Raw genomic sequence first — 113,714 nt, 5'->3', positions numbered from 1 at the left:
GGCGTCGGCCGGGTATCCGGGGAAGCTGAATTGGGTGGGGTTGTTGGTGTACTCGCCGCGCTGGTCTCCGGCCCTGGAGAACTGGCTGACTCCCGAGCCTTGGGCTCCCGGTGCGCCCTCCATGCCGATCATGACGTCGCGGGCAGCGTCGCGCCAGGCCCGGAGCTCATGCGGGGAATCGATGCCCAGCCGCATGGGGTGGTTGGCCAAAGCCACCACGTCCTCGATATATCCGGAACGCTTCTGGTTGGCCAGCCACGCAATGGCTTCAACAGCTTTCCGTTCGAAGGTTTCCACCTGGGCAGTCCCGGGGGTTGGCTTTTCCCACTGGTTCAGCTTGCCGTCCCACACCAACTCGAAGGTGCGCAGAAGGTTCACCTCGTTGGGTCCGGGGGCCACCAGCACGGACGCGTGTTCGGCGCCGGGGATGTACCACTCCAACCCTTGGAAAATCAGGAGATCCGGACGGGCAGCACGCTGCGCCTGGATTTCCTTGTTGGTGTTCACGGCGCCGCCGTTGTTGGCGTGGCCGAAGTTGCTGTGTTCCGTCAACGCCACCCAGTCCACGCCATAGGACTGGGCGGTGTCGAGTTGCTGCTTGACCATGTACTTGGCGTCGTGGCTGTACTGGGTGTGGACGTGGTGGTCGCCGACAAGCCACGTTAGTTGGGGATCGTTCCCGCCCGGGTTCGCCATCGCGGGCCGGGCCATGACAGCCGTGGCAGCGGTGGCGACGGTGCCTGCGGCCACAATGCCGGCCGACTGCAGGATGCGCCGGCGGCTCAACCCCATGGCTTTCAGCTCAGCGTCGGCGAGCTCCACACTTCGGCTGTGGGCGGTCTGATCATCTGCGGTGCACATTGCATTTCCCTCTGTTCGATTTCCCATCCCCCAAGCGGGATCACAGTAGGGAAGGAGGATGGCAGGGAGGTTAACCGGGAAAGAACTCAAGGTGTGTCATCGACATATGTCCAACAGGTCATGGCTTCTTGGGTGAATGTACCGAGCTGGAAGGTCGATTCCGAACCTACGGTGGATCCAGATGCTTCGCACATCGATCCGCCGTCAGAAAAGAGAATGCAGTGACTGAAATCAACCAGCTCCCCGTGGTTCCGCACTGGATCGAAGGCGCTGAGGCGCCGTCGGCCGGGGACCGCACGGCCCCCGTCTTCGATCCCGCCCTGGGCAGGGAAACCAAGCTGGTCAACCTTGGCAACGCCGAGGACATCGAGACGGCCATCTCCTCGGCGCACAAGGCGTTCCCGGCGTGGCGCGACATGTCCATCACCAAACGCCAGCAGATCATTTTCCGTTTCCGGGAGCTGCTGAATGAGCGCAAGGGCGAACTCGCGGAGATCATCACCTCCGAGCACGGCAAGGTAGTCTCCGATGCCCTCGGGGAAATCACCCGCGGCCAGGAAGTCGTGGAACTGGCCACCGGCTTCCCGCACCTCATCAAGGGCGAGCATTCAGAAAATGTCTCCACCGGCGTCGACGTTTACTCCACCAAGGCGCCGCTGGGCGTAGTGGGCATCATCAGCCCGTTCAACTTCCCCGCCATGGTGCCGTTGTGGTTCCTGCCGATCGCCATCGCGGCCGGCAACACCGTGGTGTTGAAGCCCAGTGAAAAGGACCCGACGGCGGCCAACTGGCTCGCTGCCCTCTTCACCGAGGCCGGCCTCCCGGACGGCGTCTTCAACGTCCTGCATGGCGACAAGGAAGCAGTGGACGGGCTCCTGGAGCACCCGGACGTCAAAGCGATTTCCTTTGTCGGTTCCACGCCGATCGCGCAGTACATTTACGAGACCGCGGCCCGTAAGGGCAAGCGGGTCCAGGCGCTCGGCGGGGCGAAGAACCACATGCTGGTCCTGCCCGACGCCGACCTCGAATTGACTGCCGACGCTGCCATCAACGCCGGGTTCGGTTCCGCGGGGGAGCGGTGCATGGCGATCAGTGTGGTGGTGGCGGTCGAGCCGGTCGCGGATGCGTTGATTGAGAAAATCACCGCCCGGATGTCCACCCTGAAGATCGGCGATGGCCGCCGCAATTGCGACATGGGCCCGTTGGTCACCCGCCAGCACCGCGACAAAGTGGCCTCGTACATCGACGTTGCCCTTGAGGATGGCGCCAAGGTGGTGGTGGATGGTCGCGGCATGGAGGTCGACGGCGACCCGAACGGCTTCTGGCTCGGCCCGACGCTGATCGACGACGTCCCGGTCACCTCCCGCGTGTACACCGAGGAAATCTTCGGCCCGGTACTGGCAGTGGTCCGAGTGAAGAGCTACGAAGAGGGCCTGCACCTGATCAACTCCGGCGCCTTCGGCAACGGGACGGCGATTTTCACGAACGACGGCGGTGCGGCCCGCCGCTTCCAGACCGAGGTTGAAGTGGGGATGGTGGGTATCAACGTGCCCATTCCCGTGCCCGTGGCCTATTACTCCTTCGGCGGCTTCAAGGACTCCATCTTCGGCAGCTCCAAGGCTTACGGCTTGCAGGGCTTCCAGTTCTACACCCGCGAAAAAGCCATCACCTCACGTTGGCTCGACCCCAGCCACGGCGGCATCAACCTCGGATTCCCCCAGAACTAGAGGGATGTGATAGAGCGTCGGTGATATAGGGCCGGGAGGTGAGAGAGCGTCGGACGTGACACGCTCTCTCACCTCCCGCTGGCTTTTCGGCTAACGCTCTTCCAGATACTCGACGGCGGCGAACAGTTCCAGCCTGTCGCGCAGGCTGTCGAGGTTGAGTCCCAGGACGGTGCCCGCAGCATCGATCCGGTTCCTGAGGGTGTGCCGGTGGATCCCCAGCTGCCGTGCTGTCCGGTCCCAGACACAGTTGTTCGCCAACCACGCGGAAACTGTTGGCAGCAGCTGGGTCTGTTCGGTTTCGTCGTGCTTGGCCAACGGCTCAATGAGCCGCCGGGCAACGGAGCCGGCCTCATCGCGGTGCAGCAGGCCCAACATCCCGCCCCGTGAGATTTCCTCGAAGGTGACAAGGGGGCGGGCGAGTTCCAGAGCCCTTTGCAGTGATCGCTCTGCCTCCTTCAAGGCCCTGGCCAGGCTGGCTAAGTCCGTTTCCCCTGAAGTACCTGCGGTTGCGCCGTATCTTTCCAGGAGGACTGTGACCTTCTGCTGGAGTGCTGGTCCTGCCAGCACCACAACGTTCTCGTTCCGTTGAGCGTAGAAGACGGCTCCGCGGTGGTCGTCCGACAACAGTTCCAGTGCCTCCAGGAGGTTCTGTCCTTGCCCGGGAGGCTGCGCCATGGTCACCACCACGGGGTCTGCGGGCAGCCTGCCCCAGACCTGGCGTGCCGTGCGCTCGGCAACGTCCGTGCTTCCTGCCAGCAATTGCTCGAAAACGCCTGCACGCAGATGGCGGCGTGCGGTATCGAGGGTGCGCGTTTGCTCCAATGCGAGGCTCGCCAGTGCGATCACACTGTTGATGATGTCGGTGCGGGCAGGGTCCAGGGGTTCGATGGCGCCCAGGACCAGCACACCGCGCAAATGATGCCGGCGGCCCAGCGTTTGCAGGGTGATCTGCTCGCCGTCCACCGTCAATTGCGAGACCGATCGCGAGCCTTGGTCCAAGGATTTCCTGACAGCATCCGTCACCCCGGGCATCAACGACGACGGCACGGGACGGTTGTTGGGCATCAGGATGTGGTTTCCCGCGGCATCGAACATCGCCACCCAGCCATGCAGTTGCCGCTCGAGCTCGGCCAGGATGGAACGCAGTCCGTCGGGACGCAGGGCAGCCCGCGCGATGGCCCGTTGTGCTTGGAGCGACCATTCGGACCTGGCGTTCTGCTCCTTCGCCAGCAAGTCTGCAACGAACCGTATGACAGCGATGAACGGCGTCCTGTCGGGGACCTCCAGCAACGGCAACGCATGGGTCCGGCACGCCTCAACGAGCCCCGGCGGCAGTACGCCGTGAATCACTTGGGTGGCGAAACCGAGGCCGCTGATCCCATGCTTGACCAACCGCGCCACATAGTCGCTATAGAGCTCGCCGGGGCCATCGCCCACGGGAAACTGCGTACCATCCGTCAGCAGCAACTGCCCCGGATCGAGGAACGGAGTGGGGTCGTCAAGGTCGGAACTATGGACCCAGGACACGGATGTTTCCACCGCAGGGTCACCTGCCTCCGGCGTCACCAGCCTTAAGTTGAGCGAGCTGTTGCGAAGGATGGTGTTGATGGTCAGCGGCATACTCAGGCTCTCCTTGGAAAAACGTAGTTCCACACCCTGCCAACTATACAAATGTCCTGAGGTGTATCCCTGTTCAGAAGACCAAGATGAAGGGGAAGCCCCACCCGCCCTTTCGAGAGGACCTTCCAATGTCGCCAACCCGGACCGCCCTGGCTGTTCCCACCACCAACGAGGAGGTCGCCGCGCTGGACACCGCCAACGTCTTCCACTCCTGGTCAGCCCAGAAAACGCTGAACCCCCTCGCCATCGCCGGCGGCTCCGGCAGTACTGTCTGGGACCACGAGGGCAGGACGTACCTGGACTTCTCCAGCCAGCTTGTCAACACGAACATAGGCCACCAGCACCCGCGCCTCATCGAAGCCATCAAGCAGCAACTGGACACGCTCACCACCGTTGCTCCCGCGCACGCCAACCACACCCGCGCCTTGGCGGCCCGGAAGGTCCTGGCCCACTCGCCGTCGAACATGGAGAAGGTGTTCTTCACCAACGGCGGCGCCGATGCCAATGAGAATGCCATCCGCATGGCCCGCTTGCACACCGGGCGGGACAAGGTCATCTCCCGCTACCGCTCCTACCACGGCAACACCGGCGCAGCCATCGTGGCTACCGGAGACTGGCGCCGCATCCCCAACGAATACTCCCGCGGGCACGTCCACGTCTTCGGGCCCTACCTTTACCGCTCCGAGTTCTGGGCCGAAACCCCGGAACAGGAGGCGGAGCGCGCCTTGCAGCACCTGCGCCGGACCATCGAAATGGAAGGGCCGCAATCCGTTGCAGCGGTGCTCCTCGAAACGGTTCCCGGGACGGCCGGCATTCTGCTCCCGCCGCCCGGCTACCTCGAGGGCGTCCGTGCACTCTGCGATCAGCATGGAATCGTCCTGATCCTGGACGAGGTCATGGCCGGTTTCGGACGCACGGGTGACTGGTTCGCCCTGGACGCCTTCAATGTCAGGCCCGATCTCATCACCTTCGCCAAGGGCGTCAACTCGGGCTACGTCCCGGTAGGCGGTGTCATCATCTCCAAAGAAATCTCGGCCACCTTCGACGACCGTGTCTTCCCCGGCGGCCTCACCTACTCGGGGCACCCACTGGCCGCGGCCTCGATTGTTGCCTCGATCGAGGCCTTTGAAGAAGAAGACATCATAGGGAACGCCACCCGGATCGGCCGCGACCACCTCGAGCCCGGCCTGGCATCTTTGGCCGCCCGCCATGACGTCATCGGTGAAGTCCGGGGACGCGGTGTGTTCTGGGCCCTCGAGCTCGTGGAGGACCGCCAGACACGGACGCCGGTCAGTGCAGCGTTCATGGCGAGGCTCAAAGCGGAACTGCTCAACCGCGGACTGTTGCCCTTCATCGCCGACAACCGCGTGCACGTGGTGCCTCCCGCCGTCGTAAACCCCGAAGAAGTACGCCAAGCATTGGCGATTTACGACGACGCCCTGACCGCCGTCAGCTGACGGCTTCCCTTCGACTCGCCGCAGCCTCAACTGAGCAGTTTCGGAGAAGCTTCCGGCCCGCCGGCGCCGTAGCTTTGGGTTAAGAGCACCATCACGCAGCAGAGACGAAGGAACCCACCATGGCTGAGACCGGAACAACTGACAAGACCAAGTCCTACGACGGCTTCACGGAGGAAGAGCGCGCGGCGATGAAGGAGCGTGCGCAGGAACTGAAGAAGGCTCCGCGCAAGAAGGCAAGCAAAGCTGACGGTGAAGCTGACGTCCTGGCCAAAATCGCTGAGATGCCCGAAGGGGACAGGGCCATAGCTGAAGCCCTGCATGCGATCGTCAAGGAGCACGCGCCCGAACTCACGTCCAAGACCTGGTACGGGATGCCGGCCTACGCCAAGGACGGAAAGAACATCGTCTTCTTCCAAAGCTCCCACAAGTTCAAGGCCCGGTACGCCACACTCGGGTTCGAAGAAAACGCCAAGCTCGACGACGGCGACATGTGGCCCACGTCGTTTGCCCTGAAGGAAATCACGCCGGAGGTCGAGGCAAAGATCGTGGAGCTGATCAAGAGGGCGCTGGCATAATCGCTTGCGACCTTAGGCCGGCTGGCTGTTGGCCGGCGGCAGATCCGGATTCATGGGTTCCAGGTCCGGATCTTCTGCCGTCCATACCTGGACGATGGCCCAGGCAACCGCCGCAATGGGAACCGACAACACGGCGCCGATGATTCCGGCGAGGATGGTGCCTGCTGTCAGCGCCATCAGGATGACCAGTGCGTGCAGTTCCAAGGACTTGCCCATGACCACCGGTTGAAGGAGGTCACCTTCCAGTTGATTGACGGCGATCACTGCGATCACGACGATCAGCGCCACGATCGGGCCGTTGGCGACGAGCGCGACCAAAGCTGCCAGGATCCCGGCGACCGTCGCCCCCACCAAGGGGATGAAAGCTCCAATGAAAACGATGATTGCCAGGGGGATGGCCAGCGGGACTTGGAGGATGAGCAGGACCGTGCCGATCGCTACCGTGTCCACCAACGCGACAATCGCTGTGCCTCGAACGTAGCCGCCCAGGACCTCCATGGTGCGCTTCCCAACCCGGCGAAGCTTGGCTTCCCTCAGGCCTGTGAAGGGTCGCAGGAAGAACTCCCAGATCTTGGCGCCGTCCTTGAGGAAGAAGAACAGGATCACTACCACCAGGCTGGCGCCGGCAAGGAACTCGGTCACCACCGATAACCCAGTAACCGCCCCGGAACGCACCTGACTGCTCTGGGCAAACTCCACGGCCCCTTCACGGGCCTGGTTCAACTGCTCCCGGTCGATCGGAAACGGCCCGGTCAGCAGGAAGTTCTCCAACTCATCAAGGCCGGCTGCGGCCTGGCCGATCAGTTCGTCCCACTGGCTGCGCACCGACAGGACGATCACCGTGATGACTCCGCCGAGCACCATCAAGAGGCCAAGGAATGCGACGCCAGTGGCCAGGCCGCCTCGCCAGCCGCGCCGTCGAAGCATGTTGACGAACGGCCCTATGGCCGCCGCAAGGATCAGGGCTATGAGCACCGGGATGACCAGCAGGCGGATTTGGAGCAGCCCGAAGATCGCCACCACCGTCAGGGTCAGAATGAGCAGGACCTGCGCTGCCCGCACGGAGGCTCGGCCCAAGGAGTCTTTCCAGGGGTTGGGCCTACGTTGCTTGCGGACGGAAACGGGCGCTGTTTCCTCGTGTGCCGTCATGGGGGCTCCTGTTCGTTCGCGTCGGTCAACCGACCTGATCAAACATAAGCCTACTGACTATTGATCCTTCCTAGTGGGTCGGATCAGGGTGTGGTGGTACTGGACCTGGGTCAGGAACCGGTGAGGGCCCGGGGGCGGGGTTTGGATCCGGAATGGGGCTGGGTGGAAACGGTGTGGTGGGATCCGGGGGCGGCACCGGCCCCGGGTCCGGGGGGAATGGCTCGGGCTCGTGAGTGGGAGGAAGGGTCATGATCTCTCCTTTTGCTTACTCAGGTGTAGTGCTCCGGGCAGATGCTTGCAGCCTACTCCGGGTTGCGTGGCAGCTACAGGGTTCCCGAGTTTGCAACTTTCTAGGTCATTTGACCTAGGATGAGATCATGAATGACCTCCTTGAATTTGATTCCACTGGTCCCGTGCTGATCGTCGGCGGCTACGGCACCGTCGGTACGGCACTCACGGGACTCGCCGGTACGCAATGGCCGCTGCTTCTCACGGGCAGGAACCCGGACCGTGGCAGCCACCTGGCAAACGGAAACGTGACTTTCCAAAGGTGGGACCTCAGCCGGCCGGAACCCTTCCACGCCAAGGTCAGGGCGGTGATCAGCACCGTCAACGACCCCGACGACAGGGTTCTCCGCGCTGCCGTCAGCGCCGGGATCCCGTACGTCGACGTCACCCGCTGGACCAGTCGCGTCACCAGGGCAGCTACTCTGGCAACCCTCCTTCGGCCAACTGCTCCTGTATTGCTGAGCTCGGGCTGGATGGGCGGCGTGATCAACATCGTTGCAGCAGCTTTGGCCCAGGACGCGGGCGGCGGTGACCAGATTGACGTCGCCATCCGGTACGACATCAACGACCGCGCCGGGGTTGACTCAGTGGACTTCATGGACCGGCTGGGACTGGACTTTGAAGTACGCAAAGGCGGTAAGGCCGCCGTCGTGCGTCCCTTAAGCGACACGCGCTGGGTGGACATTGCCGGGCACCGCACCAAGGTGGCACGGCTCGACACGCCTGAACAGTTCACTTTGCCGCTCACCCTTGGCGCCGGATCCGTGGCAACCCGGATCGGGTTCAGCTCCAATACGTCCACGACGGCGTTGCTCGCCGCACGTGCGGTGGGACTGTTCCGCTGGGGTAGCGGGGAACGGTGGTCACCGCTGCGGCGCTCCCTGTTGTACTCGCCCGGTGCGGGCGGCACGGCTCACATCCGTGTTGACGTGAAAGGTCCGGCCGGAACACGAACGGCCGTCATTTCGGACCCACAAGGTCAAGCCCACCTGACGGCGTTGGGCGGATTGCTGGGGCTGCGCGCAGTTCTCGCGGAGGGCGCGCGGCCCGGTGTTTCCTTCCCCGAATCCACCCTGGATTCCGCGTCCCAACTCACGGAACTCGAATCGCACGGTGTGACAATATTGAGGTCATGACTGAAAGCAAGGGCGCCCTGAGGAAGGCTGCGCTCCTTGACGCTGCTGAAGAAGTGCTGGTCACCAAGGGCAACGCGAACGCTGCAATGCGGGACTTTGCAGCTGCCGCAGGGGTGCGGATTGGACACCTGCAGCACTACTTTCCAGCCCGTTCAGACCTCATTCGCGCTGTCCTTGAGCGAGCCCTGGAGCGCTCGCTGCGGCGGCTTGAGGAGACAGCCGGGTTCGACCTCGGTTCAGACGCGTCAGGTTCGTTGTCCCGGGACGATTCCTACCGTCTGCTCACCGCGCTGCTTCACGAGCACTCGGAGTTGGCGGATGTGAGGATGCACGTGGAGATCTGGGCGCTGGCCGCCTCGGATGATCAGGCCGCCGGTGCTCTGCGGTCCTTTTACGCCCAGTACACCGCGCACGTACAAGGTGTGGTCCGGCGGGGCAGGCCGGAACTGTCGGAGCCGTCCCTGAGGGGAGTGGCAAGCGCGATCGTCAGCCTCTTTGAGGGGGCGGCTGTGACACGATCCGACATCGCGGGGCTACGCACCGAGCACGGCGATCAAGCAATCATCCGCACCGCACAGTGGTTGATCCACGAACAGGAAGCCGCCAAATGACCCATCTGACGCCCACACCCGCGCAGTTCCGCTGGCAGCAACTCGAATTCGGCGCCTTCATCCATTTCGGCATCAATACCTTTGCCGGCAAGGAGTGGAGCGACGGCACCATTCCGCCGTCGACTTTTAACCCGACAGAACTCGACGCCGTCAGCTGGGCCCGGGCGGCCAAGGAGGCGGGCGCGAGGTATTTGGTCCTCACTGCCAAGCACCACGACGGATTCTGCCTCTGGCCCACGGCAACAACTGACTACTCCGTCGCGTCCTCGCCGTGGCGCGGTGGTTCAGGCGATGTTGTTCGCGACGTTGCCGAGGCCTGCGAAGAGCAGGGCGTAGGGCTGGGGCTCTACCTGTCACCTTGGGATCGGAACGCCGACTGTTACAGCGATCCCGCAGCCTACGACGACTTCTACGTCCAGCAGCTCACGGAACTCTGCACCGGTTATGGCCAGGTCATGGAATTGTGGTTCGACGGTGCCGGGTCTGTGGGCCGGGAGTATGACTGGGAACGGATCATCGCTGTTGTTAAGGAGCACCAGCCTGACGCCATGATCTTCAACATGGGCCAGCCCACCATCCGCTGGGTAGGCAATGAGAACGGACTGGCGTCGGACCCCGTGAACTACGTGGTGGATCGCACGTCCGACACCCAATACACGGATTCCAGCTCCGGGCTGGAGGCCGAACACTATCTGCCGCCGGAATGCGATGTTTCCCTCCGCCGCGGTTGGTTCTGGCACCCGGACGACGAGCCCAAATCCACCGAACACCTGCTCGCTATTTACTACCAGTCGGTGGGAATGGGTGCGAATCTCCTGCTGAACCTTCCGCCGGACACACGTGGGCTGATTCCGGAGCGGGATGTCGCGAGGCTAAAGGAGTGGAAGGCCGAGCTGGACCGTCGCCTCTCCGGCACGGTTGAGGCCACTGTTGAACATCACGACGGCGGAGCCACCCTGAGTTTCCCGGCTGCGGTGACCTTCAACCACCTGGAGCTCGTGGAGGACCTGAGCTCGGGGCAGCGGATCACTCAGCACGCGGTGTTTGGTGATGGGGTTGTTGCTGATGACGGCGGTGCCGGAGCGGGCCTTGGTGGGGCGGGCCTTGCCGGAGCGGGGCTTGCTGAGGGGAAGACGGTGGGCAACCGACGCGTTCACCAGGTGCCCGTTGTCACCGCGAAAAGGTTGCACGTGAAACTAAGCGGTGAGGATGGCCGCCTTGGCTCCGCGCGCGTCTATACCGGAGCACTGGATGCCGCAGTGCCGATGATTCCCGAAGGATACGAAGCCCCCACGGACGCGCCGGAGTAGCTTCCTGCCAGGGGGCCGTCGCACTCATAGGGACATTCGATCCAAGCTCCAGGGCCGCACGGAAAGGTTTCCCACAGCCCAGAGCGGAGGGTCTAATAATGTCTGTGCCTCCTGCGAGAGTTGGGGGTATGAAGCAGATCCGGGAGAGGCAAGCGAAGACGGCGTTGTCTGCTGTGCCTCGTCCTGCTTTGTCTCAAGGGGTGGATCAGGCTGGGACCATCAGTGGTGATTTGATTGGTCAGTTGCGGGTGTTGGAGGAGATGAAGTCGGCCATCGCCGGGGTGCAGGCGCAGATTGCTGTGGCGTTTGATCTGGCGCAGCGGGCTGAGCAGGCCGAGGCCGGGGTGCCGTAGCGGAGCGTGGCAAGGGTGTCGGTGCGCAGGTGGCGTTGGCACGGCGGGAATCACCCAACCGGGGCTCGAGGTTGTTGGGCCTGGCCAAGGCCCTGGTCACGGAGATGCCGCGCACCCTGGCGGCGTTGAACTCGGGCCAGTTGAACGAGTGGCGGGCGACGCTGCTGGTGAAGGAGACTGCGTGTTTGTCGGTGGAGGACCGGGCCGCGGTGGATGCCGAGCTCGCCGCTGATGCTGGGACTTTCGACGGTTTCGGTGACCGGGCCTTGGTCGCTGCCGTGAAAGCGGCTGCGTACCGTCGTGATCCGCGGTCGGTGGCGCAGCGGGCCAGTCATGCCGCGACGGAGCGGATGGTGAGTCTGCGTCCGGCGCCGGACACCATGACGTATCTGACCGCGCTGCTGCCGGTGGGCCAGGGCGTCGCGGCCTATGCGGCGTTGACCCGTGCTGCTGATGCTGCCCGTGCCAGTGGTGATCCCCGGGGCCGTGGCCAGGTCATGGCCGACACCCTGGCCGAACGCCTCACCGGCACACCCGGCGCGGTAGCCGGGGTTGAACTCCAGCTCGTCATGACGGACCGGACCCTGTTCCAAGGCGATGCCGAACCGGCCCGGCTCCACGGCTACGGCATCGTCCCCGCGCAGTGGGCCAGGACCCTGATCGGGGCGGGAGAGCCCCGAGGACCTGGACAGGGACAGGAACATGGGCAGCGACCAGCAGGACAGTGGCCAGCAGGCCAGCGACCAACAGGACAGCGCCGGTCACCGCAGCGCGCCCCTTCGGCCAACCAGGGAGTCCCGGCAGGCCTAGAGTCCTCGCCGGCTCGGACAACAGCGACGGGCAATGCGCCGGCGCCGGCGAAGGAGCAGGACTTCACGGTCTGGGTCCGGCGGCTCTACACCGCACCCGGGAGCGGGGAACTGATGGCCATGGACTCCAAAGCCCGGCTCTTCCCGCACCGACACCGGCGATTCATCCAAACCCGGGACCATACCTGCCGGACGCCGTACTGCGACGCGCCCATCCGGCACATCGACCACATCGTGCCCTGGCACTTAGGCGGAACCACCACCTTGGACAACGGCGCAGGCCTCTGCGAAGCCTGCAACCACACCAAAGAAAACCCCGGCTGGACCGCAGAAGCCCTGCCCGCAGCAACCATGCCCGCCGACACCCTGAACATCAGCACACCCACCGGACACACCTACCAATCCAAAGCCCCGCCACTACCCGGACACAGCCCATCCAGAACGTGATGCGGGGAAGCCGGAACAGCCCTCAAAAAAAGTTTTCAAAAAACTTTGTACCCCGCGTAACCCTTTGGCGTGCCTCGTCGATTACGTCTGTGAAAGGGCCGAGCTGGAATTTGTCCCCCATCATGTTCCAGCTCGGCTCTTCCTTGTCCGGAGCAGTTTGCCCGATCAGATTTTCCCGGACAAGCGGGTCCTCCCTGGGGATGGCCCGGCAGAGCAGCTACCCTTGGTGAGGTCCTCCGTCGTGCAAAGGCGGGTGACCTGGCCGAAAGCCACGGACCTGCCGCCGATCGAAAGTCCCACCATTGTGACCGACGCATTGACCGACGAAGCGCTTCACGCGCTCAAGGGCAATACCGCGGAACTGTTCAGCGCCGTCTACCAGGCCTACGCGGGCCAGGTCCTCGGATATCTGACAGCCAAAGGCGTGCCCGATCCTGAAGCAAGTACACAGGACGTGTTCCTGGCGGTGTTGCCGCGGCTCGACGAGCTCAGCGGTGGTGTCAATGGACTGCGGACTTTCATCTTCTCGGTGGCCCATGCACGCATGGTGGATGAGCACCGGAAGCAAAACCGGGCGCCGATACAGCACGAGTTCGAGCCCGAACGGGATACGCGCGAATCGAGCTCTGCAGAGGCCGAAGCTTTATCCAGGCTGGCGCCATATGAGGTTGCGGCGCTTCTGGACAACCTGGGCGACGACCAACGGGAGGTCCTGCATCTCCGCATCGTGGCCGGCCTGACGGTTGAACAGGTAGCCGACATCATGGGGAAATCCGCTGGCGCGGTCAAGCAATTACAGCGCCGGGCCCTCATTACGCTCCGTGAGCATTCGGCAGTAAAGGAATATGTGTCGCCATGACATACAGGGATACAGAACGCGAAGCGATCGTGGACGAGCTCCTGCTCGACGCCGATCTCGCCGACGCTTCAGACCTCCACCAAGCGCTGGTGTCGCTGGGTACCTTTGCCAACCTTCCGGCTCCCGCTCCCCGCCCGGAGCTCGCTGCCATGATCGCCGGCCCGCACGATGAACTGTCCAAGCGTCGTTGGCGGCACAAGCACCGGACCGCAGTGGTCAGCATCGCGGTAGTGGCTGCAATGGGACTCGGGGTGAGCGGCGTCGCCGCGGCCAGCTCGGGCTTCACCCGCAACCCTCCCTTCATTAACCAACTCATCAGCAATTTCCAGCCGCAGTCACCAGTCGCGGCACCCGAACTGCCGTCGCCCGACGCTCCCCGGGTCACCACGGAACCGGCTCCTGCCGCCGACCCCGCGGCGGTTCCACCTGCCGCGGAACCTTCGTCCATCCCCGTGCCTGCGGCGGCTTCCGCCGATAATGTTGCACAGGCACAGGCACAGGCACAGGCACAGGCACAGGCACAGGCACAGGCACAGGCGCCCGTCCCGGCAGTGCCTGCACCGAAGCCTGCCGACGCGGGCGCTGCCAACTCGGGCGCTGCCAACGCGGGCGCTGCCAACTCGGGCGCTGCCAACTCGGGCGCTGCCGACTCGGGCACCGACGCAAGCGCAGCCCAGCCAAGAACTGCCAAGCCGAACAAGTCACTTGAGAGCGCAGCCCAGGATCCGCAGGGCAAGGCGAACCAACTCAGGCGGCAGGGCGCGGACGCCCTTAGGGGTGAAGCGTCAAAAAACGACACCGGAAAGCCGACAAGGCCCGAGACCAGCAGTAAGCAGGGACCGCTTCTTCCTCCGGTGTCTGAGAAGCGCACCGAAGAACAGTTCCAGGCCGTGATGGACAAGTGGAAGAAATGGCTCAAGCAGGGTCGCCGCTAGGCGCGCAGCAGCCTCAGCGGCGTTGGAAGATGCAGAATATTCGGCCAGGATGCCTGCCGGTGAGCCGGAGTAGGCTTGGGGAATGATGCATGTCAACGATCCGGCTGTCGTAGAACGCCTGATGCGAACAAAAGGCACTTGGGCAATCGTGGGCCTCAGCAGCAACCAATGGCGTTCCGCGTACGAGGTCTCGCTCTACGTCAGGGACACGATGGGCATGGAAATCATTCCCGTAAATCTCAAGGGCGAGGACGTGCACGGCGAGAAGGGGTATGAGAACCTGGCAGATATTCCGGCAGCCAGGCATCCCATCGACGTTGTTGACTGCTTCGTCAACTCCCAGCGCGTGGGCGCGGTGATCGACCAGGCGATTGCCATCGGCGCCAAGGCCGTGTGGCTCCAGTTGGGCGTATTCGATGACGAAGCTACCCAGCGTGCCAAGGACGCGGGCCTCGAAGTGGTAGTGAACTCCTGCCCGGCGCGCGAAGGCTGGCACTTCGGCTTGTGATTCCGGGCCCGATTCATCTGCTAGATTTCAGCTGAATCATTTCTTGAGTCTTGGGGGACAGCCATGTTCGGCGGCCATTCTGCGGTGCCATTTTCCACTCCCAGCAGACGGGCCGCTTTCGGAATACTCGGCGCTTCCGTTGTGGCGGGCCTGACGGCTTGTACTGCACCTGAAAGTTCGACGCCGGTGCTGACGCCCACTGGCACTGCCGGGCCGCCAGAGGTGCCGGGGCCGAATGGTGCGCTGGGCGTCGGAGGCGAGGTTCCGACGTCGTCCGCTTCACCGACGCCGACCCAGACGCCCACCACCACCAAGCGCATCCGGCGCACGTTCATCCCGGACTACCAGCTCCCGCCGATCGTGGGCGGCCTTGCACCGGTGATCAGCAAGATAGAAACCAAGCACCCGGTGGTGTTCCTTACCATCGATGACGGCAATATTAAGACGCCGGAATCCGTGAAGCTGATGGCGGAGTACGACTACCCCGCGTCACTGTTCCTCACCAAGGACACCGTGGCGGAGAACCCGGCCTTCTTCAACGCCTTCAAGGCCCAAGGCAGCCTGATTGAGAACCATACGGTCACGCACAACATCAACATGGTCCGGCAGTGGGGTTACCAGCAGCAGGTGAACGACATGGTGGGAATGCAGGAGTACGCGTTCCAGCACTACGGCCGCCGTCCCACACTGTTCAGGCCGCCTGGAGGGGCCTACTCCAACGTGATGCGGCAGGCCGTGGCGGCGTCGGGCATGAAGGCAATCGTCACCTGGGAAGCCAAGGCCAACGCGGGGAAGATGGACTATCAAGTGGGGAACTCCCTGCGCCCGGGTGACATTGTGCTCATGCATTTCCGAGCCGAATTCGCGGCCGACCTCGCTGCTTTCCGCGCGGCCCAGTTGGCTGCGGGGCTGGAAGTGGTGCTGCTGGAGGACTTCCTGGGCGTGGCGTAGACGGGGCCGCGCCCCGCCGCAAACCAGTAGGCTCGCTCCATGGACGTCTCCACCCTCCGCGACATCTGCCTGGGCTTTCCCGGCGCTTTCGAAGACTTCCCCTTCGGACCCGAGACGTCCGTGTTCAAGGTGCGTGCCGCCGTCGCCGGTGGTGCCCGCCACGAGGCGAAGATGTTCGCTCTTTCCACGATGGATCCGGACAACTGGTCCGTAAGCCTCAAGTGCGAGCCCGCGTTGGCGGAGCAACTCAGGGCAGCGAACCCCGAAATCACGGGTGCCTGGCACATGAACAAGACCCATTGGAACGGTGTCCGCCTGGATGGAACCCTGTCCGACCACATGGTGCGGGACATGGTGGAGGACTCCTATGACCTGGTGGTGGCCACGTTGAGCCGCAAGCAGCAGGAGCAACTCGGCTGGGCGCGGCTCGCAAAACCGCAGGGCAACTGACACGCCCGCGCACACCCTCCCCACGGCGCTGACATGGGGCTAGATTGATACTGCATACCTAACGACCTCAGCTGCGGGCTGGTCAGGAGCGGTTTGATGCTGGATCAGAAAACACTGGACCACCTATGGAACTTTCGCGATCCTGCTGCCTCGGAAGCCAGATTCCGCGCCGCGATGATCGAGGAAATGTACGACGCCGACGAACGCGATGAGTTGGCAACCCAGCTTGGGCGGGCCATCAGTTTGCAAGGCCGGTTCGAGGAAGCCGATGCGCTTCTGGATGACATCGACGACGACGAGCCCACCGTGGGCGTGCGCATCCTCCTGGAGCGCGGACGGGTTTTGAATGCCGGCGGACGCCCCGCCATGGCCGTTCCCCTTCTGGAGCAGGCCGCCGAGTTGGGGGACCACCTTGGTGAGGAATTCCTGGCCGTCGATGCACTGCACATGCTCTCGCTCGCGGATGCCGCGCACGCCGAGGTCTGGATGCGAAGTGCCCTCGAATATGCCTCGACAGCCCGTGATGAGCGAACCAAGCGCTGGATGATTGCTTTGCACGTTAGCCTCGGCACGTTTCTTAGCGGTAAAAAGCGGCTCACTGAAGCCATGGTGGAGTTCCAATTGGCCGATCAATGGGCGGAACGACTGGGATCCGAGGGGCAGAAGGCTTTGGCCAGGGAGGCCATCACGGAGTGCGGGAAGGCCCTCGCCGAAGGCCCGTAGAAAGATCACGCTTTGACAAATGTTGATCGAAACTGCCGCGAAATATTGATTTTCGATCATTCGTGGTGAATTATGTCACAGAAGGTTGGTGCTGCCAGAGCGCCAACCCAGACTGTCTGACTGAACGGCTTTCCCGCCGCAACAGTCGACACTACGAGTCACTGGAGGGTTTAGAAATGAACGTTCAGCACCAGTCCGTCGGTCGCCGTGGATTCCTGCGCGGAGCACTCGCTGCAGCCGTGCTCGTGCCCATGGGGGGAACCATTGCTTCATGCGCCGCAGGTGGCGGCACCACCACCGCCGGCCCCACAGGCACCGTCTCTGACACCAACCCATTCGGCATGGCAGACAAGTCCACAGTAGACGCCGTGATCTTCAAGGGCGGCTACGGGATCGACTACGTCGAGTTCGCAGGCAAGACCTTCGAGAAGACGCATGAAGGTTCCACGGCCAAGATTTCCCCGTCCACGGACATCGCCCAGGAGCTCCAGCCGCGCTTCGTCGGTGGCAACCCGCCGGACCTGATCGACAACTCCGGCGCGAAGTCCATCGGCTTCAGCACCATCCTTGCCCAGCTCGAGGACCTCACCAGCGTTGTGGAGGCCAAGAACCTTGAAGGCAAGGTCATCAAGGACACCCTGTACACAGGCGTACTGGCTCCGGGCACGTTCGACGGCAAGCTTGCAGCACTGAACTACGTCCTGACCGTGTTCGCTGTTTGGTACTCGGACGCCCTGCTCAAGGAGAACGGCTGGACCGTTCCCAAGACCTGGGATGAGATGTACGCGCTCGGCGAGCAAGCCAAGGCCAAGGGCAAGTACCTGTTCCTCTGGGGCAAGGAAGCAGCCACGTACTACCAGGAAATGGCCATCGCCTCAGCTATCAAGGAAGGCGGCGACGACGTCCGCCTCGGCCTGGAGAACCTCACGGCAGATTGCTGGTCGCACCCGGCCGTCCAGTCCGTTTTCACCGCTTTGGACAAGATCGTCAAGGCCGGCTTCTTCAAGCCCGGTGGCGCCGGTACCCAGTTCACGGCCGCACAGGCACAGTGGAGCAACGCCCAGGAGGCCGTGTTCTACCCGTCAGGTTCGTGGATCGAAAACGAAATGAAGGACCAGACCAAGTCCGGCTTCAGCATGATGGGTGCTCCGGTTCCCTCCGTCAGCTCCAGCCCCAAGAAACCGTACGAATCCCTGCACAGTGCCGCAGGCGAACCGTTCATTGTTCCGACGCAGGGCAAGAACGCCGCAGGTGGCAAGGAAATGCTCCGGGTCATGCTCTCCAAGGAAGCTGCCACCAACTTCGCCAAGACCAAGCTGGCTCCCACCATCGTCAAGGACACCGTTCCCGCTGACGGCTTCGGTTCCACGGCGCTGGTTTCGCAGACCAAGCTGCTCAGCGATGCCGGTGAGAACATCTACACCTGGAACTTCATCGACCTGTACGGCACCAACAAGGACCAGCTGGTTGTCTGGAACTCCTTCCTGGACGGCAAGTCGGACGTTGCAACCCTGACCTCCGCGCTGCAGAACATCACCGACAAGGTCCGCAACGACAGCTCGGTCAAGAAGATCGAAGTGAAGTGACGTCAGTGAAAACTCAGCAGAGCCGGAACGACGACGGCCTGGCCGCCGTCGTTCCGGCGCCGGCTCCACCGCAAGTGATTAGGCGGCGGCGGAAGCCGTTGACGTGGGACAAGGTCAGTTTCTTCGCGGTCTTCCTCGGACTGCCGCTGGCGATCTATCTCCTGTTCGTGATTTGGCCGTTCGTGCAGGCCTTCGGTTATTCGTTGACGGACTGGTCCGGGTTCTCGCCCACCCAGAACTTCATCGGACTTGAGAACTACGGCAAGATCTTCACGGACGACATCTTCATGAAGGCCATGGGAAACAACATCCTCCTGGTCATCTTCCTCCCGATCATCACCATCATCCTGAGCCTCGTGCTCGCGTCCTTGGTGACCGTTGGGGGCAGCAGCAAAGGCCAGATCAAGGGTCTGCGCAACTCCAGCTTCTACCGTGTTGTCTCGTTCTTCCCGTACACCATCCCCGCAATCGCCATCGGCATCATGTGGGGGCAGATCTACGATCCTTCCGGTGGCCTGCTGAACGGCATCCTCACCGGGATGGGACTGGACCAGTTCAAGGACTTCGCCTGGCTGGGTGACAAGAACACTGCCATGATCGCCACCATGTTCGTGATCGTCTGGGGCTTCGTTGGCTTCTACATGGTCCTGTTCGTGGCCGGAATCAAGGGCATTCCTGCCGAGCTTTTCGAAGCCGCCAGGATCGACGGCGCGGGACGCTTCCGCACCGCAATGTCCATCACCATCCCGCTGATCCGCGACAACATTCAGACCGCCTATATCTACATGGGTATCCTGGCCCTTGACGCGTTCGTCTACATGGCCGCGCTGAATTCGGGCGGCGGCCCGGACAACTCCACGCTGGTGATGGCGCAGCAACTGTTCTTCACCGCCTTCAGCAAGGGACAGTTCGGTCTCGCCAGCGCCATGGGCGTTGTCCTCGCCATTGCCACGCTGATTTTCTCCGGACTGGTGTTCGTGGTCAACCGGCTCACCGGCGGCGACAAGGATGTGAGCCTGTAATGACAACTAAACTCTCGACTCCGGAAATGAAGTCCCTGCACTTCCAACCGCGGAAACCGGCAACAACCACGGGCGACAAAGTGGTGGGAGCCGTTTCGCACACGGCTCTGACCATTTGGACCCTCATCGTCATCCTTCCGCTGCTGTGGACGTTCATGTCATCGTTCAAGACGTCCAGCGAGATTTTTGCCTCGCCGTTCGCCTTGCCGGCGGAATGGAAGCTGGATAACTACATCAAGGCCTGGAGTGAGGCCGGCATCGGAAGTGCCTTCCTTAACTCGGTGCTGGTGGTGGCTGTCGCCCTGGTGATCGTCATGGTCCTCGGCGCGATGTGTGCCTACGTCCTGGCCCGGTACACGTTCCGCGGCAGCAGGGCCATCTACTACCTGATGCTCGCCGGGCTGACGTTCCCGATCTTCCTTGCCATGGTGCCGTTGTTCTTCGTACTGAAGAACATGGGACTGCTGAACACCCTGCCGGGCCTGATCCTGGTGTACGTGGGCTTCGCACTGCCGTTCACGGTGTTCTTCCTCTTCTCCTTCTTCAAATCGCTGCCGCACGAAATCACCGAAGCAGCAGCCCTTGACGGCGCAGGGGAGTGGCGGACCTTCTTCCAGGTCATGTTGCCGATGGCCAAGCCGGGCCTCGCCTCGGTTGCCATCTTCAACTTCCTGGGCCTCTGGAACCAGTTCCTGATTCCGGTGTCCATCAATGCCGCCGGCCCGCGCGTCCTGTCCCAGGAACTCGCGGCCTTCGCCGGCCAGATGGGCTACGCAGTGGACTATGGCGCGCTGTTCGCAGCCGTCAGCGTCACCGTCATTCCGGTGCTCATTGTCTACGTGATCTTCCAGCGCCAGCTGCAGGGTTCCGTTTCGCAGGGCACATCCAAGTAGCACATCCACGCTAAAAACAGCGTTCGACGGCGGTCCTCACCTATGGTGCGGGCCGCCGTCGAGTTTTTGTACAGCTCCCGCCCTTTAGAAGGCCGGTTAAGGGCATCTCCTGTACAGAAACTCTGTCAGGATGGAACGGATTCTGTAGTGCAACGAAAGGCAACAGCCCGTGATCTTCATTGTGGTCAAGTTCAACGTCAAGCCCGACTGGTCCGAGCGCTGGCTGGACCTCGTGGGAGACTTCACCCAAGCAACCCGCGCTGAGCCCGGGAACTTGTGGTTCGACTGGTCCCGCAGCGTGGATAACCCCAACGAGTTCGTCCTGGTGGAAGCCTTCCAGGACGATGCCGCCGAAGCCCACGTCAACAGCGCCCACTTCAAGAAGGCCATGGCGGACATGCCCCAGGCCCTCGTGGAGACGCCCCACATCATCAGCCGGCAGTTCGAGGGCAGCGGCTGGGACCGCATGGGTGAGCTGACCATCGCGTAGCAAAGAAACAGGCGGTGCCGGACTCGTTGAGCCCGGCACCGCCTGTTTAAACGCTACTCCTCAGAACATCCAGGGAATCTCGGCATGGCCGAAGTCGCTGAACGAGCCGAAGCGGCCTGCCTTGAACGCGAGCACTTCGCCGTCCCGGTCCCGGCACGTGGTGACCTGGCCGAAGAAGACCTGGTGATCGCCGACGTCGTACTGCTGCACCACGCTGCAGTCCGCCTGGGCGAGGGCGCCCTTGATGACCGGAAGGCCGTTGTCGGTGATGTCGAAATCGCCGTCGCCGAAGCGGTCCCCGCCGCGGACGGCGAACCGCCGGGCCACGGACTCCTGCTTTGCGCCGAGGATGGACACCGCGAACTTGCCGCTCTCCAGCAGTGCTTCGCCGGTCCGGGTGCCGAAGTTCAGGGAGATCATCAGAATGGGTGGTTCCAGACTGATGGAGGTCAGGGAGCTGATGGTCATCCCGTATTGCTCGTCCTCGTGCTGGGTGGTGACCACGGCGACGCCGGTGAGAAAACGGCCCATGGCGCGGCGCATCCCCATGGCGTCGGGGATGGTGAAGGCTGGTGCCAGGCTCATGTCAGTTGCTCCGCTCCGCTGGTGCCGGATCCGTGTAGTACCGGACTTCGAACATCTTTGCGCCATTCTCCGAGACCCACGGACCGTGTTCCATCCCCGGCGGACGGGTGGCCCAATCTCCCGCATTGAAGGTCTTGCCGAGACGCTGATCCACGAACGAGCCCTCGAAGATAAACACTTCTTCCCAGAAATCGTGGGTCAGGACGCCGTTGGGGGACGTGTCCGTGCCGGGCTCGAATTTGAGGACCCGGGTGACGCTGTCGTTGTCCGAGTCGCGGGCGAGGATGGCCTCCGACAGGCCCTCGATGTGCGGGTTGCAGGGTGCGAAGTCCACCGAGGATACGGGGGTGAACTCGAATTCGGGCTTTGCCATGGTCAGATCCCCTCCGATGCGGTAGCGCCGTCGATGCTGTAGGAACCCAGGAACGTGTCCAGTTCGGCTACCAGCGCGTCATAGCCGTAGTTCCGGTAGGTGTAGGCGCCGCGGACAACGAACGGCGCACCGGCGTAGAACATCTCGTACTGCTGGTGGCGGCCGGCGAACTCGGACCCGATGATGTCCCATGCGAGCTTGAAGAGCTTGACGCGGTCCTCGCTGCTGACGCCGGGGGACTGGACGTAGCGTTCCATGTCCGGCCGGGTCACACTGCTGGTCATGTCGGCAATGCTGGACGGCAACTGCAGGACGCCGCCGCCCACCAGGTCCCTGAGGATCGAGATCACGCGGGGGTACGTTTCTGACTGCAAGCCCATGGCCCCATACAGTGCGCTCTTTCCGGGAACCCTCATGCCGGCGTCGTCCGTTGTTGCCGTGTATTCCGCGGCGAGAACCGCTGACTCAACGGACTGCACGATTGCGGCGAGTTCGCCGAGCTTCTCCTGGACGCCGGGGATCTTGTCCGTGCCGTTCACCTGCGTCACTTTGCGGGCCACGGAAGCGATGAACTTCAGCTTGGTGGAGAACCGGATCTGGGCCTGCCAGTTGCCCAGGGCGTGGGCACCGGTGTCGAAGAACTGGCGGCGCAAGGTATCGATGTTCCGGTTGATGAACACGCGGTCCCAAGGAATGAGCACGTCATCGAAGACCACCAGCGCGTCCGGTTCGTCGTAGTGGCTGGTCAGCGGGTAGTCGAAGTCGCTGGTGGCAGCCGGCGCAAACGGGCGGCGGCAGTAGAGCTTCAGGCCGTCGGTGGCCACGGGGATGGCGAAGCTGACGGCGAAGTCAACGTCGTCCGGGCCCAAGGGCTTGATGCAGGTGACGAAGACTTCGTCGGCGATCGCGGCGCCTGTGGCGAGCATCTGTGAGCCGCGGACAACAATGCCCTCTTCGGTTTCACGCACGACGCCGACCTGCAGGTACTCGCCTTCCCAACCGGACGCTGTGGTTGCGCGGGAAACCTGCGGGGGAATGATCGCGTAGGAAAGGTACAGGTTCTCGGACAGGATCTTCTTGTAGTACCGCTCCACATTGCCCGCGAAGTCCCGCTCATCATTCTTGAACACATCCGGGTGGGAACCGAACGCGGCGAAGAAGGTACCGACGTGATCCGGGCTGCGGCCAACCCAGCCGTGGGTGTGCTTGGCCCACTTTTCGATTGCCTGGCGGCGAAGGACGAGTTCCTCCTGGGTACGGGGAGCGGCGAAGGTCCGGTTGGCCGGTCCGTCGATCTCCTCGGAGTGGAATTGCATTCCGTTGGCGGGATCGGCTGCGATGTCGAACAGCTCGGACATGGTCCGGGCAACCTTCGCGAAGGCCGGGTGTTCCAGGACGTTGCCGACCACCTCGCCATCGAGGATCACTGTCCGGCCGTCGTTCAGGGACTTCAAATACTGCTTACCGGTTCTCATCGAAGTGAGCCTTTCTTGATTTTGTAGTTATGTTCGATTGTGGTCCCATTCGGGAAGGAGAGCTCCAACTTCCAGGAAGTTCCATCGATGAACTTCCCGTCCAGCAATGGCAGCGTGCCACCAAGGCACATGAAGTCGGCGTCGCCAATGTCGGTACGCTCCAGGAGGCGCTCGACGACGTTGGCCGGCTTGCGCAGGCCGCTCAGCGAACCCTCCTGGTACAACTCGCCGTCCACCCACGAGCGTGCGGTGCACTGGTCGAGGTCGAGGTCTTCCAGCGACTCCACTTCGATGACCTGGGCTGCGACAGGCTTGGGGCAGGCGCGCTTGGAATCGCCGATGTCCTGGGCCTCGATGTCGCGGTCCGTGTGGTCCGAACCGATGCCGAGGTAGTACTGGCCGTTGTGGCGGATATAGAGGGGCTCGATCTCGCCGGAGGTCAGGTTCTCGGTGGTGTCGTGCTCACCGGAGGTCTCGAAAAGGTCCGAGTCCATCCGGTAGAACATGGGGACCTCTGGTGGTGGAGCCACTCCGATGGCCGCCAGCTCATCGATGTGGTGCTGGACTGCCTTCGGGTCCCGGCCTGTGTAGCCGGCCACCACTCCGTGGAATTCCGTGACCACGATGGTCTTCTCTGTGCCCACCACCTGGAAGGTGAGCGGGACTTGCCTTGTTGTTTCCATTCCGTCTCCTTGAATGCCTTTCAACGGGCTTGGTTCTAAACGGTGAGTGTGTCGTAGGCGTCGAGGCGGTCTCCGATGACGGGGAACTCGCTGCGGACTGCCTGGACCTGCAGGGGATCGATGTCCACCAGGAGCACTGATTCCCCGGCGTCCGCTTCGGCAAGGACGTTGCCGGCGGGATCCACCACCCGGCTGTGCCCGCCGAGTTCCACACCTTCCTGGCTGCCTGCGGCGTTGCAGGCGATCACGAAGATTTGGTGCTCCACAGCCCGGGCCGTGGTGAGCAGGCGCCAGTGCTCCCGCCGGGCTGCGGGCCAGGCTGCTGGAACGATCACGATCTCCGCGCCACGGTCGCTCAGCTCCATCCACAATCCTGGAAAGCGGAGGTCGTAGCAGGTGATGCCTGCAACGGACCCGAAAGGCAAGGGGGCTACGGGGAGGGAAGATCCAGCGGTGAGGAGGCTTGCCTCCTTGGACTTGTACCCGAAGACGTGGATCTTCCGGTACGTGTGGACCACGCTGCCGTCCGGTCCCAGCAGGATGGAGGTATTGCTGAGCCGGCCGTCGTCGCCCGCCTCGATGATGCTGCCGAGATGAAGGTATACCCCAAGGTCTTTGGCTACCCGTGAGCACATGGTCACCGTGGGGCCGGTGAGCGTCTCCGCCAAGGCCTCGTATTCGTCGAAGTGGAAGTAGCCTGCGCTCCACAGCTCCGGCAGGACGATCAGTTCGGCGCCGTTGATGCCCCGAAGGATGTCTTCCACACGGTCAATCCGGTCTTCGCGGGTTTCGGAGTCCGGGCTGGCTACCTGGACGAGTGCGATCTTCATGCTTTTTCCTTTTCCGGGGCGCCGTGTGGGTCCTTGTCCAGGTCGCTGAGGCGCAAGCCCTTGGTTTCTTTGGCAAACATCACTGAGACCATGGAGATCAGGCCCATGACGGCGAGGTAGATACCGATCGCGTAGCCGGTGCCGAAAGCACTGTAGAGGGCCAGGGCAATGATCGGTGACAACGAACCGGCGATCAGTGATGCCAGGTTGTACGCCACTGAGGTGCCGCTGTACCGGACGTCCGTGGGGAAGAGTTCGGAGAAGAACGCACCGATCACCGAGCTGTACGCCGCGAAGATCAGCAGGCCGCCCACGGCAGCTGCGATGATTCCCCAGGTCTGTCCGGTATTGAGCAGGGCGAAGAACGCGAAGGCCCACACCATGGTGGCAATCGACGCTCCGATCAGGATGGGCTTCCGGCCTACCTTGTCTGCGTAAAGCGCCAGAATGGGAATGGCAAGGACGGCCACGCCCTGGCCGATCATGACGGCCGTGAGGCCTGTCTGCCGCTGCAGCCCCATGATCTGGGTGACGTAGGTGATGATGAACAGCGAATAAATGTAGAAGCCTGCGTTCTCGCCCATCCGACTGCCAGTGGCGATGAGGATCTCGCGCCAGTTGCGGCGGAACAGGATGGTCAACGGCATCTTCCGTTCTTTGTTGCCCTCGGCTTCGCGCTTCCGCTGTGCTTCCTTGAACAGCGGGGTTTCCTGCACATAGAGGCGCAGGATGAGGCCGATGACCACCAGCAGGGCAGACAATCCGAACGCAATTCGCCAGCCCCATGCCAGGAACTCGCTCTCCGGCATAGTGGCGGCGAGGATGGCCAGGACGCCGGCAGCCATCAGGTTGCCGAGGGGTGGGCCCATGTTGGGCCATGAAGCCCAGAACGCGCGCCGGGCGCTTTCATTGCTGTGCTCGGAGACGAGAAGGACAGCGCCGCCCCATTCGCCGCCGAGGGCAAATCCTTGGATCAAGCGGAGCAGCAGGAGCAACAGGGGTGCTGCGAGGCCGATCGCTGCGTACGACGGGATGAAGGCAATGAGGGTGGTGGCGACGCCCATGAGCATCAAGCTGGCCACCAGCGTGGCGCGCCGGCCGTGCTTGTCGCCAAGGTGCCCCAGGACTATGGCGCCGATGGGGCGGGCCAGGAAGCCGGCAGCGAAGGTGCCGAGGGCCAGCATGGTGCCCACCATGGGATCGTCGGTGGGGAAGTAGAGCTTGTTGAATACCAGCGCTGCGGCGGTGCCATAGAGGAAGAAGTCATACCACTCGACGGCCGTGCCGGCCAGGCTCGAAGCAGCCACCACGGGCAAGCTGGAGTGCTTCTGTTGCCTCAGTTCTGCTTTCTTCAAATCGGTCATTGTGGGGATCCTTTGCGAGTGGGAGCCGCGGAGCTTCCGGTGAGTCGGGCCGCGGGCCCCAGGAAAATTGGGGTATTTCCGATGCGTGAGCAGAGTCACTGAACAACACTGTAGACGAGTTGTATACAAGCTGTCTATATTTGAGGAAGAAGTTTTCAGGAACGTCCCGAACAGTCTTGAATGCAACTCGTATACTGGGCTACGCGAGAAAGGCTCTGCATGATCCAGATGACCCCCACTGCACAGTCGCAGCCAGAAGTGGCCTACCAGTGGATGAAAAGCTACATCGCAGCCCTGCCCCGAGAGGAAGAAACTTTCCTGAACGAGGGAGTCCTGGCCAAGACCACGGGTACCTCACGAACACCCGTGCGGGAAGCCCTGTTGCGCCTCGAAGCTGAGGGATTCGTCAAGCGGATCCCGCACAAGGGCGCCTATGTGCCACCCATCTCCGACCCCGATGTCCGCGCCATCCTGCAAGCCAGGTCGGTGGTGGAAAAGTGGGCCGTCTCTGCTGTGGAAACCATGCTGGATGCCCAGATCGATGCCTTCCAGCACGTCATCGACCAGCAGCAGGAAGCCCGGGATGATCCCGCCAGGTTCATCGAGCTCGATACCGAGTTCCACACCCTCATGGTCCGTGCAGGCGGCAATCCCGTCCTCGCCGACTTCTACGCCTCACTCCGGCAAAAACAACTCAGGATCGGCGTCAAAGCCGTCACCCAAGGCACGGATCGCGCCGGAGACGTCCTCCGCGAACACCAATTGATCGTGGACGCGCTCCGCAGCAGAAGCCTCGACGCAGCGCACCAAGCAATCGACGCGCACCTGGATTCCACCCGCCTGGCAGTTATCGGGTACTAGTCCTCGCTGTGCAGCTCACGCTGCCGCGCACTGAGCAGCTCAAACTCCGGCCGGGCAGCCACGAACCGTTCAACGGCGTCGAGCACTTGCTGAAGGTGGGCGTGGTCCGGGGCCACCAGCGCAGCGCCAATCAGTGCGCGCCGATGCTGGTCCTGGAGCCCGGTCTCCGCAGCTGAGACGTCAAAGCGCCGCTTGAGCTCGGCCACCAACGGGCGCACCACGGAGCGCTTCTCCTTGAGGCTATGGACGTCGCCCAAAAGGACATCGAATTCAACCCAGCCGATCCACATGGTTCATTATCACCGCAGGTGAGGGCCGGAGGCGCCGTGTTCTTGATCAAATATTGAGCCAATGCAGCAAGGCGCCTTGAGTTCCGTTCGGCAGTGTCAATGAGGTTGGCCTCAAACGGCTGACGGACTCATTCGCTGCTAGTTACTCAGGACTGACATCGTGCCCCAAACCCCCGCCCGGCTACGCCCGCGGCTCCACGCACCCTCCCATCCGGCCAGGATCCTGCTGACCTGCGCCGCCACCTTTGCACTGGCCACCGTCAGTGCGTTGGGAGTTGCCGCCGCACCTGCCTCCGCCTCACCGGCAGACGCCTCTCCGGCAGTCACCTCTTCTGGCCAAGGATCGGCTGTACGGGCGAGCTCCAGCGTTTCAGCGCTCGCTGGTCAGACCGAGCAGATGATCGTGGTGCCTGTGACGGCAGGTTTGGAGCCCACCCGGGTGAAGGGCGCCATCGCGGTGTCGGGAAAGCCTGAGGGGACGGTCCGGGCAACGGTCAACGGCCGGGTCATCCTCGAAGCCAACGCCGCAGCCACCGTTCCCCTGGACGAAGCCGTCAGCAACGCCGACGTTGTTGGCCAGCAGCTCACGGTGGGGCTGCAATTCATACCGGTAACGCACACCATGTGCGTGGTCTCCAACGCCACGGCGACCCTGAACAATCTGGTGGTCGACTTCAGCGGGACCGCCAAGGCTCCCACCACAGTGGGCGAGTTCTTCCCGGCGTCCGTGCCCGCCGTCGTACTTCCCGTCCCGGCGGATCCCGGCGCGGATGTTTCCGCCGCCATCATGACCGCCTCGGCCGCCATGGCCCAGCGCTACCCGGCCGCCACGGTCGCAGTGGTGCCGGAAGCCGAGCTGGTGGCGCGCGTTGCCACCCTCCCGACCGGCAGTCGGATCCTCAGCGTCATTGCAGACCAAGGTGAAACCGCCACCAAACTGGCCACGGCAGCCGGCCTTCCGCAGCTCATCCTCAGTGGTCACGACGAACAACTCCGCACCGCCGCCCGGGCGTTGGCCAGCGACAAGACAGCGCTGGCCGTGACCTCTTCCGTGACCGGCCTGACCTCGGCGCTGCCTGCCGCGCCGAGCCTGGTCCAGAGCCTAAAGGACCTGGGCAGCAGCACCCTCAAACTCTCCGGCTACGGCACCCCGGAATCCTATGTGGGCGTCACCCAGTCACAGTTCGGCGGACCGGTTTCGTCGGTGAACGTCCAGCTCAAGGGCACGCACACGGCTGTCCCGGACAACGCCCAGGCGCAGCTCTCGGTCTTCTGGAACGATTACCTGCTCAGTTCCAAGAACCTCGACGGCGGTGACACCTTCACGGTGGACGCGGAGGTTCCAGCTGGCCAGCTTCAGGCGAGGAACGGCCTCCGGATCCGTCTGGCTGCCCTCCCGGCAGGCGGCGATTGCACCGGACCCGCAGGCGGCATGCCCATGGAAGTCACCCTGGATACCGCGGGCAGCACCCTCACCGCCGCCCGCGGCGGCTCCACGAAAGCCGGCTTCGCACGGTTCCCCCAGGCCTTCGGACAGAGCGTCCCGGTAGCGTTCGGCGATGGCAACGCCCAAGCCAACACCGTCAACGCAGCGACACTGCTGGCTTCCCTGCAGCGTGACAGTGCTTCCTTGTTGGACACCCGCGTGGTGGGCCTCGACGCCCTGGCCGGTTCCAGCGAGTCAGGGCTTGTGGTGGGTGCCACCGCCGACGTCGCCAACAAGCTGTCCGCACCGCTGCGGTTGGCGGAGTTCCGCACCATCTCGCCTGACGACGTCGAATACGGCGTGGGTGCCTCGGCTCCGTACGGCGTGTTGGAGGCTTTTGAGCAGGGCGGCCGGAATCTGTTGCTCCTTGGTGCGTGGGCACCGGAAAATGACGCTGCCGCCGCGTCTACGCTTCAGTCCTCATTGGCCTCGCATGTGGATGCTGCTGAAGGCGGCTGGGCATCGCTGTCCCGGAACCTTCTGGTGACCCAACCGTCGGGAATACCTGTGCTGCTGGAGAGCAATGTGGTGGTCCCGCAGAAGGCTGTCACGGACGATTACCGTCCCTATGCCTGGTGGATCGGCGGGGCAGTGGTGGTGCTGGGTCTGGCGTTCGCAGCCCGGACTGTGCTCCTGCGGCGTCGTGCCCGGGCGGCACGGGCATATGTGGATGCTGAGCAAATGGCAGGACAACCGGCAGACGCCGCAGGGCCGGCGAAACCGGGTCATGGCAACTAGCGTCGCCACCCGTCCGCGGGCTGCACACCGGCGTCCGGCGACGCTGTCGCTGACACTGTTGCGTTCCCTGACCGGGCTGGCCACATGGGGCTGGGCGCGGCTCGGTGCCCCCGTGGTTGGGCGCAAGGTTCCGGGCACCAGGATCGTGGCGGTGGTTTCACTGCTGGTGGGGTACCTCGCCTGCCTGTACACGATCGGTCATGGCACCAACCTGGACTATTCGGATGCCCAGAGCCACCTGACCATCGCCCGGCGGATCTTCGACAGCAAAGCACCCGGCTTTGAGCAGTTGGGCACCGTCTGGCTGCCCATGCCGCACCTGTTGCTGGCTCCGTTCGTCCTGAACATGTGGTTGTTCAGCACGGGCTGGGCTGCCGGAATCCTGGGGATCCTGGCGTTGTCCGCCACAGCCACTGGCCTGTACCTGATCGCAGCCCGTCTCGGATTGGGCAGGGCCGGGCGGCTCGCCACCATACTGCTGGTCCTCGCGAATCCGGCCGTCCTCTACGTCTACACCACAGCGTTGACCGAGCCGGTGCTCATTATGTGCATCGTGGGCGGCATGGCGGGGTTGGCGCATTGGGCTACCAGCCGCCGTCGAATGAGTGCCGGTGAGCTTGCGGTCTTCGCCGGTATTCCGTCGGCCGCGGCAGTACTGTCCCGCTATGAGGGTTGGGCGCTGGTGATGACCGGAACGCTCTTCGTGCTGATCGTAGCCAGGCGCCGCACCGGCGGCTGGCGGGAAGCCTTCGTGATGGCTGGCGGCTACGTGATGATCCCCGCCGCGGCGGTGCTCTGGTGGATTTCCTACAACTGGGCTATCTACGGCAATCCGCTGGAGTTCATGTTTGGGCAATACTCCGCTTACGCGCAGCAGAAAAACATCACCGACGGCGGACTGTTGCCTACCAAGGGGAACCTGGGACTGACGCTGACTACTTTCCATTGGTCCCTGTTGGAGACGGTCGGCGTGGTGGTGCTCGCGTTGGCGGCGTGCGGCGCCGTCGTGCTGGTTTTCAGGAGGGGTTTTGCCAACAGCACCCTGCTGGTGGCGGTGACCGGCAGCGCTTACGCCTTTGCGTTGTTGAGCTTGTTCCTGGGGCAGACGGCCATCAACAACGACCATTCGTTGCCGTCAACGTGGTGGAACAACCGCTTCGCACTGACGGCGCTGCCCTTGGTGGCGATCCTGGTGGCCGTTGCGGTGGAGGAGTTCACCCGCCCGGCCCGTATCAGGCCTGTGCTGGTCGGTGTGTTGCTGGCCGGACTCGTGGTGCAGAACCTGTGGTGGGCTGAGGACCCCGCGGGCAGGCTTGCCGTCTTGGCGGAGGGCCGGATGTCCGCCGAGTCCACCACTAATTCCACGGCCGCGGCGCGCTGGCTCAACGAGCACTACGAGTCCGGCGGAATCCTGATGGATGAGAGCGCCCGGGGCAACGCCGTGCTTCCTGTCATGGGCATTCCCCTTAAGGAGATCTACAACCGTGCCTCCGGAGACTACTTTGGTCCGGCGCTGGAGGATCCCGCCAAGTATGCGCAGTGGGTCTTCGTCAACGTTGAAGCCGGAACGGGAGCACGGGACTCGGGGCCCACGGACCTGGTGTACCAGGCGATCGTGGCGAACCCGTCGTTCACTGTCCGCTACTCCGTGGCCTTCTCGACGCCAACCCACCGGATCTATGAAAGGTCCTCCCACTGATGACTTCCCCTTCACGCTTGGCGGACTCCACGCTCAACCCGCAATCGATCGGCCAGACACTGCTTTCGGCGGGGCTCGTCACCCCGGAACAGCTGCAGCGTGCGCTGGATCGCGCGGCGAGCGAAGGCGGGCTGCTGGGCCGGCACCTGATCCTGGAAGCGGGGCTGGACCGCCGTCGGATTTATGAAGTCCTGGCACAGCACTGGGACGCGCCGCTGGTGGACCTGGTGGCTGAACCTGTGGACGACCGGTTGATGGAGGTACTCGGTTACAGCGACGTTGGCGAGCCGCAATGGCTGCCATGGCGGATGGACGCTGACGTGCTGACGGTGGCTACTGCAGTGGCTCCGTCCACGGCCATCGCAGAGGAGGCTGCGCGTCGTTTCCACGCTGCATCGGTTGAATTTCGCACCACCACCGACTGGGACATCAACCAGTCCATCCAGCGTTCGTTCCGCCGCCACCTTCTCTACGAATCCGCCGAGCGCCTTGCCGAGGAGCGTCCGGGAGAGTCCGCACGCACCGCCCTGACGCCATGGCAGCGCTACTTCCCGGTGGTTCTGCTCACCGGATTAATCACTGCGTTCGTGCTGTCTCCGCTGACGGCTTTGATCGTCCTCCTGGCCGCAGCAAACGTCGTCTTCCTGGTGAGCATCGGCTTCAAGACGCTCGCCAGCCTTCGGAGCCCCTTCGACCGGTTGCATGATGCCGCGGTGGCCAAAGCCAGGGATAAGGAGAGGGCCACCCGCGGACTGCCTCCCTTGGCGGAGGAACGGGTTCCCGACGGCGACTTGCCCGTCTACACGATCCTGGTGCCGGTGTTCCGGGAAGCGAACATCATCGACAAACTGCTGACCAACCTGGGCCAGCTGGACTATCCACGTTCCAAGCTGGATGTCCTGGTCCTCCTTGAAGAGGACGACGCAGAGACCATCGCCGCCGCGAAGGCTTCGCGGCCTCCGGAATATGTCCGCATCCTCATCGTGCCCAAGGGTGATCCGCAGACCAAGCCGAGGGCCTGCAACTACGGGCTGACGTTCGCCCGCGGCGAGTACGTGGTCATTTACGATGCCGAGGACCGCCCCGAGCCCGGCCAGCTGCGTGCTTCCATCGCCGCGTTCAAACAGGACGCCTTTGAACGGGAACACCTCAACCCGGACCGCAAACCGCTGATCTGCGTCCAGGCTGCGCTCAACTACTTCAACGCGGACCAGAACGTCCTCACCCGGATGTTCACCATCGAATACACGCACTGGTTCGACTCGATGCTCCCTGGCCTGGACAACTCAGGGATCCCGCTGCCGCTGGGCGGGACCTCCAACCACTTTGTGACCTCCCTGCTGAAGGAAGTCGGGGCGTGGGACCCATGGAACGTCACGGAGGACGCCGACCTGGGGCTCCGGGCGGCCGTGGACGGATACCGCGTGGGCGTCATCAACTCCACTACGTGGGAAGAAGCGTGCTCGCAGGTGCCGGCGTGGATCAAGCAGCGCACCCGCTGGATCAAGGGCTATATGGTCACTTCGGCCGTCAATACCCGGAACACGGTGCGCTATATCAAGAGCACAGGGATTGCCGGAGCCGTCGGGTTCCTTGGCCTGATCCTGGGCACCCCGTTGGCGTTCCTGGCCTACCCGCTGGTGGTGGGTTTCACCGTGGTCACCTACATCGGCTACGACATTGTTGGCCTGGTCCTGCCCGAATGGCTGCTGGTGGGCGGCGTGGTGTCCATGCTGTTCGGCAATGCCATGATGATCATCGTTTCCGGTGTGGCCACCCTCCGCCGGCACGGATGGAGGATCGCGATCTTCGCCCTGCTCAACCCGTTCTATTGGGTGCTGCACTCCGTGGCGGCCTGGCGGGCAGCCTGGCAGATGCTCACCAGTCCGCATAAATGGGAGAAGACGCCGCACGGCCTGGAAGCGGAATATCACGACGACGGCCACTGGGTTGGGTAGGCGCCCGGTTGGAACCACCCCTGATCTTGAGCAAATCTTGAGCAAATGCCGCAGTGAGGTTGAGTAAGCCTCGCCACACTGAACTCAAAGCCGCAGGATGACCAGCTGAGGGGGTTGGACACGGTGCTCGATGCTTTCTCGGTACGGGTTGGTTTAGGCGTGGTCACAGTGACCCTCCTGGTGCTGTTCTGTATCTCCTTCCAGCGCACCCGCTCGCCCTATGCCGGCTGGTGGAGCCTGGCCCTGCTGGAATTCATGGTGGGCAACACAGCTTTCCTGCTCAACGGCACCCCCCACCAGCAGTGGGCCAACCCCGTGGGCAACATCCTGGTGGTGGCCGGAGCGTTCAGCGTTTGGGCAGGCGCAAAGACCCTTCGGGACCGGAAAGCGGCACCATGGCAGTTGGCCATCGGTCCCGCCGTCACCGCCGTCGCGTCCTTCCTGGATAGTCCAGGGACCAATGTCTGGTCCGGCGGATTCGTCTATTTGGCGATGATGACCGCGGGCATTGCCTTGGCCGCTTACGACTTGTGGTTCATCAAGTCCTCGCACTCCCAGGTCCACAAAGCCTTGTCCGTGGCGGCAGGTCTGCTGGCCGGCTACTACCTGGGCAGGTGGCTGGTTTATGCATTTGAAGGCCCGTCAAGCCACACGTTCACCACCTACTTTGGACCTGCACCGTCGGCCCTGATATCCATGGTGCTCCTGGTCACCGTGTCCTTCAGCATGACCGCACTCACCAGCGACCAACTCATCAAGGGACTCAAGGAACGGGCCGACCGCGACCACCTGACCGGCCTCCTGAACCGGGGAACCTTCCTGGACATGGCCACCACGGAACTCCACCGCCTGCAGTCCACCGGATCCGGCGCAGCCATAGTCCTCGCGGACCTTGACCATTTCAAAGCCGTCAACGACGAATTCGGCCACGGAGCCGGGGACGTGGCATTGCAGGCCTTCGCCGAAGCCTGCGGCGCCTCGGTCAGGTCCACCGATCTGATCGGGCGCTACGGCGGTGAGGAATTTATCCTGTTCCTGCCCGGGGCCACGCAGGACCGGGCCGAGGACATCGCAGCCGAAATCAGCCGCAGGATGGCAGCCACCCCGGCGCCCAAGGGCGTCGCGTTCCCCACCATCAGCTATGGCGTCACCTCCAGCATCCCCGCCGGTGCTGACTTGAAATTCATGATTGAGGTGGCGGACGCAGCCTTGTACAGCGCCAAGGCGCAAGGAAGAAACCGGATTGTAGGAGCTGACCGCCATCAGGCGGCCATTATCGCGGATGAGGCACGATCATGACCTTCAACGAACTCACCACCAAGATCCAGATCCAGCACACCCAGGAGCTGTCCGCCTTCCGGCAAAACATCACCAGTGCTCCCTACATGGCCGGTACGCCAACGTCCCTGAACGCGGACCGCCGGTCAGTCCGGATGGGTCCCGTCCAATCGGTGGAGGACGGAAACGCCAACCTGACCATCGTCGCCGACGTGGAGGGTCTAGCGTGGTTCACAGCCGACAAAGGTCTCTTGGGCAGTTGCATCACGGTGTCCATCGCCGGTCACCGCAGGAACACCGGGACCCGCGTCCACCTCCCGCTGGCAGAATGCGACGCCTGGATCGAGGCCATCCTCGGCGGCTCCTGGATCACCCACGTGTACCGCGCCGGCAAGAAGGTGGAGTCCGACGGCAGGATGGACATCGCCTCCTACCGGCTGTTCCTTGACGAGCGCCGCAATCCCGTTGCCAAGCCGCAGGCTGTCGCCGATACGACGCTGCGACGCCTGGAAGAATCGTGACCAGCACCAAGCCCCGACGACTTGTTCCCGTTGACGCTGATTCCCGCATCGAAAAACTGGAGCGGCACGTTCGCGCGCTCATGGAAGAGCTTCACCACGTCCGGCATGAGCAGCGACGCGAAGCGCTCACTGATGCACTCACCGGACTCGGCAACCGCCTGGCCCTGGTGGAGGCCTTCATTGCGGCCCGGAACGCCGCGGCCCATGGTGAGGCTCAGCCCGCGCTCCTGCTCGTGAACCTGGACGGCTTCAAGGCACTGAAGAACTCGGCCGGCCATGCCGCGGCGGACCAGGTTCTGGTCACCGTGGCGATGCGCATCCAGTCGGCCGTCCGGGAGAACGACGTCGTCACCCGCCTGGGTGCCGACGAATTCGCCGTGCTGTTGCCCGCCACCCCGCAAACCCGGGCCACCGCCGTCGGCAACCGCATCCTGGCCGCGCTGGAACCGAACATCGATCTTGGGAACAACAGCGTCCGCTGCGGTGCAAGCATCGGACTGCGCACAGCAGAGCCACACCACACCGTCGAGGACCTGCTCCAGGAAGCGGATATCGCCGTGGAGGAATCCAAGACCGAGGGCCGGAACAAGCTCAAGATGTTCGATCCCGCCACGTTGCACGCCCGGCAGCTGCAGCGGCAGATTGTGGGTGAACTCCGCGAGGCCATCCGTTCAGATCAGTTGGTTCTGAACTACCAGCCGATCGTGGAACTGGCCACGGGAAGGATCGAAGGCTGCGAAGCCCTGGTCCGCTGGAACCACCCCGTACACGGACTGATCATGCCGGACCAGTTCATTCCCGTGGCCGAGGCCACCGGACTCATCGCCGAACTGGGGAGGTGGGTCCTGCGTACCGCCGTCCGGCAGCTGCGGCGGTGGCGGGACAACCCGGCCACGGCCCAGCATGACTTCTCCATGCGCATCAATGTCTCCGCCGCGGACCTGCAGAGCCTGGAGTTCGTGGACGACGTCAGCGAAGCCCTTGCCGAGGAAAGCCTGCCTCCGGAATCGCTGGTCCTGGAGCTGACCGAGAGCGCCATCATCCAGAACAACGAGCTGGACCGCTACACCCTGGCCAGCCTGCACAGGCTTGGTGTAGGACTTGAAATCGATGACTTCGGTGCCGGATATTCGTCCATGGGTTACCTGCGGAAACTGCCCGTGGACCGGGTGAAAGTGGACCGGCAGTTCGTGAAGGACCTTGGAAAGGACCCCTCCCAACTCGCGTTCCTGGCGGCCATCCAGGAAGTCATCCGGTCCTGCGGGCTGGAAGGTGTTTGGGAAGGCATTGAAACCGCCGAGGAGGCAGCGGCCCTTCGGAGTATCGGCTGCGCCAGCGGCCAGGGGTATTACTTCGGCAGGCCCTTGCCCGAGGCTGAGTTCACGGAGCAGTTGGCCCGGCAGTGGACCTGGCCGGCTTGATCTCGATGTGGCCAAGCAAAAGGCCCCTGCCACCGTCCTTGCGGACGCTGGCAGGGGCCTTTTGCTTGGCCAGTCCTTAGCCGAAGTACTTCGGCAGCGTGGCTTCGTGAGCTTCGCGGAGAGCGTCCAGGGACAGCTCGTCCACGCCGTTGATCTCCAACTTTCCGCCGGCAGCGTCAACAACGCCGATCCGGAGGTGGGCGAAGCCGCGGGCGGTGCACATGTCCTTGAAGCGGACTTCCTCGGAGCGCGGCACGGACACGATCGCACGGGCCTGGGACTCGGAGAAGAGGGCCGTGAACAGGTCCACGCCGTCGCGCTCCATGAGTTCTTCAAGGGCGATCCGGGCGCCCACACCGTAGCGCAGCGAGGACTCAACCAAGGCAGCCGCGAGGCCACCCTCGGAGAGGTCGTGTGCTGCGTCAACCATGCCGTCGCGGGAAGCGTTGATCAGGATCTCGCCCAAGGCGCGCTCTGCTGCGAGGTCCACCTTCGGGGGCAGGCCACCGAGGTGTCCGCGGAGGTTGGACCATTCCGAGCCGTCCAACTCTGCTGCGGTGGTGCCCAGCAGGTAGATGGCCTGGCCGTCCTCGCGCCAGCCCGACGGCGTGCGGCGGGCAACGTCGTCGAGCTTGCCCAGGACTGCCACCACAGGGGAGGGGTGGATCGGCGTGGTGCCGGTCTGGTTGTACAGGGAGACGTTGCCGCCCGTAACCGGGATGCCGAGCTCCATGCAGGCGTCCGACAGGCCACGGATGGCTTCGGCGAGCTGCCACATGACATCCGGGTCCTCAGGGGAACCGAAGTTCAGGCAGTCGCTGACGGCCATCGGAACAGCGCCGGACGTGGCCACGTTGCGGTAGGCCTCGGCCAACGCAAGCTGTGCACCCTGGTACGGCTCCAGATAGGTGTAGCGGCCGTTGGCATCGGTGGCCAGGGCAACGCCCAGGCCGGTTTCCTCGTCAACGCGGACCACACCGGAGTCATCCGGGAAAGCCATGGCCGTGTTGCCGCCAACGTAGCGGTCGTACTGGTTGGTGATCCAGGCCTTGCTGCACATGTTGGGCGATGCCACGAGTTCGGTGACTGCTGCGGCGAGCTCGGACGGAGCTGCCGGACGGCCGGCATCCTCAACGGAACCGGTGAAGGTGTTGGCCTGCACCGAATCCTGCCACTCCGGGCGGGCGAACGGGCGGTCGTAGACCGGTCCGTCGTGCGCAACCGTACGGGGATCGACGTCGACGATTACTTCGCCTTCCCAGGTGATGATGAGGCGACCGGTGTCGGTGACCTCACCCAACCAGGAGTACTCCACGGCCCACTTGTCCATCACAGCTTCGAAAGCGGCGATGTTCTCCGGGGTGACCACGGCCATCATGCGCTCCTGCGACTCGGACATGAGGATCTCGCCCGGGGTCAGCGTGGGATCACGCAGCAGGACCGAGGTCAGTTCGACCTCCATGCCGCCGTCACCGTTGGAGGCGAGCTCAGACGTGGCGCAGGAAATACCTGCAGCGCCGAGGTCCTGGATGCCTTCAACCAGCGAGCCCTTGAAGAGCTCCAGGCAGCACTCGATCAGGACCTTCTCAGCGAAGGGGTCGCCCACCTGGACGGCCGGACGCTTGGACGGCTTGGTGTCGTCGAAGGACTCCGAGGCCAGCACGGAGGCGCCGCCGATGCCGTCGCCGCCGGTGCGGGCACCGAACAGGACAACCTTGTTGCCCTTGCCGGAGGCGTTGGCGAGGCGAATATCCTCGTGGCGCATGACGCCCACAGCCAGTGCGTTCACCAGCGGGTTGCCCTGGTAGACGGAGTCGAAGACCATTTCGCCGCCGATGTTCGGCAGGCCAAGGCAGTTGCCGTAGCCGCCGATGCCGGCAACGGCACCGTGCATGACGCGGGCGGTGTCCGGGTGGTCGATCGCACCGAAGCGCAACGGGTCCATCACGGCAACCGGGCGTGCGCCCATGGAAATGATGTCGCGGACGATGCCGCCGATGCCGGTAGCGGCACCCTGGTAAGGCTCAACGAACGACGGCGAGTTGTGGGACTCGATCTTGAACGTCACGGCCCAGCCGTCGCCAAGGTTGGTGACGCCGGCGTTCTCGCCGATGCCCACCAGCATGTCCTTCTTCATTTCCTCGGTGACCTTCTCGCCGAACTGGCGGAGGTGGTTCTTGGAGGACTTGTAGGAGCAGTGCTCACTCCACATGACGGAGTACATGGCCAGCTCGGCGCCGGTGGGCCGGCGGTCGAGGACCTTGACGATCTCGTCGAATTCGTTCTGCTTCAGGCCCAGCTCGGCCCACGGGAGTTCCGTGTCCGGGGTCTTGGCAGCGTGCTCAACGGTATCGATGTTGAACTTCTTGGTGGTTTCCGTGGTCACTTGTCGCCTCCCACAATCTTGGTCAGTACGGAGGTGAAGAAGCCCAGGCCGTCGGTGTCGCGGGGAGCGCCATCCAGTGATTCAGGACCAAAGCCCGTCTCCACTGCGTGCTCGGGGTGCGGCATGAGGCCCACTACGTTGCCGGCTGCGTTGGAGATGCCGGCGATGTCGCGGCGGGAGCCGTTCGGGTTGAAGCCCACGTAGCGGAACACCACGCGGCCTTCAGCCTCAAGGGCATCGAGGGTCTTCTCGTCGGCGATGTACTGGCCGTCCTGGTTCTTCAACGGCACAATGATTTCCTGGCCGTCGGTGTAATCCACGGTCCAGGCGGTGTTGGCGTTCTCCACGCGCAGCGTCTGGTCGCGGCAGATGAACTTCAGGTGGTCGTTCTTGATCATGGACCCGGGCAGCAGGTGCGACTCGGTCAGGATCTGGAAACCATTGCAAATACCCAGAACCGGCAAAGGATTAGAGGATGCAGCACCTGTTGCAGCCTTAATGATCTTCGACATCAACGGAGCGAACCGGGAAATGGCGCCGGCACGGAGGTAGTCACCGTAGGAGAAGCCGCCGGGGATGATGACCGCGTCAACATCGCCGAGTTCGCTGTCGGCATGCCATAGCGGCACCGCCGTGGCGCCTGCAAGCCGCACTGCACGGGCGGCGTCGCGGTCGTCAAGGGTGCCGGGGAAGGTGACGACGCCGATCTTGGCGCCTGCCAACCGGGGTTCTGCGGCGACGGCTACAGCCTCGCCAATCAGGGGGATCGACGTCATATCAGGCCTCGACGACCTCGACGTTGACAACATCCTCGATCACCGGGTTGGACAAGAGGGTCTCGGCAGCTTCGCGGGCCTGGGCCAGGATAGCGTCGGTCACCTCGCCGTCGACGGTCAGTTCAAAACGCTTGCCTTGGCGGACTGCGCTGAAGCTGTTGAAGCCGAGGCGGGGCAATGCACCCACGATGGCCTTCCCCTGGGGGTCCAGAATCTCGGGCTTGGGCATGACGTCAACGACGATCCGGGGCATCCGGTAACTCCTGTGCGGTGAGTTGGGTGAACCTTAAATAAGGCTGCCGCGGAGGTGCCGTCTCACGCCGTTCAGCCGCATTCAAACAGCGTCTAGAACACAGGGTTAAACACGGTGGTGAACTGCAATGTTTGAACGGCATGGGGGGCGCTCCGCGAGCTTGCACACCTATTCTACCGGGACGGGCGCACATACCCTATTCAGCGCGATTGCGCGAGGACACCTCGCCGCGGCGGGGAAAAAAGAGCCAACTGAAGGCTCGACGGCGGGGGCTGGTTGTGCTTGCTGGCGGGGCTGGCGCCGGCACTGGCAGGGGGTGTCCGGCGTCACTAGGATTGCGGCATGGCTGAGAAACCGAAATCGATGGTGCTGGGTGTTGTGGCCGCTGCAGTTTTTGCTGGTTTGGGACGCATGGTCATCCAGAAAATCCTGGCGGACCGGGCGGCGCGCGAGCACCGTGTGACCGCTCCGCTGGATGCTGAAACCCGCGCCAAAATCAGTGATGCCTTACGCACTCCCAGTAAGTGAAGCCTATGCTTAAAAGGGTCTTTTTTCGGCGGAATGGCGCGGATTAGGGCACATACAAATGCGCTATTCAATCGGGTTAAAAGGTGTGATTCCGGCGTAGTTTGGAAAGTACACGCGGGGTTCAACCCCAGTACTATTCAGGATCCACACCAGGAGGAACAATGACCGAACACATTGCCGAAGTATCCGCCTGTAGCGTTGGCAGCTGCGGATTCAACCACGATGGCTGCACTGCCTTTGGAATCACCATTGGTGGAACCGCGGATCACGCTTCCTGCGCGACGTTCATCGACACCAATGCCATGGGTGGCCTTCCCAAGGTCCTCGCCCACGTAGGCGCCTGCCAGCGTTCGGAGTGCGTCCACAACAACAACCTCATGTGCGAGGCACACGACGTCAAGGTCGGTCCGGGCCGCGAAGCCGCCGATTGCCTGACCTACGAGCACTCCTGATACTTCCCGACGGACAAAAAGGGTCCCCGCCTCGGTTGAGGTGGGGACCCTTTTTGTGGGTGCTACTTCTTTTTGGTCGCTTTCGGCTTGGTGGCATCCTTTGATGCGGCTTCCTTGGGGCTGTCGGCGTCCTTGAGTTCCTGCTCGGCCGTGGCCTGGATCAGCGCCAGCAGTTCCGGATCCAGCCCCGGCGCGAACTCTTCCTTGCGTTCGGGGGAGATGGTGATGGGGAATCCGTCGGGCATGACGTCGGTGCTGAGCTCGGTCCCGTCGTTGGAGGGAGAAGCCCCGCGGTAAAGCTTGCCGGCCTCGCTCAGATTGTCGGCACTGAAGGTGTACTGGATGCTCTGGAGGCCGGTGTCCAGCAGCTTCTTCACTTCAGGGAATTGCTCCGCATTGGTTTTGGGGATCGGCAGGACCTTGCCCCAGTTCACTCCCAGGCTCTCCAGTGCCTTGGCATAGGCGTTCTCATGCGCCTGGTCGCGGACAATCAGGTACGCGATGGTGGAACGCGCGGTCTTGTTGTCCGTCATCTCGTAGATGCGGCACTTCTGCAGCCTGCCCGTGGATTCGAGCATCAGGTTGTAAAGCAAGTCCAGCACGAGGTTTCCACTGTTGTAAACGTAGGATCCGCTCCACGGATTGCCCGCCGCATCTACCGGCAAGGCGCCCTGGGCACCCACCAGGTAGTGATGGATGTTGCTGGTGTCCAGGGCGATCTTCAGCGGTGTAGCTCCTCCAGCGCCGGGCTGGTCCACAGGATCGGACTTCTTGCCTTGGTATCGCGGGGAACCGTCGAGGAGCTGGGAGATCGTGGTTCCAATGAGCTCCACGTGGCTGATCTCTTCGGTGCCGATTCCTTGCAGGAGGTCCTTGTAGGGCTTGGAGGCGGGGTCGCCACGGAAGTTCATGCTCTGGAAGAGGTACTGCATCATGGTCCGCATTTCACCGAACTGACCCCCCAGTCCTTCCTGGAGGGCGTTGGCTGCAGCGGGGTCGGGTTCGTCTACGGCAATTTCGTTGATGAGAAGTTGGGTGTGCAGATACATTGCGATTCCTCACGTTGTTCCAGCTGCGTCCGCGGGATGGAAACCCACTGCTGGCCACCCCGGAAACCTCACCCTAAGCATGCTTACTATTTGCGCGCAAGGAAATCACGCAAGAAAGTGGGGAGGTGTCAGCCGGCCACCTGGTTGGTCAGCGTCCGGCCCTCCTTGAGTGCCGTGATATTTGCGGTGACCAGTTGTGCCGAGCCCTTGGGCCGGTTGCCGGCAACGTGCGGTGTGATGATCAGGTTCGGCGCATCCCACAGCCTCGAGTCCGACGGCAGTGGCTCCTCCTTGGTGACATCGAGCGCTGCCACTCGCAGGCGGCCCTCCTGCAAGGCCGCAAGCAGGGCATCCTCGTCGACCGTCGCGCCACGGCCCACGTTCACAAAAACTGCGGTCTCCGGAAGGGCCCGCAGGATCGCGTCGTTGAGGGAGTCTGTGGTTTCCGGCGTGGCCGGCAGGATGGAAATCAGGACGTCGGTGGTGCGCAGGACGTCCGGGAGCTCCTCCGTTGACACCACCGGGAAGCCGTAGCGTTCACCCTTCGAGTTGGCCACTCCTGTGACCTTTGCGCCCAGGGCTGCCAACAGGGGAGCCAAACGTCCGGCGATCGAACCAAAGCCCCAAATGGTGACGTTGGCGCCGTCGAGCGTGTAGAGCTGTTCGGTCTTCGGGTTGGACTGAGCCGCGTTATAGGGCGCGTTCCACGAGGCGTCCTTCTGGGATTCGAGCAGGACATCAAGCCGGCGGATGGCAGCCAGGACCAGCGCCAACGCGTGCTCAGCCACTGGGCGGTCATGAAGTGAGCGGCCGGAGGTGATGGCCACGGTGTCCGCGAAGCCGGCCGCGAGGACTGAATCAGGTCCTGCTGCGAGCGTCTGAACCAGCTTGAGGGTGGGCATCGAGCGGGCCGCGTCGGTCAGGTTCTCCGAGGTGTTGCGCCACACCACCAGCACCTCCGCATCGCGGTGTTCGCTGGGAATGGGCTTGTCCACTGCGTAAACCACCACATTGTCCTCTGTGTCAGAGAGGAGGGAGGCGTCCAGGTCGATGGTGTCGGGGACAAGGATTTTCACTGCGGCTCCAAGGGTCAATGCGGGTAGTCGATTCGCTTTCGAGGCTACCGCTTTGGAGCGGAGGCAACCTCCCCACGCTTCATCCCTAGCAATGTGACGGCCAACACCCTATGGTTGTAGGACGTTCGACGTGGCACGTAACACAAGCTTCTCCACGTTGTTCTGCATCCTCCCCTCGAAGCAGTTTCGAAAGGACATCGGATTTGAGATCCTCAGCATCACCTCTCGCCCGCATCGCTGCCGCCGGCACCCTGAGCCTTGGCCTTCTGGCCGGGCTGGGTCTTCCGGCCACTGCAGCGCCCATCCCACCCGCAAACCCCGCGGCAGCGCCCGGCATTTTCACGGAAGCCAACATTGGCGCGGATCGAACAGCTGCAAACTTCTTCTATCGGATCCCCGCCTTGACGTACCTCGGCAACAACGTGGTGCTCGCGGCGTGGGACGGGCGCCCGGGTTCAGCCGCGGATGCTCCCAACCCGAACTCGATCGTGCAGCGCCGCAGCACCGACGGCGGCCAGACGTGGGGGCCGGTGACAGTCATCGCCGCGGGCCACGTGGGGGATGCCAGTGGGCCGAAGTACGGCTACAGCGATCCCTCCTACATTTACGACTCTGAGGCGGGCAAGGTGTTCGCCTTCTTCGTCTACTCCAAGGACCAGGGGTTCGGTGGCAGCCAGTTCGGCAACAGCGACGCCGACCGGACCGTCATTTCCTCGGCCGTCATCGAGTCGTCCGATGGTGGGGTCACCTGGAGCCAGCCGCGGCTCATCACCAGTGTGACCAAGCCCGGAACCAGCAAGACCAGCCCGGCAGCAGGCGATGTCCGGTCCAACTTCGCGTCCTCCGGCGAGGGCATCCAGCTGAAGTACGGCCAGTACAAGGGCCGCCTGATCCAGCAGTACGCAGGGGACATCCGTCAGGCGGACGGCACCAACAAGATCCAGGCCTACAGCGTCTACTCCGATGACCACGGCGTCACATGGCATAAGGGCGCCAACGTCGGCGACCGGATGGACGAAAACAAGACGGTGGAGCTTTCCGATGGCCGTGTGCTCCTGAACTCCCGGGACAACGCCAACCAGGGTTACCGCAAGGTGGCAGTTTCCACGGACGGCGGCGCAACCTACGGACCGGTTACGCAGGACACAGAACTGCCGGACCCTGCAAATAACGGTGCTATCGCACGTATGTTCCCCAGCGCAGCCCAGGGTTCTGCTGACGCCAGGAAGCTCATTTTCACCAACGCCAACTCCAAGACGGGCCGCGAAAACGTCTCTGCCCGGATCTCCTGCGACGACGGCGCCACGTGGCCCGGCGTCCGCACCATCCGTTCAGGCTTCTCCGCCTACTCCACGGTCTCCCGCCTGGAGGACGGCAAGTTCGGAGTGCTCTACGAGGGCAACTACACGGACAACATGCCGTTCGCGAAGTTCGACGACGCCTGGCTGAACTACGTCTGCGCACCGTTGTCCGTCCCGGCCGTCACCACTGCGCCCGGAGCCACCCAGCAGGTGCCCGTGACCGTCACCAACCAGGAGAGCACCACGCTGTCCGGTGCCACCGCCACCATCCATACCCCCACCGGTTGGTCCGCCACCACGGTGCCGGTTCCCGACGTCGCTCCCGGCGCCTCGGTCACCGTCAACGTTGCGCTGACGGCACCCGCACATGCCAGCGGTCCGCAGAATCTCAATGCCGCGTTCACGACGACGAACGGCCGGGTTTCGCAGTTCACCTTCACTGCCACAGTTCCGGTGGCCCCGCAGGTTGGTCTCACTATCACCGGAACGGCGCCGACCCGTGACGTCGCTGCCAACCCCTATCAAGTGGGCGAGGTCCTGGCTTACTCCTTGAGCGTCAAGAGCACCGCCAACGTCACAGCCAACGCTGTGCCGGTTTCCGGGACGTTCGACTCCGGCTTCCTGCCGCCGTCGGCCCCTAACTGCCGGTTCAACAACCTTGCCGCTGGTGCGAATTACAACTGCACCACCGCCAAGCACGTCATCACCGCCGCAGACGTTGAACGCGGCTACTTCGTGCCGGAGGCAAGCTTCAGCATCACGGCAAGTTCGACGCCGTCGCTCACCAAGACCGTCCCGTTCACCGGCGCTGCGGTCGCCTTGCGCGACGGACTGCTGACGGCCGACATCAGCGGGGCGCGTGCCGACGTCGGGCGTGATCTTGCAACCCAGCCGTACGCTGCAGGTGACCTGGTCCCATATACGTTCACGGTGAAGAACACGAGCCCGCTGGTGGAGAAGGTAGTCCCGACGGCCGGCAACTTCAGCCCCTTCCTTCCGGAAGGTCCGGGCAACTGCCGCTACAGCGTGCTGCCGGCCGGGCAAAGCTACCAGTGCGCCACCCCGCGCCACACGGTGACTGCAGAAGAAGCTGAGCAGGGGTTCTTCGTGCCTACGAGTACGTGGGAGGTCAGTGCCGCTGGGTAAACCACCAAGACCCTCACGGTCAGCGGTGGCCAGGTGGACCTGAAAGTCCGTGACACCAAGCCTGCTCAGCCGGTGACTGAGCCCGCGCTGACTGTCCAGGAGTTGGGCACGCCGCCGACTGATTTGGGCACGGCGGACAAGTACCGTGCGGGTCAGAAAGTGGTGCTGAAGGGCCTCGAATATGGGGACTGGTACTACGTGTACCTGAACAAGACTGGCTACCGCCTTGGCTGGGTCTTCCCGACCACGGAGAACACCGTGGAATTCGTCCTTCCCTCGGACGTCAAGAACGGGCGGGATGACGTAGTGGTCTTGGACGGGGACGGCGTTCAGGTCTCCTTTGACCGGCTGCAGGTGACGCCGAAGGGCTGACTTGTACCGTTCGAAAATCGGCAACGGACCGCAGGGTATTCCTGTGGTCCGTTGTTGGTCGTTCCGTGACGAATCACCTCCGGCGTGACAAGACAAAATTCCCGAAATGTGCTCTATGTCATATTCCGCTCTCACTAGGTACTCTGTGACTCGGCTGGTTGCGCGGCTTTGACAAGAACTGTCAAAGGTTCAACCAACTAAAAGTTGACAGGTCCGGGCGATGGAGCCCGGTCCTCCCTCAGTGAAAGGTGCAACCACTCGTGAAATCACAAGGAAAGAGCTTCGTCAGAAGCGGGGGACTTCGAAAGGCCGCGGCGCTGGCCGTGGGCTTGCCGTTGCTTCTCTCTTCGATGGCGATGCCGGCCCAGGCCGCTCCCACGCCGGAGACGCCCGGGAACGTTGCAGGCGTGGCCAAGAAGAACCTTGACCCCAGCGCCTACAAGGACGGCCGTTACATGGTTGTCCTGGCGGAGAAACCTGCAGCAACCTACGACGGCGGCACGGCGGGCCTCGCGGCCACCAAACCGGAAGAGGGCAAGAAGCTCGACGCCGACAGCGCCGAGGTGAAGGAATACCAGCAGCACCTGCAGACGCAGCAGCAGGACATTGCCACCCAGGAAAACATCACCATCGAGCGTGACTTCACCACCGCCGTCAACGGCTTCAGTGCCAACCTGACGGCAGACCAAGCCATCAACCTGGCCAAGGATCCCAAGGTCCTTATGGTGGCGCCGGACACCCAGTACGCCCCGGATTACTCCACCACCGACTTCCTGAAGCTCAGCGGCCCCAATGGCACGTGGGCCACCCAGTACGGTGGCCAGGACAACGCCGGCAAGGGCACCGTTGTTGGCGTGATCGATACCGGCTACACCCCCTCCAACCCGTTCTTCGCCGGCGAGCCCGTCGGCCCACTGGTGGGCAACCCGCAGGTCGGCGTTCCCTACCGAACGGCAGATGGCAAGATCGCCATGCTCAAGGCCGACGGCGATACCTTCATCGGTGAATGCCAGCCCGGAACCGACACCGGCGCGGACTACGACGGCAGCGCCTGCAACTCCAAGGTCCTCAGCACCCACTACTTCGCAGACGCCTTCCTCGAGACCGTTGCCCCGGAAAACCGCGCTCCCGAAGAAGTCATTTCTCCCGTTGACGTGGACAGCCACGGAACCCACACGGCCAGCACCGCGGCGGGTAACGCCAACGTGGACGCCGTTGTGGACGGCCGCAGCTTCGGAACCACCAGCGGGATCGCACCCGCCGCCAAACTCTCCGTCTACAAGGTCTGCTGGGAAGACACCGATCCCGCCACGGGTGGTTGCTACGGCTCCGCTTCCGTGGACGCGATCGAGCAAGCAATCCTGGACGGCGTGGACGTCCTGAACTACTCCATCTCCGGTTCCACCACCACCACCACGGATCCTGTTTCGCTGGCGTTCCTGTCGGCAGCTTCGGCGGGGATCTTCGTGGCCACCTCGGCCGGCAACTCCGGACCGACGGCCAGCACCGTGAACCACGGAGCGCCCTGGCTGACCACGGTTGCCGCGACCTCGTTCTCACAGGAACTCCAGGGCACCGTTGAGTTCTCCGATGGCAGCAAGTTTCGCGGAGCTTCCATCATGAACCGTGAGGTGAGCGGGGCCGGCGTCGTGCTTTCCACCAACGCTGCAAGCGGTGAAGGCAACGCGGCACTCTGCGCCCCGGGCTCGCTTGACCCGGCCAAGGTAACCGGCAAGGTTGTAGTCTGCGACCGCGGCGTTGTTGACCGCACTGCCAAGAGCGCTGAAGTCCTGCGCGGCGGTGGCGTCGGCATGATCCTGGTGAACCTGACGGATTCGTCGCTGGACACGGACAAGCACGTCATCCCCACGGTCCACGTGAACCCGCCGGCAACGCAGACCATCAAGGACAAGGTCACAGCCAACCCGGCCATCACCGTCTCCCTGCTGAACCGCGACACCACTGGTTTGCCTGCCGAAGCGCAGCCGCAGATTGCCGGCTTCTCTTCCCGAGGTCCGCTGCTCGCCACCGACTCGGACCTGCTGAAGCCTGACGTGTCCGCTCCCGGCGTCGCGGTCCTTGCTGGTGTTTCGCCGATCGGAACCGGCGGAGACAACTTCGGCTTCCTCTCCGGAACGTCCATGGCATCACCGCACGTTGCCGGTTTCGGCGCACTGATCCTGGGCAAGAACCCGCAGTGGTCCCCGGCCACCGTGAAGTCAGCCATGATGACCACCGCCGGACCGGTCAAGCTGGCCAACGGCGCCGTCAACAAGGACGTCCTCGCCACGGGTGCCGGTCAGGTGGACCCCGCAAAGGTCCTTTCTCCCGGCCTCGTGTACGACGCCACCACCGAGGATTACCTCAAGTTCATCCAGGGCACAGGCATGGACCTGGGCATGGAAGGGCTTGGCACCACGGCACCTCGTGACATGAACGTTCCTTCCTTCGCCCTCGGTAACCTCGCAGGTAAGATCGAGGTCACCCGCACGCTGACCGCTTTGACTCCGGGAACCTACCGGGCATCGGTCAACGTTCCGGGTGTCAACGTCAAGGTCACGCCGTCCGTGCTGACCTTCGGGGCTCCGGGTGAGAAGAAGACCTTCAAGGTCCAGTTCGAAAACAAGAACGCTGAGCTGGGCAAGTTCGCCATGGGTTCGCTGAGCTGGCAGGGTGCCAACAAGACCGTCACCTCGCCGATCGCCGTCCGGCCGCAGTCCGTCATCGCGGACAAGGCCCTGGCTTTCACGGGAACGGGCCCCAACGGCTCCGCCGCCATCAACATCACCTCCGGCACCAACCTCCCGGTGGGCGTCACCATTGATGGACTGTCCAAGGCTGATTCTTCGGCAGTTGAGCTGGTTCCCGGCCCGTTCGCGGGCGAGACCAATGCCTCCAACTTCGTGAAGAAAGTGACCGTTGGCCAAGGCAGTGCGCTGGCCAAGTTCTCAGTCATCTCCTCCAACGAGGCCGCGGACTTCGACATGCTGGTGCTCACCCCGTCCGGTCAGCAGTTGCCGGCCGCCACGGCGTCCGCCAGCGAAACCCTGTCCGTGCCCAACCCGGCACCCGGCGACTACTACGTCTTCGCCAACCTCTACGCGAGCCCCAACAACCAGGCCACCAAGGCCACCGTTGATGCCGCCGTATTGGGTGCCAACCAGGGCAACGCCACCGTGACGCCGAACCCGATCCGCCTCGCCAACGGCAAGACGGGCCAGATTTCGCTGAACTGGAAGAACCTGGCACCTGGCTCCTACATCGGGCGCCTGACCTTCGCAGGCACCAGCGAGCCGAGCTTCGTCACCGTCCTGGTCAACCCGGGCGGAACCGTAGTGGTTCCGGATGAGGAAGACCCGAAGAAGGACAAGAAAGACAAGAAGAACCGCGGCAAGATCCGCGCTGACGAACCGACCCAGAGCAACAACGCCGGCTAGTGTCCGTCTGATCCAATAACGGCAGTGGCCGGCGGGGATTCCCGCCGGCCACTGCTGTTTCGCCTAGACGTTTCCGGATGAGCCCCCGGTGTTCCCCAGCAACGATGCCAGGGTCTTCCAACGTGCGATCTCGCAGCCGTCGGTCCGGCTGAACTGGCTGTTGACCTTGCGGCCACGGAACCAGCCCGTGACTACGGCTACCTGTGGACCACCGTATTGCTGCGTGCAGATCCGGTCCGGCCGGGGTTCCGGGAAGAAGATCTCCTCGCCAAATTGCTCGACGGCGGCCAGCGCCGCTGGTGCGTCCGGCAAGTTCGAGTCCAGTGAGCCGGGGTCCGGTGAGAGGAGGCCGGCGACGGACCGCAGGTGGAATTCGTGGCTCTCAGCGCCAGGTGCCTCTGTCAGCGTGACTGTGAGGTCGACGTCGTACTCGCTGTTGGGTGACTCGCTCGTGGGGGAAACCATAGTGACCTTTCGCTGGTGGCGGCGGGTGCTCAGGCGGCCAATCCGCTCAGCTCATGGAGGAGCGGATCTACTGCCTGGAGCACGCGGGTCCGCAGCTCCTGGGATTCGGCCGCGAAAGCCCGCTGGTATTCAACGTACTCGGCCTTGCCCTGCGGTGTCTCGATCCTGATGGGTGGGTAGCCCCATTCTTCGAGATCGTAAGGGGAAGCCTTCATATCCATGGCGCGGATCCTCCACGAGAGCTCGAAGCAGTCCATCACCAGCTCGCTTGGCAGCGCCGGGGTCAGCTTGTACGCCCACTTATAGAGGTCCATGTTGGCGTGCAGGCAGCCCGGCTGCTCCATGGACCGCTGGTTTTCACGGGTGGGTTCGAGCTCGTTCAGGGGAATGGCGTCCGGAGTGTAGAACCGGAACGCGTCGAAATGCGAGCAGCGGATACGGTTCCCTTCCACCACGGTGTCCGTGCCTTCGCCACCGAGCCGCAGCTTCAGGTATTCGTGCCGCAGTTCGAACTTCTCCTGCCGGTACACCATGGCCCACTCGTGCAGGCCAAAGCAGCCGAACTGGGCCGGGCGCTTCGCCGTGCCCGCCAGGATGATGCCCGCGAAGCGGACAGCTTCGGCGCGGTCGGCCAGGAAGCCGCGGCGGTCAAAGGTGACCGCCGGCGTTCCCGCCGGCAACCCGAGGGAGGTGAGTTCGCCGTCGTCGAGCGTTCGGTAGAACTTCCACGTGGCGCGCTCAAGGGCACGTGGACCGCTGAGGACAGTGCCGTCGCCCGGATGCCAGCGCAGCAATTGGCCCGGCTTCTGTGTGTAGTAGGTGAACAGGAAATCTTCAACAGGGTGCTTCCGGCCGGCCGAACGCCTGGCCAGGTACGGGTCCGCGTAGCGCGCTACCCGGGCGTGATGGGCTGCCTCCAGCCCGAGCCATTGCTCCTGGGGGAGGTGCCGCAGCCTAGAGGCCGCCATCTGATCCGAGGATGCTCTTGGCGGCGTCCCATAGTGCGATCTGGCAGCCGTCCGTGCGGCTGAAGGCCGCAGAGACTTCCTTGCCGTCCACCGCGCCGGTCACCTTGGCCGTTGCCGGGCCGCCGTACTGCATGGTGCAGGCTTGGTCCGTTTTTGTGGGGGCAGGACTCAGGATGGCCGGGCTGTTCTTGATGGAGGTGCAGGCTTCGGCGGCTGTTGGGTGGTTGCTTTCAGCGGCCGGGACGCCGTCCGCGCAGACGAGCGTGAAGGTCTGGGGCGCGGCGTCGGGGGATTCCACCAGCGTGATGGAGAGTTCGGCGCTGCCGGCGCCGGTGGCTGCTGACGCGCTGGGAGTTGCGCTGCTGCTGGGGCTGCTGCTTGCGCTGCTGCTGGAAGACGACGACGACGGGGTCTGGCTAGCGCTGCCTGTGGAACCTGTGGTTGGGGTGCCTGAGCATGCGGCGAGGCCGGCGACGGCCAGGACTGCCAACAGGGGCCGAACAAATCGCATGCGCATGGAATCTCCTAGGTTGCGTCCATTTTACGTGGCACTTGTGGTGACCGTTTCTGTGTTCGCTTCAAGAAGACCACCAGGGCAGGGCGCTTGGCTAGGGGGCACGCGGGTGGTCTGCCTGGATTGGCGGTTGCTTAGTGGGAGTTGTTCCGCTGGGTTGCTGCGATCAGGCCCGTCATGGCCTGGTGCAGCTCGGCTACCTCTTCCCGGCTGAGCTGGAGGCGCTCGCGGATTTCACCGGGGACGGCTGTGGCATGTTCGCGGAGGGCGGCGCCCTTTTCGGTCAGGGTGATGGCCAAGGCGCGTTCGTTGCCCGGCACGCGTTCGCGGGTGATGAGCTTCGCTTCTTCCAGGCGCTTCAGCAAGGGGGAGAGCGTAGCGGGCTCGTGGAGGAGGCTGTCGCTGATGTCCTTCAATGTCCTGGGGCTCCGTTCCCAGAGGGCCAGCATCACCAGGTACTGAGGGTGCGTGAGCCCGAGGCGTTCCAGCACGGGCTTGTAAACGCCCACCACGCTGCGGGAAGCAACGGTGAGGGCAAAGCACAGTTGGCGCTCCAAAAGGAGGTCGTCGACTTCCTGGGTGCTCTGGTCTGTGGCCGTCATGGCTGCCTCCTGTGCTTGCATCCGCTCACGCCGATCAATTAGTTAGTGTACTAATGATTAGCGTACTATGGACTCATTGAACCGTCTAAAAAGGAGTCGATCCGCGTGGCCAAGGAATCCCTCACCCGGAAGTTCATGCGCGCCACAGGGAAGTTCAGGGTTGTCTTCGGCCCCGCGCACAGCAGTTCCCTCGACCATGAAATGACTGAAGCCAACCGGAAGCTGCTGGCCCAGCGCCAGGCCGAGACCCAGCAGTGGGAAACACTCCGCCGCCCCGATGGCAGCACCTACGTGGTGCCCCGCAACCCGGACGACAAGTCGCTGAGGTAACCCCCTTCTGCTCCCCGCCGAGTTGGCACTTGGCCCCCATGTTTTCGACAAACATTGTCATCAAATGCCATCTCGGCGTTGGATTTTGGGCGTAAAATTGCCTCACTGAACGGCACGCACTGACCCTGCCGCTCTTTCTCTCCCGTAAGAAAGGAGGTGGAAGAATATGGGACGCAAATTGGAGGGTTTCCAGCATGTGACCGAGCGACTGCAGTCCGTTTTTGGACCGGCAACCCACGGTGACACTGACACCCCGGTGCTGCACAGGCATGACGATTTTGAGACGGCTTCCGAGGCGGACCTGAAAAACTTCGACGTCGAGACCGATTCCGAAGGCCATCACTACGCTGTCCGTAACAACGATCCTGGCCCTACCTCAACTGACTATTCGGTGCGTCACTGACTATCGCCTAACTCATCAGCATGCTTAGTATGTAAAGAGCAGGGTGGTGCCGTGACAAGAGGGGGTCGTCGATGAGTTTCCAGGATGATGTTGCAGGGGTTCCCAGTGGGGCTCCCCGTCAGGAACGTGCCGTCCCACCTCCGGTGGCCAGTGCGTCCAGGCCAACCCGCACGGCCGCCTTGTGGGTGGCAGTCGCCGTTGGCTTGGTGGTCCTGGTGATGCTGATCGTGTTCTTCGTCCAGAACCAGGACATGATCACGGTCCGGTTCTTCGGGCTGCAGGGAACCCTCGCGCTGGGCACCACGCTGTTCATCGCGGCTGTGGGCGGAGGCGTGCTGGTGGCCCTGGCCGGCGGTGCGAGGATCCTCCAGCTCAGAATGGTCAATCATCGCCGCAAGAAGACCGTGGGCCGCCCGGGAGCGGCGCCATAGGAGCGCGTGCTGCCAAGGAGCTGTTAACTGCGGAAGGACCGGAGCTTGTGCTCCGGTCCTTCCGCAATTTAATCCCGACGGCGGCACTCCCTGACGATGTTCATTCCGCCGGGGTGGTGGGCTGTCTTAGCCTTCGCAGTCGGTGCAGTAGGCGACGCCATCTTTTTCGCGTGCGATCTGCGAGCGGTGGCGAACCAGGAAGCAGGAGTGACAAGTGAACTCGTCATTTGCCTGCGGAATAACCTGGATCACCAGTTCTTCGGCGACGATTTCGCCGCCGGGGCCGTTGGCGTCGAGGCCATCGGTTTCGTCCAGTTCAAGCACGACACTCTTGGCCGTGGGAGCGCTGGCGGATTGAAGAGCCTGGAGGGACTGCTCCTGGTTCTCTTTTACATCGGTACGGAGTTCGTCGTAATCGGCTGCCACTTTTTAATGCCTCTTCGTGTTAGGGGGTTACCGGGTATGCAACGTACAGCATGCCACGAAAATTCCATACCATACCCCAGTTCTACCGCTTGTGGCGAAAACCACGTGGGTGACGGGCAAAAAAACCCGCCACCCAGCGTGATTTTGCCCATGTGTTACCGGAGTTCGATGTCCAATGTTTGGAATTGGTCGGCCGAGTGGCGACCAACCAACAGGCGGAACGTGCCCTGCTCAAACTGCCAGCCGCCGTCGTAATGTGCAAACGCCTTGGCGGGGATGCTTATTTCCACACTCTCGGTTCCGTTCGCGGCGAGGTGCGTTCCGGCGTAGCCGGCCAGCCAACGGACGGGACGTTCGACGGCGGAATCGGCGCGGTCCAGATACACCTGGACCACATCCCGGCCGGTGCGTGTGCCGGTGTTCTTGACCGGAACGTGCACCACAACATCCTTCCCGGCCTGCACTGCCTGCGGGGCGTGGGCTGTGCCGAGTTCGAAGGTGGTGTAGCCCAGTCCGTAGCCGAACGGCAGGGCAGGAGCTGCGCCGCCGGCGGCTTCCTGCTTGAGCCAGGCGCGGTAGCCGATGTGGATTCCTTCGGTGTAGACCACCTTGCCGTCAACGGGCGTGGTGTTCAACACCGGGACGTCTTCCAGCGCGGCGGGCCATGTGGTGGGCAAGCGTCCGCCAGGCTCTTCGATGCCCAGCAGGATGTCTGCGATGGCGCTGCCGAATTCCTGGCCGCCGAACCAGCCCAGCAGGACCGCATCCACCGTGTCCAACCAAGGCATGAGCACCGGCGAGCCGGAGTTCACCACCACTACTGTGCGCGGGTTTGCGGCTGCGACGGCCTCCACCAACTGGTTCTGGTATCCGGGGAGGTCCAGGTCCTTGCGGTCGAAGCCTTCGGACTCAATGGCGGCGTTGGTGCCCACCACAACCACAGCGACGTCGGAAGTCCGGGCAGCTTCCACAGCGGCATCGATCTCGGCTTGCGGGTCCGTAACCACAGTCTCCTCGCCCAGCAGGATGGCCGTGAACGGGATGACCTGTTCCTTGGGCAGTTGGTACTCGGCCTCGATCCGGACGGTCTGGCCTGCGGTGGTTTCCACAGCATGGACGGTCTTGGGGGGATCGAAGAGGGCGGCGCCCAGGACGTCGGTGTCGTCCTTGATCTCGTCGTTGAAGACTTCCGTTCCGTCCAGGACAAAGCGGATCTGCCCCACGGTCCCAACGCCCAGGTAGTGGACGCCTGCTGTTTCGGCTGTCCAGTCCGCTTCCATGCGGATGGAGGCGGCGCCGTCGGGAATTCCCACGCCGAACCAGATCAGGTGCGAGGCCAGGCGGTCTTCTCCGGAGATTTCCGTGCCGTCTTCGGCGAGGAAGGTCACGCGGATTCCGGGGACGTCGGAGACCGGGTTGCGGAGGGAGGTGCGGGGGAAGGCCTGGATGCCTTCGGCCACCTTGGCGCCGCGGGCGTAGGTGACGGTGACGTCGTCGGGCAGTGCTTTCTGCAGGCCCTCGAGCGGTGAGACGGTGTACTTGGGCATCACGGTGGCGCTGCCGCCGCCTTGGGTGCGGGCTTCGTCGGCGTTGTGGCCGATCACCGCGACGCTGCTGAGTGCCTTGGCATCCAGCGGAAGAAGGCCCTTGTTGCGGACCAGCACGGCGCCGCGGACGGCGACTTCACGCGCGACGGCGGCCCCGTCCAGTGACGCCGGGAGCTGGGTGACTGCAGGTTCGAAGCCTTCCAGGGAGCCAACACGGGCTGCGAGGCGCAGGATCCGGGTGACCTTTTCCAGGATCGCCTCCCGGCTGACGCGGCCATCGTTGACGGCGGCGAGGAGCTTGGGACCCCAGTGGCCTACCGGGCCGGGCATTTCCAGGTCCTGGTGGGCGTTGGCGGCTTCGACGGAGCGGACGCCGGTCCAGTCGGAGACGACGACGCCGTCGAAGCCCCACTCGGTGGACAGCGGCGTTTCAAGGAGCGGGTTCTCGCTGGCGGTGGTGCCGTTGATGGAGTTGTACGAGCTCATGACCAGCCAGGCGCGGGCTTCGGTGATGGCGTCCTCGAAGGCTGCCAGGTAGAGCTCCCGCAAAGGTCGTTCTTCCACCACGGAGTCGGCGGTGAAACGGTCGGTCTCGGCCTCGTTGGCGAGGTAGTGCTTGGGCGTGGCGCCGACTCCCATGGACTGGACGCCGGCCACGTAGCCGGCGGCCATGGTGGCGGTGAGCCGTGGGTCCTCGCTCATGCATTCGAAGTGGCGGCCGCCCAACGGGGAGCGGTGCAGGTTGATGGTGGGGCCCAGGACGGCGTGGACGCCTTTACGGCGGGCCTCCTGGCCCAGGACCTGCCCGTAGCGGCGCGCGGTTTCGACGCTCCACGTCGCGGACAAAGCGGACGACGACGGCAAGGAGACGGAGTCGTGACGCTCATCGAAGTCTTCACCCCGGACGCCTGCCGGTCCGTCGGACATGACCACGCGGGACAGCCCGATCTCCGGGATGGCGTGGGTAGACCACACATCTGCGCCCGTCAGCAGTTGCACCTGCTGCTCAAGCGTGAGGCTCCGGGCGAGTTCCTGGATCCTGGTTTCCGCATCCTGGGCTCCTGCTGATGGTGCTGTGACGGCGGCCGAAAGTGTGGGATTCATTTACTTGACTCCTTTGATGCGTGTGACGAGAAGGGCACCGATGATGCCGACAACAGCACCACCGAGGAACAATGCGGGGTAGCCGCCCAGTGCGATGACAGGGAAGGCAATGGCAGGCACCAGGGATTGGGGGAGGGCCTGGGCGATGTTGAACACGCCGAACGTTTTGGCGTTCTCCGACTGGTCTTTGGGCAACAGGTCCGTGATGAGCGCGACGTCCACGGCGCTGAAGACACCGAGACCCAAGCCCAGGATTCCTTGGCCCAGCAAGACCTGGCCGGTGTCGGTGCTGGTGGCGATGACCACCAAGCCGCCCATCATGATGAGGGCAGAGATGATGACCATGCTCTTGCGTTTGCCCAGACGGTCGCTGATCCAGCCACCGGCGAGGCTGGTGATGACGGTTCCCGCAGAGCTCACCAGGGTTGCTTGGAACACCAGGCTGGTGACTTGGGTTTCGGCGACGTGGAGGTGGTCCGTAAAGAAGTACGGCAGGTAGAGCAGGCCAGCGCAGTAGCCCACATAGACCAGGAACTTGGTGACCCAAGCCCATCCCAGGCCGGGGTGATCCTTGGGGTTGAAGTAGAAGGAACCGAGGATTTCCTTGAGATTCAGCGGTGCCGGTTTTTCGGTGAGGACGCGGTCCTTAAAGGTGAAGGCGAAGGCAATGGCTATTGCCGTGCCGACGATCCCGGGGACTACGGCCATCTGCAGGGCGGTCTCAAACATTTGTGCGAAGAAGGCCGCTGCCACGAGGCCAATGGGCAACGTCATGCCGATGAGGCCGGAGAGGCGTCCGCGCTCTGCTGGGCCCGCTTGGTCGGGAAGGGTTGCGACCAGGGCGGCCAGGGCAGCGTTGAAGCCCAGTTGTGCTACAACCCAGGCCACGAGGACTGCGCCGACTTCCGTGGCCGAACCAAGCAGGAAGAGTGCTGCCAGGCCTATCAGGGAGCCGCCCACGATCCAGGGTTTGCGCATGCCGAACCGGGACGTAGTGCGGTCACTGAGGCGTCCGAAGAATGGGTTGGCGAGCAACGCGACGGCTGCCCCGACTCCAGCAACAAGGCTGAGTGCTCCGGCGCGCGTATCGGGGGTGGTGATCTCCGAAACCTTGATGGCGAGGACCACCAGTGCTGGTGCAAGAACGGCCATCCAGAGACCGGCGCTCGCGATGGGCATGCCGATGACGTAGGCGCGGGAAGCGGATTGAGGCGGGGTGCTTCCGGTACCCGGGGCGGCGGTTGCTGCGCCTGCCATCTGCTGATCGATACTGAGGGCCACATTGCCTCCTGATGAACGGGTGGCCCACCGTTGGGCCGCTGCAATGACTCTAGCCCTAAAAATCTAGTGTGACTAGGTTTTGGTTGAAAAAGTCGAGTGACCCTGGATATTTGAACCGTGAAATAGACTGAACGGATGTCTACGACGAGGGCCCGGGGCCAGTACGCCAAGGGGGCCGAACGCCGCGAACAGATCATCCAGACGGCAACCGATGTCTTCGCTACCGAAGGATTTGAGGGCACTGCGCTCAAGCGCGTTGCCGAGTTGGTGGGCGTTAAGGAAGCCACGCTGTTCCACTACTTCAAGGGCAAGCAGGAACTGTTGACTGCAGTTCTCGCCGAACGGGATCGCCGCTCGTTGGCCGTTGGTGGCGAGGTCGAAGCGGGCCTCAACCTGATGCCGCCCATCGCCGAGCGGAACGTGGGCGAGCCCGGACTGACCACTCTCTACGCGGTCGCCTCAGCTACCGCCAATGATCCTGAGCATGCCTCACACGGCTACTTCAAAGAGCGGTACGAAACGGTGGTGCGGGACATCGCCGTGGACATCGAACGGCGCCAGTCTTCCGGCGAGGTACGTACCGACGTCGACGCCGTCATGCTGGCACGGCTGACCGTGGCCGCCTTCGACGGGCTCCAGCTGCAATGGCTGTATGACAAGGACGTGGACATGGCCGACGGACTCCGGCAGCTCATTGACGTTTTGCTGGCACCGCCCCACCCAAGTAAGTAGCAGTTAAGGCCGTTCTGAGTTCTCAGAACGGCCTTAACTGTTACTTACTTGGGGGCGTTTTACTTGGGGGTGTGCCCAGGGTGCTGCTAGCGGCCGGTGCCGCCGTAGACGGTAGCCTCAGCGTCGCCGTCGAGCTCGAACGCATTGTGGATGGCGCGGACGGCGTCATCCAGGGCGTCCGCGCTGGTGACCACAGAGATGCGGATTTCCGAAGTGGAGATCATGTCAATGTTGATCCCGGCGTCGGAGAGGGCCTTGAAGAACGTGGCTGAAACGCCCGGGTGAGAACGCATGCCCGCGCCGATCAGGGAGAGCTTGCCGACGTGCTCGTTGTATTCAATGCTCTCGAAGCCGATCTGGCCTTCGGCAGCACGCAGGGCGGCCAGGGCGTCGGCGCCTTCAACGATGGGCAGCGTGAACGAGATGTCCGTGCGGCCGGTGCCGTGGGTTGAGACGTTCTGGACAATCATGTCGATGTTCGAGTGCGCATCAGCGATCACCTGGAAAATCGCAGCAGCCTTGCCGGGGATATCCGGGACGCCTACTACGGTGACCTTGGCTTCGGACCGGTCGTGTGCAACGCCGGAGATGATTGGCTGCTCCAAGGCAACTCCCTCTTGAATGTTGAACTTTTCGTCGGCGCCCGGGATGACCCACGTGCCTTCGTGCTGGCTGAATGAGGAACGGACGTGCAGCGGCACCCCGAAACGGCGGGCGTACTCGACGCAGCGCAAGTGCAGGATTTTGGCGCCGGAAGCGGCCAACTCCAGCATTTCCTCGCTGGAGATGCGGTCGATCTTCTGGGCGGACGTCACTACGCGGGGGTCGGCGGTATAGATGCCGTCCACGTCCGTGTAGATCTCGCAGACATCGGCCTCCAGCGCTGCGGCCAAAGCGACGGCGGTGGTGTCGGAGCCGCCGCGGCCAAGCGTGGTGATCTCGTTGGTGCTGCGGCTCATGCCCTGGAAACCGGCCACGATCGCGATGTGGCCCTTGTCCAGCGCAGTGCGGATGCGGTGGGGGTCGACGTCGATAATTCGCGCCTTGCCGTGGATGCCGTCGGTAATCATGCCGGCCTGGGAGCCTGTGAAGGACTGTGCGGAGGCACCGAACTTGTTGATGGCCATGGCAAGCAAGGCCATGGAAATTCGTTCGCCGGCGGACAACAGCATGTCCATTTCGCGGGCGGGAGCGGAATCAGTGACCTGCCCCGCGAGGTCCAGGAGTTCATCGGTGGTGTCACCCATTGCGGAGACAACAACCACAACCTCGTTGCCGGCCTTCTGCGCATCCACGACGCGCTGTGCGACCCGCTTGATGCCATCGGCATCGGCAACCGAGGAACCGCCGAACTTCTGAACGATCAGCTGCTTGGTAATGGCAGCCTCGTTGGAGAGCTCTTCGATCTTCACTTCGGTAGTGGGCATAGTCATGCGCGCACCCTCACTGCATCAATAGGGTTCGAACGCGGCATGCCAATTTCAAATTTGAGCACGCCAGCGTAGCTTATTTCCCCAGTTTATCGCCGCGCACTGTCCCTGCAGGAATTGTGACCACATGGCGGCTACCTGCGATGACTACCACCCGGCAGTGCCCGGACCACCCTTGAACGGGCCGACGATCTGCTGTGTGATCCACCCTCCATAGAAGTTGCCTTCCTGGAACGTCACCCGCTCGCCGTCTACCTCGCATGAGTCCATGTGCTCCGGGTAAAGCGCCACTCTGCTGCCCAGCGCTTCGAAGCCCCGCGTGGGGCTTGGGTAGGTCCATCCTGCACGTTCAACCACCGTCCCGCCGGCGGTGATCGTGAAGTAGCTGGCCTCGCCCTTGAACTCGCAGAAAGTTGTGCCCCCAACGGGAACCAGCGCACCGTCCGGGAAGGCGTCCAACGGCACGTAGTAAACAGGAGGATGGCTGGTCTCCAGGACCCTGACGGAGTCAGTGGTATCAACAATCACCTGGCCTCCCAGCCGCACCACAACCCGCTCGGAGCGAGGCTCCACCTTGGGCGGCCGCGGGTAATCCCACACCGATTCCTGTCCGGGGGCGGGCTTGACGGGACGGGGACGCCGAAAGACGCCGGAAACACTGCGATGGGAGACCATCCACCCATGGTGGCACCCTCGGCTGGGATCTCCCCGTGAAACCCCCGGCGCCTCGGCGTATCGGTGGTGGCGTGCCCGGCGTACCATCCACTTCATGAGGACTTCGGCAGGCGATGGCCGGACCTGATCACACGGGCGGATCGGGTCCGGCGGGTAACGAGCCCGAATACGAAGTGATCGGCGGCGTGATCGACGATCAGCCCTCCGGCTTGGCCAGCCATAAGCCGGGAGCCGGGTCCCCGCCCAGAACCACGGGAAACTTTGGGGCTGCTGCAGCGGAGGCATGGCGGAGTGCCCGGACGTCCTTCACCACGTGGTGGTTCTGGCTTGCCTGCGCACTGGGGATTGCCGCCGCCTGGGGCATGGCTGCGGCCGTGGTTGCCTTTGCAGAAGCCAACGGATGGTTCGATACCAAGGTTGCCAGTGCCATCTACCTGATCACTGCGGTATTCCTGGCGCTCGCTGCCGCCGTGCTGGGAGCGGCGTGGGGCTTCCGGCATTCCCACGGGCGCCTCCTTGTCCTGTTGCTGGCCGGAGGTATTCGAGGTGTTGCTTTAGGAGCGCTCGCGGGTGGTGTTTTGCTCGTGGTTGGCGCCAGCGTCGGCGGGCCGATAGCGTTGGCCGGTGCCGCCGTCGTCGTTATTGTCCTGGAAGTGGCCCTGTTCGGACTGATCGGTGCGGGTGCGCGGGCATGCTTTGCGGCAGCGGCGCCGGGGGCGGCATTGACCGCTGTGGTGGTGGCTTTCCTTTGCATCGGAAACGTGGTGGCCACCATCCTTCTGGTTCCCGGGACCACGGTGATGGACCAGGCGACTATCCCGGTGAATGTGGAACGCGACGATTCCGGCAGGATCATTGCCTACGAGTGCGTGGGCAATCTCCGCCCGGTTGAAGTGGTCCACACAGAACGGGTTGCCTGGATTGCGGCAGCCAACCCGGCCCTGCTTTTGGGGAGCGTGGGCGCCGACGTGGTGCCTACGGACAATGAACTTGGCTGGTTGTTGGCCGGCCTGCAGTGGGCCGCCGATGGGCCCTCACGGGAAGTGCCGTGCCTTGGTGGCGAATCCAGCGACGGACTGGCACCGTCGGTTCCTGTCTCCGTGACCGGCCTCGCGCTGCAGGCCCTAGTGGCTGCCTTGGTGCTGGTACCCGGCCGGTGGTTGAGGGCGCGGCGACTGGCGGCGGGCTCTGACTAGGCCCGTCGGCGCACGTACTCGGAAATCACGACGCCGGAGCCGAAGGCCGTCGTCGAGACCTCTTCGAAGGCGCTTGGCTGGTAGGCGCCTCGCGCGAAGAGCGGTATGCCATCGCCGAACAGGAGTGGGCTTCGTTTCAGAACCAGCCTGTCGATCTCACCGGAAAGCTGCGTAGCCAGTTGGCCACCTCCACACAGCCAGATCGATTTTCCTGGCCCGGATTTCAAGCGGCGCACCACGTCCACCGGGTCCTCATGGGTGAGCTGCAGATTTGGGTGCTCGCCCGGGATGTCTTCCTCGGTCCGCTTCCGGGAAAAGACCACTTGCTGAAGATGCTGGTAAGGGCTGGTCATGCCGGCAGGCAGACCCACCGCGTAAGTGTTCCATCCCATCACCACGGTGTCGAACATCGACCCGGTGCGTTCGATGCCCATGGCATCGGCGATAACCGTGGGGATCGCCTCCGGGAAGCGCTCATTTTGGGCGGCCATATGGTCGCCTTCCACCGGAAATGCGTCGAGCTCGCCCCCGGGGCCGGCAATGTACCCATCCAGGCTGACGGCAACGTAGTACACAAGCTCCCGCACGGGACCCCCATCACGGTTGTTGTTGGTGATTGCGAGACTACAGCAGTGCGTTGCGCCTGCCCTCGAAGGCCCTGCCGAGGGTCACTTCGTCGGCGTACTCCAGGTCTCCACCCACCGGCAGGCCGGACGCCAACCGGGTCACGGTGATGCCGATCGATTTGAGCATGCGGGCCAAATACGTTGCAGTGGCTTCACCCTCAAGGTTGGGGTCGGTGGCGATGATGATTTCCTGGATGGCGCCGTCATTGAGGCGGGTGAGGAGCTCCCGGATCCGCAACTGCTCCGGACCGATACCCGCAATGGGATTAATGGCCCCGCCCAGCACGTGATAGCGGCCGCGGAAAGACCGGGTGCGCTCGACGGCCAGGACGTCTTTGGACTCCTCAACGACGCAGATAACCGACGGGTCACGGCGCTGGTCGCGGCAGATGTTGCACTTTTCCTGCTCGGTCACGTTGAAGCAGACGGAGCAGAACTTCACGCGTTCCTTGACCGTGGTGATCGCGGTAACCAGGCGCTTCATATCCTCAGGATCGGCCTCAAGAATGTGGAACGCCAGGCGCTGCGCCGATTTGGGACCCACACCGGGAAGCCGGCCGAGCTCGTCAATCAGCTCTTGAACTGCACCTTCGTACACAATGTCCTCGTTAGGTTGAAATCAATGCTGGAGTCAGCGGGGTAGCAGGGGAGAACCGTCCAAGGCGCGCTCTTCAATCAGCTTTCCGCCCAGAATACGCTCCACCGCAGCCCGCCCAAAGACACGGGACTCTTCGATGGTTTCATCTTCCGGGCTGGGGATGTCGTCCGCGACCGACTCCGGCTTCGCCTGCGTCCTCACCGGCGCCTGAACGCGACCCGCTTGGGCTTCGGGGCTGTTGGTCAACCGCTGGTACAGGCTTTGGCGGCCATTCGGATTGCCCGACGGCGCGGCCTCCTCCAGCGTCGCAACCGAACCGTGGGCTTCCTCGGGTTGGGTCGCCAAGGAGGGCCAGGTGGGCGCGGCGGCGTTGCCGCTTCCGGCGGGGACGCCGCTGCTGACGCCCGGAGCGCCACTGCTGACGCCCGGGGCGCTGCTGCCGACGGGCTCGGGCATCGTTTGCGATGCGGGCCAGCTCGACGCCGGTGCGACGTCCCAGCTGGAGCTTGGGTTCTGCTCCGCGTTGGTTGGATGACCGTAGGCGCCCGTGTTTGTTTCCGGAACCTGGGCTGCGGCTGGCTCGTAGTCAGGAGCGTCTGCTGCCGTTGCGGTTTCTTCGGCCGCTTCGGCGGGCTTCTTGCCCACATTGGACTCTGTGCCCACAACCCAAGTACCCGGCGCTTGCTCGACTGCCCTGGACCAGGGGTCGTTGGACGCCGTCGCCTTCGTCGTGCCGGCAGAGGGCGGAGGTGCGGCCGCTGTTGCGCTGCTTGCTGAAGCCGAAGTGGTGGCCGCTGAAGGCGCCGAGGCGCTCGAAGGGGATGTTGGGACACTGGTTGCCGGCGCCGCAGTTGCCGGTGCCTTACTTGGTTGGCCGTAACCCGAGGGGGGTTCCCAATCCGCAGGTGGCTCTTCGTCCAAGGGCGGAGCGTCCTCGTCGAGCGGCGGACCCCAGTCGTCGTCGGGGTACGAGTAGTCGCCGGATGGCTCGGGAGTCGGAGGAGCGGCCGGGATCGGTGTGGTGGGTGCTTGCGTTGAAGCAGCCGGTTCCGGCATGTGCGCAGCCGGCGTCGGGGCCGTGGGTGCTGGTGGTGCCGGTGCTGCCGGTGCCAGACCCCACGCGGAGTCGACAGCAGACACCGGTGCCGGCGCCGATGCTGTTTCCGCAGGCGACGACGTGACGTTTGCCGCTGCTGCCTCGGGGGATTCAGCACCCGCCGACGCCGCGGCGCCCGCTGGTGCTGCAGCAGCCGGAGTTTCCCGGCTAGTAGGTGCTTTTGGGTTTGGCTCAGAGCTCGCTGAGCTGTTGCCGCCGGCGATGGCGACGATCTGGCAGTCGATGCCGATGGTCTTATGAATCGCCTGCCGAAGGTTCTCGGAGTGATCCGCACGTCCGAACGCACCTGCAAGGCCGCCGGTGGTGAATGCCAAAGTCAGGACCTGGCCGTCGAACTGGGCAACCTGGGCATTGGGTTCCACGAGCGCCCAGGTACTGCGCTTGATCTTGGTCAGCGTCTGCAGGACATCCGGCCATGCACGGCGCAGAGCCTCCACGTCTCCGGTTCCGCCGGATGCAGGCGGTCCTCCGGCTGCGTTCGGCTGCGGTGTCGGTGCTTGAGGTGCAACCTGCGCTGGTGCGGACTGCACTGACTCGGACTGTGCCAGCTGCACCGGTTCAGGGCGCACTGGTTCAGGGCGCACTGGGGCTGGCTGGGCAGGTGCCGCCTGCTGTGCTTGCGGCGTTGCCTGGGCTGGACGAGACGTCGGTGCCTGGGTGGGTTCGGGCTGCTGTGCTGGTGCCGAGGCAGCAGCTTGGGGTGCGGCTTCCTGCGAAGGAGCGGACTGTGAGGGGCGACCGGAGGTTTGCCGGTCCTCCACTGGCCAATCACTGGTTGATACCCGCGGTGCTGTCAGGGCTTCCCGTGACGCAGGCTCAGAGGTCGGCTCGGGCACAGCCGGCGCGGCGTGGGTAGCAGGTGCGGGCTGGGTAGCGGGCGCGGGCTGGGAAACCGGTGCGGTTTGCGAAGCAGGCGCGGCTTCCGGCGCAGCAGCCGCAGTAACCGGCGGGCCAGCAGCAACAGCAGGCGCACCGCCGTCGGCCGTGTAATTCAGGCGACGTTCCACGCGGTCAATGCGGGCAGCGATGCCTCGTTCGGTCTGCTCAGCGCTGGGCAGCAGGATGCGCGCGCACAGCAGTTCAAGGTGGAGACGCGGCGATGTGGCGCCTGTCATCTCGGTGAGTGCGGTGTTGGTGACGTCCGCTGCCCGGGAGAGCTCGGCAGCGCCAAGGTTGGTTGCTTGGTTGCGCATCCGGGCGATCTGGTCCGCCGGCATGCCGCGAAGAATGGCCTGGGCGCTCTCGGGCATCGCCTGAACGATGATGAGGTCGCGGAAGCGCTCCAAGAGGTCCTCGACGAAACGCCGGGGGTCGTGACCGGTTTGGATAACGCGGTCTACGGCGCGGAACACGGTTGCGGCGTCGGTCGCGGCAACGGCATCCACGATGTCGTCCAGCAAGGAAGCGTGGGTGTAGCCGAGCAGGGCCACAGCGAGTTCGTAGTCCAGTCCATGCGGGCCGGCGCCTGCCATGAGCTGGTCAAGGACGGACAGGGTGTCGCGAACCGAGCCGCCGCCTGCGCGGATGACGAGTGAGAGCACACCGGGGGCGACCGGAACGTTCTCTTGCTGGCAAAGGAGCTCGAGGTACTGCATCAGCGGCTCGGGCGGCACCAGCCGGAAGGGGTAGTGGTGCGTGCGGGAGCGGATGGTCCCGATGACCTTGTCCGGCTCCGTGGTGGCGAAGATGAACTTGATGTGTTCCGGCGGCTCTTCGACGATCTTCAGGAGCGCGTTGAAGCCGGCCGACGTGACCATGTGGGCCTCGTCAATGATGAAGATCTTGTAGCGGTCGCGGACCGGCGCGAAAGTCGCGCGTTCCCGGAGATCCCGGGCGTCGTCAACGCCACCGTGGCTGGCGGCGTCGATTTCGATGACGTCCAGCGAGCCGGAGCCGCCGCGCGCCAGTTCGATGCAACTGGGGCACTTGCCACAGGGGGTGTCAGTGGGGCCCTCGGCGCAGTTCAGGCAGCGGGCCAGGATGCGCGCCGACGTGGTCTTGCCGCAGCCGCGGGGGCCGGAGAAGAGGTAGGCGTGGTTCACACGGTTCTTGCGGAGCGCCGTCATCAGCGGCTCCGTGACGTGTTCCTGCCCGATAACGTCCGCGAAAGAGTCCGGGCGATACCTTCGATACAGGGCAGTTGTAACAGTCACAAGTGAAACCTACCTATAGAGACTGACATTTAAATAAGTGACCCCTCATGCACCCGCCAGAGCCCATCTACCCTTGCTACCTTCCGGTCCTGGGGGAGTTCAACAGGATGACGCCACATGAGGGGCCGTCGACAAGCTTACCCGAACTTGGGTTGGGGTTCGAATCGGCTTGAGTGGCTGTGGATAAGGCTCGACGGCGGGTGGTTTGGTTCGCGATTTATCGCCACCCACTCACCGGCCACGTCATGAAAGCCGGCTCCTCGTAGGGGTGGGCGGCCCGCAGAGCCCGCACAACGCCGTCGAGCATGTCTTCCTCCACCACGCACTCGACCCGGGTCTCGGGCACCTGCTCCTCAATCCCCACCTCGCCTACGGAGGGCCGCGCTCCTGGCAGGGGCGTGAAGCGGCCGGTGCCAGGCGATGTAAAGGCGCAGTGGGAGTAGTTGCCGATGCGCCCGGCGCCGGCGTCCCCAATGGCCAGGAGAACCTCTTCGATCTGGGTCTCAGGAACGTAAACCACCAAGGCATGAAGCTGGGTCATGGGAACATCCTGTCAATAAAGTTCGGCTACAAACAGGTCTCGACCATTGCAAAAGCCGGTATCACAGCGGACCATGGATATGTACACCGATTGGGGCAATCTCAAGATTGTGAGCTGCGGGGCCTGGGGGCGAGGGGCCGGACCCGGTGGCTCAACGATGTACCGCAAGAATGGGCGCGTTGGGGGCGTCCATTTTTCCGTTAACGGGGGAGTTTCCTGGGCCTTCCAGGGGTGGTCATTCGGCCCGATTACACGTTGCCGAAATTCTCAGGTACAGTAGTATCTGCTTTCGAATCGGAAGCAAGGAGAATTCGCCTAGCGGCCTATGGCGCACGCCTGGAACGCGTGTTGGGTTAACGCCCTCGGGGGTTCAAATCCCCCATTCTCCGCGTTTGGCCCCAGTCCTTGGACTGGGGCCTTTTGCGTCCCCGGATGGGTTGTTGCGCAGCCGGACGCTAGTCCGCGTCAGCCTGCTGCTCGGCGTCCTGCTGTTGTGCTGCTGCCACCCTTTCCAACACTTCGCGGCAGGCTGCGGTTGCGGGGTGGATGCGGCCGGCCGTGCGGGTTGAGGTGAACACGGTCCGCTTTGGCAGGGCTGGAAGATCCAGCAGCTGAACGGTACGCAAGCGCCCGGTCCAGACGAGGTCCGGCATGAGTGCCACGGCGTTCCCGGATTCAATGAGCCGGATCTGTGCTTGGAGATCGGCCGTTTCGTACCTGACGTCGGGTTCGAAGCCCGCAGACCGGCATGCCTGTTCGGCCCAGTGCCGTGAAGCTGCACCTCGGGGTTCCATGACCCAAGGCATCGACGCGGTGTCCGCGAGGGTCGACACCGTTTCGCCGCCGAGTCCCACCGGGGGAGTGGCCAGGCGGATGGCATCGCTGGTGAGGGTGACGCGGTCCAGCCCGCTGTGGTGCGGGGCGGCGTGGCCGGGGTACTGCTCGGCCACCACGAGGTCGAAGTCCCGCGCCCACGTTTCGTACAGGGCTGTCTCGGGCTCGCGTTGGGTCATTTCCACGCGCACCTCGGGATACTCGTGCCGCATGATGGTGAGGAAATCCGGCAGCAGGGCCAAAGCCGCGGACTGGAAGACGGCCAAGCGAACCGTTCCCGTGACCATGGACAGCGAAGCGGCGAGTTCGGTTTCTGCGCGCTCAAGGGTCTCCAGCAGCGCCGCGGTGTGTGCGACCAGGATCTCCGCCTGGGGCGTCAGTTGCACGCGACGACCCGCTTTGCGCAGCAATTCCACGCCGGCTTCCTTCTCCAGCAGGGTCAACTGCTGGGAGACCGAGGATGGGCTGTACTGCATGGCATCGGCCACCTCCGCGAGGGTTCCGCGGATCTTCAACTCGTGCAGCAAGCGCAGCCTGCGGACGTCCAGCACGGCGGCCTCCAAAAGGTCGGGATGGGTAATCAATATTCGTCAGAAAAGATCGCTTTTCCTAACGTGATTGTAGATCCATACTGATGGAAACAAACAAACTTCTCCGTCCCAGAAGGAGCCCCCATGACCAGCACCATCCCGGATGCCACCGCCCCGAGCAGCCAGGATTCCGGACAGTTCGACGCTTTGGCGCAGGAAGCCATCGCCTTGGTCCGCCACTGGCTCACAGAAGCCGGAAAGATCCCCGTGGACGTGTCCGCCCAGCGCCTCGCCGGCGTCTTGAAAGACCCCAACGGCCTGGACTTCACGGTTGGATTCGTCGACGGCGTCATCCGCCCCGAGGACCTGTCGGTCGCCGGCCGTAAACTCGCAGAGCTGGCACCCAAGGTGCCCAAGTTCCTCCCTTGGTACATGCGCAGCGCTGTCCGCGTCGGTGGCGTCATGGCTCCGATCGTCCCGCAGGTAGTTATCCCGATCGCCCGCCGCGTGCTCCGCGAAATGGTGGGCCACCTGATCGTGGACGCCACTGACGCCAAGCTCGGCCCGGCCATCGCCAAGATCCGCCAGGACGGCGTTCACCTGAACGTGAACCTCCTCGGCGAAGCCGTTTTGGGAGAGCACGAAGCGCAGCGCCGCCTGGAAGGCACCCTCAAGCTCCTTGCCCGCGATGACGTGGACTACGTCTCCATCAAGGAGTCCTCCACAGTTGCACCGCACTCCCCGTGGGCCTTCGACGAAGCCGTCGACCACGTGGTGGAGAAGCTCACCCCGCTGTACCGCCTTGCAGCGTCCTTCCCCAAGCCCAAGTTCATCAACCTGGACATGGAGGAATACAAAGACCTCAGCATGACCATCGCGGTGTTCAAGCGCATCCTGGACATGCCCGAGTTCAAGAACCTCGAGGCCGGCATCGTCCTCCAGGCCTACCTCCCCGACGCACTCGGTGCCATGCAGGAACTGCAGGAATGGGCCACCGCCCGCCGCGCCCAGGGCGGCGCCCCCATCAAGGTCCGCGTGGTCAAGGGCGCCAACCTTCCCATGGAGCAGGTTGAAGCTTCCCTTCACGACTGGCCGCTGGCCACCTGGGGGACCAAGCAGGACTCGGACACCAGCTACAAGAACGTCATCAACTACGCCCTCACCCCGGAGCGCATTGACGCGGTCCGCATCGGCGTCGCAGGCCACAACCTGTTCGACGTCGCCTTCGCATGGTTGCTCGCCAAGGAACGTGGCGTCACCACGGGCATTGAGTTCGAAATGCTCCTGGGCATGGCAACCGGCCAGGCCACCGCAGTCCGCAAGGACGTCGGCAGCCTCCTGCTCTACACACCGGTGGTCCACCCGGGCGAATTCGACGTCGCCATCGCGTACCTGATCCGTCGCCTTGAAGAAGGCGCCAGCCAGGAAAACTTCATGAGCGCGGTCTTCGAACTGAGCGAAAACGAAGCCCTGTTCAAGCGCGAACAGCAGCGCTTCCTGGACTCCCTGGCCGGAATGACGGACGAGGTTCCTGGGCCCAACCGCCAGCAGGACCGCCGTCTCCCCGCCGAGCCCGCACCGCTCGAGGGCTTCGGCAACACCCCGGACACGGACCCGGCACTCCCGGCCAACCGCGCCTGGGGCCGCGACATCCTCAGCCGCATCCCCGGTTCTACCGCAGGCAACAAGATCGTCGAGTCCACCAAGGTCTCCGACGCCGCCGAACTGGACCGCATCATCGCCACCGCCGTGGACCACGGCAAGGCCTGGGGCGCCCTTCCGGCCGCCGAGCGCGCAGTGATCCTGCACCGCGCCGGCGACATCCTTGAGGCACGCCGCGCTGAGCTCCTGGAAGTCATGGCCTCCGAAACCGGCAAGACCATCGACCAAGGCGACCCCGAAGTCAGCGAAGCAATCGACTTCGCGCACTACTACGCCGAGCGCGCCAAGGACCTGGAAACGGTCGACGGCGCCACGTTCGTCCCAGCCAACCTCACCGTGGTGACCCCGCCGTGGAACTTCCCGGTGGCGATCCCCGCAGGCTCGACGCTTGCAGCGCTCGCCTCAGGCTCCGCCGTCGTGATCAAGCCTGCAAAGCAGGCCCGTCGCTCCGGTTCAGTCATGGTGGATGCCCTTTGGGAAGCCGGTGTGCCGCGCGAAGTGCTGGCGCTGGTGCAGCTCGAAGAGCGCGAGCTTGGCACCCAGTTGGTCTCGCACCCCAGCGTTGACCGCGTGATCCTCACTGGTGGCTACGAAACCGCCGAACTGTTCCGTTCCTTCCGCCAGGACTTGCCGCTGCTCGCGGAGACGTCCGGTAAGAACGCCATCATCGTCACCCCCAGTGCTGACCTGGACCTGGCTGCCAAGGACGTTGTCTACTCGGCGTTCGGCCACGCAGGCCAGAAGTGCTCGGCTGCCTCACTGGTGATCCTGGTGGGCTCGGTCGCCAAGAGCGCCCGCTTCCACAACCAGCTGATCGACGCCGCACGCTCCCTGACCGTCGGTTACCCCGAGGACGCCACCACGCAGATGGGGCCGATCATCGAGGCTGCCAACGGCAAGCTCCTCAACGCCCTCACCACCCTGGGCGACGGCGAAACCTGGGCCGTCAAGCCTGAGCGCCTCGACGAAACCGGCCGTTTGTGGTCCCCGGGCATCCGTTCGGGCGTCAAGCGTGGCTCCTACTTCCACCTCACCGAGTTCTTCGGCCCGGTTCTGGGCGTCATGACCGCCGAGACCCTTGAGGAAGCCATCGCCATCCAGAACGAGATCGAGTACGGCCTCACTGCCGGCCTGCACTCCCTGGATTCCGCTGAAATGGGCGTCTGGCTGGACACCATCCAGGCCGGAAACCTGTACGTCAACCGCGGCATCACCGGTGCGATCGTCCAGCGCCAGCCGTTCGGTGGATGGAAGAAGTCCGCTGTCGGTGCCGGAACCAAGGCCGGTGGACCGAACTACCTCATCGGACTGGGCAGTTGGCTCCCCGCCGAAGCCAAGGCCAAGCGCGGCACCGTGCTCCAGGGTGCAGCCGCGCAGCTTCTCGCTGCTGCGAAGTCTGCCGCTGTCTCCGGTAGCGAGCTCCAGTCCCTGCAGCAGTCACTGTTCAGCGATGCCGCAGCATGGGAATCCGAGTTCGGCACCACCAAGGACGTCTCCGCCCTCTCCGCAGAGCGCAACGTCTTCCGCTACCGCTCCCTCCCTGTCACCATCCGCCTCTCCGAAGGCGAACGGCTCGCTGACCTGCTCCGTGTTGCAGCAGCCGGCGCCGTGGCGGGTTCGGCGCTCAAGGTGAGCTCCGCCGTCGTACTTCCCGATGCCGTGGTGACTGTGTTCGCGAACCTGAGCGTCAGCGTCCGGATCGAGGACGACGCCGCGTGGCTGGCCCGTGCGTCAAAGTTCGACGCCGGCCGGATCCGCCTGATCGGTGGCGACTTCGCTGCGCTGAGCGCAGCCATGGGTGGCCGTCCGGACGTCGCGGTCTACCACGGTGTGGTGACCCAGGCCGGTCGGATCGAGATGCTGCCATTCCTCCACGAACAGGCAGTGTCCATCACCGCCCACCGCTTCGGCACGCCGAACCACCTGTCCGATCACCTGATCTAGGGCGCGTCACGGTGTGCGCCGAGGGGTGAGCTCTCGGCAGTAAGTTCCCGCCGAGGGGTGAGCTCTCGGCAGTAATCACGCTTCAAAAGGTTGAAAGCCAGCCCCTCGGCGAGGTCCACACCACGTGGGTCCCCGCCGAAGGGTTGGCTTTTGGCCTTAAGGGGTCTGCGTCGAGGCGTGAGTTCTCGGCAGTAAAGTGCGCGTGAAACGGGTTGAAAGCTAACCCCTCGGAGGTGGGGGAGAAGCGATAGGTGCCTAAAGGTTGAGAGCTGACCCCTCGGCGGAGGTGGGGGAGAGCGAAAGGCACCTCAAGCCTCCGCGTAGCCCAGCCTTTGCAGCCTGCGACGGGCGGCTAGCTCGCTCGGTCCATGGGAGCCCAGGGCAAACCGGACCATGCCCAGCACGGCCCTGGTAGCGGTGACCACCGGCAAAGGAACTGGCCCAACCCGCGGGGCGCGAAGGCCTAGTAAGTCCCGATACTTGGGCTCAAGGCTTGCGACGGCGGCCGCGAACAGGATGCGGTAGCCAGGCGCCAGCAAGGGGCTCAGGGGAGGGTAGCGAATAAACGACACCGTCTCGGCCAGCCGCTCATCGGCCCGGAGTATCCCCGAGGCGTACCACTGCTCCAGTTCCTCGCGGACCTGGGCTTCGGTGAGCGGGGGATCGGTGACCCCCATGAGCCGGCCGGCCGCGGCCCACTCGCGGACATAGGCATCCGGTCCGCCGGGGATGGGTCTGCCCCAGATCCGGTTGGCCGTGATGAAGGAGTCCGCGTAGGTGACGTGGACCCAGCGGAGCAGTTCGGGATCGTTGGCTGCGTATTCGCGCTCCACGCCCTGTCCATCAAGGTAGGATCCGCGGACACGTTCGTGGATCTTCCGGACCCGTGCGGTCGCGGCCTCGGCGGCCTCCGTAGAGCCGTACGTCACCGTGAAGATCCACCGCACGGTGTTGGCGAGCCGGCCCAAGGGGTCTTTCTGGAAGCCGGAGTGTTCGTACACACCGGCAAGAGCGCCGGGATGGAGGGCCTGCATCAGCAGGACGCGGATGCCCGCCACGATGGTGGCCACATGGCCATGCACCGCCCAGACGGCCGAGCCCGGAAGGTGATATCCGGCGTCGTTCCCGTCTGCGAGGCGCGGCACCCACTCCGGAGGCGTGCCCGACGTTCCCGTGAAGGTGCGCTGCAATTCGTGCCTGTACTCCGTGAGGTAATTCCTCATAGGTCCCATGAGACCTCCATTTGGCGGAGGTGTACAGAGCAGATTGTGTACAGATCATGCCCTTATGAGGGTCACATAAGGGCATGATCTGTACAAAAACTCCGGTGGGTCAGGAGCGGACGCGGCGCCTGGATGGTGCCGCTGCCACCAGCAGGGCGGCAATGGCGACGGCGGCACTCAGGATGAGCCCCGGCCGGTACTGTTCCAGCATGGCTTGGGCGCTGACGGTTCCGGCGGCTTGGCCGTGACCGCTGACCAAGGCTGTGGTGACGGCCAGAACCAGCGCGGCTCCCACTTGGGTGCTGGTCTGGATCAGGCCGGCTGCCAGCCCTTGTTCGGAATCCTTGATCCCGGCGGTCGCTTGCACGTTGATGGACGGGAAAGCCAGGGCAAATCCGATACCCAGCAAGACCACCGACGGCAGGATATCCAGCACATAGTTAGGCGTGGTGCCGACGCGCAGGAACAGGACGTAGCCCAATCCGAGAGCAGTGAGGCCTGTCAGGATCAGTTGGGTGGCGCCGAACTTTTCGATGAGCTTGTCCGCAAACGGTGCGCTGGTCGCCACCAACAGGCCAGCCGGCAGCAGGGCCAGTGCCATGCCCAGTGGAGTCCAGCCGAGCACCGACTGCAGGTACATGGTGACGATGAACTGGAAGCTCAGGTAGGACCCGAACAACCCCACCGCGCTGAGGTTGGCCCGTGCCACCCAGCCTTCCTTGAGGATGCTGAAGCGGATCAGCGGGTGCTTGACCTTGTTCTCGATCACCGCGAAGGCTGCCAGCACGGCAACGGAAACTGCGAATCCGGCGATTGTTGCCACAGATCCCCATCCCTGTTCCGGTGCTGAAACCAAGGTGTAGACGAGGCCAAGCATGCCCAGCGCCAGGGTCACGGCGCCCCAGGCATCGTGGCCGCTGTCCTCAACGGACGGCTTGTCCTTGGGAATGAACTTCATGCCCAGAAGGACAACCACCACCGCGATTGGCACCGAGACCAGGAACGTCCAGCGCCAACTGAGGCTGGTCATGAGGCCACCCACCACCAAGCCCAACGAGAAGCCGCTGGCGCCGAACGTCGTGAAGATGGACAGCGCCTTGTTGCGCTCGCGTCCCTCCGCGAAGTTGGTGGTGATGATGGAGAATCCTGTGGGCGCGGTGAAGGCGGCCGCGAGTCCCTTGATGAACCGGGTGGCGATCAGGATGGCGGGGTCGTCCACCAGCCCGCCAAGAAGCGACGCCGCGGCGAAAACGGTCAAGGCAATCAGGAAGATACGACGGCGGCCCAACAGGTCCGCGAGTCGGCCGCCCAGGAGCAACAGGCTTCCGTAGCCGAGAACGTAGGCGGAGACGATCCACTGCAGTGAATCGGTTCCGAGATTGAGTTCCTGTCCGATGGAAGGCAGGGCAACGCCAACCATGGAAACGTCCAGCCCGTCGAGGGCCAAAACGGTGCAGACAACCATCAGCAGCAGCCACTGGGCACGGGTCCAGTGAACGGCTGAAACCAAAGGCGGCTCAGTTGAGGTTTTGAGGGTGGTGGGTGATGTCATGCGCTTCAATCTATATGACGCGTCATTCAATGACAAGGACTACGATGACATGTCATTGAATGACGCAGAATTGTATGACGTGGATTCAAATCGCGTAATGAACTAGAATCGGCACATGGCAACGACGCGTGACCGTCAACTGGTTGAGCAGTGGCGCAGCATCCAGAACTCCTACTTCCGCACCGCAGGAGCGATCGACCGCGCCCTCGAAGCCAAGTTCGACATTGGGCTCAATGAGTTCGAAATCCTGGATCTCGTGGCTGAAAGCGAAGAATCAGCCTGCCGGATGAAGGCATTGGGGGAGCGTACGCCCATGACGCAGAGCGCCGTCTCCAAGGTGGTGGACAGGCTCGAAAAAGCAGGCTTGGTGTCCCGCCAAACCTGTGCGGATGATCGCCGCTCGCTGTTCCTGGAACTGACGGACGCCGGCCGTGCGCTCCACTCCACGGCCGCCGTCGAGCACCGCGCGCTGCTGAAGGAAAACCTGGGCTAGGTAACGCCCCTTGGGCTAATGGACTAACGGACTTCAGAATACGTTCTGAGTTGGTGTTGTTGTATGAGCGGAGCACTGCTATCGAAAACGACATTCAAGTCTTCTGAACTCAGCCGCGCATCGGCAGACGTCTTTGCGGCCGCGGTAGATCGCCCTGTCAAGGTAACGCGACGCGACGGCGAATCGCTGGTGCTGATGTCCGAGAGTGCCGACAAAGCGCGCGATGCACTGCTGGATCTCGCGGCGCAACTCGTTGCGGTCTCCACGACCGTCGAAGGGACCCTGGCTTGCCGCATGAGCGACCGCTTCCCCTGGATGTTGGCCCTGAGCCCGGCTGACCAGGAAGCCTGCGCGACTGCTGTGCTGGCAGCAGCCCGTGCCTCATTCGCCACCCATCAGCCCCACCTCGCGATTGCCGAGCTTACCTCCTGGCGTGAAACGGCCTCGGCTATCGCAGCGGGGCTGGGCAAAGAACCCGTGGAATGGCTCGATGAAGCCGAAGCCGTCGAACGCCCGTAGCGCATGGTGAAGGAATCGAAAGTTGAACGGCCTACGAAGAAGAACGAATACTAGATCCGATTCGCCTCAACGCAGGCCAAGAAGGGTTGGACTGTCGTTGACGCTTGCACTCAGATCGAAGCTCAAGACATCTTGAGCTAAAACTGATGGAACCTTTCCGCGACAAGGACCCATGAAGCCTTTATTTCTCCCCTGATACCCGCAACAATGGTGCTTGCACGCCAGGCTGGGGTTTGGTGCCGCTGGCTTTGGGGAGTGTTTTGTGGGCAAGCATCATGATTCAGACCGGGCAATTGATTTGATCCGCGCGGAAGGTTTCCATCGCGTTCTCATCGCGGGAAGCCTCGCAGTTCTGGCTTTCTTCGCTTTTGGCTTCCAGCCGCTCAATGCGGTTCCCACCAGTACGGTTGATAATTCCCTGGCGCAGGGCGTCGTCGGGCCCACGGCATTGGGCACCTTGGTGCCGCCGGAGGCCGAGACACTCGTCATCGACCCCATGCCCGAACCCCCGGAACAACTTCCCGGAACCCCCATGGTCTACTTCGACCGCGCCATGGTCCGAACCGTCAGCAAAGACGGTTCCACAGGCCTCACGGTAGCGTCCGCTGGGCTGTCCCGTCCGCCCACCGGTGCCCTGTATGCACCCCTTGAGGTCCTCAATCTGAGTTCCAACTATGGCTACCGTTACAGCCCATTGACGGGCTTGGCCGGTGAGTTCCACTGGGGCCAGGACTACGCCGCCGCCTGCGGCACGCGCGTTTACGCGGCCGACGCCGGTGTGGTCCGGGCCGTCGGCTGGCACCTCTGGGGCGGCGGAAACCGTGTGGAAATCGAACACGGCAACGGCCTGGTCACCACCTACAACCACCTTCAGGCCATCGGCGTCACCAAGGGCCAATCCGTCCGGGTTGGTGAGGTCATCGCCCAGGTTGGCACTACCGGCTGGTCCACAGGCTGCCACCTCCACTTCGAAACAATCGTGAACGGCCTGCACACCAACCCCAACGGCTGGACCTACCTGCCCATGCGGCAGATTGATCCGCTGCAGACCATCTCCATGGTCAACTACCAGCCCGGCGTCGGAACAGGAACGTCCGCGACTCCGGTCTGGGCCGTGCCGGTAGCCGACGGCACCAACCGCGCCGTCATCGGCGGAGAGCACGAAGAGCCCGAGCCGCTGCCCGTAGTGGTTCCGCCTACCACCACGACGCCGCCGGTTACGCACACGCCGACGCCAACGCAGACGCCGACGGCGACCCCCTCACCGTCCGTGACGGCAACGCCGACCCCGACTCCGACGCAGACTGCTACGCCCACCCCGACGCCGACCGCTACACAGACTGCTTCACCCACGGCCACGCCTACGCAGACCGCTACCCCGACTCCGACACCTTCGCCGACCACCACGGCACCAGCGACCACCACGGCACCAGCGACCACCACGTCGCCTGCTACGACCACGGCGCCTGCCGCGAAGACTGTGGCACCGCCAGTGACGTCGTCGGACGCTTCCGCGCCGACCGCCGTCGTGCCCCCTGCGGCACCGGCTCCGGCGGCTCCAGCCCCGGCTGCTCCCGCTCCTGTGGCACCAGCGCCGGCGGCGCCCGCTGTGGTTGCCCCGGCCGCTCCAGCACCTGCTGTGCCGGCCGCAGTAGTCCCGGCTCCGGTAGTGGTCGCTCCGGCGCCTGCTGCGCCGGCCGTAACGCAGGCCGTGGCTCCTGCTCCGGCACCCGTAGCGCCGGTGGCTCCTGTGCCTGCTCCGGCTCCCGTCGCGGTCCTGCCCTCGACGCTCCCAGCGGTAGTTCTTCCGCCTGGATATGTCCTGGTGGCACCGGACAAGGTTCGGCTGCCCAATGGCACGGTGGTCCTGTTGTCCACCCTGGTACTTCCTCCGACGCCCTAAAGGTCACGACGCTGAGGACACGCGAAACGCCTGAACGCCTGCGTTTCGCGCCCCAAAGCCGGCTCCCGTAAGCTCGATGGCGGCAAGCCCGCCAGCCGACGTCGTCAGGAAGCGAATCCCATGACCAGCCTGTACAGCATTCCCCTCACCTTTAACGATGGCACCGAAGCGGACTTCGGCCGGTTCGAGGGGAAAGCAGTCCTGGTGGTCAACGTCGCTTCTGAATGCGGCTTCACCCGCCAGTACGCCGGGCTCGAGGAGCTGTACGGCAAATATCGCGAACAGGGACTGGAGATCCTCGGGGTGCCCTGCAACCAGTTCGGTGGGCAGGAACCCGGCGCGGATGAGGAGATCGCGGAATTCTGTGAGCGGAATTTCGGCGTGACCTTCCCCCTGACCAGCAAAGCGAACGTCCTGGGGAAGCAGCAGCACCCCCTGTTCGCGGAGTTGACCCAGGACGAGGACGGCCAGCCTGCCAAGGTGAAATGGAACTTCGAGAAGTTCGTCATAAACCGGGGCGGAGATCTCGTGGCGAGGTTCCCATCCACAGTGGAGCCTGACTCCGAAGACCTTGTAAAGGCAGTGGAAAAGGCGCTGGCATAAAGCCATCAATTCTGAAGGGAGGAAAGTAATTTTCCAACATTCCGCCGGGTGTTAGCCAGTTGTTGGCTAGTTGTCTGGTTGGATTAGCCCTACTGGATTGATACGGGAGACGCCGTCTCCCACCAAACGCTAAGGCAAGCTATGGAGCTCATCGAGGCCGAGTACCCCAAACCAGGTCATGTGCTTTTGCACCTGAGTGATCTGCACCTGGTGGGTGGTCCGGGCACGCTCTACGGCTCTGTGGACAGCGCCACCAGGCTCCAGGAGATCTGCGACCAGATCATCGCCTCCCGGATCAGGCCGGAAGCCATCATTTTCACCGGAGACCTCGCGGACAAAGGTGAGTTGGAAGCCTACAAGCGGCTCCGTGACATGATCGAACCCGTCTGCGACGCGCTCGGCGCCAAAGCCATCTGGGCCATGGGCAACCACGACAACCGTGCCAACTTCCGTTCCGCCTTCGTGGATGCTTCCGAGGACAGCAAGCCCCACGATCCCGTGGACCGCAGCTACTTCGTCAACGGGCTCCGCATCATCACGCTGGACACCACTGTCCCAGGCCACCACTACGGTGAACTGTCGGAGTCCCAGCTGGAATGGCTCGCTGCCGAGCTGGCCACCCCGGCCCCCGACGGCACCATCCTTGCCCTGCACCACCCGCCCGTCCCGTGCGTCCAGGACCTCGCCGTGTTGGTGGAGCTGCGCGGCCAAGCCGCGCTGGCCGCCGTCGTGCGTAATACGGACGTCCGCACCATCCTGGGTGGCCATCTGCATTACTCCACGACGGCGGGCTTCGCCGGCATTCCGGTATCGGTGGCCTCGGCCACGTGTTACACGCAGGACCTTGGCGTCCGTGCAGGGGCACAGCGAGGCAGGGACGGCGCGCAGTCGTACAACATGATCCACGTATACGAGCACACGATCGTGCATTCGGTGGTGCCAATGTCAGGCGGTGTCACCGTGGGTGAGCCCGTGGACGCTGACGAGGTTCAGCGTCGGCTGGCTGAAGCCGGCATCCGCATTCCCCACGAATCGCGGGTGGGTGCCCACACGTCGCCGGGCACGCACACCTCGTCGATGCCGCTTGTTGCTCCCGGTGGCTTTACTTCTCCCAAGGCGCCTTGACCGGGAAGTACTTCTCCAGGAAGTCCGTCACCAGATCGGCGCGCTCGTTGGCTTCAACCTCCGGGAAGCTGCCGTCGTTAAGGCAGAAGAAGTCCATGTGGCGCTTCGCCAGAAGCTTGGGCAGGTAGTGAAGACCGGCCCACATGGTGGAGTCCACGTACCTGACCTTGGCGTTGGTCTGCGTGACGGCGCGGCCCGTGAGCAGCGCGTAGTAGTGGTAGAACGAGTTGGTGACCGAGATGTTGTCCGCGGCGCGGAAACGGCTGCCGGCGGTCTTGGCGAATTCCGCCGGAAATTCCTTCTCCATGCGGGCCACCACGCTGCGCCGCAGGGGAGCCGCGGTGTGTTCCAGGTGCCGGGTGGTGATCCGGCCGAAGCGCTCCCAGAGCAGCTTGCGGTTGACGCGTGCCGCGTTCTCGAAGCCGCTGCGTTCGGTGTCGTTCTCGCCGAGCCCGATCCGGGTGTCAGCCTCGATGAACTTGGTGATGCCGCCTGGAGTGAAGAACATGTCCGGGCCCACTGGGCGGCCAAAGAACATGTCGTCATTGGAGTACAGGAAGTGCTCTGAAAGCCCCTCGATGTGGTGGAGCTGGCATTCCACGGCTTGCGAGTTGTGCGTGGGCAGGACCGAGGTATCGGCGAAGAAATCCTCGCTGCGAACGATCGTGACAGAGGGGTGGTCTGCCAGCCATTCCGGGGCGGGGGAGTCGGTGGCGATGAAGATACGCCGTACCCACGGCGCGAACATGTGCACTGATCGCAGCGCATACTTCAGTTCGTTGATCTGGCGGAAGCGTGCCTCATGGTCGTCACCCTCGCCCAGGACGGTATCGGCCTGCTGCGCGCGCCGCCTGGCGATGTACTCGGGGTCGCTGCCGTCCACCCACGAGAAAACCATATCGACATCAAAGTCGATGTCGCTGGCGTGGTCCGCGAACATGTTCTCGATGGTGGGCCAGGTCAGGCCGTGCCGCTGGACGGTGCCACGGACGGCGTCCTGCCGCAGCATGGTGCGGCGGGTCAGGGAGTTCTCCACGGGCAACTCAAGGTGGTCGCCTTCAAACCGCCACAGCTCCAGCTGCACACCCAGCGCCGGGCCGTACCACAGGCCACCGCCTGTTTCGACGCGCGGGCGGTACAGGCGGAAGATGCGGGCTTTCCTGTTGGCGGACAACTCGCCGTCGGCTACCAGGACCGAGGTCTTCTTCTTGGCGTCCACAGTCATGGAGTAGAAAGGCTCGTTGTGGAACGCTGACACCAGCGCCTCACGGACCTCCTTGCGCGACTCCCAGTCGACAGCGACAACCGGCCTCTCGTCATTGCCGCGCACCAGGATGAAATCGATGCCGGCAGCGTCCAGCGCCGCCCTGACAGCCAGGAGATCGGACACCATGGCCTGTTGCGGGGTGAGGTCGGCGTTGATCAGGGCGTACCGCCCACGGTGACGGACGACGTCGGACCTGTGCTTAAGATGCGCGACGACGGCAGGCGAGATCGCCTCAGCAATCGTGTCCTCTTCAATGGACGGGCTGCCGTGGTAAATCGGATCGACCTGTGCTTGTGTGATGGCTGTATCTCCGGGATCGTCGGTGCGTGAAACTGGACTCGCTGGTTGTTAGATGGAAAGGGCCTCGCGCCAGCTGCGGAGGAAAGCGCCGCCGGCGTCATCGTGGATGACGTCGTCCGCCAGTTGGAGGTCAGCGGCCGTCAGTATGGTGTAGGGCTTCACCGGTACGCCGTCTGCGGGCCGGACGTCCACGTGCTTTACGTCGTGATCGTTGTGGTGAAGCCAGTCTGCCATGGCATAGTCCGTGCGGGAATCACCCACGGTCCGCCAAGAGAGCGGAGTGATGCCCTGGGCCGCGAGCAGTTCGACGGCGCGGCTGGCTCCGAGGTCTTTGCCGAGGCGGACGGATTCGATGTCCGTGGAGATGATGGTGGGGTCCAAGCGGTAATCCGCCGTGTCATCGGATTCCGGCGCATGGTGGTCCAGGATCGCCGCGTTGAGGCCGTGCCGTCCCATGATGTCCAGGGCGTCGGCGTCGAAGAGTTTCTGTTCGGCCAGGTAGTCCGCACTGGCCACGTCGAGGTGCTGCTCCACGGAAACCATGGCGCGCTTGGTCTCGTCAAAGAACATGTGCGCGGAATAGTCCTCGGCAACCAATCGGCGTATATCGTCGCCGTAGGCCTTGGGCACTGCGAGTTCGTGGTCCACATGGATGGGACCGGGGCCCTCCGCCGTGTAGCTGAACCACACAGCGCCCTTCTCGCAGATGGCGTGGATGACGGTGTTGGACGGCATCCCGGCGGCAATCATGGGCTCCATGACCTGCTTGCTGATGAACGCGTCGGAGCGGCCCGTGTTGAAAATGACGGGAATGCCCGCCGAGGCCAGCGCCACCATGTCCGCGATGATGTCCGGCTTGACGTCGCGCGTCACAGGGCTGGCAATGGGGCCGTCGACATCCAACAGCAACGCCAGGGCAGGCGTAGCGTGGGCAGCGGTCCGGTCAGTACCTTGGAGCGGTTGAGTCATGCCCCTATTCTGTCAGTCCGCACGGTGACCCTCACAGCTGTGACGTCTGTGACGCCCCACGAAGGATATAGACGGCAATCGTGGAAAGGACGTGCCAATACCGGCGGACTTGGCTGGTCATCGTTTCCTAGCGGAATTTGCCCTCGGGATCCGGCGCGCATCGGGTGTTGCCGCCGAGCGTGGTTCCGAAGCTGCTCGTTCCAAGCTGCATGGAGAACTTGCCATCGCCAAAGCCTGTGGTCGTCTGGTCTCGGTTCGCCCCCGAGGGCTGGGTTTGTACGACTCTTAGCCCTTTGCTTTCAAAGACTTCCTTTACCGTCTTGTGTATCGCTTCAGCCTGATCTTCTGAGATCGCGCCCTGCGTACTGTCGAAGCTGAATTGAGTCCCTTCCATGCCCAGAGGCAGATGGCAGACGTCCCCCTGTGCCTCTGGAGTGACTTTTGTCCAGTCGCCGGGGGCGAGGGCTTGAATCTTGTTGAAGAGGTCGAAGTACTCTGTGCGGGCTTGTACCGGGTTCATGGTCTGCTCTGCTGTGCTGATCGCCGGGTTGGTGTTCGGTGTTGTCCCGCACCCTGGCAGGGTGAGAAGAAGGGCCACTGCGGCGGGAAGGACGCGTCTGGACCTAGACGCCATCAGTAGTCGATTCAACATTCTTGATTCCCTCATTCGCCGCTAACCATTAGCCTCCGCAGGACACGCTGATTGCTACCCTGCGAATCCGGAACGCAGCGGCTATTGCCGGCGACAGTAGTGCCGAGATCGCCGGTATAAACCTGGAGAACCAGTCCATCTGGCCCGAAGCCGTTGGTTATGATGAGCTTGTTCGTGGCCGTTGATTGATCAAAGACCTTCACGTCGTATCCGCGGGACTTGAAGAACTCCTCGACTTTTTGCCTGAGCACCTCGCGGTCCGTGACACTAAGGGGACCTCTGGTCCTGGATGAGCCGAATTCTTTGCCGTTTCCGGTTCCCTGGAAGTTGCAGTAGCCACCGGCCGGAACGTCCTCGTTCACCCAATCACCAGCTGCCATGGCCTGGATCTCATCGAGGAGTCCGAAGAACTCCGTTCTGGCCTCATTCGCTGTCATGGTGACGCCCTTTCCATCGGGAAGCATGTTGCTTGCAGCGGTTTGAGAGCCTGATGAGGCTGTATCAGTGCCCTGTCCCGGAGAGGAAGGGGAACATCCGGACACGAGCAGGAGCAGGACGGCACTGGTGGATAAGATGCGCCAGTACCGGCGGCGGTATGTGGTGGTCATTGGTTCCTACCGGAATTTGCCTTCAGGGTCGGGAACGCAGCGGGTATTTCCGCTGAGGGCGATGCCGTATTTGCCGGTGGTGATTCCCATGACGAACTTTTCGGGGCCGGAGACGGTAGTTCTTCTGACGAAGTTCTCGCCTCCGTCAGTTGATTGCTGGACCGTGAAGCCGGTGGTCACGAACTGTTCCTTGCCCTTCTCGTGGAGAGCATCCATTTCCTCTCGGCTCAGTGGGCTCCGGCTTGTATTGACTGAGAATTGGGTGCCGTCAGTCCCGTCCGGGAGCCGGCAAGCGTCGCCTTGAAATTCGGAGGGTGGCGCGACACCCCAGTCGCCGGGGGCGAGGGCTTGAATCTTGTTGAAGAGTTCGAAGTACTCTGTACGTGCTTGTTCTGGGTCCATGGTCTGCTCCACAGTGCTGGTAGGAGAATTGGTGCTGGGGATTGTCCCGCACCCTGCCAGGGTGAGAAGAATGATCGCAGCGGCGGGAAGGACGCGCCTGGACCTAGACGCCATCAGTAGTCGATTCAACGTTCTTGATTCCCTCATTCGCCGCTGTAACCATTACCGTGCCCGTGAAGAGGCTATTTTGCTACCTCCGGGTCCGGGACACAGCGGCTGCTGCCATCGATTATTGTGCCGAGGTCGCCCGTGTATAGGGCGACGGATAACCCATCGGGTCCGAATGCAGTAGTGATGAGCAAATTATTGGTGGTGGTTGATTTATCGAGGGTCTGAACTTTGTACCCGCGTAATTCATAAAATGCTGAGACTTTCTGCCTGAGTGTCTCGCGCTCGGCGGAGCTGAGGGGTCCCGTGGTCCGGCCGCCGGAGAACTGCTTGCCGCTTCCGGTGTCCTGGAAGTTGCAGTATCCACCTGCCGGAACGTCCTCGTTCACCCATTCAGTTGGTGCCAGGGCTTGGATCTCATCGAGGAGTCCGAAGAACTCCTTACTGGCATCTTCCGGTGTCATAGTTGCCCCTTTCCCGTCGTCGGGAAGTTTGTTCGTTGACGTGGCTTGAGAAGACACAGTCGGTGTCGTGTTGCCGCCGTCCTGCGGGGCGGAGGCACATCCGGATATCAGCAGCATCAGGACGGTGCCCGCGGAAAAGGCTGCTGCAGTCAGTCGTCGTCGATTCAACAATCTGATTTCCTTCATTCGTGATTTTCCACAGGTTCTCCTGAATTGGTCAGCTTATCCGTGAGCCCCAGAGAGACATATGCTTGGTTGAAGCTTGACTCAGTATTGAGAGATGCATACCCAAGCTTCTCACCGTCCTCGAGCCAGCCATGATTCTCTGTTGACAGTGGCGTTAGACTTCCCGCATCAGTACCCACGCCGTCGGCCCCGATCTGTATTGCTCCGTACGCCGGGACGGGAACCGTGAACGAAGGTCCACCTTGGGGAGCCTGATTGGTCTGATAGTGGAATCCCTGAATGCGTTCTCTGCTCACATTTCCAATGTCGGATACGTTGTCGACGGTGAATTTGGTTTGGTACACATCAGCGCCCGGGTTCAGATGGAAGTCTTGGACACCTGCTACACCCTTCAGTGCGCCAATGTCGGCATTAAGATTGATGCTGTCTACGGCCATGCCCTCCACTGCCGCAGCCTGGGCCGTCAACGTGCCATAGGACAAGCCTGAAATGTTGTTGCTGGCGGTGTTTCCCAAACTGTTTTGAACGGCGGCAAGGGTGTTGATGTCCTTGCTCAGGAACGACCCGCCTGTCCGGGCATTGGCATCATCGAAGACCCCAGCCGCCGGGGCCGGTTCGAAAGCTACCCATCCCACCACAGCCAGTCGAGGTGGGGTACCCGCGTGGGTGTCGTTCAGCTGTGCAACACGAAGTTGCTGATGATATTGCGTGTCAGCGGCCAGGGCGAGGTCCGGCATGCTTTTGGCCACGGTCGTGTCGACGCCAGGGACCTGGTAGGTGGTGACTTTGGCTGCATCGAGGTCTCCCACACTGATAGCAGCGCCGGGCTGATCGAGATTGAGGCTGATCAGTTGCTTCGCAACGCCATGTTGCCCGGTTTCCAGGGCGGTTTTGATGCTCCGAAGTCGATCCAAATATCCCGGAGTATTGATCCACGGTGGTGCAATGGGATGCCGCCCCACCGCAGTTTCATGCACGAAGACGTCGAATTCTTTCAGCATCTGCGTCAGTACCAGTTGGTTGGCCTGATTCCTTGCAGTGTAGGAAACCCCTTGCAGATTCCCGATGATCGACGGGAACGTATTGATGAGGAGCTGCTGGGTCTCGCCGAGGGTAACTTTGCCGGTGCCGTTATCTACTGTGTGGCCGAGGCTGGTCCACCATGCTGCGGTCACCGCAGGGTTGTATTCCTGGTTCTGCAGGAGTCCCTGGAGCCGGGCTTTGTTCGCAGGTACGGTAAGCCAGGTTGTCAGTTGCGCGGCGTTCAGGCCCGCGATGTCGTTCAAGCCGACTTGGTTTGGTGCTGCGTACTGGATGAAGACCCCGTTGAGCATCCTGTCCGCGATAGAGCCGCTGCCGGCTGTTTTGAATGCGGTGGCGACCTGCTCTATCCAATCGGCGTCTGCTGCGTTGGCGGCGAGCAGCCGCTCAAAACCAGCAACAAAAGATTCAGTCTCGATGGTCACCCAGGAACACGATGCTGTGAAGCTACTCCAGGCGTTCCGGACTGCGACAAAGTGTGAGTTCAAGGTGTTCGTGGCCGTCCGGGACACTGACGCGAAGCCGCGGAGCTTTTCCGGGTCAGCCGAGGTGGTTCCGGTTCCTGGTCCGCCGGCGAACCGGGGCCGGTCCCGCGGCGAAAACACCGCTGAAACAGCCGGTGCAGGGACCGGTGTGCTCTCGGGCATCGGGTCCAGGATCATGGTGGCGACTGTTGCGGATGCTTCGGCGATGTTCCCGGAGAGCAGGTGCTGTTTACGGATGTTGTCGCGTTGCTGCCAGGCTTCCATGTTCTTTTGCCGGGCTTTCTCTTGCTGCGCCCTGTGCTTGGCCTCGCCGACATCCTCGGCCAGAGCCGCCAGGACACCTGAAAGCTTGCCGCGATCATCGGACCTGATGGCGCAGGCGTCCTTGAACAAGCGCCCGTAGCCCCCGTTGAAATCCTGCACTGCCTGCTCCACGGCCCCATACAGGAAGCCTCCCTCGGCCCGCAGAACCTCGTCGGCGGAGTTCGCGGCAGTGATCAGCGCGTCGGCCGCGCCGTCATCAAAAGCAATTCCCATGCCTGCCCCCAAACCAAACAATAAATCCAACGACTAGCATAACTGCTGTTTGCGCGGTTGGGAGTTCATTGCGGCGGCCGACTTTAGGAGGGGTGCATGCCAGATGAAACCAAGAAGCGCCGATTCCCGACGACGGAGCGGGTGGCCGAGGAACTGAATGTGTCAGTGAAGCAAAGCAAGGTGTTGCTTGAGCGGGTGATCTGCGAGCGTCCAGGTCCGGGGCCGTAGGAGTAGAAGCCGGAAGTCACCTTTTGGCTACAACCTGCCTGTGCCGCGGGTCACAAGTTCCGTTAGGGCGCCATCTTCCATAGGCTTGCAGGGTGATCTTCAAAGCTGTGGGCGAGGGACGCCCGTACCCTGACCATGGATACTCGGCGCCGCGGGACTGGGCTGCCTTGCCCCCGCGCCCTATCCGCCTCGATGAACTGGTAACCACCAAACGGACCCTGGATTTGGAGGCATTGTTGGCTGAGGACTCAACCTTCTTTGGCGACCTGTTCCCGCACGTCGTCCAGTACCAGGGCGTCATGTACCTCGAAGACGGGCTCCACCGGGCCGTCCGCACGGCGCTCCACCAAAGGACCGCGATTCACGCACGTGTATTGGTAATCGATGGCTAGGCGGACGGGTCCCACCAGTCCGGAGGAGTCCCCAACAAAAAAACGTAAGCGTCCCAAGGATGTGACGCTGCTCCATGGCCACCACGTGGTCACCGGCCCGGAACTCCGGGCAACCTTTGCCGAAGATGCTGCGGCCCAGAAAAGCCGTTTCCGGCGTCGGCTGCTTCACGGAGTTGTCCTGGTCCTGCTGGTGGGCGTGATCGCTGCCGGGGCGGTTGGAGCCTGGGCCATCATGAACGGCGTGATCAGAGTCCCCACCGCGATCGCCAGTAAAGCCCCAGTGAGCCTGTGCCCCACCACAACGTTCGACTACGTTCCGAACGAAACAGTGAACCTCAACGTCTTCAACGCCACCTCCCGCGGCGGCCTGGCAGGTACCGTGGCTGAGCAATTTACTGCCCGGGGCTTCAAGGTGGCCTCGGTGGACAACAGCGAGACCGCCTACGCCGGAGTGGCCGTAGTAGTTTCCGGCGTCAAGGGCCAAGCGGCTGCTTTCAATGTCCAGCGCAACCTTGCTGGCACGGACTACTTCCAGGACAACCGTGAGGACGAGTCCGTGGATGTCATCCTCACCTCAGGCTACGAAGGCCTGGTGGAACCGGAACTGGTGGATCAAACCCCGGGGAAGCTGCTGTGCCCGCGCGAGGACCTGCGCATTGCCGATAACTCCAAGTGGCCGATCATCCCGACGCTTCCAGCGGGGCAGTAACGGCAGGCAGCCGCCCCTGCACTAGCCCGCCAGGGCGTCGTGGATGGGTGCTTCCTGGACGGCTGCTTCCAGCCGAATCGGCCGGCCGGCGTCGTCGAAGCGTGCGCCGGCCCCGAGTTGAATGAAATGTACGGTCTGCGCAGTATGGGCTTCAACAGATGCATGGGCTTCAACAGCAGACTTGACCTCGACGTCGGTGACCGGGGCTGGCGGGGGAGTGTCGCCGTCGGGCGTTCGGTTGCGTCGTGCGGCGCTGGCAGACAGCGTTCCGTGAATGAGTCGCGCCAGCTGGGCGACGTCGACGTCAGGAAGGTAGCCCTGGCGGACCCCGTCTTGAAGGATGTCCTGCAGAAGGATATTGAGGTCGCCCACGTGGTCCGCGAGCTTCGCGAAGGAGCCGGGGGAGAGGACCGCGGCCATGGCCGGACCCGGAGGCAGGTGGCGGCGGCTCAGATCTTCCACCTGCGCGCGGACGTAGAGGGCCAGCCTGTCCACCGGGTTTTCCAGCGCCGCCAGCGAATCGCGGAGATCGACAATGAAGCGTTCGGTCTCGTCCAGGGCGTAGGCGATGAGGAGCTGCTCCATGTCAGCGTAGTAGTTGTAGACGGCGGTGCGGCCTACTCCTGCGTGACGAGCGACGTCCGTCATGGTCAGGCCGGGGAGGCCATGGGTGAAGAGGAGTTCACCGAAGGCAGTGAGAATCCTCCGTTGGGTCTCGGCGCGTTGGGCAGCATTCGTGGCGGCCGTGATCCTGGGCATATAGACACTTTACAGTGATCTGTCACTAAGAGCTGCGGGTTTGTCAGGTGTCGCTGTTTCCTTCAGGAGCCCGGGCCGTGGTTTTACGGATGACCAGGTGCGGTGTCCGGACCACGCTGCCCGGCGACGAGACTCCTTCGATCCGGTCCACGGCGCGGCCAACGGCGGCGGCGGCAAGGAGCGGAGCGTCCTGGCTGACTGAGGATAACTGGACGTAACTCAGCTTGGCGAAGTTGCTGTCGTCATAACCGAGTACCGAGACATCCGCGGGAATGCCGATTCCCGCGGCCCTGAAACATTCCATGACTCCGAGGGCCGACCTGTCGTTGAAGGCAATAACAGCCGTTGGCAGATCAGCCTGAAGGGTGTGACCCGCTCTCATTCCGTCCTCCTCTCCGGTGCCGCCGGAAACAACCACAGGTTGCAGGCCGTGCCGGATCATTTCCGCGCGGTACGTCTCCCGGCGCTTGTCCGACGAGACGGCCGTGCCGCCGTCCACGTGGACGATCCGGCGGTGACCCAGACTGACCAGATGGTCAACGGCCAGTGCGATGCCGGCGTAATCGTCGCTGCTGACCGAATCCACATACTCGCCCACATCGTCGCGCAGGAGGCTGACCACCGGGACCTGGCGGGCGTGCTGTGCCAGGTTATCCACGCTGAGGGTGGGGGCGATGATGATCAACGCCTCGGCGCCGACATCCAGCAAGGTCTCGATGGCGCGGGCCTCGGGCCTGCCGCCGGCCACTGCGCTCAGCGTTATCTCATATCCCCTGGCAGACGCCTCCGCGTAGGCGGCATCGACGATTTCAGCGTGAAACGGCTGTGAGCTGGAAAAGGCGAGGCCCAGGAGTTTCGTCCTGCTGCTCCGCAGCAGCCTCGCGCGGGAGTCCGCCCGATAACCGAGATCGCTGGCCGCCTGCAGGACTCTTTGCCGGGTGGATTCCGCCGCGCCGGGTGCGCCCCGCATCACGATGGAAACCAAGGCCCGCGAGACGCCGGCCGCCTCGGCTACGTCCATCAGGGTGGGGCGGCGCTGCAGTTCTGACATGTTTCCTCCCGTTGCAACCAGTGTATAGAACGATCTAGACGGGACGAAAACCACGTGTCAGTATGGTCAAACTAGAACGATCTAGAAGACATGCGTCAGGAGCTCTTAATGGTTTACCTTCAGCACCAGGTCAATGAAGACCGACCGGTTCGTATCGCTCTGATCGGAGCGGGATGGATTGGCAGTTTTCACGCCGAATCCGTTGCGCAGCGCATCCCCAATGCCCGGCTTGAGGCCATCGTGGATCCGGCCCTTCCCGCGGTCCAAGCACTGGCTGGCCGACTGGGCGTCCGCAAGATCAGTACTGACCCGGAAGATGTGCTGAATGATCCCGAAGTGGATGCTGTCCTGATCTCCGCGCCGGCCCGCTTTCATTCCGGGCTGATCGCGGCGGCAGCACGCGCGGGTAAGCATGCCTTCTGCGAAAAGCCGGGCGGCCGTTCTGTGGAAGAACTTGACGAGGCACTGGAAGCAGCAGAGGCTGCGGGTGTGGTGGTCCAGTTCGGTTTCAACCGCCGCTACGCCGAAGATTTCGCTGCCGCCCGCAGGCTCATCAATGATGGCGCTGTGGGAACCCCGCAATTGTTGCGGTCCCTGACCCGCGACCCGGGCAGCAAGGACGGGATTGCCAATCCGGAGCGGATTGCACCCGGCACCATTTTCCTTGAGACCCTCATCCACGACTTTGATACCTTGAACTGGCTGAACCCCGGCGCTGTCCCTGTTCGAGTCCATGCCGTGGCCGACGCGCTTGTAGCTCCCGAGGCAAAAGGGGGCGGGCTGTTGGATACCGCTGTGGTCACCGTGACCTACAGCAACGGGGCCATTGCCGTGGCCGAGGCCAACTTCAATGCCCTGTACGGCTATGACGTGCGGGGCGAGGTTTTTGGCTCTGCGGGAATGGTGACGGCGGGAGGCCCGCAAACCAACTCGGCCACGAGCTACACCGCTGCCGGTATCAGTTCGGCCACCGTCCGTCTGAACGTGGACCTCTTTCACGATGCCTACACGGCTGAACTCGCCCACTTTGTGGATGTGGTGAAGGCTGACCGCGACGGTACCCAGGCTCCTGCGGCCCAAGGTGCTGGCGGAACCGATGCGCGAAACGCACTGGCCGTTGCCCTGGCTGCGACCCGTTCGGCCCACACCGGGCTGCCGGTTGATGTGGCATCGATTGCCGCACTGTGTCCGGCGGAACCCGCGTTGCTCACTGTGGGGGATAAAGCATGAGCTTCCGCTTGGCCGTTTGCGCTGAAATGCTCTACGGCGAAGTGCCCTTAACGGAGCGCGTGAAAAGGATCCATGGGCAAGGGTTCGAGGTGGAGCTGTGGGACACCCGGGGCCGGGATATCGCAGCCCTGGCGGCAACGGGAGCGCGGTTCTCGTCGATGAGCGGCTATTTTGGCGGCAGCCTCACTGATCCTGAAAGCGCCGATGAAGTGCTGGCATCGGCGGAGAAGTTAATTCCGACTGCACTGGAACTCGGCATTGAGCGCATGGTGGTCCACCCTGCGGAGCTGGGTGAGGGTGGCCGGGCTGTCCGGCCCGTTCACCGTTCTACCGGCGAAATGTGGCTCACGGCGCGGGACACCCTTGAGCGTTTGGGGGTGTTGGGTGAAAAGTACGGTGTGGTTTTCGCGTTGGAAAACCTGAATACCGTCCTGGACCACCCGGGAATCCCCTTGGCGCGGGCAAAAGACACTCTGGCACTGGTCTCGGCGGTTGACCACCCCAACATCAGGATGATGTTGGACCTGTACCACGCCCAAATCGGCGAGGGAAACCTGATCGAAGTTGTCCGGACCGCGTTGCCCTGGGTCGGAGAAATACAGGTGGCCGACGTCCCCGGCCGCTGCGAACCCGGCACCGGGGAGATCAACTACCGCGGCGTCGCGGCCGCGCTTCGGGACGCCGGATACACGGGAGTGGTCGGTCTCGAGGCGAAGGCCGCCGGGGGAGCCGGGCTGGAAGCGGGGGATATCGCACTGGCGACTTTCCGTGCGGCCTTTGAAAGCTAGCTAAAAGTGGACTGCCCGGGGGCCGGGGTGGCCCCGTACGCCCTCGCGTTGGCCGTAACTGGCGCGGGGGCGCTGCATCCGGGCGCGAAATCTCGCGTAGCATCAAGGAAAACCGGCCAGTCGCAGCGCCGGTCAACACTGTAGCTAGGGGGCGTATTGCGCGCAACGGTCAAGGACGTGGCGCGTCGTGCGGGGGTTTCGCCCAAAACGGTCTCGAACGTGATGAACGGAGTCGTGCCGGTCAGTGGTCCTACCCGGCTCAGGGTTGAGCAGGCCATGGCGGAATTGGATTACGTCCCGAACCTTTCTGCGCGCGGGCTACGGAATGGCCGCTCCGGGGTCATTGCCCTGGCTTTGCCAGACCTCGCCACACCGTACTCGGCAGAGGTGGCCCATCACATTGTGGAGGTGGCCCACGAGCAGGGCTGGATTGTCCAGATCGAGGAAACTGGCTCTGACCCGCACCGCGAGCAGGAGCTGATGACCCGGGCCCGCTCCAACCTGATCGACGGATTGATCCTCAACCCCGTGGTGTTGGATGAGAGCGCAGTCAAAGTTGGTGTGGCCCTGCCTCCTGTGGTTCTTCTGGGCGAGGTGACGCAGCAGTTGGCCGACCGGGTCTTTGTGAACAGCCTGACGGCGGCCCGGGACATGACGCTGGCGCTGGCCAAGCCCGGGCGTCGGCGCATTGCGGTCCTTGGAACAACCCAGGGGCGAGGATCTGCGGCGGCCATCCAGCGTACCCAAGGGTATGAAGCCGCTTTGGACATCCTGGGTATTCCGCGGGATGAGTCGCTGCTGATTCCTTGCGAAAAGTGGACGCCCGAAACCGCCGCCAAAGCCCTGGACGCTTACCTGGATACGCATCCTGTTCCAGAAGCTCTCTTCTGCTTCACGGACTCCATGGCGATTGGTGCCCTGAGCGTGCTCTGGAAGAGGGGCTTGCAGATCCCCGAAGAAATCGCCGTGGCGGGTTTTGATGATATTGCCGATGGCCGCTACGCCGTCCCTTCGCTGACCACGGTTTCCTTTGACAAGCGAACCATTGCCAGCGAAGCCCTGCGTCTCCTCACGGAGCGCATGGGGGACAGGGCCCAAGGCCAGCGGGTCATCAGCGTGGACTACAGCATCGTGGAACGGGACAGCAGCAAGGCCTGAAGCGAGAGCCGGCCACTAAATTGTGTGCGCTAACAATTTTCTCTTGCCCTGCCTATTACATCGATGTAATGTGAGATCTGCGTCACCCCGGGGCCACCATATACCCGAGTGCGGGCGCACCGGAGCCGGACTTTATGCGGTGCAGCAGCTATGCAGCGCAGCAACACCGCAGCGCAGCAACACCGCAATGCAGCAGTGACCTTTCAGCGGACCCATCCAAAGGAGTGACGGGTGAAGCAGTTTGAATCTTTGACCGGGAAACAGTTGTCCCGGAGACAGTTATTGACAGGATCGGCCCTCCTTGGCGGGGGACTCCTGGCTACGGGCCTCAGCGGTTGTGGAGGGGCAGCCCAGGCCGCGGCCGTGCAGGACATTGGGTTCTGGCACCTCCTCTCCGGCGGTGACGGTATCAAGATGCAGACCATGATCAACGCGGCCAACCAGGCCAACCCCGGTTTCAAGGTGCACCCCACGGTGCTGGCCTGGGGGCCGCCGTATTACACCAAATTGGCCATGGCATCGGCAGGAGGCCGCCCACCCGAGGTGGCCATCATGCACGCCAGCAGGGTTCCCGGATACGCGCCGGGCGGACTTATCGATCCCTGGGACCTGGACCTTCTTGCCGAGAACGGCGTGACGGCTTCCGACTTTGCTCCCCGAATCTGGGAAAAGAGCCAGCATGGCGGCAAGGTCTTCTCCATCGCCTTGGACTCGCACCCGTTCGTCATGTTCTACAACACGGATGTAGCAGGCAAAGCGGGCGTCCTGGGCAGCAACGGGCAGCTACAAGAGGTGAGCTCGCCGGACGAGTTCAAAGCCATGGCCTTGGAAATGCAGAAAGTGACCAAGGCCCACGGCCTGTCCTTCGGCTACCTGGGCAGTGGGTCGCAGATGTGGCGCCTGTTCTACACGCTTTACAAGCAGCACGGCGTGGACATGGAACTGACGCCGGGCCAGCCTATGAAGGTGGATCGGGACGCGGCCATAGAGTCGCTGGAATTCATGGCCTCCCTGTTTGATGACACCATCGCAGCCCAGGCCGGTGATATCAGCACCGGCATCGCCGAGTTCGCCCGCGGCGGTTCCGGGATGCTGTTCAGTGGCGTGTGGGAACTGCCCACCATGAAGAAGGCCGGCATCCCCGTTGACGCGGCCACCATTCCCACGCTGTACGGGACGCCGGCGTCTTACGCCGACTCGCACTCGTTCGTCCTGCCACGGCAACTCAACGTCAACGAGGACAAGCGCAGGGACGTCTACAAGTTTGTCACCGACGTCCTGAAGGGATCGCTGTCCTGGGCAGAAGCTGGACACATCCCCGGGTACCAGCCCGTGGTCCAGTCCCAGGCGTACCGCGAACTCACCCCGCAGATCCACTACGCCAACGCGGCGGACATCATCGCCTACGATCCCGAGGCCTGGTTCAGTGGCTCCGGCTCGGACTGGCAGACCTACTTCGCGGAGAACGTCCAGAACGTCTTCTTGGGCAGGGACAAGGCCTCCGCCGGATGGGATGCCTTCGAACAGCGCACCAACACCCTCCTCTCCCGTCCCAACCCGGTCTAACCGGCCCACGTACCGAGCGACCAAAGGAGTTCTTGAATGAGTACCTCTACGCTGTCCCGGCCGAGGCCGGAGAGTCTGCGCAAACCCGGGAGCCGCACCCGCAGCAACCTGAGCGGCTGGGGATTTGCCGCCCCTTTCCTGGTGTTCTTCCTTGTTTTCCTCGTCTGGCCCATCCTCTACGGCTTCTATATGAGCCTCACGGGCAAGTCCCTGACCGGGGCCAACGACAGCCTGATCGGTTTCGCCAACTACGCCGAGGCGTTGGCTGACGCAGATATGTGGCGGTCCCTGGGCAACACCCTCTACTTCACAGTGATCAGCACCGTACCCCTGGTCCTCGTGGCCCTGGTCATGGCCGCATTGCTCAACGTGGGGCTTCCGGCCCAGTGGCTGTGGCGGCTCTCCTACTTTGCGCCGTACCTGTTGGCCTCCACGGTGGTTTCACTGTTCTTCACCTGGCTGTACAACCCGCAGCTCGGCCTGATCAATGAGTTCCTCACGGGAATCGGGCTCCCCAGGGTTGCCTGGCTGAATGACCCGAACGTGGCCATGTGGGCAATTGTCATCGCCACCCTCTGGTGGACCGTGGGCTTCAATTTCCTGCTCTATCTGGCCGCCATGCAAAACATCCCCGCCCAGCACTATGAGGCGGCATCTCTGGACGGAGCCGGAGCCTGGCGCCAGTTCTTCTCCATCACGCTGCCGCAGCTCACCCCTACCACCGTGATGATTGTGCTCCTCCAGATCCTGGCATCACTCAAGATTTTCGATCAGGTGTATCAAATGACCGCAGGCGGGCCGGCAGGATCCACCCGCCCCGTGGTGCAGTACATCTTTGAAACCGGGTTCACCGGGTACCGGCTGGGCTACTCCGCAGCCATCTCCTACATCTTCTTCGGACTGATCGTGGTTGTTTCTGTCATGCAGTTCGTCATCACCCGCCGCAGGAGCGCATAACCATGGCAACCCCTACCCTGACCCGTCCCGCACCCAGCACCACCACCGGTAACAGCCCCACGATCCGCCAGCCCCGCAAAAAGCTGACGGTGGGCAGGATCGCGGCCATCGTGGTCGCCGCCTTTATTGCCGTACTGTGGCTGATCCCGTTCGCGTGGGCCACCGCCACCGCTTTCAAGACCGAGACGGATGCCGCCGCTCCGGACGTCACCTGGCTGCCGCCGTCGGGCTTCACTCCTGAGGCGTTCGTCAAGGTGTTCCAGGACGGCAACATCCCGCTCTGGACGTGGAATTCGCTCTACACCTCGGCGGCCATCACGGCCATCACCCTGGTGATCTCGGCACTGGTGGCCTACGCGCTCTCCAGGATCGATTTCAAGGGCAAGAAGGTGCTGATGACCGTGATCATCGCGTCCATCATCATCCCGCCGCCCGTGCTGATCATCCCGCTGTTCTACCAAATGCTGGCGCTGAACCTGATCGATACCTCGTGGGCCATCATCCTGCCGCAGGTCATCCACCCCGCCATGGTGTTCGTGCTGAAGAAGTTCTTCGACCAGATCCCGCGCGAGCTCGAAGAAGCGGCCGTGATGGACGGCGCCAGCCGCTTGCGGATCTTCACCCAAATCATCCTGCCGTTGTCCCGTCCCATCCTGGCCGCCGTTGCGATCTTCGTTTTCATCGGTGCGTGGAACAACTTCCTGTGGCCGTTCATCGCCACCAACGACGGCAACCTGCTGACCCTCCCGGTCGGCTTGCAGACCATCAAGAGCGCCTACGGCATCCAGTACGCGCAGAACATGGCGTCCGCGCTGCTGGCCGCGCTGCCGCTGATTGTGGTCTTCCTCTTCTTCCAGCGCCAGATCATCAAGGGCGTTGCGACGACGGGACTCGCCGGAACCTGACCGGCACCCAGCGCTTACCAACAGTTCCAGAACCCAACAGTTTTCAGAAACCAATAGTTTTCAGAACACAACCAAGGAGATACATGTCCCGCGCACGCATCACCCTCGACCGCGACTTCACCATTGGCGAGGTACCCCGACGACTCTTCGGCTCCTTCGTGGAGCACATGGGCCGCTGCGTCTACACCGGCATCTATGAGCCCGGGCACCCCGAGGCTGACGAAAACGGCTTCCGCCAGGACGTCATGAAGCTGGTCAAGGAACTCGGCGCCACCGTCATCCGCTACCCCGGCGGCAACTTCGTCTCGGGCTACAACTGGGAAGACGGGATCGGCCCCGTCAGCGAGCGGCCCCGCAGGCTCGACGGAGCCTGGCACACTGTGGAAACCAACGCCTTTGGCCTCCACGAGTTTGTGGACTGGTCCAAGCAGGCCGGCACCGAAATCATGGAAGCAATCAACCTGGGCACCAGAGGAGTGGACGCTGCCCGCGAGATCGTGGAGTACGCCAACCACCCCGGCGGAACCTACCTGTCCGATCTCCGCGCCAAGAACGGACACAAGGACCCGTTCAACATCAAGCTCTGGTGCCTCGGCAACGAGCTGGACGGGCCGTGGCAGATCGGCCACAAGACCGCAGACGAATATGGCAGGCTGGCACAGGAAGCAGCCAAGGCCATGCGGTTCGTGGACCCTTCGCTTGAACTGGTGGCCTGCGGCAGTTCCAGCTCTTCGATGCCCACGTTCGGTGCCTGGGAACAGACGGTCCTCACCCACACCTACGACGAAGTGGACTACGTTTCCCTCCACGCCTACTACCAGGAACACGAAGGTGACGTGGGCAGCTTCCTTGCATCCGCTGTCGATACTGACTACTTCATTGAATCAGTGGTGGCTACCGCGGACGCCGTGCGCGCCAAGGGCAAGCACAAGAAACACATCAACCTGTCCTTCGACGAATGGAACGTCTGGTACCAGCGCGGCCTCGACACCGAGGACCAGCCGCACAACGTTGCCAAGGCAGGCTGGCGTGAGCACCCCCGGGTCATCGAGGACAAGTACAACGTGACCGACGCCGTGGTGGTGGGCACGCTGCTCAACTCTCTGCTCCGCCACGGTGACCGCGTGAAGATCGCCAACCAGGCCCAGCTGGTCAACGTGATTGCGCCGATCCTCTCGGAAGAGAACGGGCCGGCGTGGAAGCAGACCATCTTCCACCCGTTCGCACGGATGGCCGAGCTCGCCAAGGGCCAGATTCTCCGTCTCTCGGTGGACTCGGACAAGTACTCGAATGCGCGGTTTGGCGACACAGACCTGGTGGATGTCAGCGCAACGTGGAACGAGGAAACGGGCCGCGTGGCACTCTTCTTCGCGAACCGCGGCCTGGAAGAAGCGGCCGACGTCGAGGTCGCCCTGCGCGGTTTCGACGCCCGTCAGGTGATCCGCGCCGAGGTCCTCGAAATTCCTGAGGGCGGCGACCGCTTGACCATCAACAGCCAGGATCAGCCGGGCCGCGTTGGCCTGACGGCCCTGGAAGGTGTGAAGGCGACTGGTTCCGAGCTTCGCCTGACGCTGCCCGCCCTGTCCTGGGCCGTCGTCGAGCTTGACGTGGTGAAAGGCTAGCGGCTTACCCAACTAGGGGACAGCAAACGTCGCAATCAGCGCTCATAGCGACGTTTGCTGTCCCCTACTTGGGTTAACGCACGACGGCGGGGGCTACTTAGACGGCGCAGCCGTCAGGGCCGCAGGCCTCGGCGTCCGAAGCGCCCACCGGGATCAGGGGGTTGGCTTCCTGCCAGGCCTGGTTCAGGGCCTCGCTGAAAAGGTCGGCGGGCTGGGCGCCGGAGATGCCGTACTTGCGGTCGATAACGAAGAACGGGACGCCGGTGACGCCGATGGCGCGGGCCTCGTTGATGTCTTCGTTGACCTCCTCGGTGAACTTGTCGGAAGTGAAAAGCTCTGCCACTTCATCGGCCGGCAACCCCAAGGCGGCGCCGAGTTCCGTGAGGTACTCCTGGTTGCCGATGTCCTTGCCATGCTCAAAGTGGTCGCTGAGCAGCTGCTCCTTGGCTGCGTCCTGGCGGTCGTGGGAAGCAGCAAGGTGGATGAGGCGGTGCGCGGTGAAGCTGTTGGCCACCACCACCTTGTCGAAGTGATAGTCCAGGCCTTCGCCCTTGGCGGTTTCGGTGACGTGGGCGAACATCTGCTTGACCTGCTCAGGAGCCATACCCTTGCGCTTGCTCAGGTAATCCAGCTCCGTGCCGTCGTAATGCTCGGGAACGGAGGGGTCCAGCTGGTAGCTCTTCCACTCAATGTCCACCGAATCACGGTGCGGGAACTGTGCCAGCGCGGTCTCGAAACGGCGCTTGCCGATGTAGCACCACGGGCACGCGACGTCTGACCAGATCTCAATCTTCATGCTGTTGGCAACCTGTTGAACCGGCCGAACATTCCTTACACGGCTGTTATTTTCCTCACCCATTGCCGTGCCATGTGAAGCCCAATACTCTTGAAACGGGTTATGCAGACAGCCTTTTGGCTTGGGGGTTGACGCGGAGACAAACCTCATGCGCATCGGACTCATCGTTGGACCCTGGTTTACCGTACCGCCCGAAAAATATGGCGGAACAGAGCGCGTAGTGGATGCCTTGGCGCGGGCATTGGCGGACGCGGGACACGATGTCCTGCTGGCAACCGCCTCGGACAGCACCTGCCCGGTGCCCCAAGTACCCGGCTTTGGGCCCAGCGAACCCGAGGAAATGGGGCTCTCCCTGAGCGAGCTGGCCCACGTCATCAGGGCGTACCGCGGCCTGCGCGGCGTGGACATCATTCACGATCACACCTTGGCCGGTCCCCTTTATGCGCACAGGCCAATGGATGTGCCTGTAGTGACCACCATCCACGGCCAGCTATCCCCGCAGGCCGCAAATCTGTACCGGGACATGGCCCGGGACACCGCCATCATCGCGATCTCCCACGATCAGTGCAGCAGGATCCCGAATGTGGAGATTTCCGCGGTCATCCACCACGGAATCGACCTGTCCGCAGTGAGCGTCGGCCGGGGCACTGGAGGATACGCCTGCTTTGTGGGCCGCATGTGCCCCGACAAGGGACTGATGGAAGCCGTAACTATTGCTCAGGAAGCCGGCGTCCCCCTGAAGATCGCGGCAAAGATGCATGCCAAGGACGAGCAAGAGTATTTCCGTGACGTGGTTCGGCCCGCCCTCGGTCATCAGGAGGAGTTCCTTGGAGAGCTCTCAGATCCAGAGAAATTCGAGTTGATGGGTGATGCCATCGCCTTGATCAACCCCATTCAATGGCACGAACCCTTCGGGCTGGTCATGATCGAAGCCCTCGCCACGGGAACCCCTGTGCTGGCGACGCCGATGGGCGCTGCTCCGGAAATCGTCAGGCACGGGATAACGGGCTTTCTGGGGTCCCCCCGCGAGTTGGTTGCCTGCCTCGAACAGGTTCCGTTCCTCAGCCGGGATGCCTGCCGAAGATCCGTGGAGGAGTCTTTCAGCTCAGCACGAATGGCTGCGGACCATCTGGACCTTTACGCCAAAGTCATTCAACAATTTTCGGCTGGACCCCTTTCCGGTCGGAGTCTGTTGCAAGAAAATCAGAGGCAAGCCTTGTATGGCCTGCCACCCTCAAGGAAGACTCCCGAGGAAGCCGGTTGGCCATGACCGCTTGGAACGAAGACACTGAAGCCGGAGCGTCAGAGCTCGGTGCCGTCACCGTCGTCGAAGGATCATCCTTCTGTATTTCCTCGCACTCGGGTGACATCCACGGAGGCGGGTCCCAAGGTGCGTACTACCAGGACACGCGGATAGTCTCGCGCTGGATCCTGCGGGTCAACGGGGCCCTGAGGGAACCGCTTGTAGCCAGGAATCCCACCGCCTTCCAGGCCGAATACGTCGGCAGGGCATGCTCAGCGGATGGCAGGTTCGACAGCCCTCTGGTGGTCCAGCATCAACGGCACGTGGGTGCCGGCCTGCGGGACGACATCACCGTCAGGAACTACTCCGGGCAGGCCGCTCCCTGCGAGATTGAACTACTGATCGACGCCGACCTGGCCGACCTCTTCGACGTCAAAGGCGGCAGGGCCAACAAGGCCGGGATACCTACGAAGAAGGCGCACAAGAAGGAACTGCATATCGACTCCCTCCACTCCAGCGGTCAACGCAGGGGCGTGTCCTTCCGGGCCTCGGGCGCCAAGGTCTCCGACGAAGGACTGAAATTCCACATCACTATCCCCGCGCGCAGCCAATGGTCAACCAGCATCATCGCGCTTCCCCTGGTCAACGGAGAAGGCCCCAACGATCCCTTCACCGAAACCACTCCGCTGCACCACACCCCCGGCGTCCGCCGCCACGCCGCCTGGGAAGAGCACGTCCCCAGGATTGCCGTGTCCGATGCCAACGTGGAGGAAGTCCTGGAGCGGAGCCAACGCGATCTGGGCTCGCTGCGGATCTTCGACCCCGCCCACCCAGGACGCGCAGCGGTGGCCGCCGGCGCCCCATGGTTCATGGCGCTGTTTGGCCGCGACTCACTCTTGGCCTCCTACATGTCGCTCATGGTGGATCCCAATCTGGCAGCCGGTACCTTGCAAACCCTGGCAGCGCTGCAAGGAACCAAGGTTGACGTCGACTCCGAGGAAGAACCTGGACGGATGCCCCACGAAGTGCGGCTGGGGGTCACGGCGGGACTCGCCTTGGGCGGGACCGCTTACTACGGAACCGCAGACGCGACGCCCCTGTTCGTTTCCACGCTGGGCGAGCTCAGCAGATGGGGCCTTGGCGCGGACATCATCGACTCCCTCCTTCCGCACGCCGACCGCGCCATCGAATGGATGGAGCAGTACGGCGACCGCGATGGTGACGGCTTCATCGAATACCAGCGGCCAAACAGCCATGGACTGGTGAACCAAGGCTGGAAGGACTCCTGGGACGGCATCAACTTCGCGGACGGCCGGATGGCTGAGGCCCCAATCGCCCTCTGCGAGGTGCAGGCCTACGCCTACGCGGCGTACGTTGGGCGTTCACTGCTGGCACGGTCGGCCGGCGACACCGCCGTCGAACGCCGTTGCGCGGACCGCGCCGAAACGCTGAAGGCCGCCTTCAACGAGGCCTTCTGGCTCCCGGACCGCGGCTACTTTGCGTTGGCTCTGGACAAGGACAAGAAGCCCGTGGATTCCTGTACGTCCAACATGGGGCACTGCCTGTGGGTGGGCATCGTGGACGAGGACAAGGCACCGCTGGTGGCGGAGCGGCTGATGTCGCCCGAGATGTTCACGGGGTGGGGCATCCGGACTTTGGGTTCGGACATGGGCGCGTACAACCCCGTCAGCTACCACAACGGCTCCGTCTGGCCGCACGATACCGCGCTGGTCGCCACAGGGCTCATGCGGTACGGCTTCGTGAAGGAAGCCAGCCGGATTGCGAGCGGATTGTTCGACGCCGCCGAGCACTTTGGCGGTCAACTTCCGGAGTTGTTCTGCGGCTTTGACCGCAGCGACTTCGCGGAGCCGGTTCCGTACCCGACGGCGTGTTCCCCGCAAGCGTGGGCGGCTGCGGCGCCCGTGCAACTGGCCCGGATCCTGCTGCGCTTCGATCCTGACTTCACCCGGAACGTCCTGCACCTGGCGCCGATATTGCCCGACGCTTATGGGTCGTTCCGCGCGGACAACGTGCTGCTGGGGCGCTCGCGGATCACGGTGCAGGCCTCCGGTTCTTCCGGTACAGTGACCGGGCTGCCGGCAGGGCTCGAATTGAGATCCGATCCCCGGCCGCCGTTGACAGGGGATCTGTTCGGCTAGCGTTTTTAGAGCTGGTGCTCCATGACGAAGTCGTGTTCCACAGTGTTGCCGAGTGTGAAGGACTTGGTGCCTACGCGCTGGAAACCGCTCTTCTCGTAGAAGCGGATGGCCTTGGCATTCTCGCTGTTCACGCCCAGCCACACCCCTGATGCGCCCTTGTCCGCCGCATCGGCCAGGGAGGCTTTGATGAGTTGTGATGCGGCACCCTTGCCATGATGGTCGGGGTGCACGTAGCACTTGCTCAACTCCGTGGAGGGGAGAGCGGAAAGAACCGAGGCGACGTCGGGGTCGGTGGCCGGCTTGGCAATAAGCATGGTGTACCCGAGGAGCTGTCCGTCGTCGTCGAGCACCACGATGGTGATGTTCGAGTCGGCGAGGTATTCCTCAAAGTTTGGCTCGCTCAGCGTCTTTTCGAGGTGGGCCTGAATGTCAGCAGGCGACGAACCTGGCGGGCACGCCAGCGGGAAGGTGACGGCGGCGAGCTCAGCCAGCTTCCCGGCGTCGTGCGTTGTTGCGGTGCGGATGGTTTCAGCCACGTGGTCCCCCCGGGAGTTTTTGTACAGGTAATGCCCCTAAGAACGAATCTTAAGGGCATTAGCTGGACGAAAACTCCTAGTCGGCTTTGACCGCCAGGACCGGGCAGTCTGCCTCCAGCAGGATCCGTTGGGAGACGCTGCCCATGATGAGCTTGCCTACGGGGCTGCGGCGCCGAAGGCCGATAACGATTAGGGCTGCGTCGTTTTCGTCGGCGGCGTCAAGGACTTCGGCCGCGGCATCGTGGCCGCGGATCGGCTGCTTGATGATGTGCTGGATGCCGTGCTCGGCCAGGCGTTCCTCGATGCTCTGGATGTCCGGTTCCTGGGCGTACCGGTTGTCCACCAAGGCGTCGCCCTTGGACGAGTTGATGACCAGGAGGGTGTCGTTGCTCTTCTTGGCCTCGGCGATGGCCTGAGTCAATGCTGCTTCGCCTTCTGGTGTGGGGACGTATCCCACCACGATGGTCATGGTTTCTCCTTGTTGTACTTGTTGTTGGGGAGGCGGCCGGCCTTGCCAGGCGCCAGGCTAGCCGTCGCCGTCGCCGTCTGCCGTTCCGTCCGCGCGGTGGCTGCCGTGGTTTACGCCGCCGGCTTCCCTCGGGACAGTCGCCCCGGAATTACCCGGGATCATTGTGGCTGGCACTGGCCGGTTGCGCCGGATGAGCTTGTAGATGAACGGCCAGGCCAGGATGATCGCCACGATGATGTAGACCACGATCGCGATGGGTTCGCTGAACAGGCCTGCGGGATCGCCGGCACTCAACTGCAACGTCTTGCGAAGCTGGCCTTCGATGCGCGGACCCAGGATCACTCCGAGGATCAGCGGCAGGACCGGAAGTCCGAAGCGCCGCATCATGAAGCCCAAAGCGCCGAGTACCAGCAGGATCACCAAGTCGAAGGCCTGCAGGTTCACCGAGTAGGCGCCCAGGGTGGCGAAGAACAGAATGCCTGCGTAGAGGTACGGGCGGGGGAGTTGCAGCAGCTTCGCCCACACCGGCGCCAAGGGCAGGTTGATGAGCAGGAGCAGGAAGTTGCCGATGAAGAGGCTTGCGATCAGTGCCCACACCAGGGGACCTTGGCTCGAGAAAAGCTGGGGGCCGGGCTGGATGCCGTAGGAGGTGAAGGCTGCGAGCATGACGGCGGCGGTTGCGTTGGTGGGCAGGCCGAGTGCCAGCATCGGGGTCAGTGTTCCGGCAGCGGCCGCATTGTTGGCGGCCTCCGGTCCGGCGACGCCTTCAATGGCGCCCTTGCCGAACTCTTCCGGATGCTTGCTCAGCCGTTTCTCAGTGACATACGAGAGGAACGTGGGGATTTCTGCGCCACCGGCCGGCAAAGCGCCGAAGGGGAAGCCGAAGGCAGTGCCCCGGAGCCACGGCTTCCAGGAACGTGCCCAGTCCTTCTTGCCCATCCAGGGACGGCCCACGGGTATGACGTGAAGCGGCGTGCGGCGCAGGTGGGCGGCAACCCAGAGGGCCTCACCCACGGCGAAGATCGCAACAGCAACCACCACGATGTCCAAACCGTCCACCAGCAGGGGCTGGCCGAAGGTGAGGCGTCGTTGTCCGGTAACGGAGTCGATGCCCACCAGACCAATGGCCAGGCCGAGGGCCAGCGACGCGAAACCGCGGAGCCTTGAGGAGCCAAGGACTGCGGTGACGGCCAGCAGGGCAAGGACCATGATGGCGAAGTAGCTCGGAGCGCCCAAACTCACGGCGAACTGCACCACAATGGGTGCGAACACTGCCAGCAGTGCGGTGCCGATGGTACCGGCGATGAAGGAACCGATGGCCGCAGTAGCAAGGGCCTGCGCGGCCCTGCCGGCTTTGGCCATCTTGTTGCCTTCGATGGCCGTCACCACCGACGACGATTCACCCGGTGTGTTGAGGAGGATCGAGGTAGTGGAACCGCCGAACATGCCGCCATAGTAGATGCCGGCGAACATGATGAAGGCGCTGGTGGGCTCCAACGCAGCGGTCACCGGAAGCAGCAGTGCCACGGTCATGGCCGGGCCCAGTCCAGGAAGAACGCCGACGGCGGTGCCCAAGAGGACGCCGATCACGGCGAACAAGAGGTTCATGGGGGTCAGGGCGGTGGCGAAACCGTCCATCAAGGAGGACCAGACGTCCATCAGAGGATTCCTTCCAGGAGCCCGGCAGGCAGTGCGATGCCCAGGCCGAGGTAGAAGCCGTAGAAGGTCAACAAGGCCAGGGCCACGGAGATGAGGAAGTCACGAATGTAGCGGCGGCTGCCAAGTGCCAGCACGCTGCCCCAGAAGAGGACAGTTCCGGAGATGACCCAGCCTGCCCAGTCGATGAGCAGGATGTTCAGAATGAACGCTCCGGCCAGCGGGAGGACGGTCTTCCAATCCGCAGGGTGGGCCAAGTCAACGTCTTCGCCGCCTTCGGCCTCACCCTTGCCGCCGCGGAGGACGTTAATGGCAAGGAGGATGGCGCAAACGATCAGAAGGCCCGAAACAATGAACGGAACAGTCTTCGGACCAACCGGGTCCGACTGCGAGTACGGGGTCACCAGGCCGTTCGCGTCCAGGAAGACCAAGACGCCCACCGCGCCGAGCAGGAGGGCTACCCCCAGCTCGGCGCGGCCTTTAAGGCCTGTGGCTATGGAGCTCACGCCAACCCGAGCTTGGTGAGGACATCCGCCACGCGCTTGTCCTGGTCCGTCAGGAAGGTCTTGAACTCGTCGCCGGTAACAAAGGCGTCAGACCAACTGTGGGTCTTCAGCGCTTCCTTCCAACCGGCAGATGCGTGCATCTTCTCAAGGGCCGCGATCAAAGACTTCTTATCGTCTTCGCTGATGCCCGGAGGGGCCACGATGCCGCGCCAGTTGGTGAAGACCAAGTCAATGTTGGACTCCTTCAGCGTGGGAGCATCCACGCCCTCCAAACGGTTCTCGCCACTGGTGGCCAGGACACGGATCTCGCCGGACTTGATCTGCTGCAAGTACTCGCCTGCACCGGAAGCGGCGAACCCAAGCTTGTTACCGAGGATGGCGGGCAAAAGGTCGCCACCGCCGTCGTACGAAACAAAGTTGACCTTGGTAGCGTCGATGCCAACAGCGCCAGCCAACTGCATCGGCAGGAGGTGGTCCGGGCCGCCAGGCGAGGAGCCGCCGCCAACCGAAATGGAAGCGGGGTTGGCTTTCCAGGCCTTCACCAGATCATCAATGGTCTTGTACGGGGAGTCCTTGCCCACCATGATGGCGCCGGGTTCCTCGATCAGCTTTGCCAACGGGGTGGTCTCGGTCAGCTTGGACTCGGACTTGTTGGTGTAGCTGGCTCCCACGACGCCCAGGCCCATAAGCATGGTGAGGTCGCCGTTGCCCTTTTCGTTGACGATGCGGGCGAGGCCCACCGTGCCGCCGGCCCCGGCAAGGTTGAACACCTCGGTGTTGGTGGAGATCTTCTCGTCGTCCAGCACCTTGGCGGCGGCCCGGGCCGTGGTGTCGTAGCCACCGCCGGGAGTATTCGGAACCATGATCTGGAGACCGGTGACGGGTCCTGCTGCCCCGGAGCTTTCAGAACCAGTGGACTTACCTGTGGCACCGCAGGCGGTGGCCATCAGGGCGATGCCGGCGGCGACGGCGGCGACTCGCAATGCGCGGATCTGGCGCATGGTGTTCCTCTTCTCATCTTTGAAAATTCGGTGCAGGGCAATCAGCGTTGTGCCCCGTTGTTTTGATGCTAGGCGCGTAAGTGACAGGGATCACTCTTGTGTTCGCAGTGATCTTTAAGTTCATTGCGTTCACGGATTTTTGCTGCGCACAGCGGCCTGAGCTGGTCTTCTGCGCCCCTGCGGTATAGTTCCGGTACGCCACACGGAGCGGCCCCCAGAAGTCCTCCGATCACCGGCACCACCAAAGGAACCAACGCAGTGACCCGACTGTCTCGAAGAAGAGGGATGTCCCTGGCAGGGCAATACCTTGTGCTGCAGTTGCTCATCGTTCTGGCCGTCCTGGTGGCCGTGGTGGCCATTTCACTCGCCCAATCGGCCGCTGTATTTGAACGGACCGAAGGCCGCAGGGCGCTTTCCGCTGCCGAGGCTTTGGGCAACAACCCCACCGTCCGCGCCTTGCTGCCCACCGCGGAACCCCGCGCCGGTTCAGCCCTCCCCGCTGTGGCCGAATCCGTCCGCACCGTATCGGGGTCCTCCCACGTGGCCCTCGCCAAGCTGGACGGGACAGTGGTGGCCTCGTCCGATCCAAGCCTGGTAGGACAGTCGCTTCCCCTCGGTGAAAGCAGGGTCATGGAGGGGCGGGCGTGGACCGGCGTCCTGCCGGCCGGCGGAGGGGCAGTACTTTCCGCCCACGTTCCTGTCCTGGACGACGCCGGAATCATGATCGGCGTAGCCTCCATCAGCCGGAACTACCCTTCCACCATCGAGCGCCTGGGCGATGCCGTGCCCAACCTCCTCACCTATTTGGGTGTTGCCAGCGTCCTGGGCGTCGCCGGATCGCTCTTGTTGTCCCGCCGCGTCAAACGGCAGACCCTGGGCATGGAGCCGCGCGAGATCACTGGGCTGGTGGAAAACCGGGAGGCCATGTTGCAGGGCCTGAAAGAAGGCGTCGTCGCTTTGGACCCGCACGAGCGCGTCACGGTGGCCAACCAGAGCGCCCGTGAACTCCTGGGCCTGCCCCCGGATTGCGTCGGCAAAAAGCTCCGCTCCCTGCACGTGGATCCGGCACTGAAAATCGTCCTGACCCGCGAACAATCCGACCCCGATCAACTGGTGCTGGTGGGTGAACGGTTGGTGGTCATGAACCGTGTGGCCCTCCGCTCGCACGGCCGCGATATCGGCTCGGTGACAACGCTGAGGGACCGGACCGAGCTGTCATCCCTGGAAAGTGAACTCGGCGCCACGCGCACAGTCACGGACACTCTGAGGGCCCAAGCCCACGAGTTCGCCAACCAACTCCACGTCATTTCCGGCCTGATCCAGATTGGCGAATACGACTCCGTGGTGCAGTTCGTCAACGGCGCCACTGTGGACCGCACCCGGCTCAATGACGATGTCACCAGCCGCATCGAAGACCCCGCGCTCGCCGCCCTCCTCATCGCTAAAGCCAGCCTGGCCACCGAGCGCGGCGTGGAACTTCAACTTGACCCGGAGTCCGGCCTGCCGCGTGTCCGCGAGGAGCTCTCCAGGGACCTCACCACCGTGGTGGGAAACCTGGTGGATAACGCGTTCGACGCCGTCACTGGCCGCGCCGGGGCTTCGGTCCGCGTGTTGGTGGTCAACTCTCCGGACGGAGTCACGGTCACCGTCCGGGACAATGGACCGGGCGTGCCCTCCGGCTCCGCTGAGGACATTTTCCGGCAGGGCTTCTCCACGAAAGAGCCCGGACCGGGCGATGCCCGCGGTTTTGGGTTGGCGTTGTCACGGGTGATCTGCCGGCGCTCCGGAGGCGACCTCTCGGTATCCAACGACAACGGGGCTGTGTTTACTGCGCAGTTCAGCAAGACCGACTCAGGCATCAGTAGAGGGGCACACCAGCGGTGATCAAGGTTCTGATTGTGGACGACGACTTCATGGTGGCCAAAGTCCACGCCGGCTTTATCCAGCGAACCCCGGGGTTCGAGGTGGTAGGCGTGGCACACACCGGCGCCCAGGCCTTGATTGAAACCGAGCGGCTGCAGCCAGACCTGGTGCTGCTGGACATCCACCTGCCGGACATCAACGGGCTGGAACTCATGCACCAACTCCGGGATGTTGCCCCGGACCTCGATGTACTGGTGATCAGCGCCGCCCGCGAAGTGGAGACCGTGCGTAAGGCACTGCGTGGTGGCATAGTCCATTACCTGATCAAGCCCTTCTCCCAATCCGATCTGCAGGAACGGCTGGAGCATTATCTCAGCGCCTACCAGGGCCTGGATGCGTCCAAGGTGGAAGCTGAGCAATCAGATGTAAACCGCGTTTTCGGGCTGGGCATTTCCGAACGGACCTTGCCCAAAGGCTGCAGCGTGGAGACCCTGGAACTGGTGGAAGCCGCACTCAAGTCCGCGCAGGGCGACGTGTCCGCGGCGGAGGTTGCCGAGCAACTCGGGACCTCCCGCGTCAGCGCCCGCCGTTACCTTGAGTACCTCCACGATGAGGGGGCGCTGGAAGTCAGACTCAAGTACGGCGTCGGACGTCCTGAAAGGCGATACGTGCTGAAGGGGCGGTAATTTGGACCAAGCGCCAGTCCTTTCGGGGTCGGCGTGCGGCTACTGCCCGGAAGGGGTGCCGGTACCGACAACGACGGCGGGAGGTTACCTTTTGCGATCGGGGGGATACCACCTCAGCCCTCGTAAGGTAGCTGTTTTATTGCATTAGCTGTCTTAATGCCACAAGATAGTTACATGAACAGTAGAGATGCCATGCGCCGTCTGGGGGAGAACCTGCGAAGCCGACGAATCATCCTCGGCTTGTCGCAGGAACTTGTCGCCGAACGCGCTGATGTTTCACGACCCACGCTCATGCGCCTTGAAACAGGCGAGGGTGGAAAAGTCGAACACCTCATGACCGTGGCGTCTGTGCTCGGTGTTGCTGAAGACCTTATTAGTGCTTTGGATCCCCTGAATACCGATCTTGGCAGGGCGCGGGCGCACCTGCTGAGCAGGCAGCGCGCCCCCAGGAGGAACTAGTGGCTGCCCGAAGCATCAGGCGCGTGGAGGTGCTCGTCAACGAGTCCTTGGCCGGCGTGATGGACATTGAAACGGATGGGCTTTCCCCTCGCGAGCACGTCACGTTCACCTACGCCGACAGTTGGATGTCCGCTGCAGAAGCATTCGAGGTTTCCCCGGAGCTACCCCTGCGACGCGGCCCCCAGCGTCCCACCCAGGGCCGCGAGCTGTTCGGGTCCTTCCAAGACGCCTCCCCGGATGACTGGGGCAAGAAGCTGTTATTCGAAGAACTGCGACAACAGGCCCTCGCCAAGGGTGCCGGCCGCATTCCGCCCACAGGTGAAGCGGGCTACCTGTTGCTGGTCAACGATGAGACCAGGCAGGGCGCACTTCGCTTCCGGGAGAACGACCAATTCCTGTCGTCGTGGGGCCGGGGTGCAGGAATCCGCGACCTTGGGGCGCTCTCAGAGGAGGCCAGACTCTTCGCTGAAACCGGCGAGGTCAAGGAGGAGAACTCCTTGCTCATGGGTGCCGGTTCCTCTCCGGGTGGTGCTCAGCCCAAAGCCTGGGTTCGGGACGACGACGGTTCCATGCTGCTGGCAAAATTCCCGAAGACATCGGACGTCGGCAACGTGCAACTGTGGGAAATGGTCGCCATCAGGCTGCAGCAACGGGCAGGCATCAGGGTCGCCGAGTCGCGGCTCATGCCTCTTTCAGAATTTTCCCATGTCTTCCTCACCCGGCGGTTTGACCGCGACGGTGACCGGCGCATCCCGTACATGAGTGTGCGCACGGCCCTCCAACTCGACACGTACTCACACCCAGACTACGTGAAAATCGCCTCTGAAGTGGCGCATATCTCTGCAGAACCTGTTCAGGATGCCAACGAGATGTTCAGCCGTGCCGCTCTCATCGCTATGGTCAACAACACCGATGACCACATGAGAAACCACGGGCTCCTGCGAACCAACAGAGGCTGGCGCTTGTCGCCGTCGTTCGACGTGAACCCGGTGCCAGCAGGTACATCAGATACGCCACTCACCCCACATGGCGGTCTCTTCGATAGGGACGTCCGGGATCTCTTGGAGTTCGCCGATGCTTTTCGGCTGACCCGGGATGCGGCCATTCGTCGGCTGCAGCAGGTCGCCTCCGCGATATCCCGCTGGCGGGAAGACGCCCTCAGCCTGGGAGCTGAACCTGAGTCCCTTGCCTACATGACCAAGGCTTTCGAAGGTGAGAATGCCAAGCGGGTGGCGTCCTTGGCTCCCACCCCGGCTGTGATAGACATGGGCGGATCAACCACCCCGGTACCCCCGAAATCGCACGGTGACGTATGGGTGCCCGAACACATGCGAGCGGGAAAACTTGTCCGGGGGCATTTTCGCCGACGGAGCTGACGCCCTACCCCTGGCGTAAGTCGCCGATCCACAGGTTACTCTCGCCTTGCCCACCTAGGCCCCCACCGTCTTCAAGTAACTCCGGATGCCGTCAACCACCAGCTGGTGGTCCTCATCCGACGTCAGCCCGGACACCGTGATCGCACCGATCACGCCTGCGCCGCGCACACGGATCGGGAACGAACCTCCAGCCAAGGTGTAGTCCTCATGCGCGAGCCATCCGCCGCCGATGGGGCTGTGCCCGCGGGCTGAAAACTGCTCTGACAACAACGCCGTGCTGTGCTCGAACCGCAGCACCGACGCGGACTTGCGGCGGACCCACTCTTCCTGGTCGGCCGTGGCCCCGGGAAGGACGCAGCGGAAGAGCACGATGTTATGCCGGCGGATATCGATCGCCACTCCAAACCCGGATGAGATGGCGTGGTTGGCGATCAAGGAGCCCAGGCGCCAAGCATCGTGGTGGTCGAAGCTCGCGAAGACCAGCTCCTCCTCGTGCTGCTTCAGCTCAACAATGCGGGGCGAGTCAGTCATGCCGCACCAACCCGGTCAGCGGAATAGCTCAGTCCGATCTGCTTCCGGATCTCGTCCATGGCGGCCATGATGGCCACGGTCTCGGCCGGGGGAAGTATTGTTCCAGCAGTAGAACCATCCCGAACCAGACGCTCCAGCTCAGCGGCCTGGAACTGCATTCCCCGGCTGGTGACGGGCTGGTCGTATCGCTCAACAACGCTGCCATCCACGGCGTGGACCGTGAAAGGAACCGGATTGTACCAGGTGTGTTCGATGTCGATCCAGCCGTCAGTCCCGATCACCATGGCGCGGTTGGCGCTGGCAGCATCGAGTTCGCAGTCCACAAGGGCCTGGGCGCCGTTGGCGTACTCGAAGATCGCGGCGGTCTGCCGGTCCACGCCGGTGGCCGACATGGAGGCGCTGGCCCTCACCGCGGACGGTGTGCCCAGGATGTCGAACGCGAAGGAGATCGGGTAGATGCCCAGGTCCAGCAGCGCACCGCCGCCCAGTGCGGGATCGTTCAGACGGTGGGCGGGGTCTTTGGGAAGGCTCTGGTTGTGGCTGGCCACCACCTTGCGGACCTCGCCGATGGTGCCGGATGCGATGATGTCGCGGAGGCGGATCATGTGCGGCAGGAACCGCGTCCACATGGCCTCCATGGCAACGAGCCCCTTGGATTCCGCGAGGTCAACGATGTCCTGCGCCTCGCGGGCGTTCATGGTGAACGCCTTCTCCACCAGGACGTGCTTTCCGGCATTCAGTGCCAGCAGGGCATTCGCGTGGTGGAACGGGTGCGGCGTGGCGATGTACACCACGTCAATCAAGGGGTCAGCTACCAGATCCTCATAGCTGCCGTGCGCGGTTGCCACGCCGTACTGCTCGGCGAACGCCGCGCTCGATTCCAGCGAACGGGACCCCACAGCCTGCACCGTGAAGCCGTTCTCGTTCAGGTCTTTCGTTTGCAGCCCGGCGATGAATCCGGTGCCGAGGATTCCCCAGCGGATCGTTCCGTCGGAGGTGCCATTGCTGAGGGTCACGTGCTTAGTCCTTTGCTGAATCTTGAAACGAGTCACCGCGTGGGTAGGCCACAAACGCAAAGCGCCCGGAGTCCGGCGACCAGCTGTTGACGTTGAGGGTACCTTGGCCGCCGAAAAGTGGCCATGTATGGAGGGGAGTGGTCCAGTCCTCGGTCGAAACGAGCACGACGGCGACCGGCAAGTCAGCGGGGTGGCCTTCCGTTCCGATGGGGAAGCGGACATAAGTGGAGTACTGGCCGTCCGGCGAAAGGTGCGGGAACCAGTCGACGGTGCCGGACTCAAGGAGCTGCTCGAACACGCTGCCGTCCACCCGGACCCTGGCCAGTTGTGCGTGGCCGGGTGCCGAGGTGAAGGACTCTGTGTTCAGGTAGAGCCACTTGCCGTCGGGCGAGTATTCCGGCCCGTCGCAGTGGCCGGGACCAACATCAACGCGGGCGGTAGCGCCGCCGTCGGACGCAATGGTCATCAGCTTGCCCGGCTGCGTAAAGTCGCCTGCCTCGATTCCCACGTAGGCGAGCTCCTTGCCGTCGGGGCTGACGCCGTGGAGGAAATGGAACGTACCGTCCTCCTCGGTGATCAAGCTGGCCGGACCACCGGACAGCGAGGCTCGGTAGATGTGGCCGTCGTTCGCGGAGAGGAAGATTGTTTCGCCGTCGGGGGCCAGGACGTGATCGTTGTTCAGGTCAGGAACGCCCGTCAACGGTACGGCCTCCAGAGACCTGGCGGACAGATCGAAGCGCCACAACTTTCCGTCCCCGTTGAGGACGAGTGCGGTGCCGTCGAGGGTCCAGTTGGGAGCCTCCAGCAGCACGTCATCGGTGGAGTACACCAGCTCGGCCTGGCCGCCCACCGACGCGACCCACACCTCGCAGCGCTGGCTTGGTTGAAGGGTGCGGATCATGCGGTCACCTCCGTGCCCACAGGCTTGAGTTCTTTGATGCGGATGTTCCGCCAGCGGCATTGTGCACCTTTGCCCCAGCGGGCTTCGCCGAACATGTCATCGTTGTCGTGCACTTCCAGCGCGATGTGCCCCTGCTCGCCCAGGACGTCCAGAACATCGGCGGGGTTGAAGTTGGGCGAGTCCAGGGTGGCGGTGTCCAGCTCAGCGATCTTCACTCCATTGATCCAGGTGGTGATGACCGGAAGCGCGCCAACGCAGCGGATGCGGAGCTCGTTCCAGTCGTCCCAGCGCCAAGCCTTGAGGAAGTCGTCGACGTCGGCCGCGTACGCCAGACGGGCACGCTTTTCTTCCGTGACAGGTTCCACGGACGTGGCTGGATCATCGGCGATCAGACCGGTTGGCTGCCCGAAGGCGTCGCGCGCGACGTCCACGGCAAACGGAACGGCCGAGAAACTGGCGAGTCCATTGCCGAAGAACCCGCCGATGCCGCCCGAAGGCCGGTGGTCCACCAGGACTTGGAAGCCTTCCCACGTGTCCGGCCGGCGACGGATCATCACGCCGGTATCCGCGGGCCAGTCCGGGCGCATTTCCAGAACGAGCTCAAAGTCGCCATAGGCCTTTTCAGTCACCAGGTAGCCGCCGTAGCCGCTGCCCGGGGAGTCCTGTTCGCCCACCAGAACACCGTCTTCCACGAACCAGCGGGCGGGGTGCTTCTCCGGTTCCTCCGGCGGCGTCAGCCCCAAATCAGCAAAGCGGTCCAGCAGGGCAGGGCCGCCCGGGTATTCGGTCCCGTAGACGCGCGGCACCGCCCGCCAGCCGGCCAAGGTGGTGCCGTCGAACAGCGGGACGAACCCGCCGTCGTCGTGCGTTTCTGCCTCAGCCACCCGCTAGTCCTTGCTGCTGAAGGCTGCGTCGAAGCTGGTCTGCGAGGCGGGGAAGTCGAACTTCTTGAGGGCGGCGAGGGCTTCGGGGGCGCCGTGGAGGCGGTCCATGCCGGCGTCTTCCCATTCCACGGAGATGGGTCCGTTGTAGCCGATGGCGGTGAGGGCGCGGAAGGATGATTCCCAGGGTACGTCGCCGCGTCCGGCGGAGACGAAGTCCCAGCCGCGTCGGGGGTCGCCCCAGGGCAGGTGCGATCCCATCACGGTGTTCCGGCCGGTGGGGCGGAGCTTGGTGTCTTTGCAGTCCACGTGGTAGATCCGGTCTTTGAAGTCCCAGATGAAGGAGACGGGGTCGATGCCTTGCCACATGAAATGGGAGGGGTCCCAGTTCAGGCCGAACGCGGGCCGGTGGCCGATCGCTTCGAGGGTGCGGACGGTGGTCCAGTAGTCGTAGGCGATCTCGGAGGGGTGGACTTCGTGGGCGAAGCGGACCCCGTTTTCGTCGAAGACGTCCAGGATGGGGTTCCAGCGGTCGGCGAAGTCCTGGTAGCCGGCCTCGATGACCTTCTCGGGGACGGGCGGGAACATGGCGACGTATTGCCAGATGGAAGACCCGGTGAACCCGA

Annotated in this window: 108 protein-coding genes, 1 tRNA gene and 1 other RNA gene (1 of these 110 running past the window's edge); 58 read left to right on the top strand and 52 right to left on the bottom strand. The window is 63.3% G+C overall.

The window, feature by feature from the left end:
- Positions 1–861, bottom strand: the 5' end (the start) of a protein-coding gene (locus RQH14_RS00545) for a PHP domain-containing protein (RefSeq protein WP_311211398.1). It extends 870 nt beyond the left edge of the window; the window shows 861 of its 1,731 coding nt (coding positions 1–861); its start codon is at positions 859–861; its stop codon lies beyond the left edge, outside the window.
- Between the two features lie 221 nt (positions 862–1,082).
- On the opposite strand from RQH14_RS00545, the gene RQH14_RS00540 reads away from it, so the two are divergent.
- The gene (locus tag RQH14_RS00540; RefSeq protein WP_311211397.1) at positions 1,083–2,588 is read left to right on the top strand and encodes a CoA-acylating methylmalonate-semialdehyde dehydrogenase; all 1,506 of its coding nucleotides are present in this window, start codon (positions 1,083–1,085) and stop codon (positions 2,586–2,588) included.
- A gap of 90 nt (positions 2,589–2,678) precedes the next feature.
- On the opposite strand, the gene RQH14_RS00535 is transcribed toward RQH14_RS00540, so the two are convergent.
- Positions 2,679–4,208, bottom strand: coding sequence for a PucR family transcriptional regulator ligand-binding domain-containing protein (locus RQH14_RS00535; protein ID WP_311211396.1), 1,530 nt, complete (start codon positions 4,206–4,208; stop codon positions 2,679–2,681).
- A 128-nt stretch (positions 4,209–4,336) separates the two neighbouring features.
- Here RQH14_RS00535 and RQH14_RS00530 point away from each other — a divergent pair, with 128 nt between their 5' ends.
- Both RQH14_RS00530 and RQH14_RS00525 read left to right on the top strand, forming a co-directional pair.
- A complete protein-coding gene (locus tag RQH14_RS00530) occupies positions 4,337–5,665 on the top strand; it encodes an aspartate aminotransferase family protein (RefSeq protein WP_311211395.1) in 1,329 nt (442 codons plus the stop codon).
- A 119-nt stretch (positions 5,666–5,784) separates the two neighbouring features.
- Positions 5,785–6,240: a DUF1801 domain-containing protein gene (locus tag RQH14_RS00525; RefSeq protein WP_311211394.1), complete on the top strand. Its 456-nt coding sequence runs from the start codon at positions 5,785–5,787 to the stop codon at positions 6,238–6,240.
- Positions 6,241–6,252: 12 nt separating this feature from the next.
- Here RQH14_RS00525 and RQH14_RS00520 read toward each other — a convergent pair whose 3' ends face one another.
- On the bottom strand, positions 6,253–7,389 hold the full coding sequence (locus RQH14_RS00520) for an AI-2E family transporter (protein WP_311211393.1): 1,137 nt from the start codon (positions 7,387–7,389) through the stop codon (positions 6,253–6,255).
- 377 nt (positions 7,390–7,766) lie between these two features.
- Here RQH14_RS00520 and RQH14_RS00515 point away from each other — a divergent pair, with 377 nt between their 5' ends.
- The 15 genes from RQH14_RS00515 (at position 7,767) to RQH14_RS00445 (ending at position 20,760) form a co-directional block, all read left to right on the top strand.
- Positions 7,767–8,813: a saccharopine dehydrogenase gene (locus tag RQH14_RS00515; protein WP_311211392.1), complete on the top strand. Its 1,047-nt coding sequence runs from the start codon at positions 7,767–7,769 to the stop codon at positions 8,811–8,813.
- Entirely contained in the window at positions 8,810–9,424 is a 615-nt protein-coding gene (locus RQH14_RS00510) for a TetR family transcriptional regulator (RefSeq protein WP_311211391.1), read from the top strand. Before RQH14_RS00515 ends, RQH14_RS00510 begins: the two co-directional genes overlap by 4 nt.
- Complete coding sequence (locus RQH14_RS00505; RefSeq protein ID WP_311211390.1) at positions 9,421–10,734, top strand: alpha-L-fucosidase; 1,314 nt, start codon at positions 9,421–9,423, stop codon at positions 10,732–10,734. The genes RQH14_RS00510 and RQH14_RS00505 overlap by 4 nt, the downstream gene beginning before the upstream one ends.
- Before the next feature lie 128 nt (positions 10,735–10,862).
- Positions 10,863–11,087 carry a hypothetical protein gene (locus RQH14_RS00500; protein ID WP_311211389.1) on the top strand — a complete coding sequence of 75 codons (225 nt, stop codon included), beginning with the start codon at positions 10,863–10,865 and terminating at the stop codon, positions 11,085–11,087.
- A gap of 29 nt (positions 11,088–11,116) precedes the next feature.
- A complete protein-coding gene (locus RQH14_RS00495; RefSeq protein ID WP_311211388.1) occupies positions 11,117–12,343 on the top strand; it encodes an HNH endonuclease in 1,227 nt (408 codons plus the stop codon).
- 304 nt (positions 12,344–12,647) lie between these two features.
- Positions 12,648–13,202, top strand: coding sequence for a sigma-70 family RNA polymerase sigma factor (locus tag RQH14_RS00490; protein WP_311211777.1), 555 nt, complete (start codon positions 12,648–12,650; stop codon positions 13,200–13,202).
- Positions 13,199–14,137 carry a hypothetical protein gene (locus RQH14_RS00485; protein WP_311211387.1) on the top strand — a complete coding sequence of 313 codons (939 nt, stop codon included), beginning with the start codon at positions 13,199–13,201 and terminating at the stop codon, positions 14,135–14,137. Before RQH14_RS00490 ends, RQH14_RS00485 begins: the two co-directional genes overlap by 4 nt.
- An 82-nt stretch (positions 14,138–14,219) precedes the next feature.
- Complete coding sequence (locus RQH14_RS00480; RefSeq protein ID WP_311211386.1) at positions 14,220–14,645, top strand: CoA-binding protein; 426 nt, start codon at positions 14,220–14,222, stop codon at positions 14,643–14,645.
- A gap of 63 nt (positions 14,646–14,708) precedes the next feature.
- Complete coding sequence (locus tag RQH14_RS00475) at positions 14,709–15,596, top strand: polysaccharide deacetylase family protein (RefSeq protein ID WP_396136260.1); 888 nt, start codon at positions 14,709–14,711, stop codon at positions 15,594–15,596.
- A 39-nt stretch (positions 15,597–15,635) separates the two neighbouring features.
- Positions 15,636–16,046 (top strand): MmcQ/YjbR family DNA-binding protein, encoded by a 411-nt coding sequence (locus RQH14_RS00470; protein WP_311211384.1) that lies wholly within the window; start codon positions 15,636–15,638, stop codon positions 16,044–16,046.
- A 96-nt stretch (positions 16,047–16,142) separates the two neighbouring features.
- Positions 16,143–16,769 carry a hypothetical protein gene (locus RQH14_RS00465; RefSeq protein WP_311211383.1) on the top strand — a complete coding sequence of 209 codons (627 nt, stop codon included), beginning with the start codon at positions 16,143–16,145 and terminating at the stop codon, positions 16,767–16,769.
- A 176-nt stretch (positions 16,770–16,945) separates the two neighbouring features.
- Positions 16,946–18,355: an N-acetylglucosamine/diacetylchitobiose ABC transporter substrate-binding protein gene (gene ngcE, locus RQH14_RS00460; RefSeq protein ID WP_311211382.1), complete on the top strand. Its 1,410-nt coding sequence runs from the start codon at positions 16,946–16,948 to the stop codon at positions 18,353–18,355.
- Between the two features lie 5 nt (positions 18,356–18,360).
- The gene (locus tag RQH14_RS00455) at positions 18,361–19,377 is read left to right on the top strand and encodes a sugar ABC transporter permease (RefSeq protein WP_311211381.1); all 1,017 of its coding nucleotides are present in this window, start codon (positions 18,361–18,363) and stop codon (positions 19,375–19,377) included.
- Positions 19,377–20,270: a carbohydrate ABC transporter permease gene (locus RQH14_RS00450; protein ID WP_311211380.1), complete on the top strand. Its 894-nt coding sequence runs from the start codon at positions 19,377–19,379 to the stop codon at positions 20,268–20,270. Before RQH14_RS00455 ends, RQH14_RS00450 begins: the two co-directional genes overlap by 1 nt.
- Positions 20,271–20,439: 169 nt before the next feature.
- Positions 20,440–20,760, top strand: a complete 321-nt coding sequence (locus RQH14_RS00445) for a putative quinol monooxygenase (RefSeq protein ID WP_311211379.1) — start codon at positions 20,440–20,442, stop codon at positions 20,758–20,760.
- 60 nt (positions 20,761–20,820) lie between these two features.
- Here the strand turns inward: RQH14_RS00445 and RQH14_RS00440 are convergent, their stop codons facing one another.
- The 6 genes from RQH14_RS00440 to RQH14_RS00415 are packed head-to-tail and all read right to left on the bottom strand — an operon-like array spanning position 20,821 to position 26,070.
- Complete coding sequence (locus RQH14_RS00440) at positions 20,821–21,345, bottom strand: flavin reductase family protein (RefSeq protein ID WP_311211378.1); 525 nt, start codon at positions 21,343–21,345, stop codon at positions 20,821–20,823.
- A gap of 1 nt (position 21,346) precedes the next feature.
- The gene (locus tag RQH14_RS00435; RefSeq protein WP_311211377.1) at positions 21,347–21,718 is read right to left on the bottom strand and encodes a cupin domain-containing protein; all 372 of its coding nucleotides are present in this window, start codon (positions 21,716–21,718) and stop codon (positions 21,347–21,349) included.
- Between the two features lie 2 nt (positions 21,719–21,720).
- Entirely contained in the window at positions 21,721–23,193 is a 1,473-nt protein-coding gene (locus RQH14_RS00430; protein ID WP_311211376.1) for a 4-hydroxyphenylacetate 3-hydroxylase N-terminal domain-containing protein, read from the bottom strand.
- The gene (locus RQH14_RS00425) at positions 23,190–23,876 is read right to left on the bottom strand and encodes a DUF2848 family protein (RefSeq protein ID WP_311211375.1); all 687 of its coding nucleotides are present in this window, start codon (positions 23,874–23,876) and stop codon (positions 23,190–23,192) included. The genes RQH14_RS00430 and RQH14_RS00425 overlap by 4 nt, the downstream gene beginning before the upstream one ends.
- A gap of 35 nt (positions 23,877–23,911) precedes the next feature.
- On the bottom strand, positions 23,912–24,706 hold the full coding sequence (locus RQH14_RS00420) for a carbon-nitrogen family hydrolase (protein ID WP_311211374.1): 795 nt from the start codon (positions 24,704–24,706) through the stop codon (positions 23,912–23,914).
- Positions 24,703–26,070, bottom strand: a complete 1,368-nt coding sequence (locus RQH14_RS00415; protein WP_311211373.1) for an MFS transporter — start codon at positions 26,068–26,070, stop codon at positions 24,703–24,705. The genes RQH14_RS00420 and RQH14_RS00415 overlap by 4 nt, the downstream gene beginning before the upstream one ends.
- Positions 26,071–26,289: 219 nt before the next feature.
- Between RQH14_RS00415 and RQH14_RS00410 the strand changes: the two genes are divergently transcribed.
- Complete coding sequence (locus RQH14_RS00410; RefSeq protein WP_311211372.1) at positions 26,290–26,931, top strand: GntR family transcriptional regulator; 642 nt, start codon at positions 26,290–26,292, stop codon at positions 26,929–26,931.
- Here RQH14_RS00410 and RQH14_RS00405 read toward each other — a convergent pair.
- On the bottom strand, positions 26,928–27,221 hold the full coding sequence (locus RQH14_RS00405) for a DUF503 domain-containing protein (RefSeq protein WP_311211371.1): 294 nt from the start codon (positions 27,219–27,221) through the stop codon (positions 26,928–26,930). The two genes, RQH14_RS00410 and RQH14_RS00405, sit on opposite strands and share 4 nt — an antisense overlap.
- Positions 27,222–27,381: 160 nt before the next feature.
- On the opposite strand from RQH14_RS00405, the gene RQH14_RS00400 reads away from it, so the two are divergent.
- The 6 genes from RQH14_RS00400 to RQH14_RS00375 all read left to right on the top strand — a co-directional run bounded on the left by RQH14_RS00400 (position 27,382) and on the right by RQH14_RS00375 (position 36,322).
- Complete coding sequence (locus RQH14_RS00400; RefSeq protein ID WP_311211370.1) at positions 27,382–29,445, top strand: cellulose biosynthesis cyclic di-GMP-binding regulatory protein BcsB; 2,064 nt, start codon at positions 27,382–27,384, stop codon at positions 29,443–29,445.
- Positions 29,435–31,144: a hypothetical protein gene (locus tag RQH14_RS00395; RefSeq protein WP_311211369.1), complete on the top strand. Its 1,710-nt coding sequence runs from the start codon at positions 29,435–29,437 to the stop codon at positions 31,142–31,144. The genes RQH14_RS00400 and RQH14_RS00395 overlap by 11 nt, the downstream gene beginning before the upstream one ends.
- On the top strand, positions 31,144–33,102 hold the full coding sequence (locus RQH14_RS00390; protein ID WP_311211368.1) for a glycosyltransferase: 1,959 nt from the start codon (positions 31,144–31,146) through the stop codon (positions 33,100–33,102). The genes RQH14_RS00395 and RQH14_RS00390 overlap by 1 nt, the downstream gene beginning before the upstream one ends.
- 114 nt (positions 33,103–33,216) lie before the next feature.
- Positions 33,217–34,401: a GGDEF domain-containing protein gene (locus RQH14_RS00385; protein WP_311211367.1), complete on the top strand. Its 1,185-nt coding sequence runs from the start codon at positions 33,217–33,219 to the stop codon at positions 34,399–34,401.
- Positions 34,398–34,901 (top strand): hypothetical protein, encoded by a 504-nt coding sequence (locus tag RQH14_RS00380; RefSeq protein WP_311211366.1) that lies wholly within the window; start codon positions 34,398–34,400, stop codon positions 34,899–34,901. The genes RQH14_RS00385 and RQH14_RS00380 overlap by 4 nt, the downstream gene beginning before the upstream one ends.
- Positions 34,898–36,322, top strand: coding sequence for a bifunctional diguanylate cyclase/phosphodiesterase (locus tag RQH14_RS00375; RefSeq protein WP_311211365.1), 1,425 nt, complete (start codon positions 34,898–34,900; stop codon positions 36,320–36,322). The genes RQH14_RS00380 and RQH14_RS00375 overlap by 4 nt, the downstream gene beginning before the upstream one ends.
- Before the next feature lie 76 nt (positions 36,323–36,398).
- On the opposite strand, the gene purL is transcribed toward RQH14_RS00375, so the two are convergent.
- The 3 genes from purL to purS are packed head-to-tail and all read right to left on the bottom strand — an operon-like array spanning position 36,399 to position 39,737.
- Positions 36,399–38,708, bottom strand: a complete 2,310-nt coding sequence (gene purL / locus RQH14_RS00370) for a phosphoribosylformylglycinamidine synthase subunit PurL (protein ID WP_311211364.1) — start codon at positions 38,706–38,708, stop codon at positions 36,399–36,401.
- Complete coding sequence (gene purQ / locus RQH14_RS00365) at positions 38,705–39,484, bottom strand: phosphoribosylformylglycinamidine synthase subunit PurQ (protein WP_311211363.1); 780 nt, start codon at positions 39,482–39,484, stop codon at positions 38,705–38,707. Before purQ ends, purL begins: the two co-directional genes overlap by 4 nt.
- Before the next feature lies 1 nt (position 39,485).
- Positions 39,486–39,737, bottom strand: coding sequence for a phosphoribosylformylglycinamidine synthase subunit PurS (gene purS / locus RQH14_RS00360; protein WP_011773385.1), 252 nt, complete (start codon positions 39,735–39,737; stop codon positions 39,486–39,488).
- 342 nt (positions 39,738–40,079) lie between these two features.
- Between purS and RQH14_RS00355 the strand changes: the two genes are divergently transcribed.
- Positions 40,080–40,265 (top strand): hypothetical protein, encoded by a 186-nt coding sequence (locus RQH14_RS00355; RefSeq protein WP_311211362.1) that lies wholly within the window; start codon positions 40,080–40,082, stop codon positions 40,263–40,265.
- Positions 40,266–40,426: 161 nt separating this feature from the next.
- A complete protein-coding gene (locus RQH14_RS00350; protein ID WP_311211361.1) occupies positions 40,427–40,717 on the top strand; it encodes a DUF1540 domain-containing protein in 291 nt (96 codons plus the stop codon).
- A 62-nt stretch (positions 40,718–40,779) separates the two neighbouring features.
- On the opposite strand, the gene RQH14_RS00345 is transcribed toward RQH14_RS00350, so the two are convergent.
- Together RQH14_RS00345 and RQH14_RS00340 are read right to left on the bottom strand one after the other, a co-directional pair.
- The gene (locus RQH14_RS00345) at positions 40,780–41,766 is read right to left on the bottom strand and encodes a manganese catalase family protein (protein WP_311211360.1); all 987 of its coding nucleotides are present in this window, start codon (positions 41,764–41,766) and stop codon (positions 40,780–40,782) included.
- A 128-nt stretch (positions 41,767–41,894) separates the two neighbouring features.
- Positions 41,895–42,842 (bottom strand): phosphoglycerate dehydrogenase, encoded by a 948-nt coding sequence (locus RQH14_RS00340; RefSeq protein ID WP_311211359.1) that lies wholly within the window; start codon positions 42,840–42,842, stop codon positions 41,895–41,897.
- A 203-nt stretch (positions 42,843–43,045) separates the two neighbouring features.
- Between RQH14_RS00340 and RQH14_RS00335 the strand changes: the two genes are divergently transcribed.
- The 3 genes from RQH14_RS00335 (at position 43,046) to RQH14_RS00330 (ending at position 49,098) form a co-directional block, all read left to right on the top strand.
- Complete coding sequence (locus RQH14_RS00335; RefSeq protein WP_396136259.1) at positions 43,046–45,289, top strand: exo-alpha-sialidase; 2,244 nt, start codon at positions 43,046–43,048, stop codon at positions 45,287–45,289.
- A 33-nt stretch (positions 45,290–45,322) separates the two neighbouring features.
- A complete protein-coding gene (locus RQH14_RS23130) occupies positions 45,323–45,661 on the top strand; it encodes a hypothetical protein (protein ID WP_396136670.1) in 339 nt (112 codons plus the stop codon).
- Positions 45,662–46,011: 350 nt separating this feature from the next.
- Positions 46,012–49,098 carry a S8 family serine peptidase gene (locus RQH14_RS00330; protein ID WP_311211776.1) on the top strand — a complete coding sequence of 1,029 codons (3,087 nt, stop codon included), beginning with the start codon at positions 46,012–46,014 and terminating at the stop codon, positions 49,096–49,098.
- Positions 49,099–49,161: 63 nt separating this feature from the next.
- On the opposite strand, the gene RQH14_RS00325 is transcribed toward RQH14_RS00330, so the two are convergent.
- The 4 genes from RQH14_RS00325 to RQH14_RS00310 all read right to left on the bottom strand — a co-directional run bounded on the left by RQH14_RS00325 (position 49,162) and on the right by RQH14_RS00310 (position 51,647).
- On the bottom strand, positions 49,162–49,563 hold the full coding sequence (locus RQH14_RS00325) for a serine protease inhibitor (RefSeq protein WP_311211358.1): 402 nt from the start codon (positions 49,561–49,563) through the stop codon (positions 49,162–49,164).
- 29 nt (positions 49,564–49,592) lie between these two features.
- Complete coding sequence (locus RQH14_RS00320; RefSeq protein WP_311211357.1) at positions 49,593–50,531, bottom strand: 3-methyladenine DNA glycosylase; 939 nt, start codon at positions 50,529–50,531, stop codon at positions 49,593–49,595.
- Positions 50,518–51,048, bottom strand: a complete 531-nt coding sequence (locus tag RQH14_RS00315; RefSeq protein ID WP_311211356.1) for an SSI family serine proteinase inhibitor — start codon at positions 51,046–51,048, stop codon at positions 50,518–50,520. The genes RQH14_RS00320 and RQH14_RS00315 overlap by 14 nt, the downstream gene beginning before the upstream one ends.
- A 131-nt stretch (positions 51,049–51,179) precedes the next feature.
- On the bottom strand, positions 51,180–51,647 hold the full coding sequence (locus RQH14_RS00310; RefSeq protein WP_311211355.1) for a MarR family transcriptional regulator: 468 nt from the start codon (positions 51,645–51,647) through the stop codon (positions 51,180–51,182).
- Positions 51,648–51,752: 105 nt separating this feature from the next.
- Between RQH14_RS00310 and RQH14_RS00305 the strand changes: the two genes are divergently transcribed.
- The 3 genes from RQH14_RS00305 (at position 51,753) to RQH14_RS00295 (ending at position 52,811) form a co-directional block, all read left to right on the top strand.
- Positions 51,753–51,977, top strand: a complete 225-nt coding sequence (locus RQH14_RS00305) for a hypothetical protein (RefSeq protein ID WP_026541816.1) — start codon at positions 51,753–51,755, stop codon at positions 51,975–51,977.
- Positions 51,978–52,143: 166 nt separating this feature from the next.
- On the top strand, positions 52,144–52,380 hold the full coding sequence (locus RQH14_RS00300) for a hypothetical protein (protein WP_311211354.1): 237 nt from the start codon (positions 52,144–52,146) through the stop codon (positions 52,378–52,380).
- Positions 52,381–52,451: 71 nt separating this feature from the next.
- A complete protein-coding gene (locus tag RQH14_RS00295; RefSeq protein WP_311211353.1) occupies positions 52,452–52,811 on the top strand; it encodes a LapA family protein in 360 nt (119 codons plus the stop codon).
- Positions 52,812–52,937: 126 nt separating this feature from the next.
- Here the strand turns inward: RQH14_RS00295 and RQH14_RS00290 are convergent, their stop codons facing one another.
- The 3 genes from RQH14_RS00290 to RQH14_RS00280 all read right to left on the bottom strand — a co-directional run bounded on the left by RQH14_RS00290 (position 52,938) and on the right by RQH14_RS00280 (position 57,169).
- Positions 52,938–53,237: a DUF4193 domain-containing protein gene (locus RQH14_RS00290; RefSeq protein ID WP_011773410.1), complete on the bottom strand. Its 300-nt coding sequence runs from the start codon at positions 53,235–53,237 to the stop codon at positions 52,938–52,940.
- A 155-nt stretch (positions 53,238–53,392) separates the two neighbouring features.
- Complete coding sequence (locus tag RQH14_RS00285; protein WP_311211352.1) at positions 53,393–55,888, bottom strand: glycoside hydrolase family 3 C-terminal domain-containing protein; 2,496 nt, start codon at positions 55,886–55,888, stop codon at positions 53,393–53,395.
- Positions 55,889–57,169, bottom strand: a complete 1,281-nt coding sequence (locus RQH14_RS00280) for an MFS transporter (RefSeq protein WP_311211351.1) — start codon at positions 57,167–57,169, stop codon at positions 55,889–55,891. It abuts the gene before it with no gap.
- 135 nt (positions 57,170–57,304) lie between these two features.
- Between RQH14_RS00280 and RQH14_RS00275 the strand changes: the two genes are divergently transcribed.
- A complete protein-coding gene (locus tag RQH14_RS00275) occupies positions 57,305–57,901 on the top strand; it encodes a TetR/AcrR family transcriptional regulator (RefSeq protein WP_311211350.1) in 597 nt (198 codons plus the stop codon).
- 86 nt (positions 57,902–57,987) lie between these two features.
- Here RQH14_RS00275 and RQH14_RS00270 read toward each other — a convergent pair whose 3' ends face one another.
- Together RQH14_RS00270 and RQH14_RS00265 are read right to left on the bottom strand one after the other, a co-directional pair.
- Positions 57,988–59,334 (bottom strand): aspartate kinase, encoded by a 1,347-nt coding sequence (locus RQH14_RS00270; RefSeq protein WP_011773413.1) that lies wholly within the window; start codon positions 59,332–59,334, stop codon positions 57,988–57,990.
- A gap of 144 nt (positions 59,335–59,478) precedes the next feature.
- Complete coding sequence (locus RQH14_RS00265; protein WP_311211349.1) at positions 59,479–60,006, bottom strand: DUF427 domain-containing protein; 528 nt, start codon at positions 60,004–60,006, stop codon at positions 59,479–59,481.
- A gap of 113 nt (positions 60,007–60,119) precedes the next feature.
- On the opposite strand from RQH14_RS00265, the gene RQH14_RS00260 reads away from it, so the two are divergent.
- Positions 60,120–61,202 carry a hypothetical protein gene (locus RQH14_RS00260; RefSeq protein ID WP_311211348.1) on the top strand — a complete coding sequence of 361 codons (1,083 nt, stop codon included), beginning with the start codon at positions 60,120–60,122 and terminating at the stop codon, positions 61,200–61,202.
- Here RQH14_RS00260 and RQH14_RS00255 read toward each other — a convergent pair.
- From RQH14_RS00255 to RQH14_RS00235, 5 genes are all read right to left on the bottom strand, one after another.
- Positions 61,199–61,789 carry a dihydrofolate reductase family protein gene (locus RQH14_RS00255; RefSeq protein ID WP_311211347.1) on the bottom strand — a complete coding sequence of 197 codons (591 nt, stop codon included), beginning with the start codon at positions 61,787–61,789 and terminating at the stop codon, positions 61,199–61,201. The two genes, RQH14_RS00260 and RQH14_RS00255, sit on opposite strands and share 4 nt — an antisense overlap.
- A 37-nt stretch (positions 61,790–61,826) precedes the next feature.
- The gene (gene recR, locus RQH14_RS00250) at positions 61,827–62,426 is read right to left on the bottom strand and encodes a recombination mediator RecR (RefSeq protein WP_089593619.1); all 600 of its coding nucleotides are present in this window, start codon (positions 62,424–62,426) and stop codon (positions 61,827–61,829) included.
- 33 nt (positions 62,427–62,459) lie between these two features.
- Complete coding sequence (locus RQH14_RS00245) at positions 62,460–65,696, bottom strand: DNA polymerase III subunit gamma and tau (RefSeq protein ID WP_311211346.1); 3,237 nt, start codon at positions 65,694–65,696, stop codon at positions 62,460–62,462.
- A gap of 33 nt (positions 65,697–65,729) precedes the next feature.
- An RNA gene (gene ffs, locus RQH14_RS00240) (signal recognition particle sRNA small type) lies at positions 65,730–65,826 on the bottom strand.
- 87 nt (positions 65,827–65,913) lie between these two features.
- Positions 65,914–66,237, bottom strand: a complete 324-nt coding sequence (locus tag RQH14_RS00235; RefSeq protein WP_311211345.1) for a hypothetical protein — start codon at positions 66,235–66,237, stop codon at positions 65,914–65,916.
- A gap of 304 nt (positions 66,238–66,541) precedes the next feature.
- On the opposite strand from RQH14_RS00235, the gene RQH14_RS00230 reads away from it, so the two are divergent.
- Positions 66,542–66,626, top strand: a tRNA-Ser gene (locus RQH14_RS00230).
- 66 nt (positions 66,627–66,692) lie between these two features.
- On the opposite strand, the gene RQH14_RS00225 is transcribed toward RQH14_RS00230, so the two are convergent.
- Positions 66,693–67,622, bottom strand: a complete 930-nt coding sequence (locus RQH14_RS00225) for a LysR family transcriptional regulator (RefSeq protein ID WP_311211775.1) — start codon at positions 67,620–67,622, stop codon at positions 66,693–66,695.
- Positions 67,623–67,745: 123 nt separating this feature from the next.
- On the opposite strand from RQH14_RS00225, the gene RQH14_RS00220 reads away from it, so the two are divergent.
- Entirely contained in the window at positions 67,746–71,207 is a 3,462-nt protein-coding gene (locus RQH14_RS00220) for a bifunctional proline dehydrogenase/L-glutamate gamma-semialdehyde dehydrogenase (protein WP_311211344.1), read from the top strand.
- Positions 71,208–71,515: 308 nt separating this feature from the next.
- Here the strand turns inward: RQH14_RS00220 and RQH14_RS00215 are convergent, their stop codons facing one another.
- The gene (locus RQH14_RS00215) at positions 71,516–72,439 is read right to left on the bottom strand and encodes an oxygenase MpaB family protein (RefSeq protein ID WP_311211343.1); all 924 of its coding nucleotides are present in this window, start codon (positions 72,437–72,439) and stop codon (positions 71,516–71,518) included.
- A 100-nt stretch (positions 72,440–72,539) separates the two neighbouring features.
- Entirely contained in the window at positions 72,540–73,982 is a 1,443-nt protein-coding gene (locus tag RQH14_RS00210) for an MFS transporter (protein ID WP_311211342.1), read from the bottom strand.
- Positions 73,983–74,097: 115 nt separating this feature from the next.
- Between RQH14_RS00210 and RQH14_RS00205 the strand changes: the two genes are divergently transcribed.
- The 5 genes from RQH14_RS00205 (at position 74,098) to RQH14_RS00185 (ending at position 78,625) form a co-directional block, all read left to right on the top strand.
- On the top strand, positions 74,098–74,475 hold the full coding sequence (locus RQH14_RS00205; protein WP_311211341.1) for a MarR family transcriptional regulator: 378 nt from the start codon (positions 74,098–74,100) through the stop codon (positions 74,473–74,475).
- Positions 74,476–74,538: 63 nt separating this feature from the next.
- Positions 74,539–74,994 carry a prevent-host-death protein gene (locus tag RQH14_RS00200; protein ID WP_311211340.1) on the top strand — a complete coding sequence of 152 codons (456 nt, stop codon included), beginning with the start codon at positions 74,539–74,541 and terminating at the stop codon, positions 74,992–74,994.
- A gap of 262 nt (positions 74,995–75,256) precedes the next feature.
- The gene (locus RQH14_RS00195) at positions 75,257–76,897 is read left to right on the top strand and encodes a M23 family metallopeptidase (RefSeq protein ID WP_311211339.1); all 1,641 of its coding nucleotides are present in this window, start codon (positions 75,257–75,259) and stop codon (positions 76,895–76,897) included.
- Between the two features lie 120 nt (positions 76,898–77,017).
- Entirely contained in the window at positions 77,018–77,500 is a 483-nt protein-coding gene (locus RQH14_RS00190; RefSeq protein ID WP_311211338.1) for a glutathione peroxidase, read from the top strand.
- 141 nt (positions 77,501–77,641) lie between these two features.
- Positions 77,642–78,625 carry a phosphodiesterase gene (locus tag RQH14_RS00185; protein WP_311211337.1) on the top strand — a complete coding sequence of 328 codons (984 nt, stop codon included), beginning with the start codon at positions 77,642–77,644 and terminating at the stop codon, positions 78,623–78,625.
- On the opposite strand, the gene RQH14_RS00180 is transcribed toward RQH14_RS00185, so the two are convergent.
- The 7 genes from RQH14_RS00180 to RQH14_RS00150 all read right to left on the bottom strand — a co-directional run bounded on the left by RQH14_RS00180 (position 78,603) and on the right by RQH14_RS00150 (position 85,644).
- The gene (locus RQH14_RS00180) at positions 78,603–80,018 is read right to left on the bottom strand and encodes a stealth family protein (protein WP_396136257.1); all 1,416 of its coding nucleotides are present in this window, start codon (positions 80,016–80,018) and stop codon (positions 78,603–78,605) included. The two genes, RQH14_RS00185 and RQH14_RS00180, sit on opposite strands and share 23 nt — an antisense overlap.
- 222 nt (positions 80,019–80,240) lie before the next feature.
- Positions 80,241–81,161, bottom strand: a complete 921-nt coding sequence (locus RQH14_RS00175; RefSeq protein WP_311211336.1) for a hypothetical protein — start codon at positions 81,159–81,161, stop codon at positions 80,241–80,243.
- A gap of 127 nt (positions 81,162–81,288) precedes the next feature.
- The gene (locus RQH14_RS00170; protein ID WP_311211335.1) at positions 81,289–81,759 is read right to left on the bottom strand and encodes a hypothetical protein; all 471 of its coding nucleotides are present in this window, start codon (positions 81,757–81,759) and stop codon (positions 81,289–81,291) included.
- Between the two features lie 65 nt (positions 81,760–81,824).
- Positions 81,825–82,250, bottom strand: coding sequence for a hypothetical protein (locus RQH14_RS00165; RefSeq protein ID WP_311211334.1), 426 nt, complete (start codon positions 82,248–82,250; stop codon positions 81,825–81,827).
- A gap of 177 nt (positions 82,251–82,427) precedes the next feature.
- Entirely contained in the window at positions 82,428–82,823 is a 396-nt protein-coding gene (locus RQH14_RS00160; RefSeq protein WP_311211333.1) for a hypothetical protein, read from the bottom strand.
- Between the two features lie 182 nt (positions 82,824–83,005).
- Entirely contained in the window at positions 83,006–83,395 is a 390-nt protein-coding gene (locus RQH14_RS00155) for a hypothetical protein (RefSeq protein WP_311211332.1), read from the bottom strand.
- A 182-nt stretch (positions 83,396–83,577) separates the two neighbouring features.
- Positions 83,578–85,644, bottom strand: coding sequence for an alpha/beta hydrolase (locus RQH14_RS00150; protein ID WP_311211331.1), 2,067 nt, complete (start codon positions 85,642–85,644; stop codon positions 83,578–83,580).
- A 96-nt stretch (positions 85,645–85,740) separates the two neighbouring features.
- Between RQH14_RS00150 and RQH14_RS00145 the strand changes: the two genes are divergently transcribed.
- The 3 genes from RQH14_RS00145 to RQH14_RS00135 all read left to right on the top strand — a co-directional run bounded on the left by RQH14_RS00145 (position 85,741) and on the right by RQH14_RS00135 (position 86,973).
- Positions 85,741–85,872: a hypothetical protein gene (locus tag RQH14_RS00145; RefSeq protein ID WP_311211330.1), complete on the top strand. Its 132-nt coding sequence runs from the start codon at positions 85,741–85,743 to the stop codon at positions 85,870–85,872.
- A gap of 92 nt (positions 85,873–85,964) precedes the next feature.
- Positions 85,965–86,264, top strand: coding sequence for a type II toxin-antitoxin system VapB family antitoxin (locus RQH14_RS00140; RefSeq protein ID WP_011773432.1), 300 nt, complete (start codon positions 85,965–85,967; stop codon positions 86,262–86,264).
- A gap of 61 nt (positions 86,265–86,325) precedes the next feature.
- Entirely contained in the window at positions 86,326–86,973 is a 648-nt protein-coding gene (locus RQH14_RS00135; protein WP_311211329.1) for a LytR C-terminal domain-containing protein, read from the top strand.
- Positions 86,974–86,994: 21 nt separating this feature from the next.
- Here RQH14_RS00135 and RQH14_RS00130 read toward each other — a convergent pair whose 3' ends face one another.
- Together RQH14_RS00130 and RQH14_RS00125 are read right to left on the bottom strand one after the other, a co-directional pair.
- The gene (locus tag RQH14_RS00130) at positions 86,995–87,732 is read right to left on the bottom strand and encodes a TetR/AcrR family transcriptional regulator (protein ID WP_311211328.1); all 738 of its coding nucleotides are present in this window, start codon (positions 87,730–87,732) and stop codon (positions 86,995–86,997) included.
- Positions 87,733–87,775: 43 nt separating this feature from the next.
- Positions 87,776–88,783, bottom strand: a complete 1,008-nt coding sequence (locus RQH14_RS00125; protein WP_311211327.1) for a LacI family DNA-binding transcriptional regulator — start codon at positions 88,781–88,783, stop codon at positions 87,776–87,778.
- A 108-nt stretch (positions 88,784–88,891) separates the two neighbouring features.
- On the opposite strand from RQH14_RS00125, the gene RQH14_RS00120 reads away from it, so the two are divergent.
- From RQH14_RS00120 to RQH14_RS00090, 7 genes are all read left to right on the top strand, one after another.
- Entirely contained in the window at positions 88,892–90,013 is a 1,122-nt protein-coding gene (locus RQH14_RS00120; RefSeq protein ID WP_311211326.1) for a Gfo/Idh/MocA family oxidoreductase, read from the top strand.
- Positions 90,010–90,801 (top strand): TIM barrel protein, encoded by a 792-nt coding sequence (locus tag RQH14_RS00115; protein ID WP_311211325.1) that lies wholly within the window; start codon positions 90,010–90,012, stop codon positions 90,799–90,801. Before RQH14_RS00120 ends, RQH14_RS00115 begins: the two co-directional genes overlap by 4 nt.
- 156 nt (positions 90,802–90,957) lie before the next feature.
- Positions 90,958–91,959 carry a LacI family DNA-binding transcriptional regulator gene (locus tag RQH14_RS00110; RefSeq protein ID WP_311211324.1) on the top strand — a complete coding sequence of 334 codons (1,002 nt, stop codon included), beginning with the start codon at positions 90,958–90,960 and terminating at the stop codon, positions 91,957–91,959.
- Positions 91,960–92,190: 231 nt separating this feature from the next.
- Entirely contained in the window at positions 92,191–93,525 is a 1,335-nt protein-coding gene (locus RQH14_RS00105) for an extracellular solute-binding protein (RefSeq protein WP_311211323.1), read from the top strand.
- Positions 93,526–93,561: 36 nt separating this feature from the next.
- Positions 93,562–94,482: a sugar ABC transporter permease gene (locus RQH14_RS00100; RefSeq protein ID WP_311211322.1), complete on the top strand. Its 921-nt coding sequence runs from the start codon at positions 93,562–93,564 to the stop codon at positions 94,480–94,482.
- Positions 94,483–94,484: 2 nt separating this feature from the next.
- Positions 94,485–95,387, top strand: coding sequence for a carbohydrate ABC transporter permease (locus tag RQH14_RS00095; protein ID WP_311211321.1), 903 nt, complete (start codon positions 94,485–94,487; stop codon positions 95,385–95,387).
- A gap of 83 nt (positions 95,388–95,470) precedes the next feature.
- Complete coding sequence (locus RQH14_RS00090; protein ID WP_311211320.1) at positions 95,471–97,009, top strand: alpha-N-arabinofuranosidase; 1,539 nt, start codon at positions 95,471–95,473, stop codon at positions 97,007–97,009.
- Between the two features lie 97 nt (positions 97,010–97,106).
- Here RQH14_RS00090 and RQH14_RS00085 read toward each other — a convergent pair whose 3' ends face one another.
- The gene (locus RQH14_RS00085) at positions 97,107–97,805 is read right to left on the bottom strand and encodes a DsbA family oxidoreductase (protein ID WP_311211319.1); all 699 of its coding nucleotides are present in this window, start codon (positions 97,803–97,805) and stop codon (positions 97,107–97,109) included.
- Between the two features lie 148 nt (positions 97,806–97,953).
- On the opposite strand from RQH14_RS00085, the gene RQH14_RS00080 reads away from it, so the two are divergent.
- Positions 97,954–99,075, top strand: coding sequence for a glycosyltransferase family 4 protein (locus tag RQH14_RS00080; protein ID WP_311211318.1), 1,122 nt, complete (start codon positions 97,954–97,956; stop codon positions 99,073–99,075).
- Positions 99,072–101,207 carry a glycogen debranching N-terminal domain-containing protein gene (locus RQH14_RS00075; protein ID WP_311211317.1) on the top strand — a complete coding sequence of 712 codons (2,136 nt, stop codon included), beginning with the start codon at positions 99,072–99,074 and terminating at the stop codon, positions 101,205–101,207. Before RQH14_RS00080 ends, RQH14_RS00075 begins: the two co-directional genes overlap by 4 nt.
- 5 nt (positions 101,208–101,212) lie before the next feature.
- Here RQH14_RS00075 and RQH14_RS00070 read toward each other — a convergent pair whose 3' ends face one another.
- The 5 genes from RQH14_RS00070 to RQH14_RS00050 form a co-directional block, all read right to left on the bottom strand.
- Positions 101,213–101,743 (bottom strand): GNAT family N-acetyltransferase, encoded by a 531-nt coding sequence (locus RQH14_RS00070; protein WP_311211316.1) that lies wholly within the window; start codon positions 101,741–101,743, stop codon positions 101,213–101,215.
- 76 nt (positions 101,744–101,819) lie between these two features.
- Positions 101,820–102,212 carry a universal stress protein gene (locus RQH14_RS00065; protein ID WP_311211315.1) on the bottom strand — a complete coding sequence of 131 codons (393 nt, stop codon included), beginning with the start codon at positions 102,210–102,212 and terminating at the stop codon, positions 101,820–101,822.
- A gap of 57 nt (positions 102,213–102,269) precedes the next feature.
- Complete coding sequence (locus RQH14_RS00060; RefSeq protein ID WP_311211314.1) at positions 102,270–103,871, bottom strand: tripartite tricarboxylate transporter permease; 1,602 nt, start codon at positions 103,869–103,871, stop codon at positions 102,270–102,272.
- Entirely contained in the window at positions 103,871–104,374 is a 504-nt protein-coding gene (locus RQH14_RS00055) for a tripartite tricarboxylate transporter TctB family protein (RefSeq protein ID WP_261611354.1), read from the bottom strand. Before RQH14_RS00055 ends, RQH14_RS00060 begins: the two co-directional genes overlap by 1 nt.
- Positions 104,371–105,375 carry a tripartite tricarboxylate transporter substrate-binding protein gene (locus RQH14_RS00050; RefSeq protein ID WP_311211313.1) on the bottom strand — a complete coding sequence of 335 codons (1,005 nt, stop codon included), beginning with the start codon at positions 105,373–105,375 and terminating at the stop codon, positions 104,371–104,373. The genes RQH14_RS00055 and RQH14_RS00050 overlap by 4 nt, the downstream gene beginning before the upstream one ends.
- Positions 105,376–105,660: 285 nt before the next feature.
- On the opposite strand from RQH14_RS00050, the gene RQH14_RS00045 reads away from it, so the two are divergent.
- The 4 genes from RQH14_RS00045 (at position 105,661) to RQH14_RS00030 (ending at position 109,759) form a co-directional block, all read left to right on the top strand.
- On the top strand, positions 105,661–107,259 hold the full coding sequence (locus tag RQH14_RS00045) for a sensor histidine kinase (protein ID WP_311211773.1): 1,599 nt from the start codon (positions 105,661–105,663) through the stop codon (positions 107,257–107,259).
- A complete protein-coding gene (locus tag RQH14_RS00040) occupies positions 107,256–107,924 on the top strand; it encodes a response regulator (protein WP_311211312.1) in 669 nt (222 codons plus the stop codon). Before RQH14_RS00045 ends, RQH14_RS00040 begins: the two co-directional genes overlap by 4 nt.
- Positions 107,925–108,098: 174 nt before the next feature.
- Positions 108,099–108,383: a helix-turn-helix transcriptional regulator gene (locus RQH14_RS00035; RefSeq protein ID WP_311211311.1), complete on the top strand. Its 285-nt coding sequence runs from the start codon at positions 108,099–108,101 to the stop codon at positions 108,381–108,383.
- A complete protein-coding gene (locus RQH14_RS00030; protein ID WP_311211310.1) occupies positions 108,383–109,759 on the top strand; it encodes a type II toxin-antitoxin system HipA family toxin in 1,377 nt (458 codons plus the stop codon). The genes RQH14_RS00035 and RQH14_RS00030 overlap by 1 nt, the downstream gene beginning before the upstream one ends.
- Before the next feature lie 54 nt (positions 109,760–109,813).
- Here RQH14_RS00030 and RQH14_RS00025 read toward each other — a convergent pair whose 3' ends face one another.
- The 5 genes from RQH14_RS00025 to RQH14_RS00005 all read right to left on the bottom strand — a co-directional run.
- Positions 109,814–110,290, bottom strand: coding sequence for a heme-degrading domain-containing protein (locus RQH14_RS00025; RefSeq protein ID WP_311211309.1), 477 nt, complete (start codon positions 110,288–110,290; stop codon positions 109,814–109,816).
- On the bottom strand, positions 110,287–111,306 hold the full coding sequence (locus RQH14_RS00020; protein WP_311211308.1) for a Gfo/Idh/MocA family oxidoreductase: 1,020 nt from the start codon (positions 111,304–111,306) through the stop codon (positions 110,287–110,289). Before RQH14_RS00020 ends, RQH14_RS00025 begins: the two co-directional genes overlap by 4 nt.
- Before the next feature lie 4 nt (positions 111,307–111,310).
- Positions 111,311–112,207: a biopolymer transporter Tol gene (locus tag RQH14_RS00015; RefSeq protein WP_311211307.1), complete on the bottom strand. Its 897-nt coding sequence runs from the start codon at positions 112,205–112,207 to the stop codon at positions 111,311–111,313.
- Positions 112,204–113,091, bottom strand: coding sequence for a DUF1080 domain-containing protein (locus RQH14_RS00010; RefSeq protein ID WP_311211306.1), 888 nt, complete (start codon positions 113,089–113,091; stop codon positions 112,204–112,206). The genes RQH14_RS00015 and RQH14_RS00010 overlap by 4 nt, the downstream gene beginning before the upstream one ends.
- Positions 113,092–113,094: 3 nt before the next feature.
- Positions 113,095–113,714 (bottom strand): sugar phosphate isomerase/epimerase family protein (locus RQH14_RS00005; protein WP_311211305.1); only part of this gene is annotated, 620 nt, incomplete at its 5' end.

The sequence above is a fragment of the Arthrobacter sp. WCS2018Hpa-7 genome, from assembly GCF_031843805.1.
Classification (GTDB): Bacteria; Actinomycetota; Actinomycetes; order Actinomycetales; family Micrococcaceae; genus Arthrobacter.
The sequence above is the reverse complement of the archived record's forward strand: the minus strand, read 5'-3'. Positions and strand labels throughout refer to the sequence as shown.

Excerpts from the sequence above, each read along its gene's own strand:
- RQH14_RS00535 (WP_311211396.1), bottom strand. The coding sequence starts at position 4,208 with ATGCCGCTGACCATCAACACCATCCTTCGCAACAGCTCGCTCAACTTA.
- RQH14_RS00530 (WP_311211395.1), top strand. The coding sequence starts at position 4,337 with ATGTCGCCAACCCGGACCGCCCTGGCTGTTCCCACCACCAACGAGGAG.
- RQH14_RS00525 (WP_311211394.1), top strand. The coding sequence starts at position 5,785 with ATGGCTGAGACCGGAACAACTGACAAGACCAAGTCCTACGACGGCTTC.
- RQH14_RS00520 (WP_311211393.1), bottom strand. The coding sequence starts at position 7,389 with ATGACGGCACACGAGGAAACAGCGCCCGTTTCCGTCCGCAAGCAACGT.
- RQH14_RS00515 (WP_311211392.1), top strand. The coding sequence starts at position 7,767 with ATGAATGACCTCCTTGAATTTGATTCCACTGGTCCCGTGCTGATCGTC.
- RQH14_RS00510 (WP_311211391.1), top strand. The coding sequence starts at position 8,810 with ATGACTGAAAGCAAGGGCGCCCTGAGGAAGGCTGCGCTCCTTGACGCT.
- RQH14_RS00505 (WP_311211390.1), top strand. The coding sequence starts at position 9,421 with ATGACCCATCTGACGCCCACACCCGCGCAGTTCCGCTGGCAGCAACTC.
- RQH14_RS00500 (WP_311211389.1), top strand. The coding sequence starts at position 10,863 with ATGAAGCAGATCCGGGAGAGGCAAGCGAAGACGGCGTTGTCTGCTGTG.
- RQH14_RS00485 (WP_311211387.1), top strand. The coding sequence starts at position 13,199 with ATGACATACAGGGATACAGAACGCGAAGCGATCGTGGACGAGCTCCTG.
- RQH14_RS00480 (WP_311211386.1), top strand. The coding sequence starts at position 14,220 with ATGATGCATGTCAACGATCCGGCTGTCGTAGAACGCCTGATGCGAACA.
- RQH14_RS00475 (WP_396136260.1), top strand. The coding sequence starts at position 14,709 with ATGTTCGGCGGCCATTCTGCGGTGCCATTTTCCACTCCCAGCAGACGG.
- RQH14_RS00470 (WP_311211384.1), top strand. The coding sequence starts at position 15,636 with ATGGACGTCTCCACCCTCCGCGACATCTGCCTGGGCTTTCCCGGCGCT.
- RQH14_RS00465 (WP_311211383.1), top strand. The coding sequence starts at position 16,143 with ATGCTGGATCAGAAAACACTGGACCACCTATGGAACTTTCGCGATCCT.
- ngcE (WP_311211382.1), top strand. The coding sequence starts at position 16,946 with ATGAACGTTCAGCACCAGTCCGTCGGTCGCCGTGGATTCCTGCGCGGA.
- RQH14_RS00450 (WP_311211380.1), top strand. The coding sequence starts at position 19,377 with ATGACAACTAAACTCTCGACTCCGGAAATGAAGTCCCTGCACTTCCAA.
- RQH14_RS00440 (WP_311211378.1), bottom strand. The coding sequence starts at position 21,345 with ATGAGCCTGGCACCAGCCTTCACCATCCCCGACGCCATGGGGATGCGC.
- RQH14_RS00435 (WP_311211377.1), bottom strand. The coding sequence starts at position 21,718 with ATGGCAAAGCCCGAATTCGAGTTCACCCCCGTATCCTCGGTGGACTTC.
- RQH14_RS00430 (WP_311211376.1), bottom strand. The coding sequence starts at position 23,193 with ATGAGAACCGGTAAGCAGTATTTGAAGTCCCTGAACGACGGCCGGACA.
- RQH14_RS00425 (WP_311211375.1), bottom strand. The coding sequence starts at position 23,876 with ATGGAAACAACAAGGCAAGTCCCGCTCACCTTCCAGGTGGTGGGCACA.
- RQH14_RS00420 (WP_311211374.1), bottom strand. The coding sequence starts at position 24,706 with ATGAAGATCGCACTCGTCCAGGTAGCCAGCCCGGACTCCGAAACCCGC.
- RQH14_RS00415 (WP_311211373.1), bottom strand. The coding sequence starts at position 26,070 with ATGACCGATTTGAAGAAAGCAGAACTGAGGCAACAGAAGCACTCCAGC.
- RQH14_RS00410 (WP_311211372.1), top strand. The coding sequence starts at position 26,290 with ATGATCCAGATGACCCCCACTGCACAGTCGCAGCCAGAAGTGGCCTAC.
- RQH14_RS00405 (WP_311211371.1), bottom strand. The coding sequence starts at position 27,221 with ATGTGGATCGGCTGGGTTGAATTCGATGTCCTTTTGGGCGACGTCCAT.
- RQH14_RS00395 (WP_311211369.1), top strand. The coding sequence starts at position 29,435 with ATGGCAACTAGCGTCGCCACCCGTCCGCGGGCTGCACACCGGCGTCCG.
- RQH14_RS00390 (WP_311211368.1), top strand. The coding sequence starts at position 31,144 with ATGACTTCCCCTTCACGCTTGGCGGACTCCACGCTCAACCCGCAATCG.
- RQH14_RS00380 (WP_311211366.1), top strand. The coding sequence starts at position 34,398 with ATGACCTTCAACGAACTCACCACCAAGATCCAGATCCAGCACACCCAG.
- purQ (WP_311211363.1), bottom strand. The coding sequence starts at position 39,484 with ATGACGTCGATCCCCCTGATTGGCGAGGCTGTAGCCGTCGCCGCAGAA.
- purS (WP_011773385.1), bottom strand. The coding sequence starts at position 39,737 with ATGCCCCGGATCGTCGTTGACGTCATGCCCAAGCCCGAGATTCTGGAC.
- RQH14_RS00355 (WP_311211362.1), top strand. The coding sequence starts at position 40,080 with ATGGCTGAGAAACCGAAATCGATGGTGCTGGGTGTTGTGGCCGCTGCA.
- RQH14_RS00350 (WP_311211361.1), top strand. The coding sequence starts at position 40,427 with ATGACCGAACACATTGCCGAAGTATCCGCCTGTAGCGTTGGCAGCTGC.
- RQH14_RS00345 (WP_311211360.1), bottom strand. The coding sequence starts at position 41,766 with ATGTATCTGCACACCCAACTTCTCATCAACGAAATTGCCGTAGACGAA.
- RQH14_RS00330 (WP_311211776.1), top strand. The coding sequence starts at position 46,012 with ATGGCGATGCCGGCCCAGGCCGCTCCCACGCCGGAGACGCCCGGGAAC.
- RQH14_RS00325 (WP_311211358.1), bottom strand. The coding sequence starts at position 49,563 with ATGGTTTCCCCCACGAGCGAGTCACCCAACAGCGAGTACGACGTCGAC.
- RQH14_RS00320 (WP_311211357.1), bottom strand. The coding sequence starts at position 50,531 with ATGGCGGCCTCTAGGCTGCGGCACCTCCCCCAGGAGCAATGGCTCGGG.
- RQH14_RS00315 (WP_311211356.1), bottom strand. The coding sequence starts at position 51,048 with ATGCGCATGCGATTTGTTCGGCCCCTGTTGGCAGTCCTGGCCGTCGCC.
- RQH14_RS00310 (WP_311211355.1), bottom strand. The coding sequence starts at position 51,647 with ATGACGGCCACAGACCAGAGCACCCAGGAAGTCGACGACCTCCTTTTG.
- RQH14_RS00300 (WP_311211354.1), top strand. The coding sequence starts at position 52,144 with ATGGGACGCAAATTGGAGGGTTTCCAGCATGTGACCGAGCGACTGCAG.
- RQH14_RS00295 (WP_311211353.1), top strand. The coding sequence starts at position 52,452 with ATGAGTTTCCAGGATGATGTTGCAGGGGTTCCCAGTGGGGCTCCCCGT.
- RQH14_RS00285 (WP_311211352.1), bottom strand. The coding sequence starts at position 55,888 with ATGAATCCCACACTTTCGGCCGCCGTCACAGCACCATCAGCAGGAGCC.
- RQH14_RS00275 (WP_311211350.1), top strand. The coding sequence starts at position 57,305 with ATGTCTACGACGAGGGCCCGGGGCCAGTACGCCAAGGGGGCCGAACGC.
- RQH14_RS00270 (WP_011773413.1), bottom strand. The coding sequence starts at position 59,334 with ATGACTATGCCCACTACCGAAGTGAAGATCGAAGAGCTCTCCAACGAG.
- RQH14_RS00265 (WP_311211349.1), bottom strand. The coding sequence starts at position 60,006 with ATGGTCTCCCATCGCAGTGTTTCCGGCGTCTTTCGGCGTCCCCGTCCC.
- RQH14_RS00260 (WP_311211348.1), top strand. The coding sequence starts at position 60,120 with ATGGCCGGACCTGATCACACGGGCGGATCGGGTCCGGCGGGTAACGAG.
- RQH14_RS00235 (WP_311211345.1), bottom strand. The coding sequence starts at position 66,237 with ATGACCCAGCTTCATGCCTTGGTGGTTTACGTTCCTGAGACCCAGATC.
- RQH14_RS00220 (WP_311211344.1), top strand. The coding sequence starts at position 67,746 with ATGACCAGCACCATCCCGGATGCCACCGCCCCGAGCAGCCAGGATTCC.
- RQH14_RS00215 (WP_311211343.1), bottom strand. The coding sequence starts at position 72,439 with ATGGGACCTATGAGGAATTACCTCACGGAGTACAGGCACGAATTGCAG.
- RQH14_RS00210 (WP_311211342.1), bottom strand. The coding sequence starts at position 73,982 with ATGACATCACCCACCACCCTCAAAACCTCAACTGAGCCGCCTTTGGTT.
- RQH14_RS00205 (WP_311211341.1), top strand. The coding sequence starts at position 74,098 with ATGGCAACGACGCGTGACCGTCAACTGGTTGAGCAGTGGCGCAGCATC.
- RQH14_RS00200 (WP_311211340.1), top strand. The coding sequence starts at position 74,539 with ATGAGCGGAGCACTGCTATCGAAAACGACATTCAAGTCTTCTGAACTC.
- RQH14_RS00190 (WP_311211338.1), top strand. The coding sequence starts at position 77,018 with ATGACCAGCCTGTACAGCATTCCCCTCACCTTTAACGATGGCACCGAA.
- RQH14_RS00185 (WP_311211337.1), top strand. The coding sequence starts at position 77,642 with ATGGAGCTCATCGAGGCCGAGTACCCCAAACCAGGTCATGTGCTTTTG.
- RQH14_RS00180 (WP_396136257.1), bottom strand. The coding sequence starts at position 80,018 with ATGGTGTCCGATCTCCTGGCTGTCAGGGCGGCGCTGGACGCTGCCGGC.
- RQH14_RS00175 (WP_311211336.1), bottom strand. The coding sequence starts at position 81,161 with ATGACTCAACCGCTCCAAGGTACTGACCGGACCGCTGCCCACGCTACG.
- RQH14_RS00165 (WP_311211334.1), bottom strand. The coding sequence starts at position 82,250 with ATGACAGCGAATGAGGCCAGAACGGAGTTCTTCGGACTCCTCGATGAG.
- RQH14_RS00160 (WP_311211333.1), bottom strand. The coding sequence starts at position 82,823 with ATGGACCCAGAACAAGCACGTACAGAGTACTTCGAACTCTTCAACAAG.
- RQH14_RS00155 (WP_311211332.1), bottom strand. The coding sequence starts at position 83,395 with ATGACACCGGAAGATGCCAGTAAGGAGTTCTTCGGACTCCTCGATGAG.
- RQH14_RS00150 (WP_311211331.1), bottom strand. The coding sequence starts at position 85,644 with ATGGGAATTGCTTTTGATGACGGCGCGGCCGACGCGCTGATCACTGCC.
- RQH14_RS00145 (WP_311211330.1), top strand. The coding sequence starts at position 85,741 with ATGCCAGATGAAACCAAGAAGCGCCGATTCCCGACGACGGAGCGGGTG.
- RQH14_RS00130 (WP_311211328.1), bottom strand. The coding sequence starts at position 87,732 with ATGCCCAGGATCACGGCCGCCACGAATGCTGCCCAACGCGCCGAGACC.
- RQH14_RS00125 (WP_311211327.1), bottom strand. The coding sequence starts at position 88,783 with ATGTCAGAACTGCAGCGCCGCCCCACCCTGATGGACGTAGCCGAGGCG.
- RQH14_RS00120 (WP_311211326.1), top strand. The coding sequence starts at position 88,892 with ATGGTTTACCTTCAGCACCAGGTCAATGAAGACCGACCGGTTCGTATC.
- RQH14_RS00115 (WP_311211325.1), top strand. The coding sequence starts at position 90,010 with ATGAGCTTCCGCTTGGCCGTTTGCGCTGAAATGCTCTACGGCGAAGTG.
- RQH14_RS00100 (WP_311211322.1), top strand. The coding sequence starts at position 93,562 with ATGAGTACCTCTACGCTGTCCCGGCCGAGGCCGGAGAGTCTGCGCAAA.
- RQH14_RS00095 (WP_311211321.1), top strand. The coding sequence starts at position 94,485 with ATGGCAACCCCTACCCTGACCCGTCCCGCACCCAGCACCACCACCGGT.
- RQH14_RS00090 (WP_311211320.1), top strand. The coding sequence starts at position 95,471 with ATGTCCCGCGCACGCATCACCCTCGACCGCGACTTCACCATTGGCGAG.
- RQH14_RS00085 (WP_311211319.1), bottom strand. The coding sequence starts at position 97,805 with ATGAAGATTGAGATCTGGTCAGACGTCGCGTGCCCGTGGTGCTACATC.
- RQH14_RS00080 (WP_311211318.1), top strand. The coding sequence starts at position 97,954 with ATGCGCATCGGACTCATCGTTGGACCCTGGTTTACCGTACCGCCCGAA.
- RQH14_RS00075 (WP_311211317.1), top strand. The coding sequence starts at position 99,072 with ATGACCGCTTGGAACGAAGACACTGAAGCCGGAGCGTCAGAGCTCGGT.
- RQH14_RS00065 (WP_311211315.1), bottom strand. The coding sequence starts at position 102,212 with ATGACCATCGTGGTGGGATACGTCCCCACACCAGAAGGCGAAGCAGCA.
- RQH14_RS00060 (WP_311211314.1), bottom strand. The coding sequence starts at position 103,871 with ATGGACGTCTGGTCCTCCTTGATGGACGGTTTCGCCACCGCCCTGACC.
- RQH14_RS00050 (WP_311211313.1), bottom strand. The coding sequence starts at position 105,375 with ATGCGCCAGATCCGCGCATTGCGAGTCGCCGCCGTCGCCGCCGGCATC.
- RQH14_RS00045 (WP_311211773.1), top strand. The coding sequence starts at position 105,661 with ATGTCCCTGGCAGGGCAATACCTTGTGCTGCAGTTGCTCATCGTTCTG.
- RQH14_RS00035 (WP_311211311.1), top strand. The coding sequence starts at position 108,099 with ATGAACAGTAGAGATGCCATGCGCCGTCTGGGGGAGAACCTGCGAAGC.
- RQH14_RS00025 (WP_311211309.1), bottom strand. The coding sequence starts at position 110,290 with ATGACTGACTCGCCCCGCATTGTTGAGCTGAAGCAGCACGAGGAGGAG.
- RQH14_RS00015 (WP_311211307.1), bottom strand. The coding sequence starts at position 112,207 with ATGATCCGCACCCTTCAACCAAGCCAGCGCTGCGAGGTGTGGGTCGCG.